Genomic DNA, 115343 nt, shown 5'->3' on the forward strand with positions numbered 1-115343 from the left:
GTCCACTTGTGCGGCCTTGAGCAGGTCGTCGGGAACCAGGGCGAGCCCCGCGAGGAGCAACAGGGCCATGAACGGCGTGGTCTTCCAGACCTCCGCGAGCACGATGATCGCCAGCGACGGAAGCTGGTCGGTGAGCGGGGCGCTGCCGTCCGGCAGCAGGTTCGCCAGGTACCCGGTTCCGGGTGTCCAGGCGTAGTACCAGCTGTAGGCCGCCGCAACGGTGACGATCCCGTACGGAATCAGGACAACGGTCCTCACCAGTCCCTTGCCCAGGATCGTCCGCTGCATGACGAGGGCGATCGCCAGTCCCAGGACGAACTCGATCGCCACCGAGACGACGGTGATCCCCAGGGTTACGAAGAACGCCTGCCACCAGAAGCTGTCGGTGAGCACCGCTACGTAATTCGACAGGCCCACGAACGTCCGGTCGTCGGGGAAACGGAGGTCGTAACGCTGCAGGCTCAGCCACACGGCGTACCCGACCGGGTAGGCCGTCACCGCGATCATCACCAGAGCAGCCGGCGCGACGAGCCAGAGACCGAGGCGCCGCTCCGCCTTCTTGCCTTCGGACAGAGCGGCTTTGGCCGGACGAGTGTTGTCGTGCTGCCCGTCGCTCTGTTTCTGCGATTCGACTGTCGTCACGGAACCAGCCCTTCCGAGTTGACCGCCTTGCGGACCTGTTCGGCGAGTTCGTCGACGGTCTTCGGCGGGTCGATCCGGTCCACCGGGTTGAGGGTGGAGGTCACCAACGTCGAAATACTCTGGTAGGCGGGCGAAGCCGGGCGCACGGCCGCGTTCTCGAGGCTGGCGCGCACCTCACGCCACGCCGGATACGCCTCCTGGAAGACGGGGTCGTCGTAGAGCACTTCCAGTGTCGGCGGCACGCCACCCGCGACGGCGTTGTTGCGCTGGTTCTCCTCGTTGCGCAGGCACGTCATCGCCTCGAACGCGAGGTCGGGATGAGTACTCGTCCGGGCGACCGCGATGTTGAACCCGCCGATCGTCACCTTCGCCGGCTCACCCGGGATCACGGAGGGATACGGCGCCGGAAGGAAATTCTGCTCCCCGTCGACGGTGAGGACCGTGTTGCCGGTGTCCACAACGGTGACATTGCCGTTCTCGTCGATGAACGGCAGGTCGGCAGCGTTCTCCAGGATCCCCGGGAGCACGAACGGCCAGTTCACCTCGAACGCCGTGCGGCCGCTCTCCATGCCCAGCCGGACCGCCGCTTCGTCGGCCTGGTTCAGCGACGGATCGGCTCCCGGCGCGGTCGCCACCCGCTTCATGATGTCGAGGGCGGTCACCGCGGCGTCACCGTCCGCCAGGGTCACGGTGACACCGTCGTCGGCGACGACGGACCCACCGGCGCTTGCGAGAAGCGTGTTGAACCAGACCATGAGGCCCTCGTACTGACGTCCGGTGACCCCGATCCAGCTCGGAAGCCCCTCGGAGGCGAGACCGCTCGCGATCTCGATCATCTCGTCCCACGTCTGCGGTGGCTGCCCGTCCGGCATCAAATCCTTCCGGTACCAGAGCAACTGGGTGTTGGTGTTGAGCGGCGCCGCGTAGAGGACGTCCTGCCAGGTGGCGGATTCGAGGGGCCCCCGGAGGGTCCCTTCGGTCACGTCGGCCGCGATCTCGGGGGGCAACGGGACAGCCCACCCGGCTTCGGCGAATTCGGCCGTCCACACCACGTCGAGCGTCATCAGGTCGAGACCGGCATCACCGCCGGTGAGGCGCCGTGCCAACTGCAGTCGCTGATCGTCGGCGTTCTTGGGCAGGGTCCGCTGCTCGACCGAGTAGCGCCCCTGCGCCTGCTCGGTGCAGACGGCCGCTGCCTGCGCATACTGCTCGGCACCGTCCGCTGCCGTGTAGAAGCTGAGAACGGTCCCCTTGCTGTCGCTCCCGCAGGCCGTCAGACCCGCCGCGGCAAGCACCGCGACAACGCCGGCTGTGACACGCCTTGTCCACTTCCGTCGCATCCCGCCTCCGCCCGCACTGCCGAGACAGTGACTTGTGTCACTGAAATCGACAATATCGCTTGCCGTCGCGCAAGCGGAGCAAAACGGGCCTTGGGCCCGCGGGCCGACCGGAGGACGTGCGTCAGAAAGAGGTCCCGGCGAACGGCACCGAGTCCCACTCGAACAGGCCGTCCGCGACGGGCACCGCCTCCGCTCGACAGACCTCGATCCGGCCCGCGGCGGCCAGCGTGCGACAGGCGACGCCGCCCAGCAGGATCGACCCCAACTCGGCCACACCGACCCGCAGGTCCGCCTGCTCGTCGCTGCGGACCGCACCGTCGGCGGAGATCGTGTACGCGCCCTCGTTCTCGGGGAACATCGGATCGACGACGCCGAGCGTGACCTTCCCTGTTCCCGAGTAGGCACGGGAGGCCAGTGCCCGTTCCACGTCGAGTACCCGCAGCCACGTCTCGTCCTCGATCGACCGGGTCCGGACCGCACGGTGGTCGTGCAGGAGCCAGGGCATCGGATCGTCCATGGGCATTTCGGCGAATCTCACGCGGGCGACGAGGTCGAGGCCGAGCAGGAAACGGGCGAGGCCGGCGTGCGCTTCGGCGGACGACGCGAAGAAATCGTCGACGACGATCGTGGGGGTCTCACTCGTGAACCACTCGCTGGGGTCGGCGGTGGAGGGGCGGTAGCGCACGAACCCGTCCTCGTGTCCGGGCTGGCCGTGAACCGCAACGTAACGCGGCCCGGACGTCGACTCCGCCCGCAGTCGATGGGAGTTCCACCATCGCGACCACCGTTCGAGAGTGCCCGGACGGGCAGGTAGGTGGCGGGAGTGGATGCGCGGCAACAGCTCCCATCGCTCCGATTCGTCCAGCATCCGAACGGGACCGCCTTCCGGAGCACCCGGCCGGAAGGTCGCCCGGCGCACGTCCACCTCGGACTCCGCCGCCCACGACGCGATTCCGTACCCGAACCTGCCGTAGATCGTCGCCTCGGAGGCCCGAAGTGTCGCGACCACGTCGCCGCGGGTGCGCGCGTCGTGCAGTTGCCGCCGGACGAGCGCAGTGACGACTCCCCAGCGCGTATGGGTGGGCAGCACGCCGACGTGGGTGACGGCGGTGTGCGCGACCCGCGCGCCGCCGGGTAGGACCATCTCCCCCGAGAACCCGTCGACCGTGCCGGCGAGAACGCCGTCCACGAAAGCCCCGAACGTGCGACCGGGTTCGAGGTAGTCGTGGATCTTCCCGTCGGGAAAGGACGCTCCCGGTAATCCCACCATCGCCGTGCGGAACAGTGCCATCGCCTGCGTCAGTTCGGCCTCGGACTCGAGGACCCGCACCTCCGGTTCTGCGTATTCACCCATGCCGGGACCCTAGCCCGCCCCGCTGCCTTCCCGCGACCGGGTTGTTCGGCACCGACGCTTCTTCACCGCAGCGGTGTCGCCTCGTCACCGTGTCGCGTTCTGCAGGCGCACGAGTTTCGTCTCGGCGGCGGACGCCACCCGCTCCGCAGACGTGACTTCCTTCTTCGCGCGGGCAACGGCTCGTCGCGCGAATTGCCGTTGCTGCTCGGCATGTTCGAGTTTGCGACGCAGGTCGGCAACCTCTCGATCGAATCGTTCGAGTTCCGCGTCGGCTTCGACCGCTGCGGAGCGGGCCTGCTCGACGGCCGCGCGCGCCGACTCCGCCTCGCCTGCGACTTTGTCGATCTCGGCCTGCCGCGCCTCACGTTCCGCAGTTTCCCGTTCGGCCGTGTTGTTCCGTTCGGCGGTTCCCCGGCCGGTTTTCGACCCGGAACTTCGGGTCGTCCGGGACTTCGCCCGCTCGGGCGCCTTCGACTCGGATTCGCCGTCCTCCGCCGAGTCCGGCACGACCGTCAGGGGCACGGCGGACAGATCCCCGAACCCGGTGTGCTCGACGATGGAGGCGAGCCGTCCTGCACGGACCTCGGCGGCCACGTCGGGGTCCGCGAGCGCGGCATTGAGTGTTTGGCTCACTTCCCTGAGCGCACTCTCGGTAGCGTGCCGTCCGCGTTCGTCCGCCAGGTCGGCGGCCGCCCGCTCGAGCGCCGTCACAACCTTTCGCCGCTGCGCCGAGAGCGCTCGCATGTCGCTGCCGGACAATCGCCGCTGTGCGGCACGCAGCGCATCACCGAGATCCAGCAGTGCTGCGAGTTCGACCGCGCGTTCGCGGGCGAGCAGATTGACCATCCACGCCGCGACGGTGGGTTTCCGCAATCGTCCGATTGCGGCGGTCAACTCGCGGTCGCCCGCGCGACGAGCCTCGGCCGCGCATTCGCTGCGTGCGGACACGAAGTCACCGGGGTCGAGCCCGTAGAGCTCGTCGGCCACCGAACCGAGATCGCGCATACGACCGACACTAGCGGCGCAGGCGAGACCGGTGCAGCCCCGTCGCACCGAGATCCGGTCTCCCGGAACTCGGCATCGGCACGGTGCTGCCCGGTCCGACGCTGTGATTACAGTGCGAGCTTGGCCAGCAGGTCGCGGGCCTGCTCCGCCGTGCGCGGCTTGCACAGCACGTCGTACCGCCCCGCGACGAGTTGCATCGTCGAGGAGAAGTCGCGCTGTCCGCGGGTCGCGGCATACGGAATCGACGCCGAGATCAGCCCGAAGATGATGCCGCCGACCAGACCCACCACGAGCGGACCGAGGAAGTCGGTGGAGAAGATTCCCAGCAGCAGACCGAAGAACACACCGAGCCAGGCGCCGGAGACGATGCCGCCGCCGATCACCTTCGGCCAGGTCAGCCGGCCGGTGACCCGCTCGACCTGCATGAGGTCGACGCCGACGATGGTGACGTCCTCGACGGAGAAGTTCTGATCGGAGAGGTGGTCGACTGCGCGCTGCGCCTCGGCGTAGGTCGCGTACGAACCGACCGGCCATCCGCTCGGCGGTTCCGGAAGGCCCGGCACCTGACGGCCGCCAGGTCCGATGGGACTGGTCATGAGTATTCGGCTCCTTCTCGATGGCCGCGCGCCGTCTTCACCGACACGCCCGGTGTCCATTCTGCCCGGAGCCGGTGGATGAACACGACTACTACGAGCGGGGAGGCTCGAACGACTCGGTCCGCGACATCCCTGCCGCCCGCCCCTTCGCCGAGATCACGAGTGCCATCTTGCGGCTGGCTTCGTCGATCATCTCGTCGCCCAGCATCGCCGCCCCGCGTGCTCCGCCCTCCGCGGAGGTGTGCCATTCGTACGCGTCGAGGATCATCTCGGCCTTGTCGTAGTCCTGCTGCCGTGGACTGAACACCTCGTTCGCGGCGTCGATCTGGCTGGGATGCAGCACCCATTTGCCGTCGAAGCCGAGCGCGGCGGTGCGCTGAGCCGACCGGCGGAAAGCGTCCACGTCCCGGATCTGGAGGTAGGGCCCGTCGATGGCCTGGAGTCCGTGGGCGCGTGCGGCCATGAGGATCGTCATGAGGATGTGGTGATACGCGTCGCCGCGGTCGTAACCGTCGGGCTGCTCCCCCACCACGAGCGTGCGCATGTTGATGCTCGCCATGAAATCCGCGGGACCGAAGACGAGGGTCTGCACCCGCGGACTCGCGGTGGCGATCGCGTCGATACTGGTCAGGCCGAGCGCGTTCTCGATCTGGGGTTCGATACCGATGCGGCCGACTTCGAGGCCGTGGGCCTTCTCCACCTGCGTCAGCAGGAGATCGAGGGCCTGAACATGGCTTGCGTCGGGAACCTTGGGGAGCAGAATCGCATCGAGGTTCGCACCCGCGCCGCCGACGACGGTCGCGACATCGAGGTACGTGGCCTCCGTCGTCCAGTCGTTGACGCGGACCACCTTGATCTGGTCGCCCCAGCCGTCTTCGTTCAGCGCCTCGACGATCGTCGTGCGGGCCTCTGCCTTGGCGAGGGGCGAGACGGCGTCTTCCAGATCGAGGAAGATTTCGTCTGCGGGGAGTCCTTTGGCCTTGTCGATCATCTTCCGGCTGCTGCCGGGAACCGCCAGCACCGACCGGCGGGGCCTGTAGGAAAACGACATGACCGGACCGACCTCCATGTTGGGAAACAAACGACACCGCGGGCGGCGAGCCCGCGGTGTCGATCATGCCAGCGCCCGGGCACTCCGGCGTTCGGGACCGCGACCGCGCGGTTGGTTCTGAACGTCCTGCCGGTGCCGGTCGCATCGGCGAGAGCATCAGCGGGCCGACCTCGGTGTCGGCCCGCCGTTGTGCCCGCGCGTTATGCCGTGCGTCGGCCTACGGTGCTTCGGCCACGCGACAGCAACACCCCGAGGGCGATCATCGCGACCGCCAGCACGAAGTGCAGCCAATCGTCCGCGGTGTTGAGCGGAACGAAGTTCGCCGAGCTGTCCTTGTCGATCAGCAGGCCGTAGATCCACAGGACGGCGTAGATGACGCCGCCACCGATGAGATACGCCTTGGCGCCGGAGATGGTACGGCCCATCACCAGCCCGGCGACACCGAAGAGCAGGTGGACGATGTTGTGGAGGATGGAAACTTCGAAGATGCCGAGCAGCATTGCGCCGGAATGATGCCCGGCGAAGGTCATGGTGTCGTAGTCGGTGGTGACTCCCGGGATGAACCCCAGAATTCCGACCAGGAGAAACACCACCCCGAATACCATCGAGGCGAGCTGAATCGGCGTCCGATCCGCCCCCATTACGCGTTCTGCCATGGTCGTCCTTTCTCGATCACGCTGGAATGAGATGTGCAAGGGCTACCCCACGTCCGCAGTATGAAACCGGCTATCCGTTTCGGTTTCGCCGTCTGTGCCGGCGCACCGGGAACCGGGGCGACGATGCGTACGATGACTACGGTTCATGCGGGTCACTGCGTACATCCGTCTGCGGTGGCCGAGAGGCCCTGGACGGTGTGTCCACACCGCTCGGGGCCGCTTTTATGCTGACTCCGTGCGGCACCGAAACGGTAGGGAGTGACCTCTTGGCAGCAGTGAGCAAGGTATTCGTGGCCAGGCTCACGGGCCTGGTGGTCCTGGGACCCGACGGGGAATCGGTCGGTCGCGTGCGCGACGTCGTCCTCACCATCCGGGTCGGCCGTCAGCCACCACGGGTTCTGGGACTCGTCGTGGAACTGCCGACGCGGAAACGAATCTTCGTTCCCATGCTGCGGGTGACCGCGATCGAACCGGGATCGGTGACGCTGGTGACCGGCAACGTGAGTCTTCGCCGTTTCACGCAGCGCCCGTCCGAGGTGCTCGCCCTGGCACAGGTGCTCGATTCGAAGGTGCGCGTCGAAGATCCGGAACTGCCGGATCTGATGGGCGTGGACACCGTCGTGGTGGACCTCGGCATCGAACTCACACGCACCCGGGACTGGGTGGTCGCGCGAGTCGCGGTGCGCCGGCAGCGCGGTCGGCTCGCGCGGCGGGCCCCGATCCACATCGTGGAATGGCCACACGTACACGGCCTCACCCAGCAGGCTCTGGCGATGCCCGGACAGGGTGTCGCGCAACTGCTCATGCAGTTCGAGGACATGCGGCCCGCCGACGTCGCCAATTCCCTGCGCGATCTGCCGGCGAAGCGGCGCACCGAGGTCGCAGTCGCGCTCGACGACGAACGGCTTGCCGACATCGTCCAGGAACTCCCCTCGGACGACCAGACGGAACTGCTCACCGAACTGGGCGTCGACCGTGCGGTTTCCGTTCTCGAAGCCATGGATCCCGACGACGCCGCCGACCTCCTCGGCGAGTTGCCCGAGACGGACGCCGAGTCGTTCCTGCAGCGGATGGACCCGGAGGACTCCGAACCGGTGCGGCGACTGCTCGAGCACTCCCCCGACACCGCCGGCGGTCTGATGACCCCCGAACCGGTGGTGCTCAGTCCCGCCACGACGGTCGCCGAAGCGCTCGCCCGGGCGCGGCATCCGGACCTGACTCCCGCGCTGGCGTCGATGATGTTCGTCGTGCGGCCGCCCACCGCGACCCCAACGGGCAAATATCTCGGCTGCGTCCATCTGCAACGATTGCTGCGCGAGCCACCCGCGACACTGATCGGCGGCATCATCGACAACGATCTGCCGCGTCTGGATCCCGGCGACGCGCTGACGACCGTCACCCGATACTTCGCGACCTACAACCTGGTGTGCGGGCCGGTTGTCGACGACGAGCAGCACCTGCTCGGGGCGGTGAGCGTGGACGACGTGCTCGACCACCTGCTGCCCGAGGACTGGCGTGACGAGGAGACCGAGGATGAGTGACCGACTCTCGCAGGGCCGATCGCGCCTCGAGACACCGCAGTCGTCCCGGTTCCGGTGGAACTTCGACGTGGAGGCAGTAGGACGGGTCAGCGAACGCGTCGCGCGTTTCCTCGGCACCGGGCGGTATCTGGCGATCCAGACCATTTTCGTGGTGGTGTGGATCGCCCTCAACATGACCGCCCTCGTCGGGCGGTGGGACCCCTACCCGTTCATCCTGCTCAATCTCGCGTTCTCGACCCAGGCTGCGTATGCCGCACCGCTGATCCTTCTGGCTCAGAACCGTCAGGAGAACCGCGACCGGGTCTCGCTGGAGGAGGACCGGGCGCGCGCGGAACAGACAAAGGCGGACACGGAGTTCCTCGCTCGTGAACTCGCTGCTCTGCGCCTCGCCGTCGGTGAGGTGGCGACCCGCGACTACCTGCGACGCGAACTCGACGATCTCAGGTCGTTGCTGGTCGACGAAGACGACGACGAGGCGGGATCCGGCTCCGGAAAGGGTCGTGCACCGCGGCGCTGATACCCGGAATTACCCATGAGCCGACCCGGGTCTGTAACGTTCGTCACAACAAGAAGCGATGTGGCACACGGACACACAAGGGGGCGGTCGGGTGCGATGGACAGCGGCATTGGCGGTTCCGGTGATCGTGGCGGCCGGGTTCGCCGCGACGGCCTCGTCGGCGATACCGATCGTCGACGAACCGATGCCGGAGAATACCGCTGCGTCGCTGGACGTTCCGGCCACGGCAGCAGTGGGCGTGCTACCTGCCGAACCGGCGTCGCCGATCGATTTCCGCACCCCCGCAGAACCGTCCGACCCGGCATTACAGCGCCCACCCGCACCGGCGGGGGCAGCCGAAGCGTCGATCTTCGGTGAGGGCCCCGCGGCAATCCCGGAACTCGTCTACTACGCGTACCGGGCCGCGGAGATGCAGATGGCCGTGGACAATCCGGAATGCGGAGTGCCGTGGAACCTGCTCGCCGCCATCGGCCGCGTCGCCTCACAGCACGCCGACGGGGGCCGCACCGACATTCTCGGCACGCTGACCGCCCCCAAGATCGCACCCGACGGGGCGCTCGGCCCCATGCTCCTTCCCGCCGGCGCGTGGGAAGAACACCGGGCCGACGGAAACGCGGACGGCACCGAAGACCCGCAGAATGTCTTCGACGCGACCCTGGCCGCGAGCGCCTGGATGTGCGCGACCGGTGTACCGGTGCGCGAACCCGACGGAGAGGCACGCGCGGTCGCGCTGTTCGACGGTTCGCCGGAGTTTCTCGCGAACGTCCGCGAGTGGTCGGCCACGTACGCGAAGGGCGCCGAAGTCGCCGAGGCCGCAATGGCGCCGCCGCCCGCGCGGCCCGTCCCGGCAGCATCCGATATCGCCGCGCCGGCCCCCGCCCTGGCCGTGCCCGGCTCTCCACAGCCCGGTCCGGCGACACCCGACGCGTCCGAACGTCCCGGCGTCGAAGGCGTGGAGATCGACATCCCGGCGCTGCCGGCTGTGCCGTTGCCGACGCTGCCCGAGTTGCCGACGGTGCCGTGTCTCGTTCCCGCGTTCTGCGAGTGAACATCTGAGCCGGACCGGCCTTCCGGTACCCGTGGTTCGACACGCCGCACCCGGGGTGACGGCCGTCACAATTCCGTAACCGCTTCGTGGCCTTATCGGGGCAAATACTCATCGTCCGGCCTCAAACCACGCGTTACATCACGTTTAAATAACGGAACGGCTACAAGCCGTGTACTGTCGGCCCCGGTAAATAACGGAGGCATCTCGGGTTCGAGATTCGCCCGAGGGAGGTACGAGTGGGCCGGCACGCAAGACCGACGGATTCCAAAATTCGCCGCAATTCAGTGATCGCAATGACAGGCCTGGTTCCGGTCGGCCTCGTAGCGGCTGCCGCATCCACTGCCGGCGCGTCACCGCGAGCCCTGCTCGGAATCCACCAGGACTCCCAGGCCACGACCCTCGGCAACGCAGTTCCCGAGACTCTCCCGTCGGTTCCCGAAGCCGTCGCCGTGGCGCAGTCGATCATGCTCGAGCCTGCTCCGGCACCGGCGCTCGCACCGAAATCCTCGTTCCAGGGCGAAGCTCCGACCGAAGCGAAGGTGCTCACCGAGGGACCTCTCGGCATCCCCGCCATCAACTTCGACGCCTACCGCAACGCCGAACGCATCCTCTCCGAGGAGAACCCCGGCTGCGGCATGTACTGGACGCTGCTCGCCGGTATCGGCAAGGTCGAATCCGGTCATGCCAACGGCGGTCAGGCCGATGCGAAGGGCGATCTCTTCGAGCCCGTGATCGGACTGCCTCTCAACGGCAGCCTCCCCGGCCAGGCGACCATCACCGACACCGACGGCGGAGTTCTCGACGGCGACGCCGTCTACGACCGTGCGGTGGGACCCATGCAGTTCATCCCCACCACGTGGAACCAGTACGCCGGCGACGGCAACGGCGACGGGGTCTCCGACCCCCAGAACCTCTACGACTCCACGCTGACGACCGCGCGGTACCTGTGCGACGGCGGACTCGACATGCGCAACCTCGGGCACGCGAGCAAAGCGATCCACCGGTACAACAACTCCATGGCCTACGTCGCGAACGTGTTTGCGTGGTCGGCGGCCTACTCGACCGGCATCACACCGAGTCCGGCCGACCTGCCGCGCATCCACTGAGTGGCACCCACCTACCATGGGCGTCATGGCAGTCAGTGAGTCCGACGTCCGCAGTGCGCTCGCCCGGGTACAGGATCCCGAGATCCGGAAACCCATCACCGATCTCGGCATGGTCAAGAGCATCGAGATCCGCGACGACAGCAGCGTCGATATCGAGGTGTACCTGACCACCTCGGGATGCCCGATGCGCACCGAGATCTCCGATCGCGTCACCAAGGCCGTCGCCGACGTCGCGGGGGTCGGCCCGGTCCGCGTCACCCTCGACGTGATGAGCGACGAACAGCGCACCGAGCTACGCAAGTCCCTCCGCGGCGATTCCGCCGAACCCGTGATTCCGTTCGCCCAGCCCGGTTCCCTGACGCGCGTGTACGCGGTCGCGTCCGGTAAGGGTGGCGTCGGCAAGTCGTCGGTCACCGTCAATCTCGCAGCGTCGCTGGCCGCACGCGGCCTGTCGGTGGGTGTTCTCGACGCCGACATCTACGGGCACTCGATCCCGCGCATGCTCGGCACCTCCGCCAAGCCCACGCAGGTCGAGCGCATGATCATGCCGCCGATCGCGCACGACGTGAAGATGATCTCGATCGCGCAGTTCACCGAAGGCAACACGCCCGTCGTGTGGCGCGGCCCGATGCTGCACCGCGCACTCCAGCAGTTCCTCGCCGACGTCTTCTGGGGCGACCTCGACGTGCTCCTGCTCGACCTGCCCCCGGGCACCGGCGACGTCGCGATCTCGGTGGCACAGCTGATTCCGAGCGCCGAGATCCTGGTCGTGACGACCCCGCAGCAAGCGGCCGCCGAGGTGGCCGAACGGGCCGGCTCGATCGCGTTGCAGACCCGTCAGCGCATCGCCGGCGTGGTCGAGAACATGTCGTGGCTCGAGTTGCCGGACGGCACGCGGATGGATGTGTTCGGAACGGGCGGCGGACAGGCCGTCGCAGAGCGTCTCTCCCGTGCCGTGGGCGCGCCGGTGCCCCTGCTGGGCCAGATTCCACTCGACCCGGCGATCCGTGAATCCGGTGACGCCGGCACTCCGATCGTGTTGTCGGCACCGGAGTCGGCGCCGGCGGTAGCGCTGTCCGAGATCGCGGACAAGCTCGCGGTGCGTAAGCGTGGACTGGCCGGCATGTCGCTGGGAATCGACACCACACGGCACCTCTGATCCGAACGAAACACGGCCGCCGCAACTGATGTTGCGGCGACCGTGGTGGTTCGGGCCGAGTGGGCTGGGTGCGTTATGTGGCGTCGGGATCGATCGGGGGTTTCTCGTCGCGTCCGAGCGGCTTCGACAAGTCCTTCGAAAGGTTCGGAGCCGACGGCGACGAGCCGTTGGACGGCGCGCCCGGCTTCGAACCCAAGTCGTCGAACACGGAGCTGTCACCGTCGAGCAGATGCTTGGTGATGACCGCCTTGGGCGTCATGCCCCGGAGTTGGTTGAGCTCTGCGAGCGGTTGCCGGAAGTCGTCGAACTCCGGGCCCAGTTCTTCCTTCAACTGATCCCGCGCGCCCGACGCGTAGTCGCGCACCTGCCGCAGTGACCTGGTCACCCAGGAGACAGCGCCGGGCAGCCTCTCGGGACCGAGCACCACGAGGGCCGCCACGAGCAGGACTACGAATTCACCCCAACCGATATTGCCGAACACGGGGTCAAGACTACGTGTTCCCTGCCGGAATTCAGCGCGAGCGGACCCAAGTCACACCGGGTGCACGGCAGGAGGCGGGACGGTCAGTCCGATTCCGGGGTGACTTCGATGTCGACGATCCGCCCGCTCCGGACGATCTGAACCGTGACGGGCTGATCGATCTCCTGCGCATGCACCGCGACGACCAACTCGTCGGCGGTGGTGACTTCGCGGTCGCCGACCCGCACGATCACGTCGCCTTCGACGATTCCGGCACGCTGAGCAGGGCTGTTGCTCTGCACGTTCGCAACCTCCGCGCCGCTCGCCACATCGTTGACGACCGAACGGGCGTTGACGCCGATCTCAGGATGGCGCATCTCGCCGTTGCGGATGAGTTCGCCCGCCACTTCGGTCACGTCGTCGATGGGGATCGCGAAACCGAGACCGACGGAGCCGCCGGTCTCGGACTTGATGGCGGAGTTGATGCCGATGACGCGCCCCTCGATGTCGACGAGCGGACCACCGGAATTGCCCGGGTTGATCGAGGCGTCGGTCTGCACCGCGTCGATGACGGCGTCCGTGTCGGTGCCCTGCCCGTTCAGCCGCATGGGACGGTGCAGCGCGCTGACGATGCCCCGGGTGACGGTCTTGCTCAGGCCGAGCGGGGATCCGACGGCCACCACGTCCTCACCGACCTGGACGTCCTCGGATCGTCCGAGTTCGGCAACAACCAGGTTGTCCACGTCCTTGACCGCGAGTACGGCCAGATCCGTCTTGATGTCGCGTCCGACCACCGACGCCGGCACCTTGGTTCCGTCGTCGAAGGTGACCTGGACCTTCGCGTCGGGGTTCGTCGCCGCCATGGAGATGACGTGATTGTTGGTGACGATGTAACCGGCGCCGTCGATGACGACACCAGAGCCCGTGCCGGCCTGGTCGCCCATGGTGACCTGAATCGACACCACCGACGGCAGCACCGCATCGGCGACGCGAGCCACTGTTCCGGCGGGCACGTCGTCGTCTGCTCCGACCTGCGAGAGGGACACGCTGCGACTGGTGAGCGATCCGGTGTCGGATGTCGCGACCGCGACGGCGAGTCCGCCCACCACCGCGATCACGAGGGCGAGCGCGGCGAGCGATGCCAGAGCGCGCGGCTCGACGCGGCGGTCGAACAGCACTTCACGCAGAGTCAGTTTCCGTGCGGGCGGGAGGTCTTCCTCGTCGTCCGATTCGAGGGGCCCACCGAGCCGCACTGCCGAGTCGGGATCGCGCCACGGATCGGAGGGACCCGGATCGTCGCCGGAGTCGTCCGCGGGCATCGAGGGGGGCCGCTGGAGGGTTTCGTCCGCTTCGTCGGGCCGCCCGTACGCCTCGGCGAGGATCGCGTCGGTCGGCGGGGCGTGCCGGATCTCGGGGTCGAATTCGCCCGCGCGGGGTGCAGCGCCGAATGCGCCGTCGGTGCCGGCCGGTCGGCCGAAGACACGCTCCGCAGCCGGATCGACGCGGGGCCGGTACACCGGCCGCGGATCGAGACGCGGCGCGTCGGCGGGACGCGCAATGGCGCCGTTCGACTCGTCCTGTCGTCCGTCCGAGGCGTCCGGCAGCCCGGTGCCGTCGCTCTTGCGTCGGCCGTTGTGCTCCACAGAATCCGCGGTCACGCGCACCCGTCTCCCCCGTGTAGGTCCGTCACACAGCCCAGTATCACCGATGGCCTCGGATGCACTGTGATCGCCCGGTTCCCGACCGGCCGGACTGCGGCGACGTGCCGGTCGGTCACCGCCTGCGACGGATCGCCCACCGACGTGCCGCGAACCACGCCTCGGACTGTGCCGTGGCGAGGTCGTCCGACCGCGCGGTGCCCTGGGTGCGGTCCGCACCGGGGGTATCGAAGAGATGGCTGGGGATGCTGCAGAGTGCGCCGCGGAGAGAACTCGACATTTCGGGGGCGTTCTCGGCGGCGGCGCGCAAGGCCCTGCGCGCCTGCTGCTGCGCCTCGACTTCCGCCGCGCATTCGGCGCATTCCGCCAGGTGCTGCGCAGCGCGAAGGTACGGGGCCATCCGGAGTTCGCCGTCGACGTACGCGGCAACCGCCTCGCTCGCCAAGTGCTCCGTCGAACCGAACCTGCGAGGTGGCTGCACCATCGTCATCAAAACCTCCCGGCGGCTACTCCGCATCGACGCGAACGAATTCGGCCTTTCCATTCTCGCGCAGGTACTCGCGGAGTGCCTGGCGACCTCGGTGGATGCGACTGCGCACCGTCCCGAGCTTCACCCCCAGTGTGGCACCGATCTCTTCGTAGGACAGACCTTCGATGTCACAGAGCACCACCGCGGCGCGATACTCCGGACCGAGCGAATCCAGGGCGGACTGCAGGTCGGCGCCGAGTCGCGCGTCGTGGTAGATCTCCTCGGGGTTCGGCCCTTGGGCCGGTACCCGATCGTAGTCCTCCGGCAGCGCTTCCATCCGGATGCGGTTCCGGCGACGCACCATGTCGAGGAAAAGGTTGGTCGTGATGCGGTGCAGCCAACCCTCGAAGGTGCCGGGCTGGTAGTCCTGCAGCGAACGGAAGACACGGATGAACGTGTCCTGGGTGAGGTCTTCGGCGTCCTGCGCGTTACCCGAGAGCCGGTACGCGAGGCGGTAGACGCGGTCGCCGTGCTCGCGGACGAGTTCGTCCCATGACGGCATGGACGCACGATCTCCGGTCGCGTCGAACACCGCGGTGCCGCTCAGGTCTTCCAAGGGGGCTTCGTCGGAACGGACGGCGGGCGGGAGATCGTTGCGGGATTCGGGCATGTGGATCGCTGGATCCTCCTCTTCGGGACCGCTGCGCGGAACATCGGTAGAAACTTCAACATTCGGACCCCAGGGTTTGTTCCCTGCCACACCGGGTCCTGCTGCCCTCCACCGAAGCGCCGTGTCCTGCCGGCCTTCGACTTCGTGGCCTCAGTCTTTCCTATCGATATGTGCTCGCAGTGTGAGTTACCTGAAACGAACCTGAGAAAACATCACCACATCCTCGCCCACATCTGCGAGCCTGCCCGCACAAACATCGCGGCGCGGATAGCCTCGACCTCGTGCATACCGATGCAGATCGCATTTTGACCCACGCGGAGAACATCGTCGTCGAGGACGAACAGCTCGACGTCGCCCGGGAACGCGCCGAGGACCTCGGCGCGGAGCCCGTGTCCCCGTCGGTCGGCGCTGCCCTCGCCATGTTCGCGCGCATGCTCGACGCGAAGACCGTGGTGGAGATCGGCACGGGCGCCGGAGTGAGCGGTCTGTGGTTGTTGCACGGCCTGCGCGAGGACGGTGTCCTCACGACCATCGACAGTGAACCCGAACATCAGCGTGCTGCCAAGCTCGCCTTCCGGGATGCCGGTGTGATCGCCTCCCGCACCCGTCTCATCAACGGCCGCGCGCTCGACGTGCTGCCGCGACTGGCCGACTCCGGCTACGACATGGTCTTCGTCGACGCGACCCCCTCCGATCACCCGCACTACGTGCGCGAAGGCGTGCGCCTGCTGCGACCGGGCGGGGTGATCGTGCTGCACAACGCGCTGCTCGGCGGCCGCGTCGCCGACCCGTCGGCACGCGACTCGACCGTGCTGGCGGTACGAGAGGCAGCCCGGGCGGTGTCCGACGACGAGCGTCTCGCTCCCGTCGTGCTGCCCCTCGGGGACGGGCTCCTCTGCGCGGTTCGCCTCAGCTGAACCGCGTCAGATCCAGACGCCCTTGCCGATGGCGACGACGCCGCCACCGCTGACGGCGAACCGCTGACGGTCGCGTTCGAGATCGACGCCGATGATCTCGCCGTCCCCCACCACGACGTTCTTGTCGAGGATCGCTCGCCGCACGACCGCGCCCTTGCCGATCCGCACACCCGGCATCAGCACGCTGCCCTCGACCGTGGCGCCGTCTTCGACCATGACGTTCGAACTGAGCACCGAATTGCGGACGGTTGCGGCCGAGAGGATGCTGCCCGCACCCACGATCGACTCCTGGGCGAGGCCGCCCTGCACGAACTTCGCGGGCGGCAGGTTCTCCGCGGCCCCGCGGATGGGCCAGCGCCGGTTGTAGAGGTTGAAGATCGGGTGGACCGACACCAGGTCCATGTGGGCGTCGTAGAACGCGTCGAGCGTCCCGACGTCGCGCCAGTAGGCCCGGTCGCGTTCGGTCGCACCGGGTACGACGTTGTCGTTGAAGTCGTAGACGTGCGCGACGCCGTCGGCGACGAGGGCGGGAATGATGTCGCCGCCCATGTCGTGATCGGAGTCGGGGTTCTCGGAGTCCGCACGCAGCGCCTCGACGAGCACCTTCGTGGAGAACACGTAGTTGCCCATGGAAGCGAAGGTGACGTTGGGGTCGTCGGGGGTGCCGGGCGGGTGCGCGGGCTTTTCGAGGAACTGGGTGATGCGGCCCTGCTCGTCGCTGTCGATGCACCCGAAGGCGACGGCTTCGCTGCGAGGAACCCGGATGCCCGCGACCGTGACGCCGGCACCCGACTCGATGTGCTGACGCACCATCTGCTCGGGGTCCATCCGGTACACGTGGTCCGCGCCGAACACCACGATGTACTCGGGGTCCTCGTCGTAGACCAGGTTGAGCGATTGCAGGATCGCGTCGGCGCTGCCGGTGTACCAGCGCGGGCCGAGGCGCTGCTGCGCCGGCACCGGGGTGATGTACTCCCCGGTGAAGCCCGAGAGTCGCCAGGTCTGGGAGATGTGGCGGTCGAGCGAATGCGACTTGTACTGCGTCAGTACGCAGATGCGCAGGTAACCGGCGTTGACCAGGTTGCTGAGCACGAAGTCGATCAGGCGATATGCGCCCCCGAAGGGCACTGCCGGTTTCGCACGGTCTGCGGTCAGAGGGTAAAGACGCTTACCCTCGCCGCCGGCAAGCACGATTCCAAGCACATGTGGCTGGCTCCTCACATGCCCAACCTATCGGGCGCCCCACACGGCCGCCAGCGAAGCGTGATCTCGGTCCCGTCCTGCCTGCCGTTCCGGGTCCCGCCACATCCTGTCCCACCAGGGTAGATACCCCACTGGGGTATAGAATCGGTGTTATGAACGACTCACTTCTCCCGGTGACCGAGACCACCGACGATTCCGGCGCGTGCCACACCCACGGATACCTCGGCGACAAGAAGAAGTACCTCGCCCGCGTCAAGCGGATCGAAGGGCAGGCCCGGGGCATCCACCGCATGGTGGACGAGGAGCAGTACTGCATCGACATCCTCACCCAGATCGCCGCGTTGACCAGTGCGCTCGAAGGCCTCGCCCTCGAACTGCTCGACGATCACCTGCGGCATTGCGTGGTCGACGCCGCGAAACGCGGAGGCGAGGAGGGCGAGGCGAAACTCGCCGAGGCATCGGCTGCGATCGCCCGACTCGTGCGGTCCTGAGACCCGTTCGCGCCCAGGGACGGACCGGATTGGCTGTAACCCGGACCGCCCGATAGTTTGAGGCGATGCAGGTGGCGATGATGACCCGGGAATATCCGCCGGAAGTGTACGGCGGTGCCGGCGTTCACGTCACCGAGCTCGTCGCGCAACTCCGGAGACTGTGCACGGTGGACGTGCACTGCATGGGCGCACCGCGCGACACCGCGACGGTCCACGTGCCCGACCCGGCGCTCGAAGGTGCCAACGCGGCCCTCACGACACTGTCGGCGGAACTGCGCATGGCGCACGCCGCCGCGGGGGTCGACGTCGTCCACTCCCACACGTGGTACTCCGGTCTCGCCGGACATCTCGCCGCGGAACTGTACGACGTGCCGCACGTATTGACGGCGCACTCCCTCGAGCCGCGGCGGCCGTGGAAGGCAGAGCAGCTCGGCGGCGGTTACCGGATCTCGTCGTGGTCCGAACGCAACGCCGTGCAGTACGCCGACGCGATCATCGCGGTGAGCGAAGGCATGCGGCTCGACGTCCTCGACGCCTACCCGTTCGTCGATCCCGCCCGCGTCCACGTGGTGCGCAACGGCATCGACACGACGACGTGGCATCCCGGGCCTGCCGAGGCCGGGAGCGAGTCCGCTCTGGAGCGCATCGGGGTCGATCCCGATCGCCCGATCGTCGCCTTCGTCGGGCGGATCACGCGGCAGAAGGGCGTCGGACACCTGATCGCCGCCGCGCACCACCTCGACCCGGACATCCAGCTGGTGTTGTGTGCCGGCGCCCCCGACACGCCGGAGATCGCCGCCGACACCGAACGCGCCGTTGCCGAACTGCAGGCGGCGCGCGGCAACGTCTACTGGGTCCGGGAGATGCTTCCCGTCGAATCGATCCGGGAAATCCTTTCGGCCGCGCGCGTGTTCGTGTGCCCGTCCGTCTACGAGCCGCTCGGCATCGTCAACCTCGAAGCGATGGCCTGTGAGACCGCCGTGGTCGCGTCCGACGTGGGCGGCATCCCGGAGGTCGTACAGGACGGCGTGACGGGCGTGCTGGTGCACTACGACTCGTACCAGCCGCAGGCGTACGAACAGGCCCTGGCAGCGGCGCTCAACGAGGTTGCCGGCGACGCGGCGCGCGCCGCCGAGTACGGCCGCGCAGGCCGCGACCGCGCGATCTCGGAGTTCTCCTGGGCGCAGATAGCCCGGCAGACCCTCTCGGTCTACCAGGAAGTGGTCAACCGCCGCTGACTGCGGAGTTGCCGTCGGGCGCAGCGGGGGCGACGTCGGCCCGTCGCGTCCAGGTCGAGACCACGACGGACACGGTGACCTCGAACGGGTCCGGGAGTGCGGCGAGCAATCGGGTGCGTTCCGCAGGGGTCAGGTGATGAGCGGACGGGCCCATGCCCGCCAGTTGCTCGAGCGCGGGACGCGGCAGCACCGCGGTGAACTGCACCGGCGTGCGCGCCGTTCGCTCGAACAAGCCCGACAGCGCCGCCGACAACCGTTCGGTCTTGCGATCGTCGACGCTGACCATCCCCGGAAGCGACACGAGTTCACGCAGGTGTTCCGTGGTGGGCGACGCGACGACGAGCACACCGCCGGGCGTGAGGACACGGTGGCTCTCGGCCGCGTTCCGGGGCGCGAACACAGACAGCACGTGGGTGAGCGATCCCGACCGCACCGGTAGCTGACGCCACACGTCGGCGAGCACCGAGCCCGCGCGCGGGTGAGCGCGGGCGATGCGTCGAACCGCGGGCTTGGAAACGTCGAGTCCTATTCCGCGGGCACCGGGCAGGGCGTCGAGGACTGTCTGGAGGTACTGGCCGGTCCCAGCCCCGACCTCGAGGATGCGGGGGTCGTCGTCCGGCGCAGTACCGCACGCCGAGGCCACCGCGTCGCGGATGGCGTCGTAGTAGCCGGCGCCCAGGAAATCGGCACGCGCTGCGATCATCTCGGCGGTGTCGCCCGTGAACGGGGTTGCGGTGCCGGTGAGCAGCGAGACGTAACCCTGCCGGGCCACGTCGAAGTTGTGGCCGAATTCGCACAGCACGGCGGAACCGTCGAGTTCCATCGCGCTGTCGCAGTGCGGGCAGGCGAGGAGGTCGATCACGGTATCGAGCACGGGAACTCCTCACCCGCTCCCGGTGCGGACAGCTCCGGGCCCCGCGCGCCGAGGAGCGCGGGGCCCGGGTTGCCCGAGGGGCCGATCAGCTGGTGACACTCTTGAGTTCGTCGCCGAGTGCCGCAGCCTCTTCCGGCGTGAGCTCGACGACCAGACGTCCGCCGCCCTCGAGTGGAACCCTCATGACGATTCCTCGTCCCTCTTTGGTTGCTTCGAGGGGACCGTCCCCGGTCCGGGGCTTCATGGCCGCCATCCTCTGCTCCCTCCAAATCTGCACCCGACCGCCGGGCGCGTGGGTTACCGTGTGGTTGCACCACCGATATCGGTGGTGCGCGCCATCCCATTCTTCCCTATTGCGGATTGCGTCGGGTAGCTGACTCCGCAGTAAGGCCCGGTCGCGCCCCGTCGAGGGCTTTCGCAACCCAGCACTCGGCGAGATGATCGTCGACCATTCCGGTGGCTTGCATGAGCGCATATGCAGTGGTGGGGCCCACAAAACGTAGTCCGAGGCGCTTCAGCTCTCGAGCCATCGCCGTCGACTCCTCCGTCACCGCCGGAACGAATTCGAGACTTTTCGGACGTCGCGCGCGCCGCGCGGGTGCGAACGACCACAGCAGGGTGTCGAGGTCGGTGGGCAGCTCCAGAATCGCCTGCGCGTTCGCGATCGTGGCTTCGATCTTGCGGCGGTTCCGGATGATGCCCGCATCTCCGAGCAACCGCTGCACGTCCGCCTCCGTGAAGCGCGCGACAGCGTCGACGTCGAAGCCCGCGAAGGCCTCGCGGAACGCCGGGCGCTTGCGCAGGATCGTCAGCCAGGACAGGCCCGACTGGAACGCCTCGAGCGCGATCCGTTCGAAGAGTGCGTCGCGGCCGTGCAGCTCGCGTCCCCACTCCGTGTCGTGATAGTCGCGGTAGATCGTGGTTCCCGGACGGTCCACCGCCCACGGGCACCGCACGAGTCCGTCGTCGGTCACGGCGCCTCCGGGCCCTCGACAGGAGACTTCTCGGCGGCGGGAGGATCGACGATGCGGACTTCCTCCGTGGCCGCCTCCGCGTCGGGCTCGCTCGCTCCGGTGCCCACGGCGTCGTCGTCGGGAGCGGCAACCGGACCGGGGAGCGTGGCCCGGTCGGGATCGTCGCCGGTCCGCGCGAGTTCGGCGCGCAGTTCGTCGATCTCCCGGGCCAGCCGGTCGAGTGCCCAGTCGACCTCGCTCATCTTGTAGCCCCGCCACGTCTGCTGGAAGCGGAGGTCGCGCACGTCGGTACCGGCGACGTCGGTGGCCGGAAGCACCGTTGCTGTCGTGCCGGGCGGGATCGGTGCCAGAACCTCGCTCCGGCCGAACACCGACGACGCGATGAGGAACAGCACGGCGCCGACGACCACCATGACGACCACGTACAGAAGAACCGTCACCATGCACCGATCTTGGCACGGCCCGCCGACGTCATCGACGTCGACGGGCCGGGACGGAAGATCAGCGGGTGAGAGTGCTCATCGGCGGGCGGTCCTCGAGGTTCACCTCGGTGTCGAACGACACGAACGACTCGCCCTCCACCAGGAACTGGGTCAACGGTGCCCCCGAATCGGGGATCCCGCACCGGCCGAGCATCGTGCCGACGATCTGGCGGCTCATCGCCCCCAGTTCGGACAGCGGACGGTTGCGGTGTTTCCGCACGCCGAGGTTGACCTGCGCGATCGCGTTCAGGCCGAGGCGGTCGTAGGTGTCGAGCAGCAGCCCGATCTCGACGCCGTAGCCCGGCGCGAACGGCACCGCTTCGAGGAGTTCCCGGGTGCCGGCGTATTCACCGCCGAGCGGTTGGAGCACACAGGTCAGCTCGGGTCGCAGGGCCGCGAGGAGCGGCCGGGCCACCAGTTCGGTGACGCGTCCTCCGCCGTTCGAGTCTTCTCCCCCGCGAACCCGGAGGGGACGACGGTAGTAGCCCTTCACGAGGTGGATGCCGTCGCCGAGCAGGAGCGGACCGAGCAGTTTCGGTACGAACGCCGGATCCGGATTGATGAGGTCCGAATCGACGAAGGCGATGATGTCACCGGACGTGCCGGCGAGCGATCGCCACAGCACTTCGCCCTTGCCCGGTGCCGGGGCCAGTCCGGGTACCGCTTCCTCGCGTGAGACCACGCGGGCTCCCGCGGCGCGCGCACGGGCGGCGGTCTCGTCGGTCGATCCGGAATCGAGCACCACGAGTTCGTCCACGAGCCCGCCGAGCAGCGGGTAGATGGTGTCGATCACGCCCGCGACGGTTTCCTGCTCGTCGAGCGCGGGCAGCACCACGGTCACGGTGCGGCCTGCCTTCGCCTGTTCGAGTTCGCCGACGGTCCAGGTCGGCTGGTCCCAGCTGTTCGCCTCGGTCCAGATGCGAGTCGGTGCGCTCATGCCAGCCCCCTCACTGTGCGGGCCGGCGGACGTGTGCCCGCGATCGCCGCCACCATATCGACCACCCGGCGGGTGGCCGCGACCTCGTGTACCCGGAACATTCTCGCTCCTGCTGCTGCGGCCAATGCTGTCGCTGCCAAGGTGCCCTCCAACCGGTCTTCGAGTTCGACACCAAGAGTCTCGCCTACGAAGTCCTTATTGCTCAGTGCCATAAGCACAGGCCACCCGCTGTTTACAAGAACTTCCACGCCACGCAACAGAGCGAGCCCGTGATAGGTGTTTTTCCCGAAATCGTGGGTGGGATCGATGAGGATCGAATCGGTTGCCACGCCCGCGCGGGCCGCGTTCTCGGCCGCGGTGACCACTTCCTCCGCCACCTGCCCGACGACGTCCCGGTAGCGGACCCGGTGCGGCCGGGTCCGCGGGATCGCGCCTCCCGTGTGCGAACACACGATGCCCACGCCGAGTTCGGCGGCGACCTCGACGAGTTGCGGGTCGGCTCCGGCCCACGTGTCGTTGACGAGGTCGGCTCCTTCGGCGACCGCGCGCCGCGCCACCTCGCTACGCCACGTGTCGACGCTGATGAGCACGTCCGGGTACCGCTCCCGGATCGCCGCGACGAAGGGAACGACGCGGCGGACTTCCTCTGCGGTGTCGACGACCTCCCCCGGCCCGGCCTTCACACCGCCGATATCGACGAGATCGGCACCCTCGGCGACGGCCCGGTCCACGGCGGCGAGCGCCGCGTCGTCGCTGAAGGTGGCTCCGCGGTCGTAGAAGGAGTCCGGGGTGCGGTTGACGATCGCCATGACGAGCGCCCGGTCGGTGGCGACCGGGCGCCCGCACAGGGTCGGCGGTACCGGCCCGGGAGGGGCCGGGAGGTCGTGGCCGGGCGTGACGGGCGGATGCTCGGAGGTGTCGATAGCGGAGCCGCTCATGCCTTCATCCTGACACGGGCGCAGATTCCGGCCGGTCGGCGTCCGCTCCGGCTCAGGGCTTCGGCAGGTCTCCCCGCGCCACGCCGTCGACGTATCCCTCGAAGATCGGCGCGAAGCCCTCGCTCTTGCTCGCGAGGACGTACAGGTCGTCCGACCCGATTTCGCTGTATCCCTGCTCGCGCAGATCCACCTTGCGGCTCTTGAACGTGGTCGTGTACTCGAGTTCCTCGACGACACGGACGAACAACGGCACCGCGTAGCCCGGCAGGCTGCTGTGCAGGGACTCTGACAGAGAGCCGCCGTCGAACTCGACGCCGTCCTTCAGCGTCACGGCCGCCATTCCGGCGCGTCCGTCCGTGCCGGGCACCTCGACGCCGTACACGACCACGCCGGAGATCGATTCGTGCGCGGAGATCGCGCCCTCGACCTGGGTGGTCGCGACGTTCTCCCCCTTCCACCGGAAGGTGTCGCCGAGCCGGTCGACGAACGCGACGTGCATGTATCCCTGGCTCCGGACGAGGTCGCCGGTGTCGAACCACACGTCACCGTCGTCGAACCCGTCACGGACGAGCTTGGATTCGGTGGCGTCGGGGTCGGTGTACCCGTCGAACGGGGAACGGTCGGTGATCTTCGCGAGCAGGAGCCCGACCTCGCCGCGCCCGACGCGAACGAGTCGTCCGTTCGCATCTCGCCGGGCCGTACCGGTTTCCGGGTCGTACTCGACGACCGCGTACGGCAGGGGGCACACACCGGCGGTACGCGGCTGGTTGAGTGCGTTGATGAAGGCGATGTTGCATTCGCTCGCACCGTAGAACTCCGCGACCCGGTCGATTCCGAAGCGCTCGGTGAATTCGTCCCAGATCTCGGCGCGGAGACCGTTGCCGACCATGAGCCGGATGTTGTGGTCACGATCGCCGGGGCGCTCGGGCTGACCGAGCAGATACCGGCAGAACTCACCGATGTAGATGAAGGCCGTCGCCTTGTTGCGCTCGGCGTCCTCCCAGAGCTTCGACGCCGAGAACTTCTTGCCCAGGGCGAAGGTCGCACCCGAGCCGAGCACCGACGACAGCGCGACCGTCAGGGCGTTGTTGTGGTAGAGCGGCAGGCAGCAGTAGAGAGTGTCGTTGCGGCGCAACCGCACACCGAGGCTGCCCAGCCCGGACATGGACTTGAGCCAGCGGAAGTGGGACATCCGGCTCGCCTTGGGCAAGCCGGTGGTTCCGGAAGTGAAGATGTAGTACGCGATCTCGGACGCCGAGAGCGTCTCCGTCACTGCCGGGTTCGCCGAGTCGGCATCCGCGGCGAGCGCGTCGAGTTCCGCGAGACGCATCACCGAACCGGCCTGTGGTTCGGAGTCGAGCGTCTCGAGGGCCTCCTCGCATTCCTCGTCGACCACCAGGACCCGGCTGTCGAGCAGCGACAGGCTGTGCTCGAGGACTTCGCCGCGCTGGTTGTTGTTGAGCATGCCGGCGGCGGCACCGAGTTTGACGGTGGCCAGCGCCAGGAGGAGTGCCTCGGGCTTGTTCTCCATGAGGATGGCCACGACGTCTCCGGTGCGGACCCCCTGTGCCGTCAGCACGGATGCGTAACGGTTCACCCGGGCGTTGGCCTCGCCGTAACTGAGGGTCTCGCCTTCGAACCGGAGGAACGGATGCTCGGGCCGGCGCGCGGCCAGTTTCTGGAAAACCGATCCGATCGTCTGCCGCGCTGTGGGCTTCCGGGTCATTCCGGCCGCGCCGCGCAACATGCTCGGCAGGTCGGGCAGCATCCCGGGCAACTTGGCAACGAGACCGGGGAGGGAGATGGCCGATTCGCTCTCGGCGGGGGCGGCGGTATTCACTGGGTGATCCTCACTGCGACGTCGGGTCGGTCGGACGAACGGCGACAACGCCTTCCGAACTTACCGGAGAGTAGGGACCGGATGGGAGAATCGGTCCTCGGCTCTCCCGGCTCGCCCCGCGCACCGATCCAGAGCGTCCTCGAGATCGGCGGTGACATACAGCCCGTCGAGCGCACGTCGCGCCACGAAGCCCGTGTCCACCATCGACTCGAGCCACGTGAGCAACCCGTCGAAATGCCCGAACGGGTCGAGCATGACGACCGGTTTCTCGTGCATACCCAGATATCCGGCGGTCCATGTCTCGAAGAGTTCCTCGAGCGTGCCGATGCCACCGGGCAGCGTCACGAACGCATCCGCGCGATCCTCCATGATGCGTTTACGTTCCCGCATCGTCTCGGTGACGATCAGTTCGTCCGCGTCGACGTCTGCCACCTCGCGATGAACCAGCGCCTTGGGAATGACCCCGACCGTGTGGGCGTGCGCGTCGCGCGCGGCCTCTGCCACCGCCCCCATCATCGAGACGTTGCCGCCGCCGGAAACCAGTTGCCACCCTCGTCGCCCGATCTCCGTCCCCAAAGCCGACGCCAACTCCAGGTACTTGCGGTCGACCGGCCCCGACGCGCAGTACACACATACCGAGATCGGTTGCGCGCCGCTCACCACGAGGTCTCCTCTCCGTACAAGACTTCCTCCTCGTTGCCGCGGTGCGCCTCGCAAATGATCCGCACGGCCTCCTCGACGCTGTCGGTCACCGAGAGCAGGTCGATGTCCGAGTCGGAGATCTTCCCCTCCCGGGCCATCGTCGTACGCATCCACTCGACCAGCCCCGACCAGTACTCGGAGCCGAACAACACGATCGGGAAGCGGGTGATCTTGCCGGTCTGGACGAGTGTGACGGCTTCGAACAACTCGTCCATCGTGCCGAAGCCACCGGGCAGGCACACGAACGCCTGCGCGTACTTGACGAACATCGTCTTGCGCGCGAAGAAGTACCGGAAGTTCAGGCCGAGGTCGACCCATTCGTTGAGTCGCTGCTCGAACGGAAGCTCGATGCCGAGACCGATCGACAAGCCTCCGGCTTCGCACGCGCCCCGGTTCGCCGCCTCCATCGCCCCGGGGCCGCCGCCGGTGATCACGGCGTATCCCGCCTCGACCAGTGCCGCGCCGAGCTGCCGGCCGATCTCGTAATCGGGATGGTCGACGCCTGTGCGCGCCGAACCGAATACCGCTACCGCTCTCGGAACCTCCGCGAGCGCGCCGAAGCCTTCGATGAACTCGCTCTGGATGCGCAGCACACGCCACGGATCGGTGTGGACCCAGTCGGACGGTCCGCGACGGTCCAGCAAGCGCTGGTCGCGGGTCGTGGTGTCGCGGGCACGATCGCCGCGGAGCTGGACAGGTCCCCGCTGGACGACGTCGTCGCGGGAGGCGGGCCGATCCTCGGAGGAGGAAGAGGTATCTCCGGACATGACAGCAACGCTATCGCGTCAGGTAGCTGCGGAGAACGGCGGTGACATCGGTGATGCGCTGCACCTCGACGTGCTCGTCACGCTTGTGGGCGAGGTTGGGGTCGCCCGGACCGTAGTTCACCGCCGGAATTCCGAGCGCCGCGAAGCGCGACACGTCCGTCCACCCATACTTCGCACGGAACCGGCCACCGGCAGCGTCGACGAGAGCCGCGGCAGCCGGATGGGACAGCCCCGGAAGCGCGCCCGGCGACATGTCGGTCGTCTCCATCGTGATCGGCAGGCCGGCGAAGACCTCGTGGACGTGCGCGAGAGCGTCGTCGGGACTCCGGTCCGGCGCGAACCGGAAGTTCACGTCGAGTTCCGCCGCGTCGGGGACGACGTTGCCCGCGACCCCGCCGCCGATCCGTACAGCCGACAATCCTTCGCGGTACACGCACCCGTCGATGTCGACCGAGCGTGCCTCGTAACGCGACAGCCGGTCGAGCACCGGCGCCAGCTTGTGGATCGCGTTGTCTCCCAGCCACGACCGCGCCGAGTGCGCCCGGACACCGTCGGTCGTGATCCGGACCCGCAAGGTGCCCTGGCAGCCGGCTTCGATCTCGCCGCCCGTGGGTTCGCCGAGAATCGCCACGTCCGCGTCCAGCCAGTCGCGCAGTTCGCGCTCGATCCTACCGAGACCGTTGTACTTCGCCGCGATCTCCTCGCAGTCGTACATCACGAGCGTCAGGTCATGCGCAGGGTCGGTGATCGTCGCCGCAAGGTGCAGGAAGACGGCATCCCCGGCTTTCATGTCCGACGTGCCGCAGCCCCACAGCACGTCGCCGTCGAGGCGGGAAGGCACGTTGTCGGCGATCGGGACGGTGTCGAGGTGCCCGGCCAGCATCACGCGGCTTCCCAGTCCCCGGTCGGTACGGGCCAGCACGCAGTTGCCGCTGCGCACGACCTCGAATCCGTCCGTCTGCTCACGGAGCGCCTTCTCCACCGCGTCGGCGATGAGCGTCTCGTCCTGGGAGACGCTCGGGATATCGACGAGGGCGGCGGTCAGCCGGATGGGGTCGGCATGCAGGTCCAGGTGCGGTACGGCCATACGTGAACGATACGGAGGGCGGTAACCGAAGCTGGGGCCGAGTGCGTTTTTCCCCAGGGCCTCACGGGCGCGATTCGGGCCTCAAGTACGCTTCTTCACCGTGAGTGCACAGGGAGCATCAGCAGTAGGCATCGCAAACATCGCGGCCGACGGGACCGTTCTCGACACCTGGTACCCCGCCCCCACGCTGGGCGAATACACCGAAACCGGAACGACCCGCCTCGAGGGCACCGACATTCCGTCGGACCTGGCTCTGGTCGCCGGCGCCGACGAAGCCCGGGATGTGAATCAGGTCGTGGTACGCACCACGATCGCCGACCTGTCCGCGGCTCCGGTCGACACCCACGACGTCTATCTGCGTCTGCACCTGCTCTCCCACCGCCTGGTGAAGCCGCACGGCCAGAGCCTCGACGGCATCTTCGGGTTGCTCGCCAACGTCGTGTGGACCAACTACGGCCCGTGCGCGGTGGAGAACTTCGAGACCGTGCGGTCGCGTCTGCGCATCCGCGGACCGGTCACCGTCTACGGCGTCGACAAGTTCCCGCGCATGGTCGACTACGTCGTGCCGTCGGGTGTCCGCATCGCCGACGCCGACCGCGTGCGCCTCGGCGCTCACCTCGCATCCGGCACCACCGTGATGCACGAAGGCTTCGTGAACTTCAACGCCGGCACCCTCGGCAACTCGATGGTCGAAGGCCGCATCTCCGCGGGAGTCGTCGTCGACGACGGCTCCGACGTCGGTGGCGGCGCCTCGATCATGGGCACCCTCTCCGGTGGCGGCAAGGAAGTCATCTCCGTCGGCAAGCGCTGCCTGCTCGGCGCCAACGCCGGTGTCGGCATCTCGCTCGGCGACGACTGCATCGTCGAAGCCGGCCTGTACGTCACCGCGGGCACCAAGGTCACCGGCCCCGACGGCACCGTCGTCAAGGCCAAGGAACTCAGCGGAGCGTCGAACCTGCTGCTCCGCCGCAACTCGGTGAGCGGCGCCGTCGAGGTCGTGCCCAGCAAGGGCACCGGCGTCGAACTGAATGCCGCTCTGCACGCAAACGACTGAGGAAGATCGTGAGTCAAGCCCCACAGACGGACACTCCCGAGGATCTCGGGAGCGGGCTCAAAGTCCGGCATCTGACGATGATGGGGCTCGGCTCGGCTATCGGTGCCGGACTGTTCCTCGGGTCCGGCGTCGGCATCCAGGCGGCAGGCCCGGCCGTACTCATCTCCTACATCCTCGCCGGCATCATGGTCATCTTCGTGATGCGGATGCTCGGCGAGATGGGCGCTGCGCTGCCCATCAGCGGATCGTTCTCCCACTACGCCCGCATCGGCATCGGACGCTGGGCCGGCTTCTCCATGGGCTGGCTCTACTGGTTCATGTTGATCATGGTGCTCGGCGTCGAGATCACCGGTGCGTCGGCCATCGTGCAGTCGTGGCTGCCGGGGGTCCCACAATGGGTGGTCGCGCTGGTCTTCGTGACCTTCTTCGCGGTCGTCAACCTCGCGCAGGTAGCCAATTTCGGTGAGTTCGAGTTCTGGTTCGCGGCCCTGAAGGTCGCGGTCATCATCGGATTCCTGATCATCGGCGTCCTGCTGGTCTTCGGGCTGCTCCCGGGCACCGAACCGGTGGGGACCACGCACCTGCTCGGCGACGGGGACGGGTTCGCTCCCAACGGAATGGCAGGTATCGCCGCCGGTCTGCTCGCTGTCGCTTTCGCATTCGGCGGCATCGAGATCGTGACCATCGCCGCGGCCGAATCCAAGGACCCCGAACGGTCCATCGCGGTGGCGGTGCGCACGGTGGTCTGGCGCATCACGCTGTTCTACCTCGGCGCGATCTCGATCATGGTGCTGGTGTTGCCGTGGACCACCACGAGCGGCGAAACCTCGCCGTTCATCGCGGTGCTGGACGTGGCCGGACTCCCCTACGCCTCCGGGTTCATGGAACTCGTCGTGGTGATCGCCCTGCTGTCGGCCTTCAACGCCAACGTGTACGGAACCTCGCGGATGGCGTTCTCGCTCGCCCGAGGCGGCGACGGGCCGGCGATCCTCGGCAAGCTCACGCACCGCGGCGTGCCCCGCAACGCGGTACTGCTGTCGGTGTTCTTCGGCTTCGTCAGCGTGCTGCTCAACTGGCTGCTCCCCGACACCATTCTGGGAATCCTGCTCAATGCAGTCGGGTCGGCGCTGCTCGCCATCTGGATCTTCATCGTCGTCGCGCACCTGCGGTTGCGTCGCCGGTTCGAGGAAGAGGGAACGCTGCGCCTGCGCATGTGGTTCTTCCCCTACCTGAGCTGGTTCACGCTCGCGATGCTGATCGGGTTCATCGCCCTGATGCTCTCCGACAGCGGCGCGCGCGCCCAGCTCGCATCGACGTTCGTGTTGTTCCTGTTCATCACCGCGCTCGGATTCCTGTGGCATCGCCGACGGGACGCGAGGATCAACGACGACTCCGGTCTGCCAGAGCACTGACGAGAATCTGGGCCAGTTCGCTGGGGTCTCCCGCGAGGTAGCTCGAGCCCCCGGTTGCCGTCGCGATCTCTGCGAGAACGTCTCCGTCGGCGGTGTCCGTCACTCCGACGGTCAGCACTGGTACGGGCCGGGCGGGGTCGCGGAGTCGGCCGAGAGCGGCGAGAAGTTCGTCCTTCCCGATCCCGCCCGGATCATCGTTCCCTCCGTCCGTCACCACGATCACGCTGTTGACGGCCCTCGGGTCGTAGCCGGCCTGCGCCGTACGGAAGGCCTCGAGCACGGTGTCGTAGAGCGCCGTACCGGTGCCGGTGGAGTCGGGAACCCACTCGTCGAGCGAGGTCACGATCTCGCGCTGGGTCGCGCTTCCGATCGTCGTGTCGAAGCGGCGAACGGGCGCGATCTCCACGTAGTCGCGTCCCGGGACGCCGATGTCGCTGGCGAACATCCACAGTCCGGCAGACACGCTGTCCGGGAACACGTCGTCGGCGGCCTGCGCGGCCTGCGCCACGAGTTCGAGCGGGGTGGTGCCGTCCACCGGCCGCCGCATCGACTCGGACACGTCCACCACGATCAGGGTGCGCACCGGCAACGCGAGCAGGCTCCAGGTGCGCAGCGCCTCCTCCACGATGGAATCGTCGCGCAACTCGAGCACCGGGATCGTTCCGAGTCCACGAGCATCGGGCAGGGCGTGTCCGCCCCCGTCTCGGAAGCCTTCCCGGGCGAGGATCGCGCGCGCATCGCCCGAGTTCAGGGCATCGGCGAGGGAGGCTCCGGTCCGCGCCGCGCGCGCATTGCGGTCCGGATCGGGCGCGGTGACCACGACCGGGTAGTCGACCATCACGGTGCCGTTCGCCGGGATCCATACGTCGAGGTCCCTCTCCTCGGTTCGGCGGTACGACTGCACCTGTTGCTCGGTGGTCACGGAGACGCCGTCGCCCACGGTCGCGTCGAGCGCCGCATGCCCGGTCGGGGACTCGGTCTTGCGCGCACCCTCGCGTTGGGCAAGGACCGCGAGCACCGAGCGCACGGTTCCGACGGCGACGGTGTCGTCGGCGGTTTCCGCAAGTGCGGCCCTGATCGCCGCCGCGGCCGTACCCGTGCGGAGCGGATTGCCCAGGTTCAGACCGGAGACCGCGAGAGCGGACCGCCAGTTGGGTGCGACGGGTACGGCATCCGGGGCACCGGCGAGCACGAGGGGCGAGGTCGCGACCGGAAACGACAGCGTTCGCACCGACCCGGCCGCATCGTCCTGGGCACGTCGTGCCCACCATCCGCCCTCGGGAATCCACAGATCGGGAGCGCCGGCACCGGTTCCCAGTCGCGACGCAACCTCACCCGGTTCCTCCGCGGTGATCTCGAAGGCCGCGCATCCGGTGTCGGCACGGGCGAGTGCCTCGGCGACAGCGGGCGCCAGGGCGGGCGCTACGGCGAGTGTGTACTCGTCGGTCGTGGAGCAACCCAGACCCCATTGCCCCGAGACGAACGCCAACGCCGCAACGGCGAGGGCGGTCACCACCACCCCCACCAGAACCGGTCGCGCACGATCGGATCGCTTCCGATGCGGCGTCGACGCGCCGGATTCGTCCGTCACGTGATCCCCTCTCGCCACGATCGTCCGTCCGCCCCGACCCATGTGAACTTGGCCACATGGTATCGGGTGGACTTCGGATGTGTAACGAGAAGGTGAGCGTCAGCTCGCTTCGGGATACAACCCTTCGAGCCTGCGGGCGATCAGAGCGGCCTGCAACTGCCGCAGGCCCGACGGGCGGGTGGGATCGAAGCCGGTGAGCTGCGCGACCCGCTTGAGGCGGTAGTCGACGGTGTTGGCGTGCACGTGCAGCGTGCGTGCCGTGAGCTGCCGGCTGAGATCGTGCGCGATGTGCGTCTCGAGGGTCTCGACGAGTTCTGCGGCGTCGTCGAGCGGTTCGAGCACCCGGGCGAGATGCTTACGCGCCGGGCCGGGCCGGGTGAGCTGATACTCGAGGGCGAGGTCCGCGATGCTGTAGGCCCCCGCCGGCCGGCCCAGGCGGCGCACCAGATCGAGGAGTTCGTGCGACTGCTTCGCGGCCGACGGGATCTCCGGCACCTCCGCGTGGACGAGCGCGACGGTCACCTCCACCCCCGCGACGGTGCCGATCCGCTCCCGGAACTCGTCGATGAGTGCGGTAGCCGACGAACCGGGCAGCAGGACGGTGCCGCCCTCCGGGCCGAGCAACGCAAGATGCTTGCCTTCGCACAGCGTTTCGAGTTCGATCTCGACGCGCCGCAGGGTGCGGCGCGCCACCACTTCCGGCCGGACGTGGGGATTGCGCTCGTCGGGATGCCGAGCGAGCGAGACCGCGAGAACCGTGTAGCCGTCGGCGAGTTCGAGACCCGAGCGTTGCGCCACCGATGCCGCGTCCTGCCCGCTGAGCAGCGCGGTCACCAATTCCTGAGCCGCGACATCGCGTTCACGACGAATGGCGTCGAGTTCCGCGACGAACCCGGTGGTCGCGGCTACCGTCACCTTCTCGAGCAGGGCCATCCACAGCCGGGACGCGTCGGCGACCGAGGCGACGTCACCCTCGCGTGCTTTCTCGGTGACGAGTTCCCAGCCCAGGCGGATGCCCTCGTGGTAGATGCGCAGCATGTATTCGAGACGGAATCCGGCGCGTGCCCACTGCGCGGCGCTGCTGCGCAGGTCGGCAAGATCCGAGTCCGACGGCAACTCTCCGGCGTCGAGCAGATGGATCGCGATACGAAGACAGCGGACGGTCACCTCGGTGACGTCGCCTCGCAGCGACTCGCCAGGGCGCAGCGAACACGGCGCGACATTGTCCGCGAAGTGCGCCACGAGCTTGCGCGCGACAGCGGGCAGATCTCGCAGCGGTACCGACGCAGGTTTCCCGTCGACCACGAATCGGGGAACCTCGCTTTGACGACCGCCACCCCGGCCGTGCTCCGCTACACGGATCTGATCCGTTACAGACATCCCTCGAACCCCCATCGAAGTAACAAACCTATATACCGTGCAGTAGAGAATCCGCCTCGCACCACGGCATGCGCAACCCCTGGGACGTCTTTTATCTAGTCCGGGGTGACACGAAGACCTGCACGAAGCGTTGTCACCGGCCACCGTCCCCGAGTTGCCGCTTCTGCACCTTTCCCATCGCGTTGCGGGGCAGTGTGTTCACCACGCGAACCTCACGGGGTCGCTTGTGAACCGAAAGTTGTTCTGCAACATAGCTTATCAACTCATCTTCGTCCACCTTCGGCCCCGAGGCCGCAGGGACGACGAAGGCCGCGATGCGATGTCCCAGGTCGGGATCGGGCAGTCCCACCACCGCCACCTCCCCCACCGAGGGATGGCCGAGGAGCACCGTCTCGATTTCTCCCGCGCCCACCCGGAAACCGCCGGATTTGATCAGATCCGTCGATTCGCGGCCCACGATCCGGTGGAAACCGTCCTCGTCGATCACCGCGACGTCACCTGTGACGAACCATCCGTCGTCCGTCCACGACGCGGCGGTCGCGTCCGGCCGATTCAGGTAACCGTCGAAGAGCATCGGCCCCCGCACCTGGAGGACCCCGATGCTTTCACCGTCGTGGGGGACGTCGGCGCCGTGCTCGTCGCGAAGGCGGGTCTGCACTCCCGCGACCGGTGTCCCTACCCAGCCGGGGCGCCGTTCGCCGTCCACCCGGGTACTCAGCGTCAGCATCGTCTCGCTCATCCCGTACCGCTCGATCGGGGTCAGGCCCGTCAGCTCCCGCAGCTTCTCGAACACCGGTACGGGCAGCGGTGCGCTCCCGGAGACGAGCAACCGGGCACCGCTCAGCGCGCGGGCGGACTCCTCGTCCTCCGCGATGCGCGACCACACGGTGGGAACACCGAAGTAGAGGGTGCCCTGCGCCTGCGCATACGCCTGCGGGGTCGGGCTGCCCGTGTGGACGAGCCGGCTTCCCACCCGGAGCGGGCCGAGCAACCCCAGGACGAGACCGTGGACGTGGAACAACGGCAGACCGTGGACGAGGGTGTCGCGCTCAGTCCAGTCCCAAGCCTCGGCGAGCGCGTCGATCCCGGCCGCGATCGCCCTGCGACTGAGCAGCACGCCCTTCGGCGCCCCCGTGGTCCCGGACGCGTAGAGCACGAACGCAATGCGGGCGGGAGACGGCTCGGGCACATGATGCCAGTCGCGGGCGTGGAGCCGTACCGGCAGCACGGGCAGTTGCGGCACCTCCGGATGGTCGACGTCCGGGGCAGCCCCGACCCACGCCTGGGCACCCGAATCGGTCAGGATGTGCGCGAGTTCCGCGGGACCCGGATCCGGCGGCACCGGCACCACCGTCACACCGGCGAGCAGGCAACCGACGACCGCGACGACGGTTGTCGCCGTGGGGGTGGCGAGGACCGCGACCCGCTCGGCCCGCGCGACCCTCGCGGCCAGTGCCGTTGCGGCACCGAGCACGTCGCTCCGGGAGAGGGTGTGGCCGTCGATACGCACGGCATCGGGCAGATCGTCGCCGCGAGCGACGGCCAGTGGATTCAGCGAACGGAGAAGTGCAGACACAGGCGACAGGATTGCACACCCCGCGGCGGCTCCCCCACGCTCGTCATGAAGTGACGCCGCCGAGCGATCCGGACCGCGGCATCGACGGGCGGGGCGGCGGCAGCACGGTGCCGAGGACCGCGCCGAGCAGCATTCCGATCAATACGGCCACACCGTGTGCGTCGTCGAACGCCACCAGGACCACCCCGAGAAGGAAGGTCACCGACGAGGCGAGCAGCAACCGTCTGCGGGCACCCACCACCGGCCACAGGCCGGCGATCGACGCGGCGAGGGCGAGGGTTGCTCCGGAGGTCCCGGCACCGACCGACGGCGACACGAACGTCGTGAACAGCCCCCACAGGACCTGTCCGACGACGAAGAGCGCAACAGCCCGGTACCAGCCCCATATCCGCACGGCCGAGATGACGACCACCGCGAGCAGCACGAGATTCGCGACGGTCACCACGACGCCGCCGTCCTCGACGAGGCCGGCGGTCAGCACGCGCCACCACTGTCCCCCGTCGCGGGTGCGCACCGGTTCGCGCCGGAACAACTCGACCAGGGAGGGCACCAGCAGTCTCGTCACCGACGCGACCGCGACGACACCCCACAGCACCACAGCGGCCACCGGCGGCGGCCACCACCACGAGCGCGACGCTGCGCGTTCATCGCTGCGGGACGACCGGGGATCGGGCATCGCGACGAGGGCGGTGAGCGCTACGACGGCAGCGTAGAACGCCCACAGCCATGGATCATCGCCGGATGCACTCACGCGGCCAATCTACCGGCCCGGGCGTGGCCACACGGCCACGACGCCACCGGACCGGAGCGCTCAGCGCAGTCGCCGCGCTGCCGCTTCGATCGCATCGTCCGTCGCGGTGAGCGCGATCCGTACGTGCTGGACGCCGCCGGGGCCGTAGAACTCGCCGGGAGCCACCAGAATGCCCCGCTCGGCGAACCAGTCGACGGTCGCGCGGCACTCTTCACCGCGCGTCGCCCACAGATACAGTCCGGCCTCCGAGTGGTCCACGGTGAAGCCGGCGCCGCGCACAGCGGCCAGCAGGATCTCGCGGCGTGCCCGGTACTTCTCGCGCTGGACGTTCTCGTGCTCGTCGTCGTTCAATGCCACGGTCATGGCCGCCTGGATGGGCAGCGGCAGCATCATGCCCGCGTGCTTGCGCACCTCGAGCAGGTCGGCGACGAGGTCCGCGTCGCCGGTCACGAACCCGGCCCGATAGCTCGCCAGATTCGAGGTCTTCGACAGCGAATGCACCGCGAGCAGGTTCGTGTGGTCACCGTCGCACACGCTCGGGTGCAGGATCGACAGGGCTTCACCCTCCCAGGTGAGGCCGAGGTAGCACTCGTCGGAGACGACGATCGCGTCACGGCTGCGCGCCCAGTCGACGACCTTGCGCAGGTGGTCGAGGCCGAGCACCTTGCCGGTGGGGTTCGACGGGGAGTTGACGAACACCAGCGCCGCGCCCTCGGGCCCGAGACGGTTGAGTCCGTCGGCGCGGATGAGCCGCACCCCGGCGAGCAACCCGCTCACCTCGTACGTCGGGTACGCCAGTTCGGGGATGACCACCAGGTCGTCGGCACCGAGCCCGAGCAGCGTGGGTAGCCACGCGATCATTTCCTTGGTGCCGATGGCCGGCAGCACCGCCGCGGGGTCGAGCCCCGTGATGCCGTAGCGGCGGGCGAGCGCGCCCACAGCCGCGACACGCAGTTCCTCGGTCCCGTGGGTGATGGGATATCCCGGTTCCGCGGCGACCGATGCGAGTGCGTCACGGATGACGGGAGCGACCGGGTCCACGGGCGTACCCACGGACAGGTTCACGATCCCGTCGGGGTGCGCAGCGGCCTTGGCCTTCGCCTCGGACAGCGAATCCCACGGGAAGTCGGGGAGGTTTCCGGCTACCGATCGGCGCGTGCGTGCTTTCACAGGAGCACCGCCCGTTCGTACATCGAGCGACACCTACTCCTCGCCCATGTGAGGGAGGTTCTTGATGAACGGCGGGTCGTAGGCGACCTTGCCGAGCTTCGCGGCTCCACCGGGCGATCCGAGGTCGTCGAAGAAGTCGACGTTGGCCTTCACGTAGTCGGACCACTCGTCGGGAACATCGTCCTCGTAGAAGATGGCCTCGACGGGACAGACCGGCTCGCAGGCTCCACAGTCCACACACTCGTCGGGGTGGATGTACAACATGCGTCCACCCTCGTAGATGCAGTCGACGGGGCATTCCTCGATACATGCCTTGTCCAACACATCCACACACGGTTCCGCAATCGTGTACGTCACTGCTGTTTCCCTGCCTCTCTGTCTGCCCGCCGACCCGCTGCCCCGGCGCTCTGCCGGTCTGCGCGAGCCATCGTTCGTGGCCCACTCACCACTCGGTCCAGTATCCCCCGTTGTCCGGGCACTCCTCTGCATTAGGGTGCCCTGACCCCGGGGCCGGCAACCGTCGCGTCGGACGCCGACAGGTTACCGAACGGTCGCGTCCGCCTCGCGGGGTGCATATGCGGTGGTGCGCTGGCGTGCGGGCCGTCCGATGCCCTCTGCGATCGCGACGAGTTCTGCGACGGTCTTCTCGGAGCCGTGCTGGGACCCCGCCATCCGGGAGATCGTTTCCTCCATCAGCGTGCCACCCAGATCGTTGGCTCCGCCTTCGAGCATCGCCCGCGTTCCGGCGACACCCAGCTTGACCCAGCTGGTCTGGATGTTGTCGATGCGCCCGTGCAGCATGACGCGGGCCAAGGCGTGCGCGGCCCGGTTGTCGCGCATCGTCGGGCCCGGACGCGACGCGCCGGCCAGGTACAGCGGCGACGACTGGTGGACGAACGGCAGCAACACGAACTCGGTGAATCCGCCGGTGCGGTCCTGGATGCCGCGCAGCACGTTCAGGTGTCCCACCCAGTGGTGTGGCTGGTCGACGTGCCCGTACATCATCGTCGAACTCGAACGCAGGCCGACCTCGTGCGCGGTGGTGACCACCTCCACCCACTCGGCGGAGGGCAGTTTGCCCTTCGTCAGCACCCAGCGCACCTCGTCGTCGAGGATCTCCGCGGCCGTGCCGGGGATGGTGTCGAGTCCGGCTTCACGCAGGTCGATCAGCCAGTCGCGGATCGAGATCCCGCTGCGTGCCACGCCGTTGACGATCTCCATCGGCGAGAACGCATGCACGTGCATGGACGGCACACGTGCCTTGACCGCCCGTACCAGGTCGGCGTATCCGGTCACCGGCAACTCGGGGTCGATGCCGCCCTGCATGCAGACCTCGGTGGCACCGGCCACGTGCGCCTCCCAGGCGCGGTCCGCCACCTCCTGTGCCGAGAGCGTGAACGCGTCCGCGTCGCCCTTGCGTTGCGCGAACGCGCAGAACCGGCAACCGGTGTAACAGATGTTGGTGAAGTTGATGTTGCGGTTGATCACGTAGGTGACGTCGTCGCCGACGGTGTCGCGGCGCAGTTGGTCGGCCAGCGCGACGAGCGCCTCGAGACCGGGTCCGTCCGCGTTTGCGAGCGCGATGTACTCGTCGTCCGAGCATCCCGCGGGATCGCGCTCGGCCGAGCGCAACGCGGCCAGCACGTCGCTGTCGAGACGGACGGGCGCCGATTCGCCGAGGGCGAGCACCTGTTCGCGCACCGTTTCCCAGTCGCCGAATGCGCTGCCGAGGTCGGAGCGGTACTCGGTGTTGCGTCCGCTCACGTCGATCTCGGAGTTGAGGTCGACCCGGCCGGACGACTCCCAGTCGATGTCGGGTTCCTGCCACGGCAGCCCGGTCGGGTGCACGTCCCGGGCCAGTCCGGTCTCCGGGTCCGCGAGTGCGCGCACATGGGTGGTGATGCGGGGGTCGATCCACGGCTGCCCGGCCAGCACGTACTGCGGTTGGGCCGCGATGCGCTCGGTGAGGGTGAATCCGGCGTCGTCGCTGACCTCCGCGAGCGTGTCGAGGTTCGGCCACGGCCGTTCGGGGTTGACGTGGTCCGGTGTCAGTGGCGAGACGCCGCCCCAGTCGTCTACGCCGGCACCGAGAAGGGCGCGGCACTCGTCGAGCGAGACCAGGTTGGGTGGCGCCTGGATGCGCATGCCGGGGCCGAGGACCAGGCGTGAGACTGCGACGGCCGCGAGGAACTCGTCCAGATCGGCATCGTCGACATCGCGCATCGCGGTGTCGTCCTTCGCCCGGAAGTTCTGGACGATCACTTCCTGGATATGCCCGAAGGCCTTGTGCGACTTGCGAATTGCGTGGATGGAATCGGCGCGCTCGGCAACGGTCTCGCCGATACCCACGAGGATCCCGGTGGTGAAGGGCACCGACAACCGGCCCGCGTCGGTGAGTACCCGCAGCCGCACCGCAGGGTCCTTGTCGGGGCTGCCGTAGTGGCACTCCCCCTTCTCGGTGAACAGTCGCTCCGAGGTGGTTTCGAGCATCATGCCCATCGACGGTGCGACCGGCTTGAGGCGGGACATCTCGGCCCAGCTCATCACGCCCGGGTTGAGGTGCGGCAGCAGGCCGGTTTCCTCGAGCACCCGGATCGACATCGCCCGCACGTAGTCGAGCGTGGAGTCGTAGCCCCGCTCTTCGAGCCACTGGGCCGCCTCGGGCCAGCGCTCCTCCGGACGGTCTCCGAGTGTGAACAGCGCTTCTTTGCAACCCAGTTCGGCACCCTGACGCGCGATCTCGAGGATCTCGTCGGGTTCGAGGTACATGCCCCGGCCTTCGGCCCGGAGCTTGCCCGGCACCGTCACGAAAGTGCAGTAGTGGCACCGGTCCCGGCACAGTCGCGTGATCGGAACGAAAACCTTGCGCGAATAGGTGACGGTGCCGGGCCGCCCGGCGGCGAGCAGACCCGCGTCGCGGACCCGGGCCGCGGAGGCACACAGATCCTCGAGGTCGGATCCGCGCGCCTGCAGCAGGACTGCGGACTCGTCGACGTTGAGGGTGACGCCGTCGCGCGCGCGGCGCAACGCCCGACGCATCGCGGAAGGCGCCGGCGGCGGTACTGCCCCGGGACGCACGGACGGCGTCGGGAGCATCGCGGACTGCGCGGTGTCGTCTGCGGAATCGGTCATCGGCCGATCATCCGCCTCACCGGGGCGGCATGCCACCTCGGGGTCTATTCGCGCGGGTAGTCGTCGTCGGCCGGCACTTCACGCTGCTGTTCGTACGTGTCGACCGGATCCGCTTCGAGGGGCACATCGGACGGCGGAACGTCCTCGGGTTCTTCACCCACAGGAATGGCCTGGTCGATGCGATCGGCCTCGGAGTCGTCACCCTGCTGGATGTCGAAGTCGAGTGCGTCCGACGATTCGGTCATGGCCATCCTCCTTGTGCGGTTCCTACCCGACGGGTCGGGCTCGTTCCGGCATCAGCCTAGCCTGGATGCCGACACCGGTGTCGGGCCACCACTGGGCCCGGCGAGCATGGGAGGTTGATGGTGGACAGCGACGCCGACACGGGTTCGGCGCCTCCGGCGCAACGGGCGCCGTTTCCGGCCGAAGCCCCGACGCCGCAGGTGAGGATGGCCGATCCCGCCTGGCGTCCGAGCGAGAAGGCACGGGCGCTGTGGGCGATCAACGCAGCGCTCCTGTGGGTGCCGGTCGTCGTCGCGCAGGTGGTATGGGCGGTCGTCGATCCTCGTCTCACGCTCTGGCATGTCGCCGCCGCCGTGGTGACCGTGGTCCTCGCGGCGCTGCACATCACCGTGGTGCCGCAGTGGCGCTACCGAGTCCACCGCTGGGAGATCAGCGACACGGCCGTCTACACGCGGTCCGGATGGTTCACCCAGGAACGCCGCATCGCACCGATCTCACGCATCCAGACCGTCGACACCGAACGGGGCCCGATCGACCGCTGGCTCGGACTGGCCACCGTCACCGTCACCACGGCGTCGTCCGCGGGCGCGGTCGAGATCAGCGCGCTCGACGCCGCCGTCGCGGACGAGACGGTCGCGCGACTGACCGAGATCGCGGGCCGCGACGGAGCCGACGCGACATGAACCCCGACCCGGACCCCCGTCTCGGTCCCGCCGACGGCACCACTGCCCTGTCCACCGGCGACGACCCGGACGCATCGGCGCCGTGGTCCCGGCTCGACCCCCGGATGTTGCTCGTCCATCCCGTCGAAGAAGTGCTGCGCCTCCTCCCCGTGCTGATCGGCACCGTCGTGCTCGGGAGTAGCAGCGGCAACCCGTACTGGGGGCTCGCGGCCACCGCGGTGCTGGTGGCGGTCGGCGTGTCCCGGTGGTTCACGACGACGTACCGGGTCGGCCCCGTGCACGTCGAGTTGCGGCGCGGTCTGCTCCAGCGCCAGGAACTGTCCATCCCGCGCAGCCGGATCCGGTCGGTCGACGTCGAACAGCGGGTGCTGCACCGACTGCTCGGCCTGGCCGTCGTGAAGATCGGGACCGGACAGTCCGCGGGGGCCGGGAACCGCAACCGGTTCGAACTCAACGGGCTCGCCGCAGACTCGGTGCCGTCGTTGCGAAGCGCGCTCCTGGCCGACCTGCCGACGCCGGGCACCGAACCCGGCACGACCGAACCCGGATCGGCGGAACCGGCCGCAGCCTCCTCTCCCGAGGTCGAGCTCGCCCGGTTCGACTCGCGCTGGGTGCGTTATGCCCCGTTCTCCACGACCGGCCTGATCGGCATCGCGGCCGTCGTGGGCGTTGCCTTCCAGTACGGACTCGGCGAACGCCTCGCCGAATCCGGGAGTTTCCGACGTGGCGTCGCGGCATTCGAAGCCGCCGGCGTCGTGGCCTCGATCGCGGTCCTGGCCCTGGTCGTTCTGCTGGTCGCGAGCATCGCCGCGTGTGCACGCTACGTACTGCTCTACGGAAACCTGCGGGTGACGGACGACGGACGGATGCTGCGCATCGGGCACGGCCTGGTCAAGGTTCGCCATTCGACGCTCGACCGCGGGCGCTTGCGCGGGGTGAATCTTCGCGAACCGCTCGCCCTCCGCCTCGCCGGCGGCGCACGCCTCGACGCGATCATGACCGGTGTTGCGGCAGAGGGCGGTGAATCGTCGCTCGTGTTGCCGTCCGCGCCGGAACGCGAGGTGCAGCGTGTCGCCGCCGACGTGCTCACCGATCCCCTGCCGGTGGAGGTGCCGCTGCGCGCCCACGGTCCCGCCGCGCGTCGCCGCCGGTACACGCGAGCTCTCGGACCGGTCATCGTGGTCGTCGCCGTGGTGATCGGCGCCTTCGCTGCGGCCGGTCGCGCGTTACCGCTTGCCGCGACCGTCGCGGTGGCCGCGGTGGCCGTCGTGGCGGGGTGTGCGCTGGCGTGGGACCGCTATCGCGGACTGGGGCACGCGGTCGTGCCCGGACGTCTGGTCACGCGCAACGGATCCGTCGACCGGCAACGCGTCAGTCTGGACGCCGATGGCATCATCGGCTGGACGGTACGACAATCCTTCTTCCAGCGCCGGGCGGGTCTCGCGACAGTTGTCGCCGCGACACCGGCGGGAGCCGGACACTACGAGGTGATCGATATTCCCCAGGATCAGGCGTGGTCGTTGATCGAGGCCGTCACTCCGGGTGCCGGTGACCCCTGGACACGGCGATGAAGGGACCGCTTCCCGGCCCGGACCCCGGCACCCTCGAAGAGATGGATGCCGAACTCGTGGAGTGCCGGGCCTGCCCGCGCCTGGTCGCCTGGCGGGAGCAGGTCGCGCGGGAGAAGCGGGCCGCGTACCGCGACGAGGAGTACTGGGGGCGCCCGGTCCCCGGGTTCGGCCCGGACGACGCGTCGCTGCTGATCGTGGGGCTCGCACCGGCGGCCCACGGGGGAAACCGCACCGGCCGCATGTTCACGGGCGACCGGTCCGGCGACGTGCTGTACGAGGCGATGTACGAGGCGGGGTTGGCCTCACAACCGGTCGCGACGCACCGGGGCGACGGACTCGAACTGTTCGGCACGCGGGTCACCGCACCCGTGCACTGCGCGCCGCCTGCGAACAAGCCGACGGTGGTCGAACGGGACACGTGCCGGCATTGGCTCGAACAGGAACTCGATCTGCTCTCACCGACGCTGCGAGCGGTGGTCGTGCTCGGTGGTTTCGGGTGGCAGTCGTTGCTGCCGGTCCTGTCCGCCGCGGGGTGGACCGTGCCCTCCCCGCGACCGAAGTTCGGGCACGGCGCCCATGTGGTCCTGCAACCCGCGACGCCGTCGCGCCGGCCGCTACACCTGTTCGGCTGCTATCACGTGAGTCAGCAGAACACCTTCACCGGCCGATTGACGCGAGAAATGGTGACCGCGGTGCTCAGGGACGCGGCTCGGGCGGCCGAACTGCCCGTGTGATCTCTTTGATGCGGACCGAGAACAGGTAGACCCCGGCGGGGGCGAGCGCCGCGACGGGCAGCAGCAACAGACGCCAATCGGCGACGACAACCTGGTCTCCGCCGGGACCGCCGGCCAGGCAGAGCAGGAACACCACGGCCCACGCCACGAGCGGAAGCGCCGCGCTGCCCAGCGAACCCGTCTCGGTGCGCGTCGCTGCTACCAGCAGAAGGTTCATCACCGCCGCGAGCACGATCACGATGGGAAACGGCACACCACCGATGTAGAGGCCGAGGTAGAACACGGACAGCACCGCGCAAAGGCCGCCGCTGACAACGAGCAGTGCGACCACACCTCGGCGCGGTTGGGATTCGGATACGGGACCACCGGACTGCCCGGTTGCGGGATCGACCGTCATGACACGATAGTGCGCCACCGACCGGCGGACCGCCCAACCGGGTCCTGTGCGATCACGGGACCGGTGGGTAGCCGAGCATCGTCAGCAGGGCGCTCTGCTGATCGGCGAAGTGGTAGAGCGCGTCGTAGTACTCGGTGCGGATCTGATCGGCGTACGGCCGTAGCGAGTCCACGAACGCGACGATCTGATTCTGTACGGACCAGTTGTACATCGGTGCCCCCAGTGGTGAGGCCGCCCCCGCGCGGCAGTCTCGACGGCCGAGTTATATGACCGAGGTCACACTAGCCGATGCCGGCGAACAGGTCATCCTCTCGACCGGAGTCGTCGACGCCCCCGAGTTCGCCGCGGACGAGCACGAAGTGCTCCTCGGCGAAAACCGGCTGGGCCACCATGTTGGACAGTGCGAACTGGTCGCCACCGGGAGCGAGGATCACCTGCGTCGCGTGGGCGGCGATCGCGCTGCGTTTGGCGTCGAGCACCGCCGACACGTCGACGGCGGTGGTCACCCGGTCGTCGGCCACACTCGGGAGTTCCCCCGGCTCGGGGCGACGCCAGCCCTCGGGCAGATGGTCGATGGCGGCGATTCCCGATTCCAGGGCCGAGCGCTCGGTGACCGTCCAGTACACCTTGGCCGGGGTCCAGGGCGCGCCCGCCTCGGGAAAGTCCTCGGTCCCGGAGACCTCGACGGCAGCGGTGACACGGTCGTGGACAGCAATGTGGTCGGGGTGTCCGTACCCGCCGCGCGGATCGTAGGTGACGACCACGTGCGGACGGGTCTCCCGGATCACCGCGACCAGCGCTTCCAGCGCCTCGTCCGGGTCGGCGTTCACCCATGCGCGTGGATTGTCGGCGGACGGCGTCCCGGCCATACCGGAGTCGCGCCAGTGCCCGGCGCCGCCGAGGAAACGGGGGCCGTCCACGCCCATCGCCGTGAGCGCGCGGGTCAGTTCGAGGATGCGGTAACCGCCGAGTTGGTCGGCGTGGTCGGCGGCGAGCTGTGCCCAGCGGTCACCGATGATCTCGCCCTCTTCGCCGAGCGTGCACGTCACGACGGTGACCTCGGCACCCTCCGCGGCATAGCGGGCGATGACGCCGCCCGTGGTGAGGGATTCGTCGTCGGGGTGGGCGTGGACCAGCAGCAGTCGGCGATCCGGGACATTCGGTGTCCGGGCGAGATCTGTTGTCACGGTTTACTCCTCCACCACAGGTGTGCGTCGCCGACGATGCCGGCCGGGACCGAGCCCGTCAGTGACACGTTGTCGATGTCCGGTCCCGCCGCAACGACGGTGCGGTCCTGCAGGATCGGCAGGTTCACGGCCAGTCCCCACAGCGCGGGCTGCGCGGCGGCAATGACCTGCCGCGCGTCGGCCGTCCCGCGCACCGCGGCGAGCAGATCCTCTTCGAGTTCGGGGGCGCATGCGCCGGAAAGGTTGCTGGGTGCCTCGAGCGTCGCGCGGATCTCGTCTTCGAGGTCGTCCGGGTCCTCGTTCTGCGACACGGGTGAACCCGGGTCTGTCGTGGTGGCCGGGGCCGCGGCATTCGCGGGCTCGCCGGTTCCTGCATCCGGATCCGGTTCCGTCGTGCGGGCGGTGCCCTCGACGACCGGCAGCGCGGGCGGGCAGCCGAAGCGGGACAGGGCTGCGGTGGCCGGATCGTCTCCCACGCGCATCCAGCCCAGGACCGCGTGGATGTCTCCGTCCACGAGGGACTCGCCGTACAGCTCGTCGGGTGCCAATTCCACGACACTCGCGTCGATCCCGGCGTCCCTCAGGACGTCGGTCGCGGTACGCGCGACCGACAGGGGGATCTCCGCGTCCTCCGGCACCCCGATCACGAAGTTCAGGGGCTCGCCGTTGCGGAGGAGAAGGTCGTCGTCGGCTTCCGGTGCGGGCGCGGCGGTGGTGGGTACCGGTGAGGTGGTCGTCCCGGGTTCGTCTGCGGGAGGCTCTTCGGGTGCCGGGTCGGGTGCGACGGGCACGAATCCCGCTTCCGCGAGCAGGCCGAGTGCCTCTTCCCTGCTCGGGCGAGGCGGCATCGTGGGCGCGTAGCCGGGATCGGAGGGCGCGAGGACCTGCGCGCGTGCGGGGACCACGCCGGTCTGGGTGCCGGCGCCGACGAGGGCGAGAAGGTCCGGATCGAGCAGCGCGAGAACGCCGCGTCGCACGCGCGGATCCGCGAGTTCGCGTGCGCGGGTGTTGAGGGTCAGGTCGAGGGTGCGCGGTTGCAGTTGCACACCGGTCCGGACGCCGGGTACCGCGTCGAGTTGGGCGAGCAGCGCGGTCCCGCCCCGGGCCTCGGCTACCTGTGCGTCACCGCTGCGCAGCGATTCGGTGAGCTGAGAGTCGCTGCCGCCGCGGCGCATCAGGATTTCGTCCGGTACGGCGGGAGTTCCCCAGAAGCGGTCGTTGCGTTCGAGCAGCACCTCACCGCGGCCGCGGTCGACGGCGTCGACATGGAATCTGCCGCCGGAGACGGGGATCGATTCGGAGAGGCCGCTCAGGAAGCCGCCGGGGGTGTCCTTGACGAGATGGGCGGGCAGCAGATCGGTGAACAGTTCGCGCCAGGCCGGATACGGTTCGCGCAGTTCGACGGTGACGGTCTTGCCGCCACCGGACGAACGTACGTCGTCGATGAGCCGGTATCCGGCGGGATCGACGACTCCGGGTTGCGTGATCATCTGCTGCCACAGGTACCGGAAGTCCTCGGCGGCGATGGGAGCGCTGTCGGACCACTGGGCCTCGTCGCGCAACTGGTACGTGATGGTGAAGGGGGCCTGCTCGGTGACCTCGGCGGAGATCAGCACGGTCTCGTCGGGCACCCACAGGGTCGCAGCCGGGTTCTCCGGGTCGGGCACGGCACGGAATGCGCTGGGGAGCACTAGTCCTGCGACGGCGTTCGCGACCGGCGACTGGTCGGCCAGCAGGTGCGGGTTGAAGCCGGTGTCGACTCGGTCGATCGCGACCACGACGGTGCTCCGGGGCCGAGTCGGAGCCGGCGGGGTCGTGGGCTCCGCCTGTTCGATGGGAGGCGGCGGATCGGCGGTACACGCCGTCAGCGCCAGCATTGCCGATGCAAGGAGGGCCGGGATTCCGACCCGCCACCGGCGACGGACACGTGTACGCAGCACTCCCGCTTCCTTCCCGTCGACCAGGCGGTACGTGGCGGTCCCGGCCGGCCACTGCCAGCCGGGACCGCCACATCCTTACTACTTGTTACGGGCCTTCTCGCGCGACCGCGCGCGCTGCCGGTCGGTCGCCGAGAGGTGCACCTTGCGCACGCGCACGATCTCGGGTGTGACCTCGACGCACTCGTCGCCGGAACAAAATTCCATAGCGGCTTCGAGGGTCAGCTCGATGGGCTTGGCCAGCGTCTCCATCACGTCGGCGGAAGACTGACGCATGTTGGTCAGCTTCTTCTCGCGGGTGACGTTGATGTCGAGGTCTTCCTGGCGCGGGTTGATGCCCACGACCATGCCCTCGTAGGTGTCCGCGCCGGGCTCGACGAAGAACGTGCCGCGGTCGGCCAGCTGGATCATCGCGAACGGCGTCACGGTGCCGGTCCGGTCGGAAACGAGCGAGCCGGTGTGGCGGGCGCGGATCTCGCCGGCCCACGGGGCGTAGCCGTGGAAGACGGCGTTGGCGATGCCGGTGCCGCGCGTTTCGGTGAGGAAGTCGGTACGGAAACCGATCAGGCCGCGCGACGGAACGAGGAATTCCATCCGCACCCAGCCCGCACCGTGGTTGGTCATCTGCACCATCTTGCCCTTGCGGTTGGCGAGCAACTGCGTGATGGCGCCGAGGTACTCCTCGGGCGTGTCGATGGTGAGCTCTTCGAACGGCTCGTGCAGCTTGCCGTCGACCTGCTTGGTGACCACCTGGGGCTTGCCGACGGTCAGCTCGAAGCCTTCGCGGCGCATCTGCTCCACGAGGATCGCCAGAGCCAGCTCGCCACGGCCCTGCACCTCCCACGCGTCGGGACGGCCGATGTCGAGCACCTTGAGCGACACGTTGCCGACGAGTTCCGCGTCGAGGCGGGACTTGACCATGCGAGCGGTGAGCTTGTGGCCCTTCACGCGGCCGACGAGCGGCGACGTGTTGGTGCCGATGGTCACCGAGATGGCGGGCTGGTCGACGGTGATCCGGGGCAGTGCCACCGGGTTCTCCAGGTCGGCGAGGGTGTCACCGATCATGATGTCGGGGAAGCCTGCGACGGCGACGATGTCACCTGCGGTGGCGGACTCGGCGGGGTGCCGCTCGACGCCGACGGTCGCGAGCAGTTCGGTGATCTTCGCGCGGGTGACGACGGGCTCGCCGTCGACTTCGCGCATCCAGCTCACGGTCTGGCCCTTGCGGAGCTCGCCGTTGTGGATTCGCACCAGTGCGAGACGACCGAGGAACGCGGACGCGTCGAGGTTGGTGACGTGTGCCTGCAGCGGTGCCGCGGCGTCGCCCTTCGGGGCGGGGACGTACTCCATGAGGACGTCGAAGAGGTCGTCGAGGTTCTCCGCGTCGGGCGCATGGCCGTTTTCGGGCTGCTTGCGCGACGCCTTGCCCTCGCGGCCCGATGCGTAGAGCACCGGGAGACCGAGTGCGAGTTCGGCCGCCTGGGCCGCCTCGTCGTCGAGGTCGGAGGCGAGGTCGAGCAGAAGGGTCTGGCTCTCCTCGACGACCTCGGCGATACGGGCGTCGGGACGGTCGGTCTTGTTGACCACGAGGATCACCGGCAGCGACGCGGCGAGTGCCTTGCGCAGCACGAACCGGGTCTGCGGCAGCGGGCCCTCGGAGGAATCTACGAGCAGCACGACGCCGTCGACCATGGACAGGCCGCGCTCGACCTCTCCACCGAAGTCGGCGTGGCCGGGGGTGTCGATGACGTTGATGACTGTGACGCTGCCGTCGGGGTGGTGACGGTGCACCGCGGTGTTCTTCGCGAGAATGGTGATGCCCTTCTCACGCTCGAGGTCACCGGAGTCCATGACCCGGTCCACGAGTTCCGCACGTTCGGCGAACGCGCCCGACTGGCGCAGCATGGCGTCGACGAGGGTGGTCTTTCCATGGTCGACGTGCGCCACGATGGCGACGTTCCGAAAATCAGCGGTGCTCACGCGATGGCTCTCCTGGCTGTTGTCCGCGGCCACACGGCACTGGACCCGGTCGGCACCTCGCCCGTACGGCGCATATTGTTCGAAGCCGCTACGCGATTGCGATACGCCCGCTACCGGCCTGAGACGGCCCGAGCAGGCACTGCGGCCACGAACATCCTACCGCCCTTTCGGGGGCGCCTGCTCCGAGCCCTTCCTGTAACGCCAGGTCACGACGTCGGAACGTGACATTCGACACGCAGAAGCACCGTTATGTGAGCGTTATGGTCCTCCCATGAGGTTCCGAAAACCGCCTCTTACGTTCCCGTAAGGGCACGCTAACCTGACACGCGAATGCTGCGACGAGGGCGGGACTGTTCATGGGCAAGAAGATCAAGCCGGGCAAGGTCGCCGGCCTGAAGCCGAAGAAGAAGTGCTGCCGTAAGAAGACCCGCTGTCTGAAGTGCCCCGTGGTCGTCATGCGCATGAAGAAGGTCGCCGACGACGACCTGAGCAAGAAAGAACTTCGCAAGTACCTCGAGAAGGCCCGCGCCGCGTGAACTCAGCCGGCCAGCATGTCCCGGAGTGCGGGTAGCCACGCCCGATCGGCGGCGACGAGGTCCATCCGGTCGAGTTCTTCCGCGTCGACCCACCGCAGGGCGGCGTGCTCGAGAGGTCGCGGCTCCCCCGACACCAGTTCGACGCGATACGCGCACATCACCAGATCGCTGCGGAGGTGCACCGGAGGCCCGAACCGGTCGGCACCGCGCACCTCGATTCCGAGTTCCTCTCGCAGTTCCCGGACGAGGGCCTGCTCCGCGCTCTCGCCGGGTTCGATCTTCCCGCCGGGCAACTCCCACCGGCCCGCGAGTTCGGGTGGCCGGGTCCGCTGGGCGAGCAGAACCCGTCCGTCGCGGAAGACTGCGCCCGCGACCACGTGTCCCGTCGGTGCCGGTGTCGTTGCGGTCATGACGTGCATCGTCCCAGAATGGTTCATGGCCCAGTTACTGACGGACGGTGAGATCGATTCCGCGCTGTCCGAACTCCCCCAATGGCGACGAGCAGGGGCTTCCCTGGTCCGCACCATCGAAGCGCCGACGTTCGCCGAGGCGATCGCCCTCGTCGACAAGGTCGCGGAGGCCGCCGAAGAGGCGGATCACCATCCCGACATCGACATCCGATGGCGGAAGGTGACCTATTCGCTGAGCACGCACTCGGCGGGCGGCATCACCGAATCGGATCCGGCGATGGCTCGCCGGATCGACCGGTTGGCTCGAACGTTGGACCTGTAGCCCCACCCGAGGTCGTGTGGTCCTGCTGCGCCTGTCGGCTTTTCCGCGCGCCCACGATCATCCACGCGTAGACGACGAGCGCGCCGACGATGTAGACAGCGCCCAGCCACGCCAATGGAGCAGGGCGTTCGATCGTCCAGATGGATTCCTGGGCGCTGCTCAGAATCCAGGGCACGCCCACGAGTGCCACCGCTCCCCAGCACACCGCCAGGACGCGGCTGCCGGTCAGGCGTGAGAGCGGGCCGTACACCAGCCAGATGAGCATGGGGATCACCCATACCCAGTGGTGGGCCCAGGAGATCGGAGAGACCAGCAGTCCGAGGAGCTGGACGACCAGCAAGGTGCCGAGCAGGTCGTCGTTGCCGAGGGAACGCCACGCGGCGAAGGCGAGGGCGGCGCACACCAGCACTGCCAGGATCCATACGGGTCCGGTCCCGACGTCCTCCCCCGCGATGCGGCTCAGTGCGCCGCGCAGCGACTGGTTCCACACCGATCCCACCGGGCCGATGCGGTCGGCGTCGCCGAACAACGTGGTGAAGTAGGTCCGTCCCTGTTCACCGAGGACGAGCACGCTGACCAGCACAGTTGCTCCGAAGGCGACTGCGGAGAAGATCGCGGCCCGCCACCGTCGGCGCGCGAGAAAGTAGAGCCCCGTGATCGCGGGAGTGAGCTTGATTCCGGCGAGGATCCCGACCAGCGCCCCGGATAACCACCACCGGGAACTGCGCACCGCCACCATGACGCCGAGCACCAGAAATACGTTGATCTGCCCGTAGTCGAGGGTGGTGCGGAGAGGTTCGGTCCAGATGCCGACCGCCGTCCACGCCAGCGCTCGCGCCGTCCACGGCCGAGTGCGCGCCTCGGGGCCGACTACAAGTTCGAACGCGATCCGCACGACGAAGAACAGCGCCGCGACCGTGAGCAGCTGCCACGCCACGCCGAGTACCTCGAACGGCAGCACGTGCAGCGGGAAGAACACCAGGGCCGCGAACGGAGGGTAGGTGAACGGCAGCGGGAAGTCCGGGGTGTAGCGGCTGAAGGTGAAGTTGTAGAGGTCGCCGTGAAGCAGCGCAGCGGAACCGTCGACATAGACGTGCAGGTCCACGAGGTTCATGCCGTTGGGCGTGAACAGCGTCCACGCCAGCCTGGCTGCGACGGACAGAACCAGCAGCGCTGCGCACCAGCACACCGGATGCGAAGGAACTCGTCGTGGCACCGCGGTGCAGCCTCCCGTCGTTCCCGGCCCGGATGCCCGGACCCCGGCAGTTGAGACTACCGGCGAACGCACGGCCGTCCGAAACCGCGATTCACTCGCGTAACAATCTCATCTCTACTCACAACAGTCACAATGGAAACAAGTTACCGTCTACCGGGTACCGCCATTCGGGACAGACTGTGGCTACACTCCCCCGAAGGCAACCGCCAACCCGGGTTCGGCACGGTGGGTTGTCCTGCGGGAGGGGACTCCATAGAGTGTCGCCTCGAGCCGTCAGTACCGGCTGGTCTTCCAGGCCTACCAGGTGCTTCAACGACAAGGATGGGGAACAGTGCTTCGTACTCGAGGAATGCGGCGTGCGCTCACAGCGTGCGCACTTGCCGCCACTGCGGGACTGGCGGTGCCGTCGCACGCCTTCGCGCAACCGGCGCCCCCGGCGCTACCCGACCTGACTCAGTTCGTCGAACTGCCCCAGTTCGAGGTCCCTGCCGATCTGTCCATCGAGTCGTTGACGCGCCTGATCCCCGAGATCAAGGCGAACCCCGAGCAGGTAGAAGCACTCGCGTCGCTCGCTCCCGCGATCGTCGGCGCCGCAGCCGGCCCGTCGGATGTCGCCGATGTGACCGAGGGTGGCAACGACCTGCTCGCACAGGCGAAGGAATTGCTCGCGAATTCCGAGCTTCCGGACTCGATCAAGGGCACCCTCGAGCGGGTCATCACGTTCCTCGACGGAAGCGGCGGCGGAGGCCCCGACATTCCGGCTCCGGGCACCGTCGTGATCTCGCAGTTCCTGTACCCGACGCTCGGCCAGGATTGCATCGGTGACGGCCAGGATTCCGTGGGCAGCGCGCTCGCGGTTGCCGGCCCGGCTCAGCTGCCTCCCCCCGGCCCCGCCGCCGGCCAGGTGGGATTCGTCTTCACCGCACTCGGCACCGCTCCCACCTCCGGCGAGCAGGACCTCACCCTGAGCTGGATCAATGTGTCCAACGGCCGCAGCGGCACCCAGCCGCTCACCAACGAGGCACAGATCAACCCGGACGGCCCCGCGACACTGAGCGCTATTGCCGATACCGGGTCCGGCCAGGTCGTCGCAGTGATCTCGGGTGGGATCACCACCCAGAAGGAAGGCGCGGACCCGCGTTCGTGCAGCTTCCTGCCCACCCTGGGCCTGGTCTCTGTGCCCTGACCGGGAACCCCCACGACACACGCGAAGACCGCCGGGATCCGTCCCGGCGGTCTTCGCTCGTTTCGATGCCTTACCGTATTTCGTCCACCCACCCGTGGTAGACCGGATCATGGCTTATCTCCAGCGCCGTGCCTGCCCGTCACCCCGTCCGACCTCCCGCGCGCGCCGACTGCCCCGCTCTCCCCTGTCGAACCGGCCGGCCTCGTCCCGCCGCTCGATCCTGTCCCACCGCTCGATCCTGTCGATCGCATCGGAGCGCTCGATCCTCTCGATCGGGTCCGCCGATTCGATCCTGTCGATCGGCAGCGTCGGATCGATCCTCTCCGTCGGGTCGGCGGGATCGGTGTGTTCCGCACTGTCGTTCGGGTCGCTCGGCAGTCTCGGGTCCGCACTCTCGGGACTGTCGCGCTGGTCGGCGTTGTCGTGGCGCGGCGTCCACAGTGCTCCCGGTGAGCGGCCCCCGCTCGTCGTCACAGTCGGCGAACACGCCCCCGAAGAGCACTGCCAGACCTGAACCGAGCGCCGGACGACGGTGCCGATCACGCGAAAGCGGTTGTGCATCGGCACTACTCCCGTGCTAGACACGGTAGGCCTATCCGTTCGTATGGCGCACGAAAGTTTTCGGCCGCGATCACCGCCGGCCCCGATCGAGGAGTCGCATGGCCGTCGAAACTCCGGTCCCGACGCGGGAGAAACCCGCACCTTCCGGGATCGTCGCAGTCCTGGCGATGTGCGGGATCGGCGTCGCCCTCATGCAGACGCTGATCGTGCCGATCCTGCCGCGACTGCCGATCCTCGTGAATGCGTCCCCGGAGAACACGTCGTGGGCGGTCACAGCCACCCTGCTGGCCGGCGCGGTCGTCACCCCGATCAGCGGCCGCCTCGGCGACATGTTCGGCAAGCGCCGGATGCTGCTCGCCAGCCTGGGGATGATGGTGCTCGGTTCGGCTGTGTGCGCGATGGCGAACACGCTTGTGCCCCTGGTGATCGGACGAACCCTTCAAGGTGCCGCTGTCGGCGCGATCCCGCTCGGCATCGCGATTCTGCGTGACGAACTGCCTCCCAAACGGGTTCCCGGCGCGATGGCCACCATCAGCGCGACCATGGGTGTCGGCGGAGCGATCGGCCTTCCCCTCGCCGCCCTGGTCGCGCAATTGACCGACTGGCACATGCTTTTCGTGGCGTCGCTGGTGCTGGGCGCTGTCGGGATCGCGGCGGTGCTGAAGTTCGTTCCGGAATCACCGCGACGCAATCCGGGCCGGTTCGACTTCCTGGGCGCGGGTCTGCTCTCGGCGGTCCTCGTCCTGCTGCTTCTTCCGGTCACCAAGGGAAACTCCTGGGGCTGGACCGATCCGACCACACTCGGGATGCTCGGCGGAGCACTGGTGGTGTTCCTCGGGTGGGGTTGGTACGAACTGCGATTGGACCGGCCCCTCGTCGACCTGCGACTGTCTGCCCGCCGTCCCGTGCTGATGACGAACCTGGCGTCGATCGCGCTCGGATTCGCGATGTACGCGAACGTCCTCGCCTTTCCCCAATTGCTCATGGCGCCACCCGAAACCGGTTACGGCCTGGGCCAGTCGATGGTCGCCGCAGGTCTGGCACTCGCCCCGAGCGGTCTCGTCATGATGGCGCTGTCACCGGTGTCGGCCCGGATCACCACCACATTCGGGCCCCGCATCACCCTCGCGTGCGGCGTGATCTTCGTGGGACTCGGGTATCTGACCGCCTACCTGCTGCACCGGGAACTGTGGCACATCGTGGCGGCGTCGATGGTCATCGGCGCGGGTGTCGGTCTCGCCTACGCCGCCATGCCCGCGCTCATCATGAGTGCCGTGCCGTTGCACGAGTCGGCGGCCGCGAACAGTCTCAATACGCTGATGCGGTCGATCGGCACCTCGACCGCCGCGGCGGTGATCGGTGTCGTGCTCGCCGCGATGACCGTTCAGGTGGGCGACGCGGTGGTGCCCGCGCTCAGCGGTTTCCGCACGACTTTCCTCGTCGCGGCGATCGCATCGGTGGTTGCCCTGGTGCTCACCGCACTCATCCCTCCCCCGCCGCCGCGGGTGCGGGAAGTCGGACCCGCTACAGACGCGTGAGCGACCACTGCCCGTAGTCGGCGGTGTGGATGCGGTTGACGTCGATGCCGATTCCGTCGATGGTTCCGCCGCCCTTCTGGTGGAGATTCGCGCGCGGGTGTACGAAACCGGCGGGCGTACCCCAGTCGTGCTGCCAGTAGAAGGCGCCCAGGCCCACCGCGGACGCCCACTCGATGGTCGGAGAGTTCGCGTACACACCGGTGTTCGCGGGACCGACCACCTCCTGCCATGCCAGGAGGTAGGGCACGATCCGGGTGGTGAACTGCTCGAAGTTCGGGTTGTCGTCGATGGAGGCATAGATGGGACGGTCGTCGGGACCGCCTGCCGCGCAGTGCAGTTCCAGACCTCGCTGCGCGTGCCGACGACCCGCGTCGTAGCCGCCGAGCCAGTCCGCGGTCTCGGCCTTACCGAACTGATAACACGACACCACTTCGAGGCCCGCGCCGAGCAGGGCGTCGGCTTCCCGTCCCGTCAGCGGCTTGCCCAGCATCCAGTCGGCACCCGGCCGGCGATCGGATACATAGCGGATCGCCCCGATGTGCCCCGCCGCCCGGATCGACGACGGCGACGGCACTCCGGCGGAGTAGTCGACGATGGTGCCGAGCACTTCCCGGCCCTGCGCCGCACCGGGCGCCCCCACCGCGGACGCCACGACGACGCCCGACCCGATCGCCGCATACCGCAACATGTCTCGACGAGAAAACGTCATGGCGCCCCGTTTCGGAAGGTGTGAAGGTGGCCTCCGGATTGCACCACATTCACACGCGCAACATGGAGCACATCGGTAAAGGTCCTGGTGGGACCCGCCGTCAGCGACCCGACAACTCCGCGAAGAATGCGGGCACGAGCGCGACGTCTTCGACGGTTCGCACCGTCGTGCGCACCCCGAGTCCGTGTTCCTTGAGCAGATCGCACAGACCCTCGCCGTCGACGAGATCGATCGGTGGCGCACCGTGCCGATGTGCCTCCGCACGCGCGTCGTCGGTGAAGGATCCGGTGGAGACGAGAAGCCCCTTCTCGCCGCGCCCGACCATGGCCGCGCGGAATTCCCGCACGACGTCCGCGCCCGCGCGTTCCTGGCCGCGCACGAACCGGAAGAACACCGAGAAGCTCAGCAGCGACACGCGCAGGATCCCGGTGCCCTCCACCTGGGTGTCGTCGTCGGCGCTGCCGCCGGGAGCGGGAACCGTCAGGGTGGTGAAGCCCGCCGACCGCAGCACCGAGGTCACGAGACGCTCGAAGCCGTCCGCGGACAGGTCGGCGACGGCACCGAGCACCGGTTCACGCCACAGTTCGGGATCCTCGGGCGCCGCGGCGAGCGGGACGACCTGGGCGCCCTGCGACGAGTTGCGGACCAGGCGCCTGCGGCGCTTCTCCGCGGTGTACGCGACCTGCATCGGCTTGATCTCGGATTCCCGGACCCCGCGACCCTCGTCGGTCACGCTCCACACGCCCCGGCGGGTGTTCGACAGCAGACCCATGCCCTTGAGGTAGGTCCGCGACCAGGCGATCCGGTATTCGATCTCGGTGCCGGGTCCGTCGCCGTGCAGCACGGCCTGGGCTTCCTCGGACAGACCGACCCGGGCGATCACCGCGGCGTCGATCTCCTCGATGACTCCGGATCCGCCGATCTCGATCACCGCTTGGAGGGTGGGCCAGAGGAGATCCGTGTACGGCGGCAACGCGGATTCGTCGCCTCCGGTGTTCCGGACGGAATTTCCGATCGCGTTCCGGCGCTGCACACCTTCCCCTAACGTTGCGGCCACGCGGCCGCGCTTCGGTCCTGGACGTCGGAAAATACCCTAGCCGATGCAGGACGAAGCCCGGTCGTCGCGCTCCGCGACCGGGCCCGCCGACCTACCATTCGAGACGGGGTCTCCGTCCAGCACACCGGCCCGCTTTGCGTGAGGTGATCTCATGAACCGTCCCGCACCGATCGACACCGCCCACCATCCACACCTCAGCGGCATGTTCGCGCCCCAGCGCGAGGAGGTGGACGTACGTGGACTGCACGTCGTGGGAGAACTGCCCGCCGACCTCGAAGGCAGCTACCTCCGCAACGGGCCGAATCCGCGCTTCGATCCGATCGGGCACTACGTGTACCCGATCGACGGGGACGGGATGGTGCATCGCATCGAACTGTCCGGGGGCACCGCCCGCTACACGAACCGCTTCGTCCGTACCCCGCAGGTCGTGGCGGAGGAGAAGGCGGGCCGGGCCCTGTGGGCGGGTATCACCGACCCGTACTTCCCGTCCGCCGACGAGGTGGGACCCGACCTCGCGAACACCATGCGCGAACTTCCCGACATCAACGTCGTCCGCCACGGCGGCCGGGTGCTGGCGCTGGCCGAATCGGCACCGCCGTACGCACTCGGATCGGAACTCGAGACCCTGGGCCGGGAGACGTTCGGCGGAACGCTGCCGGTCGGCCTCACCGCGCATCCCAAGATCGATCCGCGCACCGGCGAGATGATCGCGTTCTGTTACATGCTCGACCCGCCGTACCTGACGTGGTCGGTGTTCGGGCCCGACGGCACGGTCACGCGCGCGGCCACGCCGATCGACGGCGCCGACCGCCCCCTGATGGTGCACGACATGGCGCTCACCGAGAGGTACATCGTCCTGATCCTGGCGCCGATGGTCTTCGACCTCGAGAAGATCTTCACCGGCGGCTCACCCCTGGACTGGCAGCCCGGCCTCGGGGTCCGGATCGCCCTCGTCCCCCGCGACGGAGGCGCAGTGCGCTGGTTCTCCACCGACACCTTCTGGATGTGGCACACCGCCAATGCGTTCGACCTTCCCGGAGGCGATGTCGCTGTCGATTATGTCGAATGGCGGTATCCCGGGGCGTTGACCGGGCACGCCGGGCCCAACCCGTCGCTGTTGCGACGCGCCGTCATCGGCCGGGGCGGCGTCACCCGCACGACACTTCACGAACGTGACATCGAGTTTCCCCGCATCGACGACCGCCGGTCGACCGGCCGGCATCGCGTCGTCGCGACCCTGGGCCGCAGCGGGTCGCGACGGCTGCCGTCGGGCTCGGCCGATGCCCTGTTCTGGTTCGACGTGGACTCCGGCAGCTACACCGTGTGGTCCGGCGGTGCGCTCTCCCCCGGCGAGCAGGTGTACCTCACGAGCACGTCCGGCGCCGGCTACTGGGGAGCGATCGCGACCGACTTCGACGACCTGACGAGCTGGTTCCTGGTGTTCTCCGCCGATGATCCCGGCGCGGGACCGGTTGCGCGGGTGCGGTCACCGATCCGGGTACCGGCAGGGCTGCACGGGGCGTGGTTGCCGTCGGCGTGAGCGGACCGGTTGCATAGTGTGGGCCGATGGGTTTCACACGTGCCGAACTCGAATCCTTCCGCGACGCCGTTGTTCCCGACCTCGTCGGACCGGGGTGCCGCTTGCTGTTCGTCGGCATCAACCCCGGTCTCTGGACGGCGGCGACCGGCGCGCACTTCGCCCGGCCCGGAAACCGCTTCTACCCCGCGCTGTTTCGTGCCGGAATCATCACCCACCCTATTGCCCCGTCGGACGGGATGAGCGACGCCGATCGCGCCCATCTGATCGAACGAGGGGTAGGCATCACCAACCTCGCACCCCGCGCCACCGCCCGGGCCGACGAACTCACCCCGGAGGAACTGCGCGATGGCGCCGAACGACTGGCATCGGTGGTGGCCGAGTTCGGACCTCGGGTCGTCGCGGTCGCCGGGATCACGGCGTATCGAGCGGCGTTCGGGAAACGCAAGGCGCTTCCGGGCCTTCAGGACGAGACGCTCGAAGGGACACCCCTGTGGGTGGTGCCCAACCCGAGCGGGCTCAACGCCCACGAGACGGTGGAGTCACTCGCCGCGGCCTACGCGGAACCCGCTCGGGCCGCGGGGATTCTCATCGCTCCGGGGTCACACGCCCGGTGACCTTCCGGAGGTAGTCCGATGCCCGATAACCGGGCGGGGTTCCCTCCACCAGAATCGCTGCGCCGTCGGAGTTCTCGGTTCTGAGCGGCAGGATCGCCCGATACGCCGGCGAGTCGTACCACGCCCGTGCCCGCTCGAGGTCTGGGAACTCGATGAGCACGAGGTGGCCGGGCCATTCGCCTTCGATCACCTGCGGGTCGGTGCCGTGGACGAGGAACCGCCCGTCGTATGCGCGGAGGGTCTCGTCGATCTCGGTCAGGTACTCGGCGACGGCCTCGTTGAAGTCGACGCTGCGGAGGTGGGCTACTGCGTATGCGGTCATGCTCCGAGCCTGCCGCGAAGAGATGCGTCGAGCGATTACCCGCGAGGTAATGGCTGTCGTTCCCGCAGGCCCTATCGTCGAAGGCATGACGGTCGTGGAATCGATCCGGCCCGGTGCGTTGCTGCGCACCTGGCGTGAGCGTCGCGGACTGAGCCAGCTGGCTCTCGCGCATCGGGCGGGTGTCTCGTCGCGGCACATCAGCTTCGTCGAGACGGGCCGGTCGCAACCGTCCCGGGAGGTCGTGCTGAGACTGAGCGAACACCTGGAGATCCCTCTGCGCGAACGTAACTCGATCCTGCTTGCCGCGGGACTCGCGCCGGCGTATCCGGAGCACCGGCTCGGGGAGGTTCCGCTGGCCGCGGTCTCCGATGCGATCACCCGGATCCTGGAACTGCACGAGCCGTTCCCGGCTCTGGTGGTCGACCGGCACTGGACGATGATCGACGCGAACGACGCCATCGTGGCGATGGTCGCGGATTGTGCGCCGGATCTGCTCGAACCACCCGTCAACGTGCTGCGCCTGACTCTCCACCCGCGGGGGCTCGCACCGCGCATCCTCAACCTCGGGCAATGGCGTGCACACCTGCTGGAGCGGTTACGTCACCAGATCGGCGCGACCGGGGATCCGGTGCTGTCGCGCCTGTACGACGAACTCGAGCAGTACCCGTGCGACGATCCCGTGACGACGGCACCGCATGCGCTGGTCGTGCCCCTCCGGTTGCGCCTCGGGGACGACGAGTTGTCGTTCCTGAGCACGACCACGCTGTTCGGGACGCCTCTCGATATCACGGTGTCGGAATTGGCCATCGAAGCGTTCTACCCGGCGGACGCTTCCACGGCAGCGGCACTGCATGCGAGGTGACCCGGTCCGATGGGCCCGAAAGCGGTGTTGCCGCGGCGACGCGCGCGCTACCGTTGTGACGGAAACTGTGTTCGAGCAGATCCGAAAGGCTGTAGTCATGAGCGCTACGAAATGGTGGGTCGTCGACGGACGCGACGACGGTTTCGCTCTCGAGCAGCGTGCCACCGGAGACATCGTGATCATGAACAACGCGACTTCGGAAGAGCATGTCCTGCCGGGATACGTGTGGAAGCACTCCCCGAATTTCGGCCTTCAGATCCAGAGCGACGGGCCTCCGCCCTACGGTTCGTGGATCGAGAACCCGGAAGACTGAGTTCGGCGCGTCAACCGAGGGAAATCTGCCAGACGAGGGCGGCGGCAAGAGCGCCGGCGCCGTTGAGCGACCAGTGCAGCGCGATCGGCGCGAGGATGCTGCCGCTGCGCCGGCGGAGCCAGGTGAACACGAAGCCGGCAGCCGCGGTCGCGACCACTGCTCCCGCGACACCGACGATCTGCCCCCACAGCCCGTTGCCGAAGACGGCAGCCAGACCGGCGTTACCCGAGGTGAGGCCGAGGGACGACGCGACGTGCCACAGGCCGAACAGCAGCGAGCCCGCTGCGAAGACTCCGCGCGCACCCCACACGCGTTCGAGAGTGCCGTGAAGGACGCCGCGGAACGCGAGTTCCTCGGGGATCACGGTCTGCAGCGGGATGATGATCATCGAAGCGACGAGCGCGCCCGAGATGGTTGCGTAGCGTTCGGAGAGAAAGAACTGCCGGGTGAACGGAAGGGCGACGCCGATCGCGACGACGGTGAGGACCAAGCCGACGGCGGCGAGCGAGTAGACCGTGCCTCGTTTCCAGTGCCGCGGCGACAATCCGAGTTCGGACCACCGCATTCCCCGACGCCGCATCAGGACGACGAGGATCGCGGCAGAAATGGGAACCGTGGCGATCGACGCCCATACGGTGGTGAAGTGCGCCACCACGTTCGTGGAGATCAGGACGGCGACAACGATTGCGACGTCGACCCACGCGTGAAATCTGAGCAACCAGGCCAGAGAGGGTAATTGTCGGGTTTGGGTGCTCACGCAGTCTTCTTTCCGGGTTTTCCGTGCATCCATACCATTGTAAGGAATCTGCCCGGCCACCTGCATGACGCGCATCACACCCCCTGGGACCGTCCGGACTCGCATTCCGAAACCGCCCCCGGACTGCGGAGATGTGGATCACACGGATCGTGAGGGACTTCTGCGTCACACGCCCCGTTGTCGGGGCGCCGATTCTGCACGACTAATCTGTCTGCGGAACATCGCCCCCTCTTCCAGGAGAAACAATGGCCGACTTCCTCTACGAGGACCTGCTGCCGATCGGGGAAGACCCCACCGAGTATCGGCTGCTGACCAGCGAGGGGGTGTCCACCGTCGAAGGCCCCGACGGCCGCACCTTTCTGAAGGTCGAGCCCGAGGCCCTGCGCCTGCTGACCGAAACCGCGCTGCACGACATTTCGCATTATCTGCGCACGGATCACCTGAAGCAGCTCGCGAGCATCCTCGACGACCCCGAAGCGTCGGACAACGACAAGTTCGTAGCCCTCGACCTGCTGAAGAACGCGAATATCGCCGCAGCAGGGGTGTTGCCGATGTGCCAGGACACCGGCACCGCCATCGTCATGGGCAAGCGCGGCCAGCAGGTACTCACCCCCGGTGACGACGAAGAGTCGATCGCGCGCGGCGTGTACGACGCGTACACAAGACTCAATCTGCGCTACTCACAGAACGCGCCCCTCACCATGTGGGACGAGAAGAACACGGGCAGCAACCTGCCGGCCCAGATCGAGCTCTACGCAGATACCGCGAAGGGCCACGAGAACTCCTACAAGTTCCTGTTCATGGCGAAAGGTGGCGGGTCGGCGAACAAGTCGTACCTGTACCAGGAAACCAAGGCGATCCTGAACCCGGACTCGATGATGCAGTTCCTCGAGGCCAAGATCCGGTCGCTCGGCACGGCCGCCTGCCCTCCGTACCACCTCGCGATCGTCGTCGGCGGCACCTCTGCCGAGTTCGCACTCAAGACGGCCAAGTACGCGTCCGCGCACTACCTGGACGAACTGCCCACCGAGGGCGCGATGACCGGTCGCGGGTTCCGCGATCACGAGCTCGAGGAGAAGGTCTTCGAGCTGACCCAGAAGATCGGGATCGGCGCGCAGTTCGGGGGCAAGTACTTCTGCCACGACGTGCGCGTGGTCCGCCTGCCTCGCCACGGAGCGTCGCTGCCCGTCGCGATCGCGGTGTCGTGCTCGGCGGACCGTCAGGCGAAGGCGAAGATCACCCCGGAGGGCGTGTTCCTCGAGCAGCTCGAGTTCGATCCCGGCCGCTTCCTGCCCGAGATCACCGACAGCCGGCTCGACGCCGAGACGGCGGGTGTCTCGGGTACCGGCAAGGGTGCCGCCGTCAAGATCGACTTGACCCGTCCCATGCCCGAGATCCTGGCCGAACTGTCCAAGCATCCGGTGAAGACCCGCCTGTCGCTGACCGGGCCGCTCGTGGTGGCCCGCGACATCGCCCACGCCAAGATCAAGGAGCGTCTCGACGCCGGCGAGGAGATGCCGCAGTACCTCAAGGACCACCCGGTCTACTACGCCGGTCCCGCCAAGACCCCCGAGGGTCTCGCGTCCGGGTCCTTCGGCCCGACCACGGCCGGGCGCATGGACTCGTACGTCGAGCAGTTCCAGGCAGCCGGCGGTTCGATGATCATGCTCGCCAAGGGCAACCGGTCCAAGCAGGTGACCGACGCGTGCCACCGGCACGGAGGTTTCTATCTCGGTTCCATCGGCGGCCCTGCGGCGCGCCTTGCGCTGGATTGCATCAAGAATGTCGAGATCGTCGAATACGAAGAACTCGGCATGGAAGCGGTCTGGAAGATCGACGTCGAGGACTTCCCGGCGTTCATCGTCGTCGACGACAAGGGCAACGATTTCTTCGCCCACACCGGCGAGGTGACACTCACCATCGGCAAGCGTCCCGGTCTGTAACAGACAGGCGCACAGCACAATCCGGCCCCGGAGGACTCTGGTCCACCGGGGCCGGATTCGTCGATACCGTTGGTCAGGCCGCGCAGGCGTGCGTGCGCGAGAGCACTGCCGGCGACTGCGCGACGACCCTGCGCAGAAACCCGACGACGATCTCGGGCGACGGTTCCGCGCCCGGAGCAGCCACGCCGCAGAGCGCTCGATATGTCTCGAGCGCCATCACAGGTGCGACGCGGAAGTGCGTCGACATCGTGAACGTGACGTCGAGGTCACGCTCGGGGATCCGCAGTTTCAACTCCGGGCCGTGCGCGCCCACAATCACGCAGACGTCCACCGCGGCCCCCGCGGCGAGGTACTCGAACGACGCGGAATGCACACGGTTGTGTGCCATCTGCCGGTAGAGCGGCCGCAGCCCGCCGAGAACCAGCGGTGGAAGCGCGACCGTGCGGGATCGCTCGGCGCTGAACATGCGAATCTCTCCCTCGATACCCACGGCCGCAAAACAGCCGGTCTTAATTGTAGAAACACCAATATTGGAACTATCCCAGAAACGCCGGACCGGTGCAACCCTCGGGCAGTGACAGGCACCGCTCGATACCGTGGATACGCAGGTTCTGACCCGATCCCCTCACGACCTCCGCCGACACCCGCAGAGGACAACCATGACGACGACAACCCTGGTCGGATACGCCACCGCGAATGGATCCACCCGCGGGATCGCCGAACGGATTGCTGCTTCGCTCACCGCACGCGGCGTCGAGGTCGATCTGAGGGCGTTGAGCGAGGTGGACTCGGTACAGGCGTACGACACGCTCGTGCTCGGGAGCGCCGTTCACAACGGCCAATGGCTCCCCGAGGCCGTCGATGCGATCACCCGGTTCGGCACCACCCCAACAGGCCGGGCGACCTGGGCATATTCGGTGTGTTCGGTAGGCGCCACCAGTTCGACGCTGTCCCCGCGGGTGGCACGATATCTGCGGCGGGCGATGCCCGAACCGGATGCGGTACAGGAGTTGCGGGCGGTCACAGAGGTCCGTGATCACCGGTTCTTCGCCGGTTCGATCGCCCCCGGCGACTGGCCCGGATTCGGGCGGTTCGTCTTTCGCCTGATGGGAGGGAGATACGGCGATGCCAGGGATTGGCGCGACATCGACGCCTGGAGCGAAGGCATCGGTCGCGACGTCACTCCAGGTCTTCGCTGACGCCGCCCGCGCTTCTCTCCCGTCCGTCAGGCATCTCGCATCTGCCTCCCGGCATGTACGAATCCATCGAGTTCGACGACGCCCGAACCGCCGCAGGAGGACACTTCGAGCAGAGCCCTGTTCCGAAATGCACTACCGCCCATGGCAACGCGATCGTGCGTCACCGCAGGTGATGAGACCATATGAGCGAGACAGCGAGCGGCGAAACCGATCACGTCGCACCGGTCGATCCACTCGAAGAACTCGACCGCCTGCTACGTGACCTGCGATCGTCCCGGACCGGTCTGTCCACTCGCGACGCGCAACGGCGCCTCGGCCTGTCCGGCCCCAACGAACTGGTTCGCCGCGCCGGCGAAGGATGGGTGCGTGCCCTGAGCCGGCAACTCCTCCACCCACTTGCACTGCTCCTGTGGGTCGCTGCCGCGCTTGCAGCGTTGTCGGGTTCGGTGCCGCTGGCGATCGCGATCGTAGTGGTCATCGGCCTCAACGCCGCGTTCGCGTTCGTTCAGGAACGCCACGCCGAACAGGCCGTCGAAGCACTTGCCGCCTACCTCCCCCAAGGTGCCCGCGTCGTCCGGGACGAGGTCGAAACAGAGGTCGACGCGCGGGAACTCGTGCCCGGCGATGTCATCGTCGTCTCCGAAGGGGACCGTGTTTCCGCCGACGCGCGCCTACTCGACGGCTCGGCACAGATCGACGCCTCCGCGCTGACCGGGGAATCGACACCGGTACCGGTGAGCGTCGACAGCGGAGACAGTCGTGTTCCGTTGATCCTCGCCCGCGATCTCGTCTTCAGCGGCACCACGTGCGTCACAGGGGAAGTCACCGCGGTCGTTTTCGCCACCGGAATGAACACCGAACTCGGCCGGATTGCTGCGTTGTCCCAACGCAGTGGGCCTGAAGAGAGCCCGCTCGAGAAACAGGTGAGGAGGGTCGCCCGCCTGATCGCCATCGTGGCAGTGGGGCTGGGTCTCGCGTTCATTCCCCTGGGCACCCTGCTGGCCGGGTTGTCGCTGGCCGATTCGCTGAACTTCGCGATCGGACTCATCGTCGCCAACGTTCCCGAGGGCCTGCTCCCGACCATCACCCTCGCGCTCGCCGTGGGTGTGCGGCTCCTGGCCCGGCAGGGCGCCTTCGTCAAACGGATCTCTGCCGTCGAGACGCTCGGGTCGACGAGCGTCATCTGCACCGACAAGACCGGGACACTCACGCTGAACCGAATGACCGTCACCCAGGCATGGACGCACGAAGGCGTGCTGGACTTCCAAGATCTTTCGACACATCCCGCGGCAGACTCGGCGGCGGGACAACTCATGACGGCTGCGGTGTGGTGCAGTAACGCCGAACTCGCACAACCGCCCGGTGCGACACCGCCCGACGGTGCCGAACCGGAAGACGGTGCGAAACCGGAAGACGGTGCGAAACCGGAAGACGCCGGGATCGGCGACCCGACCGAACTCGCTCTGCTCCGGGGCGCGGGAAAACTCGGTCTCGACCCCCACCGCAGCAAGGAGGACAGACTCGCACAATTCCACTTCGATCCGGCCCTGCGGCGGATGTCGACGGTCGACCGCGTCGGCACCACGGTCGTCGTGCACACCAAAGGCGCACCCGAGGAGGTCGTCGCCCGCTGCACACACATCTCCGACGGGACCGCACCCAGACCGTTGACGGAGGAGGACCGCGCCACGATCGAAACCGTCGTCGACGACTGGGCGGCTCGCGGCCGACGGTTGCTGGCGTTGGCCGAACGCACCCTGACACCCTCCGAAGTGGCAAGGAACCTCAGCCGAGAGCAGGCAGAGCAGGGCTCGACGTTGCTCGGCATCATCGCGATGATCGATCCGCCCCGCCCCGAAGTTCCCGGCGCCGTTGACCGCTGCCATACGGCCGGCATCCGGCTGATCGTCGTCACCGGCGACCACGCGCTCACTGCCCGCGGAATCGCCGAGAGCGTGCACATCGGGAAGAACGGCCTGCGCGTGATCGGCGGAGACGAAGCAGACGCGATGTCCGACCGCGAACTCGACGAGGCGCTCGCCGGTGACGACGAAATCGTCTTCGCCCGCAGCTCACCGGAGACGAAGCTGCGCATCGCCGACGCGCTTCAGGAGTCCGGCCGGATCGTCGCGATGACCGGCGACGGCGCCAACGACGCACCCGCCCTGCGCCAGGCCGATATCGGCGTGGCAATGGGCCGATCGGGCACGGACGTCGCGCGTGAGGCGGCGGTGATGGTCCTCGTCGACGACAACTTCGCCACGATCGTCGGCGCCATCGAAGCGGGCCGGCGGGTCTACGACAACGTCCGCAAGTTCATCGTCTACATCTTCGCGCACGCGACCCCCGAGGTCGTGCCCTTCCTTGCCTACGCGCTCACCAGCGGCGGTATTCCCCTGCCGCTGACCATCATGCAGATCCTCGCCATCGATCTCGGCACCGAGACCCTCCCGGCGCTGGCGCTCGGACGGGAGAAAGCCGAACCGGACCTGATGCGACGCCGGCCCCGGCCGCGTTCGCAGTCGGTGATCGAGGGAGTCATGCTGGCCCGTGCCTGGGGCGTCCTCGGCGGAGTCTCCGCAGTCCTGGTGATGGCACTGTTCCTGCTCACCCTCCTCGACGGTGGCTGGACCTTCGGAGCCGACGTCTCCAGCGGGGAGTTGCACGACACCTGGCGGCAGGCCACGACCATGACATTCCTCGGTATCGTCGCCTGCCAGATCGGCACCGCGATGGCCGCTCGCGCAAGTCGCTCCTCCCTTGCACAGATCGGACTCACGACGAATCGAATGCTGTTGTGGGGAATCGCCTTCGAGGTCCTTTTCGCCGCAGCGGTCGTGACCATCCCACCGTTTCAGGCCGTCTTCGGCACCGAGGTCCCGGATCTGTGGTTGCTGACTCTGCTCATCCCGCTGCCGGTCATCGTGTGGGGTTGCGACGAAATCTTCCGCTGGTGGTTACGGACCCACGACTGAAGGACCGTTCGCCGACGGACCGGACGGACCACCCTCCGGCCGATCCGGTGGTACCCGGAGGGACGAGTCCGCCGCGACGCGGGAACCTCCGTTTCCCAGGGGATCGCCGAGCGTGATATCGACTTGAACGACAGATCCCGGCTCGCTCCCGTTCCGGGACCATCCCAGTTCTCCGAGGACCTGCAGCATCGTGGTGTTCACCGACAACACGTACGCCGACAGACGCCGAATTCCGCGTGCTCGTGCAATTTCGACCAGGCGTTGCAGCAAGGCGGTTCCGATGCCGTGGTGCTGCATGGGGTGGCTCACGGCGACCGCGCATTCCGCCGATGCGACGTCGTCATCGAGGACGGTGTAGTTCGCTACTGCGACCACCTCGGCATCGTCGAACGCCCCCAAGCTCACATGTCCGTCGTCCTGGCGACACAGCATTTCCGCAAGCTCGTCCACGCGCCGTGGGGCCACAGTGAAGAATCGCAGGTACGTGTCGCGCTGGGTGAGATGCTCGTGCAAAGCCCGGACCGAGTCCTCGTCCTGCGGACCCAGCGGGCGGATCACCAGGTCGGGGCTGACCGTGTGCTGTTCTGCGAACACCGGCTCATACGTCCTTCCACGGAATCGGGACACCGCATGGGCCGCCGCGTCATTCTTCCTTCCGGCGGGCCTTGCCGAGCACGATTCGCTGTTCCGCTTGTGCGACCGTTCGTCTGGTGCGTACTGCGGCATCGGGAGTGACGGAAACCGACGTGATGCCGCGGCGCACGAGGTGCTCGGCGAGGGCGGGGCTCGTCGACACGGCCTGACCACACAGCGACGTCGTCAGTCCGGCTGCAGATGCACGGTCGATGATGTGGTCGATCGCGTCGAGAACTGCCGGGTCCAAGGTGTCGAACAGTTCCTTGCACATCTCGGAATCCCGGTCGACCCCCAGCATCAACTGGGTCAGGTCGTTACTGCCGATCGACACACCGTCGATACCGAGTGCCGCGTATTCGGGCAACCAATAGACGACGGAGGGCACCTCGGCCATGATCCATCGCCACATCCGACGATCTGCGCCCAGCGGATGGGCGTCGAGCTGTGCCAGGCACTCCTTCAATTCCCACCGTGTGCGCACGAAGGGAATCATCAAGTGCACGTTCGGATACGCGCTCCGCACGCGGTGTATCACGTCGAGGTCCAGGGAGAACAACTGCGGATCACGGACGTACCGGAAACAACCCCGATAGCCGATCATCGGATTCGCCTCGTCGGGTTCGATCTCACCACCTTCCAGATCGGCGAATTCGTTACTGCGCAGGTCGATCGCCCGGTAGACCACCGGCCGGGGCGCGAACGCCGCGGCGATCTTCGAGACACCACCCGCCATCTTCTCGACATACTCGTCGCGGCGGCCCTCCGCGATCATGTGCGCCGGATGCTCCCCGGCCAGCGCCTCGGTAATCATGAATTCCGCCCGCAGCAGGCCGACCCCGTCGACGTCGGTCGCGGCGACGGCCTCGGCTGCGTCCGGAGTGGCAAGGTTGACGTACACCGAGGTCGCGGTGACCGTCGGAGCACTACCCGCGGCCGCCGGACCCGCCTCGTCCGCCCTCGCCCGACTGCCCGCGGTGGTCACTGCCCCCTCGAACACCACGCCCGCGTCGCCGTCGACGGTGATCACCTGCCCGTCTCTGAGCGTGGTCGTTGCGGTACGCGCACCGACGACCACCGGCTTACCGAGTTCACGACCGACGATCGCGGCGTGACAGGTGATTCCACCGCCGTCGGTGACGATCCCGCCGGCTCTCCGCAGAATGGGCAGCCAGTCCGGCCGGGTCATCGGTGCCACGATGATCTCACCGTCGGTGAGTCTCTTCCCGTCCGCGAGGTCACGCAGTACGCGTACCCGCCCGGTCGCCGAACCGGGTCCCGCGCCCAGTCCGATCAGCAACGGTGCCGTGTCCCCGTCACCGGACGGACCCGCTGTCGAGCTACTCGGTCTCCCCGTGCCCTGCCCGCTCAGCGTTGTGATCGGCCTCGCCTGCACGATCCACAGGTGGCCCTCGGCGAAGGCGAACTCGAGATCCTGCGGGCTGCCGTAGTGCTGCTCCACACCGACGGCCAGCCGTGCAACCTTGCCGATCTGGTCGTCGTCGAGGACCTGGACACCGCGTGACGGATCCACCGCAACACGGCTGTCGCCCTTCTCGGTCGAGGCGATCTCGAACTCCTGATGCCCGAGGTGCACGTCGAGCACCTGCAGTCCGTCCTTGGCGACGACGTAGGTATCAGGCTCGACCTGCCCGCCGACGACGACTTCCCCCAGCCCGAGCGCTGCCTCGATCACGATGCGGTCCAACTCGCCCGTGCGCGGATCGGCGGTGAACGCCACACCGGACGACTCCGACCTGACCATCACCTGCACGACGACCGCAATGGACGGTTCCTCCGCGATCCCTCGGAGCCCCCGATAGGTGCGGGCACGCTCGGACCACAACGACGCCCAGCACGCCTGCACCGCACGAACCACCTCGTCGGCACCGACGATGTTGGTGTACGACTCGTGAATTCCCGCGAACGAGGTGTCCGCCGCGTCCTCCGCCGGCGCCGACGACCGAACTGCCACCGCAACACGCGCCCCGAGAGTCTCGTACGCCGCGACGATGTCCGCCCGCATCTCGTCCGGAACAGACGTGCCCGTCACCAACTCGGCGAGTTCGGCCGAGGTACGGATGAGTTCTGCCTCGTCGATATCGGGAGCCGGTACCGCCTCGGCAGCCAGCCGGGCACGGACTCCCGCGGCCTGCATCGCATCGATGTACGCGTCCGCCGTGACCGCGAACGCAGGTGGAACCGGAAAACCCGCCCGCGTGAGCTCACCCAGATTGGCGGACTTGCCACCCACCGTCGGCGCGTCCTCGGCACCCACCGTCTCGATGGGACGTACCCACAAATGATGTTCGGCCATTGCTGACTCCCCCGACTCGTGGTGCTCCCTAGCGAAGGCCGCCCAGCCGCGCGCTCGGCGGAATGTGTCTCACGGTAGGTGGCGCGGACGATCTTCGGGCGAAATCGCACGTTCGGAGCACTACTGCCTTGCACCTGGGTCACACAGCATCGGGCAGAACCTGAACCTCACGACGCCTTCTTCCCGAGATAAGCGTGTGTCGCGGCGAACCGCGAAAGCATGTACTCGCCGGCGGTGACGGGCGGGTAGATCGGCTCCGCGCCGGGTTCGACACACGTCGGGATCGCCTCGATCACCGCACGAAAATCGGGTGCGACGAAGTACGGCAGCGAATAACGGTGTCGTCCCACAGGATTCAGCACCCGGGTGACGGGTGGAGACATAACGGTGGTTGGTCCACCGGGCAATCATGTCGCCGAGGTTGACGATGAGCGCGTCGGGCGGCGTGGCGACGTCGATCCACCCGCCTCCGCGCGCCGCAACCTGCAATCCGCCGATGTCGTCCTGCGCGAGCAGGGTCAGCGAACCGTAGTCGGTGTGCGCACCTGCGCCCGGTGCGGTCTCCCCCGCCCCTGCCGGTGCGTAGTGCAGCATCCGCAGGGATGCGATCGGATCGGTGAACATCGGCTCGAACGAATCGGGCGCCAAGCCGAGCGCGAGTGCGAGACCACGCATCAGATGGGTGTTGATCTCGAGGCAGGCGTGCGCGTACTCGTCGGCCACTCCCTTGAAGACTGGCATCAGTGCGGACGGCCACTGCGCCGGACCGTGCAGCGGCGTTCCGGCAACGACCTCGGGATGATCGGGTCCACGGTCGTACGTGATGTCGAGTCCTTCTTTGGCGTCGGCGCCGAGCACGTCGTCGAGGGTTTCGGCCTTCGGCGGTACGTATCCGCTGTGGCACGGCGACTTCGCGATGGAGATCTCCATCTTCTCCTCGAACGGCAGGGCGAAGAAGCGGCGTGCCTGTTCCATCGTCGCGGCGCGCAGGTCGGAGTCGAGTCCGTGGCCGGTGACGACGAAGAACCCGAGGTCGGTGCAGGCGGCATCGAGCGCGTCGGCGACGCTGCGGGGATCACTCCCGTCGCGTAGGGGCCGCAGGTCGATGACCGGGAGGGTTTCCATGATGTTCTCCTGGGAGCAGGTCGCAAGATGATCGCTATCAGTTAATTCTCGCGATGCTGCCGTTTCGTCTCACGCTGGTGAGGACCGTGTTACGGGGGGCACTCCCGGCGTCCCCACACACAACACGACCCGCACGTCGTCGACTCCCCGGTGTTCCCACTGCATCTCGGTGCCGGCCGCGGCGAACAGGCAGTCGCCCGCGTCGAGAACCACCGGATCGCGGCCACGCACCTGCACCGCGAGGGAACCGCTCACCAACACGAGGGCGAGGTCGTCCGCGCGGCGAAACCAGCCGCCGATGTCGTCGCCGGGTCCGATGACGTACTGGTACACCTCGGGGATCGTGCCGTTTCCCTGCGCCATCCACATGATCGGCGCACCGGGCGATCCGGTCACCGGCCGGGCACTTCGACGCTCCGCCCGCACCACCAGCACCTCCCCGTCCGGTGGAGCGTCGAGAAAATACGACGGAGAGCACTCCAGCGCGTCGGCGATCTTGTACAGGGACGCGAGCGACGGCACGTTGAGGCCCCGCTCGACCTGACTCAGGAACGCCTGGCTGATCCCGGCGCGGGTCGCCAGCGTCCGAGCGCTGAGTCCGGCCTCCCTGCGGGCGACACGAACAGCACGTCCGACGCGGGCAACCCGATCGTGTTCTTCCGGCGTCACATCACTCCTTCTCCCCGATTCCGCACCCCACGAAACCGCTTCCCCGACCCCGAAACACAAACGTCACGGATCGGACATGGTCCCTCAACCCGGACCCTGGATCGTCTCGCCTTAACAAATAGCGAATTACTCGGAAGGTCACACCGAATGGTGACACCAGCTTCTCCATCCCGCATCACCACCGCACCGGAGGCCGAACAGCCCGGCCTCACCGACGGCGTGGTGATGGACGGCATTGCGCGGTCGTTCGGAGACAACATCGTCCTTCGCGACGTCTCACTTCACATTCGGCCCGGTGAGGTCTACGCACTCCTCGGCGAGAACGGTGCCGGCAAGTCCACTCTGATGCGGATCCTCACCGGCTTGTTGCCTCCGGATGCGGGCACCATCAAAGTCGACGACCTCACACTCGACGCCGGGGGCAGCGACCGGATTGCGATGGTGCACCAGCATTTCATGCTCGTACCGTCGATGACGGTTGCCGAGAACTTCCTGCTGGGGCGCTCGCGGGGAATCGTCGGCCGGGGGCGGCTGCGCCGCACGTGCGACGAAATCTCGGCGCTGGCAGCCGAAACCGGACTTGCCTGCAACCCGGCGGCACGCGTCGACACGTTGTCGGTGGGTGAGCAACAGCGCGTCGAAATCCTGCGCGCACTGCACCTCGGCGCCCGCTATCTGCTGCTCGACGAACCGACCGCGAATCTCGCTCCAGCGGAGGTGCATTCACTGCTGGCGCAGATTCGGGATCTGGCGGTCGAGCGGGGTGTCGGAATCGTGCTCATCACGCATCACCTCGAAGAAGTGCTCGAAGCGGCCGACCGGGTGGGTGTGCTCCGTGGAGGAAGGCTCGTCGCCGAGAAGCCGGTCGCAGAGGTCACCACCGCCGAACTCGCCCGCGACATGGTCGGGCGCGACGTCGGTCTCGGCATCCGGCGCGCCGCCACGGAACCGTCCGGAGGACGCATGCTCGAACTCGTCGGGGTCTCCGTCCCCGGAAAGCTGGACGAGGTGACCCTGCGGGTCGGGGCGGGGCAGCTCGTCGCCGTGGCCGGCGTGGAGGGCAACGGACAGTCCTCGCTCGAGGATGTGCTCTCCGGCCTCGCTGCCGATGCATCCGGTGCGGTGCGCATCGCCGACCGGGAGGTCGACATCTCGAGTCCACGCTCCCTCCGCGACGCCGGGGTCGGCATCGTTCCCTCCGACCGCTACACCCGGGGTCTGGTGAAATCACTCGGCATCGACACGAATCTCGCGGTCGACAGTTACACCACCCCTCCCCTCGCGCGCCGCGGGGGACGACTGTCCCGCAACGCTATCCGTGACCGCGCCGAGCGCATCATCGCAGCGCTCTCGGTGAAGGCCTCGAGCCCACGTACGCTCGCAGGCACGCTGTCCGGCGGTCACGCCCAGCGTGTGGTGCTCGGCCGGGTTCTCGACGGTGCTCCGGACGTACTGGTCGTCGCCCAGCCCACCCGAGGTCTCGATGTCGGGGCCACCGAGTTCGTGTGGGACACCCTCGTCGAACACCGGGCGCGCGGGGCCGCGATCCTGCTGATCTCCTCGGACCTCGACGAGATCTGCAGCCTCGCCGACCGTGTCGTCGTCCTGTATCGCGGGCGCATCGTCGCGGAATTCGACGAGGGCCCGTTCGATCGGGAGGCCCTCGGTTCCGCGATGGGCGGATTCCAGGAGGTGGCCGCATGAGCGCCGACATGCTGAGTCCGCCCGCGGTGGCACCGACCCCCGACCCGGCGACGCGCTCGCGACTGCGCAGCCTCCTGACCACGGTGGGGATCCCCTTCCTGGCAGTGGCCGTGGGACTCGCCGTCGGTGCGGTGCTCATCGTTCTCGCCGGCGGCAACCCCGGTGAGGCCTACGCCACGATGCTGAACGCCGCACTCGGCGGCGACACCCAACTCGGACGCTTGCTCACCGGCATGACACCGCTGGTGCTCATAGGCCTCGGCTACGCGATCGCCTACCGCACCGGGTTCATCACGATCGGCGCCCAGGGCCATTACGACGTGGGAGCCATCACCGCTGCCGCAGTGGTTCTGAGCCTTCCGCTCGGCACCTCCTGGGTGGCGATCCCCGTCGTCGCCGTGACCGCCGCCGTTGCCGGCGCCTGCGTCGGCGGTATCGCCGGCGTCCTGAAGGCGCGACTGGGCGTGAACGAGATCATCTCCTCGCTCATGCTCAACTACCTCGTCTTCTATGCTCTGGCCTGGACTGTCCGCAAACCTCTCGCCAACCCCAACGGCTTCACTCCCGAGTCCGAACGCATCCCGGACTGGGCGGCACTGGCGACCATCCCCGGCACACGCATCCACATCGGTGTGTTCGTGGCTGTCGCAGCGGTTCCGCTGGTCTGGTGGATGATGCGCTCCACCCGGTTCGGGTTCTCCTCCCAGATCGTCGGCGAGAGCCCCAGTGTCGCTGCGGCGAACGGTATCTCGGTTGCCCGGACCATCGTCACCTCGGCGCTGATCAGCGGCGCGCTCGGTGGTATCGCCGGAGCGATCATGTTGCTCGGCAGCGAGTTCCGCCTGTCGCTCGCCGTCTCCTCGGGCATCGGTTTCACCGCGATCGTGGTGGCCCTGCTCGGACGGCGGAACCCGTTCGGCATCGTCCTTGCGGCGGCCCTGGTCTCGGGCTTGACGCTCGGCAGCCAGGCCGTGCAGCGCACCCAGGAGATCCCGGCCTCGATCGGCACCGTCGTGCAGGCCGTGATGATCCTGACGGTGCTGCTTGCCAATCGAATCGTGGAGCGTGCCCGATGAACTGGTCCGACGTCCTGGGCGCCGGAGCGCTCGTCCCCCTGCTCACGGCCGCGCTGCGCCTCGCGGTGCCCATCATCCTCGCTGCTGCGGGAGCCTGCCTGGCCGAACGTTCCGGCCTCATGAACCTGGGTATCGAAGGCCAGATGATGGTCGGTGCCATCACGGCATTCGTCACCGTCTACTACACCGGAAACCCCTTGCTCGGGGCCGTCACCGGCGCTGTCGCCGGCCTCCTGACCGCTGCGATCGTCGGCTACCTGACGATCACGATGGCAGTCGACCAGATCATCACCGGCATCTCGGTGGTCATCCTCGGGACCGGACTCGCGTCGTTCCTCTACCTCCAGGTCTTCGGGATGACCGGCACACCCCCGCGCATCCAGGGCAGCACGCCCGTCGACCTGCCCGTGCTCTCGGACATTCCCGCGATCGGCCAGATCGTCTTCTCCCAGTCGCCCCTCGTCTACGCGGCACTGCTGCTGGTGGTGGCACTGTGGTGGGTGCTCTCGCGCACCGCGTTCGGACTCTCCGTGCGCGCGGCGGGAGAGAGTCCCGAGGCTGCCGATTCGGTCGGCGTCTCGGTTCCCCGCACCCGCTGGATCACTTTGCTGATCTCCGGCGCAACAGCGGGCATGGCCGGTGCCCTCGTGATCGACGGACTCGGCTTCTTCCAGGACGGCATCACCGGCGGCCGAGGCTGGATCGCCCTCGGTGTGGTGATCCTGGCCAGGTGGAACCCGCTCGGCGCCATCGCCGGCGGCTTCATGTTCGGTCTCGTCGATGCCTTCCAGTTGCGCGTGCAAGCAGCGTCCGGTGGTCAAGCGACCTCGGTGCCGTACGAACTCTTCCAGGCGATGCCGTACGCGGTCACCCTCGTCGCCGTTGTCGTGACCACCGTGGGTTTCGCCCGCAACAACGCCCCCAAGGCACTCGGCGTTCCCTTCGTCCCCGCCAAATAGTTCCTGTCCCAGCCGAACAACTCCCCCGAGTCAGGGCTCGTAACAACGAGCCTTCCTTCCCCCTAGGAGAATCACGTGAAGAAACTGGGTACCGCTGTTGCGGTGATCGCCGCGGCCGGAGTCGCCGTTTCCGGATGCTCGTCGAGTTCGGAGTCCGGAGCATCGTCGTCGTCCGATGGCGTCGTCAAAGCCGCCATCATCACCTCAGGCCCGGTCAACGACCTCGGGTGGAACCAGGGCATGGTGGAAGGCGCCGAGAAACTCGAAGCCGAGGGACTCATCGATCTGACCGTGGTGCAGCAGGATTCGGGCGCGACCTCCGAGCAGATCGCGCAGATCGTGACCGACCTCGCCGAGGACGGCCACGACCTCGTCGTGGGACACTCGTTCAACTACGGCGAGCCGATCAAGGGTGTCATCGCGGACTATCCGGACGTGTTGTTCGCCTACGCCGGCGGGTTCGGTGACATCACTGCCAACCTCGCCGACTACAGCCAGCCGTTCTACGAGGGCTCCTTCCTGTCGGGCATTCTCGCCGGTGACCTGACGAAGTCCGGAATTCTGGCCGGCACAGCCGGTTTCGAGATCCCGGTGTGCAAGGCGCAGATCGAGTCGTTCGCCGACGGTGCTCGCCTGAGCTACAAGGGACCGGGCGAAATCCAGCTCCGGCCGTCCTACATCGGCGGATGGTCCGACGCTGCGGCCCAGACCCTCGAGGCTGTCAACGCGCTCGTCGACCAGGGCGCCGATCAGTTCACCACGTGCGGCGTGGACGCGGCCACGATCGAAGGTGCCAAGCAGCGCGGCGTGGGTGTCGCCGGTTACGCGATGGACCAGACGCCGCTCGCTCCCGAGAACGTCGTGTCCTCGATCGTGTGGAATCTCGACGAGGTCCTCCGCGCGATGGTGGCAGACGTCGAGTCGGGCAACATCGATCCCGCCAAGTACTACGACGTGGACTTCGCGGAGGGCGGCGTCGACGTCGCGGTGAACCCTGCGTTCGCCGACAAGATCTCCCCCGAGGCGATGGCGCTCTTCGAGGAGTACCGGGAGAAGATCAAGTCCGGCGAGTTCGAGGTCGAATACAAGGGCGGAGCGTAACCCGATGACGGTGACCCTCGAGGCAGTGCGGGCGCTGCCCAAGATCGAACTGCACCGCCACCTCGAGGGCACCGTCCGCCCCGACACGGTGCACGCACTCGCCGCAGCCAACGGCACGCCCCTGCCCGTGGACGACATGCGCACGCTCTACACGTACCGCGACCTGCGGCACTTCCTCGACGTGTACGACACGGTGTGCAGCACGATCGTCTCCCCCGCGGACTTCCACCGCGTCGCGTACGAATCGGTGCTCGACGCAGCCGCCACAGGCATCGTCTACACCGAGATGTTCTTCACTCCGCACGTGCATCTCTCCCGAGGTGTGCCCGCCGCGCACCTGTGGGACGGGATCACCGCGGGGCTGCGAGACGGAATCGCAGAGACCGGGATCGGCGTCCGAATGATCATGGACTGCACCAAGTTTCTCGGTCCCCACCTCGCGCTGCTGGAACTCGACCTTCTGACCTCACTGCCCGATCCCGACGGGTTCCTCGTCGGGATCGGGGGTGACGGCATCGAAGCCGGCGTCGACGACGCCGCGTTGGCCCCCGTGTTCGCGGAGGCCGGCCGACGCGGGCTTCGCCGGACCTACCACGCCGGCGAGTTCGGGGTACAGAGCGTCGCCGACGCGATCCGCGTGCTCGGCTGCGAACGGATCGACCACGGTCCACTCGTCGTCGAGGATCCTGCGCTGGCCGCAGAAGCAGCCGATCGCGGGATCGTGTTCACGCTGTGCCCCAGTTCGGACGTCCTGATATCCCAGGTCTACCCGTCGGTGCGTGACCACTCCCTCCCGCGCATGCTCGAGGCCGGGCTGCACGTCACCGTCAACAGCGACGACCCCGCGATGCTGGGCCGCGATATCAGCGACGAGTACGTCACGGTCGTCGAAGAAGGACTGGTGACTCCGGAACAGTTGTGCGACATCGCGATCGGCTCCGTCGACGCCTGCTGGCTACCGGACGACGACAAGGCCGCGCTCCGCGCACGACTCGGTGCCGCCTGGGGCACCGCGTTCTAGCTAACCCACGTCGGGGCGTGGCCGTGCGCCGTTCAGGAACAACTCCGTGATCCGGCGTGCAACGGCAGATCCGCCGGACTCCGTCGCGCGTGCGAGGTGAAGGAAGGCGTTCATCAAGAACTCGGGTTCCCCGGTGAGTTCGTTCCTGTCGACGGCGTCGGCAAACAGGGCGACCACCGGGTCGAGGACTTTGCGGACATAGAGTCCGGAAATCTCCTCGCGGGTCGTCTCGCCCACCTGGTCGAGGGCGTCGTAGATCCGTTGCTCGAACGTGATCGTGGACCGGTGGTGCTCGGAGGAGACAACGGCGAGCGCGGTCAGGCGATCGTCCAGCGGTCCGTCGCTTCCGAGCGCCTCCAGGATGTGCACGTGGAGACCTTCGATGAACTCTTGCGCCACTGCCCGGTAGAGGTCTTCCTTCCCGCCGGGAAAGTGGTGGTAGATCGAGGGTTTGCGGATCCCGACGTCGCCGGCCACCCCCACGAGCGAGATGCCGGAGTAACCGGTCGCGGCGAGTTGGTCGGCGAACGCCCTCATGATCTGCGTTCGGGTATCGGTTCCGTCGATCATCGGTTCCTCCGGGCATGGTTCGACGACAGGACACAGGCAAGTGCACCCGCTACCAGGAGCGTAACGAGCACGGCGGTCGCGAGGGGCGCCGCCTCGAGGGCGGCTCCGCTTTCCAGACGGCGCGCGGTCTCCACGAGCGACCCCGGCAACTGAAACCGGGCAGTGCCGTCCTACCGCGACCCCACTGACACGGTTGCTGCAGGTAGCACGGCCGAACACCACTCCACGAGTGCCCGCGCAAGCTCGGTGCGCGCGGACAACTGGGGGGCATGGTCGGTGTCCAGGCTCACGACCGTCGCTCCCGGAACGAGCCGCTGCATCTCCCTCTGCGCGGCGAGTGAGACCGAACGGTCGCGTAGCGCCTCGATGTACAGCCTCGGCAGCGATCCGAATCGATCCGCCGTCCAGATGGGCGCCATGAGCCGCGCAGTCTCGAGTTGCGGACGCAGTCTGCGCGCCGCCTCTATCGCATCGACGGCGTCGGCCTCGTGGAAGAAGACCGCCGCAGCAGCTTCGGGCGGCACCACGGTTCCGCGACCGTCGGCAGTGACCTGCAACCACTTCGAAATCCCCACCGGCGGTTCGAGTCCCAGACCGTCGCACAACTGCCCGAAGTCGACGCCGGACGGCAGCATCATTCCCGCCACGTACGCGACTCCGGCGACACGGTCGGGCATCATCTCCGCGACCTGTGTCGCCACGATGCCACCACCGGAGTGCCCGACGACGAACACGGTGCCTTCGAGTCCGGCCACGTACTCGGCGACGTGTCCGGCAACGTCGTCGAGCGTGACATCGCGGTCGGCCCACCGGCCCACCCCGGGCAGCGACAACGCGTGCGGTGCATGCCCTGCCGCGGTCAGTGGTTCCGTCACCGTGTCCCAGACCCAGCTACCCGCCCACGCCCCGTGAACGAGGACGACATGGCTCACGATCGGTTCTCCCCCGCTGCGGCGAGCACCCGCGCCGCTTCCCGCTCTGCCGCGGTGTTCTTCGTGCCGTGCCGGGAGCCGGCAAGCTTCGCCTTGATGTGGTCCCGCACGACGACGGGTTCGTACGGATCGGGACCCGCGTACTCCGGCAAGGTGGAGACGACCGCGTCGACGTTGCCGTCGTGGAAGTAGGCCACCGAACGACGACGCTGAATGCGACCGTCCACGACGGGAGGCTTGACCCGATGCAACGTGGACATCCAGTGATCGTCGGTGATGCGGGCGGTGAGGTCGCCGAGATTGACGAGCAGCGCTCCCGGCGACGGGGACACGTCGTGCCAGATGCCGTCGCTGCCCAGCACCTGCAAACCCGCAACCCGATCGGCCCACAGCACGGTGACGATCCCGAAGTCGGTGTGCTCCCCCATGCCCGTGAGGTCGCCGTCGAGGTTCACGGTGCCTTCGGGCAGGGCGTAGTTGTTCATCCGCAGCACGTCGATCGAGTGATCGGTCAGGTCGGCGAAGAAGTCCGGTGATTGGCCGAGCGCGTCGGCGAAGATGCGCGTGAGGGTGCGGGCGACCCGGCCGGCCTCGGCGTAGTACGCCTGCACCCGGTCTTCGAAGCCGGGCACGTCGGGCCAGAGGTTGAGTCCGTAGTCGTCTTCGGACAGATCCAGATCCGGGAAGGACCGGGCCTCGGTTCCCACGTTGTAGGCCTCGAAGAAGTCGTTCATGCGACTCGCGGACTCGACACCGAGACTCAGACTGAGGGATTCGCTCTTCGGCGGACTGTAGCCGCGGTTCGCGCCCACGACGCGATACTCCCGCTTCACCTCCATCGGCAGGCCGAAGAAGCCGTCGACGGCGGAGGTGAGTCCGGCGATGACCGCATCCGGAATGCCGTGCCCGAGGATCTGGATGAAACCGACCCGCGAGCATGCGTCGTCGACGGCTCGGGCCACCGCGGCACGTTCGTCTGCGCTGCCGCCGCGTACATACGGGCCGATGTCGACGGCGGGAACGTCGAACGGTTCAGACGCTTGCGGGCTCACGTACAACTCCTACGGGGGATGGAAGGTCGACCGAGGTATCGGGGGCCGGAGTGCCGGGCCGGGACGAGGCGCGCGCCATGGTCCCGAGCCGAGTGTGGTTGAAGAGCAGGTTCAGCGAGAAAGCGGTGATGGCGGCCAACGTGATTCCGCTGCCGAGAAGGATCTGCGCCGACGACGGGAACTTGGCGAACAGTCCTTCGGAGAGTTCGGGCAGCAGACCCACACCGACTGCGACGGCCGCGATGGTGGAGTTGATGCGGTCCGACAGGTCCACCGACCGCAACGTGTTGATGCCGACGAGCGCGACCGTCGCGAACAGGATCAGGCCCACACCGCCGACCACGGGCTTCGGCAGTCCCGCGACCACGGCACTCACCTTCGGGAGTGCTCCGAGCACCACCAGGATCGCTCCGGACGTCGCGGTGACGTAGCGACTGTAGACCCGCGTGGTGGCAACGGCCCCGACGTTCTGGGTGAAGACGGTGTCGACGAACGCGTTGAAGATGCCACCGAGTACGGCCGATGCACCGTCGCCGGCGAGGCCGCGCGCGATGTCGCCCTTCGACACTCGCTTGCCGGTGATCTCGCTGACCGCGAGCATGCTCGCGGTGGATTCCGCGAAGACGACGGCCATGACGATGCTCATGGCCACCACTGCGGTGATCGGGAACTCGGGCGCTCCGAAGTGGAACGGCGACGGCAGACCCACCCACGACGAACCGGCGACACCGCTGAGGTCGATCATGCCCAGCGGGACGGCGGCAGCAGTACCGACGAAGAGTGCGATCAGCACACCGAGTTGCGCCCAGATGCCCCGCCCGAGGCAGAGGAATCCGATGGCAACGGCTATGACCAGGACGGCGAGCAGGATGCCGGCGGGTGAGCCGTAGGACGGAGACGAGGGGTCGCTGCCGACGATCAGGCCGCCGGCGACACCGATCAGTGAGATACCGACGACGGTGAGCACCGCACCGGTGACGAGCGGGGGAAAGAACCGGATGATCGTGGCGAACGGCCAGGCCAGCGCGAGGCCGATGATGCCACCGACGAGCATGGAACCGTAGACCGCCTGCAGTCCGTATTCCTTCGCGATCAGGATCATCGGGGTCAGACCCGCGAAGGTCGCGCCGCACAGGATCGGCAACCGCACACCGGCGAGTTTCCCGACGCCCAAGCTCTGCACGATGGTGATCAGGCCGGCAATGAGCAGATCGGCGCTGATGAGCATCGCGATGGTGTCTTGGTCGAGGCCGACCGCAGCGCCGAACACGAGCGGGACGGTGATGCATCCGGTGTACATGATGAGGACGTGCTGGATGCCGAAGGCAAGTTGCCGGAAGATCGGCAGTCTCGTGTCTACGGGGTGCGGTGAGGCCATGAGCTCGCTCCCAAGTTCGTATGCGGGGCTGTATACGCTGCCGGATACATCGTGGGGTGCGAAGTTTTCGGGCTCGAGTCCTCATGTTTCGCGCAGGTAAGGACAATCTCACCGTGGAAACGGCGGCTCGACGCCCGGACGAGGCGACCGGGCGAGGAGCGTTCGTCGTCAGCTGAACCGGCGCGCGCCGGCACGTCCTGGCGGCACAATGACGCCATGGATCCGAAACAGGACTCTGTCGTCGATCTGGCCGCGGCCCGCGCGACGCGCGCTTCCCGGCAACCGGAGCCGCGCGCTGCCGGGCCGCAACCGCGCCTGCTCCGGCAGGTCTACGGCGAGATCCTGCGCGACGAGCGCCGCGACCAGGACCGCAGCCTCGACGATGTCGCCCGTGCCGTCGGAATGTCGAAGCAGTATCTGTCGGAGGTCGAGCGCGGCCGCAAGGAAGCCTCCTCGGAGATGCTGCGGTCCGTGTGCGATGCACTCGACCTGCCGATGGAGCAATTGCTCGGCAGAGGAATCCGCCGGATGACCGCACACCGCACGCTCCGGACGTCCCGGAGCGGCGGCGTCGAACTGTGTGCGGCGTGAGTCAGTAGCCGTCCCGGTTGAGAAGGACGTGGTCGGCGAGCCCGTACGCGACGGCCTCGTCGGGCGAGAAGATGCGGTCACGGTCGGTGTCCCGACGCAGTTGTTCCACGTCACGACCCGTGTGCGCGGAGAGAATGTCCTCGGTCTGAGCCCGCACGCGCATCACCTCCGCGGCTTGCAACGCGAGGTCGGAGATGGTGCCCTGCCCCTGCGCCGACGGCTGGTGCAACAGCACCCGTGAGTGGGCCAGCACGTGTCGTCGTCCCGGCGCGCCGGCCGCCAGAAGCACCGCGGCCGCCGACGCTGCCTGACCCATGCAATACGTGGCGACACCGGCCCGCACGAATTGCATGGTGTCGTAGATCGCGAGCATCGCGGTCGACGATCCGCCCGGGGAATTAATGTACAGGCCGATCTCGAGATCGGGCGTCTCCGCTTCGAGGTGCAGCATCTGCGCCATCACCACGTTCGCGACACCGTCGTCGATCTCTGTTCCCAGGAAGATTATTCGCTCGTTGAGGAGCCTGCTGAAGACGTCGAACGATCGTTCCCCCGCCGGGGTGCGTTCGATGACGTTGGGGATCGTGTAGGTGCTCATGACAGTCCGATCGGTCGGCCCGCACCGAACGGCGCGAGTTCGGCGAACGACCCGGCGACCTCGTCGATCATGCCGTAGTCGCGTGCCTGGTCGGGGGTGAACCAGCGGTCGCGGTCGCTGTCGCGTGCGATCTCCTCCATGGACCGGCCGGTGGCCTCGGCGAGAATCTGCTGCGACTGCCGCTTCATGTATTCGAGGTTCTCGGCCTGGATCGCGATGTCGACGGCGGTGCCCGCAAAACCGGCCGACGGCTGGTGCATCATGATGCGACTGTGCGCCAGCGCAATTCGTTTGCCCTTGGTTCCTGCCGCCAGGAGAATCTGTCCCATGCTCGCGGCGAATCCGACAGCGACGGTGGCCACGTCGTTGGGCACCAGCACCATCGTGTCGTAGATCGCGAGGCCGGCGAGCACGGACCCGCCGGGTGAGTTGATGTGCAGGACGATGTCCCGGCGGTCGTCCGCCGAAGCGAGAAGCACCAGTTCCGAGCAGACACGCTCGGCCGTCTCGTCGTTCACCTCGCCGGTGATCTGCAGGATGCGTTGCCGAAAGAGTCTGTCGGCCAACTGTTCGCGATAGTTCAACTGGCTGGATGCCAACGATGTGGGAGTCATGGCTCCACCCTGGACGGGTCGAGCACCGTCACGGCCGCCTGTCCGCTCAGGGCAGACGGACCGGGCACGTGCCGCCCGACTTCACTCGAGCACAGTTCCGGCCTTCTCGGGGAGCGTGATCGCCGCACATGCCGCGACGACGAAGGACGCCGCGAACACCCCGAACACCAGTGCGTTGCCGCCGGAGTCGAGGAGGAACGGCACGAGCAGCGGTGCAGCGATCGACGCCAGTCGCCCGAAGGACGCTGCCGCGCCGGTGCCGGATCCGCGGAGCGCGGTCGGATACAACTCGGGACCGATCGCATACAGCGCGCCCCAGGCGCCCAGGTTGAAGAACGACAGCGCCATCCCGGCAGCCACGATTGTCGTGGGCGTCTCCGCCAGGCCGAAGAGTCCCGCCGCCACCGCCGACCCGGCGAGAAAGACCGCGAGCGTCGCGCGCCGACCCCACACTTCGATCAGCCACGCGGCCACGGCGTATCCGGGCAACTGGGCGAGCGTGATGATCAACGTGTAGCCGAACGACGTGACCAGGTCGAATCCCTGCGCCACGAGCAGACTGGGCAACCAGATGAACGCACCGTAGTAGGACAGGTTGATGCCGAACCAGACGATCCACAGTGCAGCGGTGCGGGCGCGAAGTGCCGGCGCCCAGATCGAGACCCTGTGATCCGTTTCCGGAGGGGCAGCGAGTTCGTCCTCCCCTGGTTCTTCCGTTGCTTCCGCCACCTGTGGGGGCGGACCGGAGGTGCTACGGGCAGCCGACAACTCGTAGTCGCGGACGATCGCTTCCGCCTCGGCGTAGCGGCCCTTGCTCTCGAGGAACCGCACCGATTCCGGCATTCCGAATCGCACCACGAGTGCGTATGCGGCCGGCACGAGTCCGACGGCGAGGGCCCAGCGCCACCCGTCGTCATTCAGCGGCACCACGAAGTAACCGATCAGCGCGGCGAGAATCCAGCCGACGGCCCAGAAGGCCTCGAGCGCGACCACCACCCGGCCGCGGATCTTGCGGGGAGCGAACTCGCTGACGAGTGTCGACGCCACAGGAAGTTCGGCGCCGAGCCCCAACCCCACGACGAATCGCAGGACGATGAGCATCGCCACCGAGGTCGACAGGGCCGCCGCGCCGGTGGCGAGTCCGTACACGAGCAGGGTCGTCGCGAAGACCTGACGTCGGCCGATCCGGTCGGCGAGCAGTCCACCCACGGACGCACCGATCGCCATCCCGGCGAAACCGATCGATCCGATCCACGACAACTGTGTAGACGTCAGGTCCCATTGCACGGCGAGTGCGGCCATGACGAAGGAGATCAGGCCGACGTCCATCGCGTCGAGCGCCCAGCCGGTGCCGGAACCCACGAGGAGACGGCCGTGCTTGCCGGTGAACGGCAGGTCGTCGAGGCGTTGCGTACGAGTGGCCACAACCGCGAAAAGTACACCGCCCCGCGCCCGGCATTCGCGCTCGGGCACAGACGGGGTCTCAGCCCCGGGCTGCGGCCTCGAGCGCCTCCACGTCGAGCTTGCGCATCGTCATCATCGAATCGACCACTCGCTGCACGGCAGCCGGGTCGGACAGGCCGAACAGTTCGTCCAGTTGTTGTGGGACCACCTGCCAGGACAGCCCGTACTTGTCCCGGAGCCAACCGCACTGGGATTCCTCCCCACCATCCGCGGTCAGCGCGTTCCAGTAGTAATCCACTTCCGTCTGGGAAGCACAGTCGATCCGGAACGACACCGCTTCGGTGAACGGGAACTGCGGGCCACCGTTGAGCCCGTAGAACACCTGACCGTCGAGGAAGAACTCCACCGACATCACCGTTCCCTCCGGGACCGGGGCGCCACCCTGGTAGTACGTGACCTCCCCGATCCGCGAGTCGGGGAACACGCTCGTATAGAACTTCGCGGCGTCCTCGGCGTTCATGTCGAACCACAACCACGGTGTGATCTTCGGCATGATCTCTCCTTTCGGTACGGACCATTTCGACGGCATTCGACCGGTCCGACAGGGCGGTCCCTTGCGTATTGGGACCAGAAAAACTCGCGGAAGTAATCACGGTGACCCCTGATTTTTTCTTCGTGATCATCCGGAGGTGGATTCCCGTATCCGGCTGGGTATGACTCGAGGGTGCAGTCGTCGAAGAGCGCCCCCGAAACAGCCGGCTTCGCATTTTGTATGCGAGGAAAACCTTGTCTGCATCCGGCCGAATTGCGGCTGAACGTCGTCCCGGTGGGTGTGCTGTGCTGACGGACAGCGACGGCTCCGCGTCCTTCACGTCCGGGGGGATCTTCTTCCGCGGTGTGCGCGCCGATCCCGCCTTCATCTCGGATCTCCGTCGTGCCATGCGCCAGTGGCTCGAGCAACTCGATGTCGACGACGACCGCAAACACGACGTGGTGCTCGCGAGCTACGAGGCCTTGGCGAACGCCGTGGAACACGCCTACGACGTCGACGACACCTCTGCCTCCCTCGATTTCGAGGCGACGTATCTGCCGCAGGACCAGGTTCTCGAAGTTCGGGTCGCGGACCACGGCTGCTGGCACGACGCCGATGCCACACCGAGTTCGCGCGGCCACGGACTCGCCTTGATACGGGGACTCGCGACCGACGTGGTCGTCGACCCCACTCCGCAGGGCACCCACGTCACCATCCACTGGTCGCTGTAGACGCTGGTCCGCGCCCGCCGGACGTGCGGTGACACCACGCGCGATATGCGTTTCCTGCCAACGGAGCCGGGGCATCTGTGGCAGTAACGAGCCGTAGCCGACCGGCGGCAGGCCCACGATCCCGCGAGGAGCCCCATGTCCACCGATGCTCTCGTCATTCTCAAGAACGACCACAAGGAGATCCGGAAACTCTTCCGCGACTTCCGCAGCGCAGGTGACAACGCGGTGAAGACGAAGGGCGCGATCGTCGGCAAGATCATCGAGGCGTTAACGGTGCACACCTACATCGAGAACGAAGTGTTGTACCCGCGTGTCCGCGACCTCGTCCCCGAACTCGAGGACGACGTGCTCGAGTCGTACGAAGAGCACCACGTCGCCGATGTTCTCGTCTCCGAACTCGCCGCAATGTCGCCCGACGACGAGCGTTTCGATGCGAAGACCACCGTGCTGATCGAGAACGTCGAGCATCACATCGAAGAAGAAGAGGACGAGTGGTTCCCGAAGGTGCGCGAGAGCCTCGGCCGTAAGAAACTGCAGGAGATCGGGGAAGAACTGCTCGAGAGCAAGAAGAAGGCACCGACGTCACCGGCACAGCCTTCGGCACTGAAGAAGGCCGTGGACGCGGTGGTCGCCTAGTCCGTGCCGGTGCTCCCGTCCCGGTTCACAGCATCCGCAAGTCCGACAACGCCAGCGGCATCATGAAGTCCCCGACGGGTTCACGCACCCACCACGCACCCGTGGCCCGGTGCTCCGACCGTGTGGCGTAGCGGTACCGGAACAACCGGGCACGGATGCGAGCCGGCGGAGTGTCGGGGAACGGGTTGTGCCGCAAGAGCTTCAGCGTAGCGTCGTCGTTTTCGAGCAGCTTGCGTACAAAACGTGGAAACCATGCGGCGGCGTAGTCCCGCGAGATCGCCGCGAACCACATGAGCCAGTCGAGCCGGAGATGGTACGGCGCGTACTGACTGGGACGACGACGGACATCCCCCGGTTTGCCGCGGAACTCGTACTCCCGCCATTCGGTCGCGGGACTGTCCACCCGGTCCGCGGTCCCCTCGACGATAACCTCGTGGCGGGTGCGCGTGATACTGCCGAAAGCGCCGTACGCGTTGACGAAATGCCATCGGTTGAACGACGCGTTCATCGCCTGCCGCCTGGATGCGAGGTTGCGCGCCGGGCGGTAACTGAGCACCGCGGTCAAGACGGTCAGGGCTATCACCGCCACGGTGAACGGAAGCGGAGTGGGCGCGTAATCCGTATTCACGGTCGCGATCCGGCCGTAGAACTCGTCCGGCACCACCGAGAATGCCAGGACGATCGTGATCCAGTTGAGCCACGCAAAGTTTCCGCTCGCCACCAGCCACAGTTGCGTGAGGATCATGATGACGGCCGCGACTCCAGCAACGGGTTGCGGCAAGAAGAGGCCGAACGGCACCACGAGTTGCGTGACATGGTTTCCCGCCACCTCCACTCTGTGCAGGGGTCGCGGCAGGAGGTGGAAGTAGCGGCTCAGCGGTCCCGGCATCGGTTGCGTCTCGTGGTGGTAGTACAGGCACGTGAGGTCGCGCCAGCAACGATCTCCCCGCATCTTGATCAGCCCGGCGCCGAACTCGACTCGGAAAAGCAACCAGCGAATGAGGATCAGCACGAGGAACGGCGGAGCGACGTCGGCATTCCCGAGAAAGATGGCCAGGACACCCGCCTCGAGCAGCAGCGATTCCCACCCGAACGAGTACCAGACCTGACCGACGTTGACCATCGACAGATACAGCGCCCACATCACGAACCACACCGCCATGCACGCGGCCAACGGCAACCGCTCGGTGACACCTACGAGCGTGAGCAGCGCGAGCAGCGCACCGAGCACGGCGAGCGCCGCGAAGAGCCGATCGGAATAGCGGAAGTGGAACACACTCGGTGAACTCTTGAAGGTGCGCGCCGCCACGAAGTCGGGCACCGGAAGCAATCCGCGCGCACCGATGAGGGCGCGGAACTGGAGAAGCGCCGCGAGGAACGCGACCAGGTAGAGCGCGGCGAGCCCCCGGGTGACCAGGAGTCGCCCGATCGTGTAGCCGTCCGCTGCCGCCCACTCCATCACGTCAGCCCCGTACCCGCTTCCGCCACAGGTGCCCCGTACACCTGTCGAGCATGGCACCGCCGGTGCCGGGCGGGACGACTACGCCGGGATTTCCCTGCGCAGTCCGCTCGCTCGCAGCACCTGCCGCGCCACTCCGGCGCGCACCGACTCCTCGGTACCGACAATCCTCACGTGGACGCGCGCCCTGGTGATCGCGGTATAGAGCAGTTCCCGGGTGAGCAGCGCGGATTTCGCTTCGGGCAGCACCACGGACACCGTGCCGTACTGGCTTCCCTGACTGCGGTGGATCGTCATGGCATAGAGCGTGCTGACTGCGGACAACTGGCTGGGATGGAGCAGATACGGCTGTCTCCCACGGGCAAACGCCGCGACGAGTTCGTCGCCGCGGCGCACGACGACCCCGGTGTCGCCGTTGTAGATGCGCATGTCGTGGTCGTTCGCCGTCACCAGGAGAGGCTGACCCGGATACCAGCGTTCCGGATCCAGGTACCTGCCGGTGGCAGCACCGATCCATTCGGTGGCCTGACGCGCCCACCGCTTCACACCCGACGGCCCGTCGCGGTGCGCACACAGCAGACGGTGGCTTTCGAACCGGTCGAGTGCCGTGGCGACGTCGCCGGCCTCCGCTGCCAGCGTGACCTCCTCGGCCGACCGCACGATGTCGGCGCGAAGCGCGGAGAGATCGGACGGACTCACGAACGACACTTCGGGTCGGCCGCTGCCGAGGATCTTCATGACCTCGTCGTCGTCGCCGTGCCGGACCGCCAGCGCCAAATCGGCGATCGCACCTCCGAAGCGCCTACCCTTGCTCAGGCGCACGATGCCGCCCCTCAACCGCGTGCGTTCAGTAGCGCCGAGCCCATGCTCCGCAAGGTCGCCTTGCTCGTCGAGGTCGCCCGGGACGGCGAGGTCGTCGGGCACCGCGCGCTCGAACACCGGATTGAGCGTCCCGGTGATAGGCCGGCCCACCAGGTCGGCGAGCACCGCGCCGGCGTCCACGGACGCGAGCTGATCGGGATCGCCCACCAGCACCAGTCGGGTGTCGGGGCGTACCGCTTCGAGCAGACGGCACATCATCGTCAGCGACACCATCGACGTTTCGTCGACGACGATCACGTCGTACGGCAGGTGATTGTCGGCGTGGTAGCGGAACCGGGTACGACCGCGTTGCCATCCCAGCATCCGGTGCAGAGTCATCGCGGTGATGTCGGGAGGCAGTTTCAGCTCGGATTCCTGCTCGCGCACGGATTCCTGCAACCGGGCGGCAGCCTTCCCGGTGGGCGCGGCGAGACCGATTCGCAGGTCGCGGCCGTGCAGTTCGGTGAGCAAGGCAAGAATGCGCGCGACCGTATGCGTCTTTCCGGTGCCCGGGCCACCGGCGATCACGGTGGTCAGGTGGGTCGCCGCGAGCGCGGCAGCGACACGCTGACGGTCGGGGGCCGGAGCGGGACGCGCCGGGTCCGCCGGGTCCGGGAAGAGACCGGTGAGCGCAGTGACGAGTCGCTGTTCGTCGACTTCCGGGAAGTGACCTTCCCGCTCGGCGAGCACCCGCCGGATGGTCTGCTCCTGCCGGAAATAGCGGTCCAGGTACAGCAGCGAACCGTCGGCGGTCTCGATCAGGCGCAGTGGCCGCAGTCCGCCCGGCCCGCCTCCCACAACGAGCGGGCTGCGGCGCAACGCGGCGAGGACATCCTCGTCGCGGGGCCACGGCAGGTCTTCGGGAGCGACCAACGGGTTTCCGTTTTCGTCCTCCTCCACGGTGACATCGCGCAGACGATCCAGGTCGAGACACACCGAACCGGCGCGCACCGCGCGGACCGCGAGTGCCGTGACGAGGTGCACGTCGGGGTCCGATTCCCCGCCGAGAGTGGCAAGCCGCACGGCGACGTGCACATCTGCGGCGGCGAGGGCACCCGCCTCGTTGAACGTGCGGAGCGCACCTTTACCGCGCTGGGCTATTTGCGCATCCGTCACGACAGGGCCTTTCCGGCAAGGAGATCCGACAGGTCGGTGACGAGGGCGGCCGGAGGATGCCAGTCGAAGACACCGCTACCGAGCGGGCTCTGGGGGCCGGCCATCCCCCGGACGAACAGGTACTGCACACCGCCGAGATGAGTGTCGGGATCGTATCCCGATAGGCGCCAGCGCAAGTAGCGGTGCAGTGCCACCGCGTACAGCAACGCCTGCATCGGATAGTGCGCACGGATCATCTCCGCCGCCATCGCCTCACGGGTGTAGTGCGCGGTCGTCAGTTCGTCCACGCGCGCAAGACGGTTGGTCTTGTAATCGACGATGACGAAACGACGATCGGGAGTACGCAGCACGGCGTCGATGCTGCCGGTGAGGAAGCCGCGTAGCGGAACCGGTTCGAGATGCCGGACCGCGTCGGCGTACGGCAGCATCGGATCACCCGGGGTGAGGTGGCGTCGCAGCAGTATCGCCACCGCATCGAGCGTGACGGTGACCGGGACCGGATTGTCGCCGCCGGTCAGGGGCAACTCGAAGTCGAGTTCCGCGAGTCGGTCCGCGGGGTCGAAGTCGGCGAGGGTGCGCCCGAGCGGACCGAGCGGCGTGCGCAGCACCGGCAGCAGCGCGTCGGCCAGTTCGTCCGCGTCCACCTGCGAGAGTTGCTGCGAGACCACCTCTCGGCAAGAGGCGCGGAGTTCGGCGTCGAGGTCGGGAGCGGCGGTGTCGACGACTTCGAGCACCGCATGGACGAGCGTGCCGAAGACCGCGCCGCCGGGCAGATGGTTCATCGGCGACGGGATACCCGCCACGGCGGGTTCCGTTTCGACGAGTGGAGGCTCTTCCGGTTCGTCGTCCTTCTCGGGTTGTTCCACGTCGGTGCCCAGGCCCGGTTCGTCGTGGGCTGCGGCGGTGAGCGCGGAATACGATGTGCGTCGCCATGTTTCGTCGATCACACGGTCGAACGTCGCTGCGGCGAGCGGACCGGTTTCTTCACGGGGTGCAGACCAGGTGAGCTGCGGAATCCTGAACGGCCCCACGGGTTCGACGGCGATCAGCCCACCTGCCGGGGCTGCCCACTGCTCGAATTTCTCCGCCATCGCCTCGTCGTGAGGAACAGGTCCCTCCGCGGCGAGGTCCGGTGAACCCGGTTCGCGGGCGAAGATCAGCCGGTGCAACGCCGATCTGGACGTGGGCGTCGAGGGCGCCCAGGAGAGCGTGAGCTGGCACTTCGCGCGGGTGATCGCGACGTACAGCAGCCGCAGTTCTTCGCCGGCTTCTTCCTCGTCGTGTCGGCGCTTGCGTTCGCCGTAGCCGGGGCTGCCTTTGCCTCCGACGTCGAGGACACGCCGTCCGTTCTCGTGGAGCAGCAGGCTGTCGGGCTCGGGGTTCTTGGCGGCGTCCCAGCCGTAGGGGACGTACACGATCGGGAACTCCAGGCCCTTACTGCCGTGCACGGTGAGGATCTGCACGGCAGCGGCGTCGCTGTCGAGGCGCCGGATGCGATCTGCCGAGCCGCCGTCGGGATCGTTGATCCGGTCTTCCAGCCACCGCGTCAGCGCAGCGAGGCCGAGCACCTGCCCGGCTGCCGCCTGCTCGAGCAACTGCGCGACGTGCCGCAGATCGGTGAGCCGGCGTTCGCCCGACGGCTCGTCGAGCAAGCGAGCCTCGAGCGCGCCGTATGCGCCGATCCGCTCGAAGACCGCGGCGAATCCCGAACGGAGGTAGACCGCGGACAGTTCGCGCAACAGGCTGCCGATTTCTGCGACGAGGTCGTCACCGCGTTCGTCGACCTCGGATGGGGTGCGGCCGAGTAGCGGGGTCAGCGCCGCGAGCCGCACGCGATCGGCCCGGTGCGGCTGCTCGAGCGCGTAGAGCACCCACAGCCACTCGGTGGCCGCGGACGTGGAGAAGACACTCGTTCCGCCCGCGAGGACACACGGGACTCCTGCCGCCACCAGCGCGTCGTGGACGAGCGCGACCTGCTTGTGTTTGCGGAGCAGCACCGCGATGTGGCCCGGTTCCACCCGCTCGGCACCGGCGCCGAGATCGATGGTGACGCCGTCGTTGCCGAGGATCTTGACGATGTCGGCGGCGACGTCGCGGGCGACGCGCGCTCGGAGACCGTCGAGATTCTTGGGGAAGCCCCAGTCGTTGAGGGGACCTGCTCCGGCGCGCGGCAAGTGCCGCAGACGCAGCGGCGCCAGGCCCGTCAGCCGGGTCTTCGGCTGCGCAGCCTCGACCCGGTTCGCGACGATGCGCGGATCTCCCAGTGCCGCACCGCCGTACACGTACTCGCACGCGGTGACCAGGTCGGCGTCGCTGCGCCAGTTGGTGGTCAGCTCGCAGTGCGCGTCGGACGAGGAGACGGCGTCGAGGTAACTGAGCACCTCCGCGCCGCGGAACGCGTAGATCGCCTGCTTGGGATCACCGACGAGTACCAGCCGGGAGTAACCGTGGAAGGCCTTCCGCAGGATTTCCCACTGCTTGGGGTCGGTGTCCTGGAATTCGTCGATGAGCACGACGCCGAAGCGGGTGCGCACCCTTCGGCACGCGTCCTCGCCGTGCTCGGGGTCGAGCAGAACGCGGTGCAGCAGTGCAAGTTGGTCGTCGAAGTCACGCAACCCCATGCGTCGCTTCCGATCCTCGACCTCGCGGCGCACCTCGCGCGCGAAGTCCACACGTTCGCCGGCCGGTGTGCCGTCGGCGCCTTCGGGGGCCAGGTCGGACTGCGGGTCGAAGATCGCCGCGCGTGCTGCGGTCCTGGCTTCGGCGTACCGGATCGGCGCCTCACCACGCCCGTACCGTTGCAGGTACAGGTCGGTGACCACCTCGGATGTGAGGTCGTCGACGTTCTCGACGACGGTCACATCGGGTTCGCGTTCGCCTGCGATGCCGAGTTCACCGAGCATCCGCTGGCAGAAACCATGTGTGGTGGAGATGGTGCCCGAGTCGAAGTCGGACAACGCCTGGCGCAAGCGCGCGCGGCGGTCGTGGACATCGTCGGCTGCGAGATGGCGGATCAGCGGATCGCCGCTCTCCCGCGCGGTTTCCGGGTCGGCGAGGGCTCGCACCACTTCCGCGAACCGGTTGCGGGTTCGTTCACGCAGTTCCTGGGTCGCGGCGCGACTGAACGTCACGAGCAGCAACTCGGACAGGTCGACGACACCCTCGGCGACGAAACGGGTTGCGAGTCCGACGATCGCGTAGGTCTTGCCCGTCCCGGCGCTGGCTTCGAGGACGGTGGTGCCCTCGGGTAGGGGCGCGAGCAGATCGAAGCTTGCCGTGGACGCGGGCGAAGTCGCCGGCGATAGGGTCACGAAATGTCCTTCCGTCACGGCCTGGCCTGATTCTCCGACGTGAGCAACGGCTCCCACAGACGGCGCGCGAGGACACCGAAACGGCTGGGGTCGTCGAACCAGGAACGTTCGTCGTCGCGAGGTCCGTCGTCGGTGAGAGCACCGAGCGTGACGCCGGATCCGTGCAGGTACCTCACGTGCCGATCCTGCCCGTCACCGAAGGCACCGCCGAAAGCGCGGCCTGCCGCGGTGATCGCCATCTCGACGGAGTCGCCGCGATGCCGTCGTTCGGCGTATTCGGCGGACGCGCCTGTGACGATCGGCAACGGCGACTGCAGTCCCCGGTCTCGCAGGTCCACCAGACGCGCAAGTTGTTCGGCGGCGTCGGCGGGAGCGAGCAGCGTGGATCGCCACGCAGGAAGCCGCGAACGACTGCGTCCGGTGGTGATCGCCTTCCACTGCCCCGGGTGGCCCGACGCGGCGACGGCCAGCAATTGCACCCACGCGGTCAGGCGGTGTTTGGCACCGAGTTTGGAATACGTGCTCCGGGCGATCACCGTGCCGTGCACACCTCCCACCGTGCCCGTGAACCTGCGCCCGCCTTCGAGGTCGAGCACGATGTCCACGGTCTGCGCGCGTCCGGCGTGGACCGGGGCGCATGCGGCAACGAGGCCCTCGACCTCGTTCGTCACGTCGTCGAGTACACGCTCGCCGAACGCATACGGTGGCAGCGTGCCGCGCCGCCACTCCGCCGCACGGAAATCGGCGGCCGACATTCCGGCCAGCCTTGCTTCGAGCATGCGGTCGCCGAGGTTCCACTTCGCCAGCGGATCGAGTTCGACGTCGAGAGCGTCGACGATCCCCTCGTCGAGTTCCGGGATGCGGATGCCGAGGCGTTGCCGCAGAAAGCCCTGGCTGGGATGGACCAGAAACGCCACGAGGTCGGCGAGATCGACGTCGGTGCGTACCGGCGCTGCGAGGGTGGCCACCGCCAGACCCGAAGGCGCAACCGGCTCGCGCGAATGCTGTTGGGTTGCCCGGGCTCCCGCGAGTTCGGCCGTATCGAAGCCGAACGGGGCATCGGCCTTGAAGTTGCGCGGATCGAACGGTTGCAACGGGTGACGGCGCACGATCCGCTGGTCGTCGACCGTCGTGCCGGCCATCGTGGTGACGACGTCGCGAATCTCCGTGAGCGGTATGGCCGGTGGCCGGGCGGCACCGGTGACTGCGTCTGCGCCGGTGTAGAACAACAGGACCCGCTCGGTCGCGGACATCACGGCATCGAGCAGCAACTGGCGGTCCTCGCTGCGCGAATCGCGTTCTCCGACACAGGGATTCTGGGCAAGAACGTCGTCGCCGTCGATGTGGGCGTTACGCGGGAAGATGTCGTCGTCGAGTCCCAGCAGGACGACCACGCGGTGAGGGACCGACCGCATCGGCACCATCGTGCACACGGTCAGTTCGCCCGTGCGGAAATTCGATCGGCTGGGACGACCCGCGAGGCGGCTCGCGAGCATGCCACGCACGTCGGCAAGTCGTAGCTCTGCCGCACCCGCATGCTCGATCGCGGCGCCGATCTCGCGGTGCGCCTGGGCAAGCTGCCATGCGTCGGCGGGGGCGGCGTCGGTGAGCAGGTCGAGCGCCTGAACGAGTGCCGCCGACCACTTTTCGGCCGGTTGCGGACCCTTGATTCCGAGCAGGGAGACCGTGAGCCGGTCGATGTACTCGGCGAACCTCCCCGCGAGATCGATGTCGTTGCTGTCGACATCGTCGAGAGGTAATGCCAGCGACAGCCATTCACCACCGGACTCGTCGGCGGCGACACCGAGGAGGATCCGGTCGAGGGCCGTGCCGAAGGTGTTCTGCGGGAAGTCGCCGAGACCGAACGGTCGGCGTTGCCACGGGCCGAGCCCCCATCGCGCTCCCGCCTCGGCCGCCCACTCCTGCAGTCGTTCGAGGTCGTCGTCGTCGAAACCGAACCGGCGTCGAACCGGGGCCGAGGCGGCGAGATCGAGAACCTCGCTCGCGGTGACGCGGGCGTCGGCGAGACCGAGAAGATCGTCGAGCACCGACAGCACGGGATTGGTCCGGCGCAGCCCGCGGTCGGCGAGGCGCACCCGCAGTGTGTGGCCGGGGTGTTCACCCACTCCGCGTCCGAACGCCGCGTGCACGAGCGGTGCATAGGTCTCGACGTCCGGACACATCACGATCACGTCGCGCGGTTCGAGGGTCGGATCGTCCTGGAAGAGGTGCAGCAGGCATTCGCGCAGCACCTCGACCTGCCGCGTCGGCCCGTGGCACGCGTGGATCGCGACGGTGCCGTCTGCCTGCGCCGACCCCGGTTCGGGTGCGCGGTCGGCCCGGATGTCGGACTGCAATCGGCCGAGCAACGTCGCGGGCGGCTCGGGTGCGGTGTGGGCCACCTCGGTCGCCTCTAGCGCCGACAGTCGCATCTCGAACTCACGTACGTCGCGTCCGAGCGCCGCGAGCAACGGGTGCCGGACACGGAGCGCACTGTTGTCGTCGGCACGGCGCCGCGGGGAGTTTCCGTCGGCGAGCGCAGCCCACATTGCCGGACTCGGATGCGGAATCCAGAGGTGGACGTCGCGGTGGACCCCGAGCGCCGAGACCACCGCCAGTTGCACCGCGTCGAGCCGGGTGGGGCCGAACAGCGACAGCCGGTCGGGCAGGGTGACGAGGCCGGGCTCGTCCCGTAACCGCGAGCACAGGGTGCCGAGTTGCTGGGACGGGCTGCCGGTGCCGACGCGGTCGCGCAGACGGCGCCACAGTTCGGCCTGCCAGCGCAGGTGATCGGCGAGAGGCACGCCCGTTCCGTCGGTGTCGCGGCCCGCCGCCCACTCCGCGATCATGTCCGGGCGCTGCAGTCCGTAGCTGCGGAGGAGACCGGCGAGATGCGCGGCGGTCGCGTATCTGCGACCGGCCCGGTAGTCGTCGTGGCCGTGGCCGAGATGCCGGGTCAGTGCCGCACACCACGGTTCCCCGACAGAGTCGTCGATGACGTCGAGCACTGTCCACAGCACCCGTGAGTGGAGCCAAGGATCTTCGTCGGCGGTGGTGCCCGACGCGGCGGCGAGTGCCTCGTCCACCAGCCTGGACGGAGACGGAAAGTCGATGTTGGCCGCAACACCGTCGCCGTCCGTCGCCCCCAATACCCTCGACAGACGCTGCGTGAGCCAGCGCTCGATGCCGCGAGCCGGCACAGCGACGACTTCACGCGCGAACGGGTCGCCGAGCGGCGCCGCCAGCAACTCACCGAGCGCGTCGGCGAGTGTGTCGGTGCGTTCGGCACGGTGCAGCGTGAGCACGCGTGGGCCCCCTCATGGTCGACTCGGTCGTCGCTACGGCTTACCACACACGAGGGACAACGATACGACTGCGCAGGTCGGACAACCCGGGCAACGACGGGCCGCACAGCGCGACGCCGGGCCGCGGCACGCGCGTCAGTCGAGCAGATCGAAGAGGGGAATCTGATCGCGCATCACGATCTGCTCGACCTCGGCGCGGTATCTCTCCCCGAGTTCCTCCGCGACGTGCGGGGGGCAGCCCAGTTCGCTGCCGATCTGTTCCCAGCTCTGGCCGGCTTCGCGGCGCTCCCACGCGAAGCCGCCGTCCTCGTCCCAGGGCGCCGACATGAACCGATACTGCGCCTCCGGGATGTGACACGCAACACTTCGTCGCGGTGTGTCGCGAGTCGGCGGGACGATCCGTTCGAACGGACTACGCGGCCGGGTCGCGCGGCAGTCGGTCCGCTCGGGGTGGTTACAGGCAGGCGACGAGAATTGCAGCGAGGCCGCCGATCATGGCCGCGAACGCCATGCCCGCCCCGAGGGAGCCCATGAGGACGCCTCCGGCAATTCCGCCGAGAAGTACCAAACAGACGAAGAGGCCGGGTCCGACCCAGGAGTGCTCGACGACCGCGGTGTCGGACACGTCCGCCGACGCGTGACGGGTGCCGGAAATGTTCGGCTGCGCCCAAGAATTCGGACTATTGAGATTTTTCGGGCTCGCCAGAGGATTAGGGGGTACTACGGTCGTCATTCGCGTGTCTCCAGGTTTCGTCTCACTCGAGTGCCGAACAGAAGTACGAGTGGCCTCGCGGCGCGATCTCGTAGATTCTCTGGCTCACCGACGTGCTGGGAGCTATGCCCCGGACGTCGCGGCCCTAAACAACGCGCCGACGCCCCAGTGCCCGGATACCGGGCCGCATAAAAGGATTTGCTGCTTCGTCGAGCGTACTCGATTGTGTCCTGCATCACGTGATGTTAGGGATCCATCTCGTCGGGTAGCCGTTTGAGGTGACATCGCTGAGCCCATCGACCATTCAAGTCCGAAGGAGCTACACACGATGACCGAGACCAACACCCCGGCGCTGCTCACCCAGCTCCGTACTCTTCATCTCCTGACCCATGCCGAAACACAAGTGGCCGAAACCCGCATCGCACAAGCCCGAACCGAGGCTGTGCGAAAGGAATTGACCGAAAACGCCCAGAACTGCCGCGTTCGGGCAATCGCCATCGAGGAAGCCATCCGCGGGCTCGGCGGACTTCCGGATGTGGTGGGCCCGGTCCTCGGCCGCGCGACCACCGCCGTGAAGTCGCTCGCCGAACAGGCACAGCCGTTCGACGAAGCTCTGCTCGGCGATCTCGCGCTCGAACACCAACTGCTCGACCGTGCCCGTTACGTCAAGGCACTCGCGACGGCCGACGGCAACTCGTCGATCGTGTCCCTCGCGGACAAGCTCATCAAGGCCCACAGCGCCACCGTCGAGTGGCTGACCACGGTGATCGCCGAAGAAGCACTCAGAGGCCCCGCAGCGTTGCGGCGCACTCCCCTGCAGGCCGCGACCGGAGTTGCGGTGCGCTTGATCAACACGCCTGTGACCTGGTCCACGCGCGGGCTCGACCGCGCCATCGACGTAGCCCGCTCGACGCGACCGCGCATCGAGTCGCTCCTGACGCGAGGTGCGCACGCCGGCGACGTCGCCGCCAAGACCCTGGGCGCGAGCCGGGATTCCGCGCTGGAAACCGCCGAGCGAGTGAGCAGGCGTGAAGGTGCCACCAGCACGGCGGAAACCCTGCATCGGGTTCGCACCGCCTCCGGTGTGCTCACCGCCGACGAACTGCCGATCGAGGACTACGACACGCTCAACGTGAGCAGCGCGGTCGCGGCGGTGAAGGAACTCACAGAAGCATCCGACATCCGTGCGGTAGTCGCTTACGAGGAAGCGCACAAGAACCGTCACGGCGTCGTATCCGCTGCTCAGACGCGCCTCGCTGCGATTGCACAGGACGTGCTCAGCTAGTCGCCGACAGCGCGCGAGAACCACTGCGATTGCCGGGTCCGGAAGCTTCGGACCCGGCAATCGCCGTTTGTGCGGCAGTAACCCGTGTCCGCACGACCCTCAGTGGGTATGCGGCAGGACGGGGAACAACCCGAGAGGATCAACATGACCAAATTGCTTTTCGCAGTCTCTGCGGCCGACCACTGGACGCTCAGCGACGGTACGGAACATCCCACCGGGTTCTGGGCCGAGGAGCTGGTCGAGCCGTACAACGTGTTCGAGCAGGCCGGTTACACGATCACCTTCGCCACTCCCGGTGGCCGTACGCCGGTGGTCGATCAGGCGAGCCTCGAGCCCGATGCCGCCGGCGGCGAGGACAGGTCCGCCGAACTGAAGAAGACACTGGAAGAGCTTCAGCCCAAGCTCGCGAACGCAGCCGTCCTCGAGGACCTGAACGCCGACGACTTCGATCTGGTGTTCGTCCCGGGCGGCCACGGTCCCATGCAGGACCTCGCGGTCGACGAGCGGTTCGGTGAGCTCCTGCGGCACTTCGTCGAGTCGGGCAAGGTCGTGGCGGTGGTGTGCCACGCGCCCGCCGCACTACTGCCCGCGTTCGCTTCCGGTGGCCGCTGGTTGTTCGAGGGCTACAAGCTCACCGGATTCACGAATGTCGAAGAGGTCCAGGCCGGCCTGGCAGGTAAGGCGCCGTGGCTGTTGCAGGACCGTCTGCAGGAGGCGGGTGCCCTCTTCTCGTCGGGAGACGCGTGGCAGCCCCACCTGGTCGTGGACCGGAATCTGTACACCGGGCAGAATCCGGCGTCGTCCCGTCCACTCGCCGAGCGCGTGGTCAGCGACCTGGCGGCGAAGTAATACCCGATTGATCGAGAGTCCGGCGAGGGCGGGCGCGCGTGAGCGGCGTCCGCCCTCGCCGTTTCTACCGGTCCGATTCCGAAGTTCCGGTCCCCGGCTCGGGAGGTTTCAGGGTGTGACCGGGTCAGTGAGTGAGCCTGTCGAGGAAAGCGTCGAGATTCTCGCGTACGCGGGCGATCTTTTCTTCGGGCTCGAGATCCTCGCGATACCTGCTTCCGAGTGCGGGCTTCTTCTTTCCCCGCGCATAGAGCGAACACGCCAGGTCGATGCACATGTAGGTGCCCAGGGTGTTGCCCGCCCGCCCAGCGTCGCCGACCTTTGCGGCGGTCATCAACGCAACTCCGCCGCGGCTGTGGGTGGTCAGACACACCGTGCACATCTGCGACTTGCCGGAACCGTTCGGCTCGAAGCGCATTGCAATCCCGACGGGACCGTTCTCGCGAGGGACGACGATGTAGCCACGACCGGGAAACGACGGGTCGGTCCAGCCCAGGAAGTCCAGGTCTTCCCACGGGCGGTCCGCGAGGTCGCGCGGTGCCGGGAGCCGTTTGGCCTCACCCTTGGAGCAGTTGACGAACGACGCTCGGATGTCTCGGTCGGTGATTGCGTCCATACGGAGGTGACCTCTTTCGTTTGCTCGGCTAACGGCAAAGACGGTACGCGGGGACGGAAAACCGGGCAAAGCCTTTTTGGACCTCAGGCCGCGGCCACCGGGGCGGTCGCCTCGGACGTGTCCGGCCGGTTGCGGCGCATACCGACTGCGTACAGCGCCAGTCCGACGACGATCCATGCCGCGAGAGTGCACGCCGCCACGAGTCCACCCGATCCCTGGAAGTAGGCAGCGGACCGTACGAGGGTTCCGGCTGCGCCCGGGGGAAGGATCTGACCGAACGTGCCGAGCCCGCTCGGAAGCCACGCGGAGGTCGTGGCGATTCCGGCGAGGGGGTTTCCGAGGAACATCATGGCCATCGCTCCGATGGTGAAACCCTTGGCTCCGAACAGTTTCTGGAGTCCGGCCAGCGGGAAGGCCAGTGCCGCGATGCCCATGGCGATAGACGCTGCCACTGCCCAGAAACCCGTGTCCACGCTGCCGAAAGCGTAGGTGAGGACGGCCGCGACGATGGTCCCGCCGACGGCGGCGAAGGTGAACAGTCCCGCCAGGTACCAACCGTTGCTGCGCGGCAGAATCTTGCGGAAAGCCACGACCGGGACGATGCCGCCGAACACGAGAGGGAAGGCCAGTCCGCCGATTCCGACACCGGTGGGGTCCGACTCCGGGAGCGGGACCACGTCCTCGACTGTGACCGGCGACGCCGTCACTCGGCCGACCGCGTTGGCCGTGCCGGCGAGACTGCCGGAGATGGTGGCCGAACCGGCGCTGGTGACCAGTGCGTGCACGCCGGAGTCTTCGACGACGAATCCTCCGACGATTTCGCGGTCGAGGATCGCGTCGCGCAGATCCTGTTCCGAGTCGTACCGCTGAGGTGCGTACGCGTCGGGAGCGGCGGTCACGAGGGCCTGCTCGAAGTCGTCGACGAGCGCGGGCGTCCCGGCCAGACCCACGCTCAGGTCGTGCGCCCCGCTCTTCAACGACGGCATGATGAAGACCATCAGCAGGAGAACAAGGATCACGCCGAGGCCGGCGGTCATACCCAGCAGCATGAACGCCGAGTGAGGCGTGCGCTTGTTCACGACGGTGGACGGGTCCGCGTCACGAGCGGGCGTATCGGCGGTGAGGTGAGACATCGACTCTTCTTTCACAACGAACCCGGCTAACCGGATGACATTCCTCCGATTATAGCGGAAGATAATCCTCCGGTTGGAGATCTGGTGTCAAATGGACCACGACCCGTCCCTCGTGCAGCCATCACCGGCACCCGACGAAAGAGAACTCATGCGTTCCGATGCCGCCAAGCGTCGCCAGGCGATAATCCGGGAAGCACGGCGCCTGTTCGCCGCAGAAGGAAGCGACGTCGCGCTCGAGCACATCGCCGAGGCAGCGGGAGTGGGGATCGCCACCCTGTACCGCAACTTCGACTCGCGGGCCGCACTGGCCGACGAGGTCTCGCTGTCCATCCTCGGCGAGATCCAGGACGCCGCCGACGAGGCACTCGATCTGATCGGCAGCGCTCCGGACACCGCATGGGTCGACTTCGTCCACCGGCTCGTGGGTTTGGATCTGGGTGCCCTCGCCGCGGCACTGGCCGATTTCGTCGCAGACGAGATCTCCGGTCCCGTCCGTGATTCACAGGCGCGAACGCTCGCCGGGGTCGAGAAACTGCTCGCCGCCGCGCGATCCGAAGGACTCGTCCGCCCGGATCTCGGCGCACTCGAATTCGTCCTCGCGATCGGTATGATCACCCGCCCCCAGCCCGACGCGATTCGCCAGGCGACGCCCGGCCTTGTGCCGCAACTCGTTTCGATTTTTCTGGCGGGGATGCGGCCGTGACACACACCGCGTGAGAGATCTCACCCGCCACGACACGTCGGACAAGTGGGACAATAGAAGAGTCGGCTCGCGGGCTCCGGCACGTCCATCCGTATGGGTGCGGCGCCCCGTGTCTGCGTCACTGCGTTTCCCCGCAGATGGCACGACAATCGTCTCGGTGCCGCGATAACGCCCACCGGACGGTCGATTCCGACACCCGCGTGCACAAGAAAGCAGTCCCCATGCAGTTCTCGACCGGTCAGATCGTCGTCCACCCCCACCACGGCCCGGCAACCATCCTCGAGATCTTCGACCGGAAGATCAAAGACACCGAAGTGTCCTATCTCCGACTCGCCATCCACCGGTCCGATCTCACGATCGACGTACCCGTCGCCAAGGCGGAGGAACTCGGGCTCCGGGAAATCTACGACACGACGGAACTCAAAGATCTCTTCGAGGTTCTCCACGCACCCACACCCCCCGAAGACAACGGCTGGTCGCGCAGGTTCAAAGACCACCAGGACAAGCTGAGGCTCGGCGACCTCCTCGTCACCGCAGGCGTCGTCCGGGACCTGACTCGCCGTGAGCACCGGTGTGGACTCTCACTGGGTGAGAAGAAGATGCTCCGGTCTGCGCGCAACGGTGTGCTCACCGAACTCTGCCTGGCGCTGTCCATTCCGGACGAACAGGCCGAGACGCTGCTCGATTCGGCCATTCTCGAGCCCCGGCCGGCCCTGGAACAGCAGGTACTCGCCGCGGCCGGGTGAACCGACCGGGTATCCGGTTCACACCCCGGTCTCCGACGGTGCCGGGTCGATGCCCACGGACCCGACCAGTCCGGGCATCATCTCGTGCAGCGCCGTCTGCCAACGGTGTGCACGATCGGGAAAACAGGTGCGCAACAGGTCGACCATGATGGAGGGTGCGACCGAAGCACCCGGCGACGCACCGAGCAGGCCCGCGATGGAACCGTCCGCGCCGGTGATGGTCTCGGTTCCGAACTGCAGGATCCCCACCTTTCGCCGATCCGGCTTGATCAGTTGTGCACGTTGGCCGGCATCGATCAGGGACCAATCGGCGGCGTCCATCGCCGGATAGAACCGCCTGAGCCTGTCCAGCTTTCGGCTCCGCGTGGCCGCCAACTCGCCGACGAGGTAGCGAACCAACGCCGCGTTGCGGATGCCCACCGCGATGAGTGGGCCGATGTTGTGCACGCGGATCGTCCCGAACAGGTCCGTCAACCGGCCGTGCCTGAGCAGACGCGTGCTGAAGGTGGCGTACGGCCCGAACATCAATGCACCGCGTCCGTCGACCATCCGCTTGTCCAGATGCGGCACCGACATCGGCGGTGCGTCCACCTCCGCCTGGCTGTACACCTTCGCCTCGTGGCGGGATACGACTGCGGGGTTTTCGGTGCGCAGGAACTGCGCGCCGATCGGGAAGACGGCACAACCCCGAATCTCCGGGATACCTGCCTTCTGCAGGAGTCCGAGCGCCGATCCACCCGCGCCGACGAAGACGAAACGGGCGCGGACCGAGAATCGGTTGCCCTTGCTGCGCCCCGACACCGTCCACCGGCCGTCCGTGCCGCGGCGCAACCGCTTCACCTCATGGCCTGTCCGTACCTGCGCACCGGACTTACCCATCATCTGGAAGAGTCCCCTGGCGAGGGTGCCGAAGTCGACATCGGTACCTCCCTCGTAGCGTGTGGCGGCGACTCGCTCCGAACCGGTCCGGCCGTCCATCAGCAACGGCGCCCAGCGCGCTACGACGTCGCGATCCTCGGTGTATTCCATCGCCGAGAACAGCGGCGACCGCCGCAGTGTTTCGTATCGTTGCCGCAGGTAGCGGACATCGCGCTCTCCGAACACCACGTTCATGTGGGGTGTCGCATTCGAGAACGACGCCTCGAGGTCGCCCGATGCGACGAGTGATCCCCAGAACTCACGTGAGATCCGGAACTGCCCACCGATTTCCGCGGCGCAGGACGGATCGGCGGGATCGGGCATGTAGTTGAGTTCGCAGAATCCGGCATGGCCGGTTCCGGCGTTGTTCCACGCGGCGCTGCTTTCGGCGGCCGTCTCGTCGAGGCGCTCGAGAACGAGCACCGACCAGTCGGGCTCGAGGCGTGTGAGCAACGCCCCCAGCGTCGCAGACATGATTCCGCCGCCGATCAGTAGGGCGTCGTAGATCTCCGGTTGCGTCGGTCCATCGGTGGCGCGGATCTGTTGCACGTCATCACCTGCTTCCGTCTCGAGGTGCTTTCAGAGTGCGCGGCGGAAGACCGTTCCGTCCAATGAGATATTCACTGTATTACGATCCGAATATGGATCGGTTCTTGTCCGACGAGACGACCTCGATAGTGCCGCTGCTCGCCGCGTTCGACGCAGCAGCGAGAGAAGGGCACATCACGCACGCCGCGGACAGGCTCGGTATGCCGCAGTCGTCGGTCAGCCGACGCATCAAAGCCCTCGAGCACGCGATGGGCGTGGCCCTGTTTCAGCAGGTCGGACGCGGAGTGTCGCTCACCACGGCAGGACACGAACTCCACGAGCGCACCCGGGATGCCGTCCGGGAACTCGACGACGCGATCACAACCGTCCGCGACCACGCAGATCCCGACAGCGGTGTCGTCCGTTTCGGGTTCCCCCTCACATTGGGGCCGGTGAGTGTGCCCTCCCTGCTCGCGGACTTCCACCGCGGCGCGCCCCGTATCCGGATGCACCTGGTGCAGGCGCACGGTGAGGCACTCGCTGAGATGGTCCGGGACGGCCGACTCGATCTCGCCGTGATGATTCCGCCGCCGGACGATCTCTTCGTCACCCCCCTCGGCACGCAACCGTTGTTGCTTCATGTTGCCGATGTCCACCCGCTTGCGGAGCGAGACCAGGTCGAACTCGGCGAACTCGCCGACGAACGCTTCATCGCCGGCCCGCCCGCTTACCACATCCGTACCGAACTCGAAAGTTATTGTCGAGCAGCTGGATTCGATCCCTACATCGCATTCGAGATCAGTGAATTCGATACGATCCGGGCACTCGTCGCGCAAGGACTCGGCGTTGCGCTCCTGCCGCGAGCGGAGATCTCACAGCGCGGAGTCACGACGTTGCGGGTGAACGGCGTCGCTGACCGCCCGATCGGTCTGGCGATGGGCACACGCCACCCCTCTCCCGCGGCCCTTCGCTTGCACACTCACATCACGACGCGGGCACAGTGGCCGCCGGAACCTCACGCCGACTGAAACAGAACCGCGTCGTGCAAGCCGGTAACACCCGCACCCGGACACCGATATCCCGGAAGGACAGCACCCGACCGAAGGAATTACGGATGTCGACGCAACCTCCCCCCGATGGTTACGGGTACGGCTACGGACCACCCCCGTTCGAGCGGCCGCCCCGACGTCCGAAGTGGCCCTGGGTTGTCGGCGGAGTGATCGTCGCCGCGATCATCGCAACCATCGCCGGCCTCGCTGTCGTCCTCGTTCGCGACTCGGATCCCGCGCCCGACGAGACCGCGGCCGCCGGTTCGCCGACGCAGACGGTCACCGTCACCGCGGGGCCGCCCACCACATCCGCAGCACCGCCGGTCGCGACCGAGCCGACCGCTCCGGTTCCGCAGGGCCTTCCGACCGACGGGATCTTCAAGGTCGGTGTCGACATCGCACCCGGCGAGTACGCAGTGCGCCCCGCTCGCTCCTACGGCGGTTACTGGGAGCGTCTGTCGTGCCTGACGGGTGAGTTCACCTGCTTGCTCGCCAACGACAACGTGATGGGCAACAGTTACCTGACGGTCCTGCCCGACGACGTCGCACTGCGCGTCGAGGGACTCGAACTGACACCGACCGGCAACCCCGCTCCCGGCAGAGCGTCGACCTCGGCGCAATCCCCACCGGCCGCTCCCACCCTCGCCGACACGGACGCCCAGGGCTTCGTCGGTGTCTCTCAGGCGCGCTGCAACCACACCAACCCCGCGATCGCGGCCGGCCGGACCACCGAGTCCCTCGTCGTGGTCTGCGAAACGGGAGTGGGACGGTTGTACTACAAAGGGGTGCGTGTCGCCGACGGGACGTCGATAGAAATCGACGACCCCGTTGTGTCGGGCGACGGCTTCACTGCAACCAACGGTGCTGTGCAGTACCGGATTTCGCCGGATTCGCTTGTCATCACCGAAGGCTCCACTCCCCTTGCCGAGGAGCCGATGGTGCAGTACTGGGGGCGTTAGATCTCTCGGCCGTCACCCGTTCGCCAACTCGGTAAAGTAGATTTCTCTCTATGTCGAAGAACGAAATACCGCACGAAGATCTCAACCTTTCCCACATCGGCAAGTACGTGCGAGTCGACCTGCAGAACACCGTCACCGACCACGAGACCCTCGCCGCCGGTGTTCTCACACGGATCACGCACCTCCTGGATATCGGTGACGACGCCGCGCCCGTCACCCAGATCTCCGTCGAACTCGCAGGTACCGATGTGGACTTCGCGTTGCGCGACGACTGCCCCGTCCGTATCGCGGACACCCTGAAAGAGTTGTTCGGCAACACCTGAGCCCGGCCGAGCGCACGGCCCCGGAAGGTCCATGAACGGCCGACCCGGGGCCGTGCCGCAACCGGAGCGAACAGACACAGCTGACTCGTTGGTTCGTCGTCGCTATCGACGATCTCTCCGAAGCCTCCCGGCGGCGCTAGGACCCGGCGCGAAACGGAAGCCGGGACGCCGCTGCGGCAGTCCACCGACCGATGACAACCGCGCCGATGATCGCTCGCCGCATCAGATTCGCCGCCCCACGCCGGGGAAGCCCGGCGATGTGCAGCTCCATCGCCTCCGCGGACTCGGACTTGTTATCCGCCATCATCTTTGTCACATATACCGCCGCGAGCTGGTGGGAATCCATGGCGCTGTGACCCATTACGGGGATCGACACCAGCACCGCGCGGGGTACAAGATCGACGATCTTTTCCGCGATCGGGCGTGGCGTCCGCAGGTCGCGGCCACCGGACATCACCGTGGTCGGCCACGAGAATGCCGGGATCTGCGACGGAAGGTCGAAGGGCTCGCCCACGAACTCCGGATGCCGCGTGGCGGCGGCCGCGAAAATCTCCTGCGGGTCGAGCAGTTCACCGTCGGGCGGTAGCCCGTATCCGAGCTCGCGGAAGGCAATTCGCGAAACAAGATCGGGTTCGAAGAAGAACGGGGCTCCCCCGCCGTCTATTTCGGCCGAGCCGGCGTTTGCCACCCGATTCCAGATGCGCCGTAATCGTCCGTTGCTCCGCTGGACGAGAAACTCCCGAAGAAGGTCCGGTCCCCCGTACTCGTACGCGATCTGCACGACCACGTTGATCTCCGGCTCCGGCACCCCACTCGCAAGCGCAACACGCACGGCTTCGACCACCGGTGCCAGATCCGGGTCGGTCCCTTCGAGAAACAGCCCGCGCCGGTACGAGCGCGCGCCCTCGATGTCGTCCGCAACCGACAGCATCGGCGAATCGAGGACCATTCCCGCTACCCGATCCGGGTACCGGACACCGAAGCCCTGTGCGAGATATGTGCCGTAGGACGAGCCGTAGACGATCACACGCTCGACGCCCGCGTCATCGAGGACCGCGGCGAGATCGGCGATGACGTGGTCGACGGTGACCGCTTCGCTCGGCAACTCTATGCCGTGCACGTCGCGGCGCGACAACCCCACACCGCGGTGCTCCATCATCAGGACGTCGAATCCTGCACGCTCTGCTCGGCGGCGCAGACTGCGATAGGGCAGGACGGAAGCAAGTCCCGGCCCGCCGGGCACTATGAGCACAGGAACTTTCCCGCGTGGCCCGGTCCGGACGTAGGCCAGGGGGAATTGTGTCTCGGTGCCGTCTCCGACGGGTCGCATCACTTCGTGCCCGTGGCTACCGGCGATCTTGCGGGCCGCCCTCTTCAGGACGGTCGCCTGGAGCGAAGCCATGTGCCCACTCAACCACGACGGGCCACCGTGCGAACCGAAGTGCTCCGAATCAATACTCGACATGTCCGATGTGCGACCAATACAGTGGCGCCGTGAAGTTGCGCCCGAGCCTTCCTCGTGCGAGTGGCGTTCAGCGCGCCCGGGCCGACCAGCCGGGATCCCCGAGACAGACGAAGCATTCGCGCGAGTCGAGACGGAATCCCGCCGATGACCGAATCCGCGCACTGGCGCCTGGAACACGGCCCACGAAACGGCGAAACGATCGTCATGCTCCACGGCAACAATGCCGGGGGCTGGATGTGGGGTCCGCAGATCGAACGCCTTCCCGAGCGTCACCTGCTTACCCCGGACCTGCCGGCGCTCGGTGAGCGCTACGGGCTGCGTTGGCCGGGGATGCGCGCTGCCGCCGACGACATCGCCGAGATCATCCGCGAGCACGCAATCGGCGGAACCGCGCACGTCGTCGGACTGTCACTCGGCGGGTTCGTCGCCGTTCATCTCGTACACCGTCACCCCCAGCCCGTTCGCAGTTGCATGATCACAGGCGTCGCCCTCACCGGATTGACGCCGCTCGAGCGCTTTCTCATTCCGCCGCAGATCCCGTTGTGGCGCAAACGTTGGTACTGGCGAGCACAGGCAGCGGCCTTCGGAATTCCGGCCGACGACCGGGATCTGTACGTCGAATCTGCCGTCCGTGTCGCCCCGGACACCAACCGCCGCATATTCCGGGAGGTCGCCGAAAGCGGGCTTCCTTCCGAACCTTTCGCGTACACCGGACCGATCCTGGCTGTCGCGGGCGAGAAGGAACAGCGCTCCGTACGCGATTCCTTCGGCGCGCTGGGACAAGCACTACCGCAACTACAGACCTGGGTCGCACCCGGGATGCATCATCCGTGGAACATCGAAGATCCCGACCTGTTCACCACGGTCCTCCGCACGTTCGCCGACACCGGGGACTGGAAAGCGGCAGGCGAGCCCACCCACGGGAACATCTGACCTCAGGTCTCGACCCGCAGCACAGTGAACCCGGCCGACGGTGGGATCATTACCGGGTGCCGATGCCCTCACCGCTTCCCGTCAGAGACGGCGTGGGACCGACGCGGCTGCAGGTACCGACCTCAGGGCCGTGGAAGACGATCGCCGAGTACACCCTCGCGAGATTCGATCATCTCGACCCCGACGAGCTGCACCGACGGTTCGACGCCGGCGAAATCGTGGACCGCGACGGGAACCCGATCGGTCGCCACACCGCGCTGGGTGCACATCCTTTCGTCTGGTACTACCGCGACCTTCCGGCTGAGGAGCCGATTCCCTTTCGCGAGGAGATCCTGCACATCGACGACCACCTCGTCGTGATCGACAAGCCGCACTTTCTTCCGACCACTCCGGGTGGTCGGTACCTGCGTGAGTCCGCACTCGTCCGACTGCGGGTGCGACTCGACAACCCGGGCCTGACGCCCATCCATCGTCTCGACCGCGCCACCGCCGGTGTGGTGATGTTCTCCGCGCGGCCCGAAACCCGCGGTGCGTACCAAACGCTGTTCGAGAACCGCCAGGTCACGAAGGTCTACGAAGCGGTGTCGGCTCAGCCGCTGGAATGGGACCCCGACGCACCGGCGCTCGGCGGGCGCTCGCTTCCCGTCCTCTACCGCAACCACATCGCGGTACATCGCGGAGAGCTTCGGGCCGTCGTCGACGACGTTCGTGAGCCCAATGCCGAGACGTTGATCGATGTGTGTGGGACCGGCATGAGTAACTCGGGACGTGCTGTGCTGCACACGATTCTGCGTCCACGCACCGGACGGATGCACCAGTTGCGAGTGCATCTCGCGGCGCTCGGGGCCGGCATCCTGGGCGATCGCTGGTATCCCGACCTGTTGCCCGAAGCGCCCGACGACTATTCGCAGCCTCTCCAATTGCTCGCGCGGCAAGTGGAATTCACAGATCCGCTGACCGGTACACCGCGCCGCTTCGTCACGCGACGCACGTTGGGTGAAGCACCGATCTCTTAAGACCCTGTATGCCGCCTCCGCTCACGCGACCTGTCCCGCGATATGAAACACAACGACTGCGAAGTCCGATACGTCTCTGACAACACCCGGCACCGGACGAAGAGGACAGTCAGTGAAAGAGTTCCTGGGGCTTGTCCTCATCGTCGTGGTCATCGGCCAGATCGTCGAACACTGGCACTTCATCGTCCTCGTCTTCGCCGTCCTTACGGGCACAGCAGTTCTCGGCCTTCTGGGTGTCCACGCTGGGAAAGCGTGGAAACGAGCACACAAGCAGAGGCAGGACCAGGCGGACATGGCACGAGCGCAACGATCACGACTGGAAGCCCGCGCAAGGCATCAGAACGAGTGGTATCTGGACGGTGACAGCCGGGGAATCTACGGCGAGTTCCCGCCCGTCGACTTGGACAAGTTTTAGGAACGACTCGGCAGCGCGGGAGCCTGGCCGCCGGGTGTGAACCTGTATCGGCGACGGCACGGAGCAGGACCCACGGCTCGGACTGTCTCCGGAGTGGTTACTCCGCAAGCCCCGAGACTCGCAGTCCCTGCATTTCTGTCTGGCAGTCGAATAGCCGCATCCCGGCCGCCGTAATCCGTCGGTTAGTGTCCCGCAGGCACGAAGTTCGTTCCCGAAAAGCGGGGTAACCCGACAGGAGAACAGATGAGCAGCGAATCCCTCGGCCACTTGGGTTTTTTCGTCGTTGCAGGGCTCGTCAGCGGAGTGATTTCTGCTCTGATCGCTTCCAAGAGGCACCGCAGCAGCGGTGGCTTCTTCATCCTCGGCTTCGCACTTCCGGTTATCGGCATCATCGTCAGCCTGCTCGTGCCTCCGGGCAACGCACCTGTACCCGACGGAATGCGTCCGGTGGTGTGCCCCCGCTGCAACGCCCGACAGAACGTCGACGCAGACCAGTCGACGTTCGAGTGCTGGCAGTGCAGAACCCAGGTCCCCGTCGCCGGTTAGGGACGACTCCCTGCCGGACGAGGCAGCGCCCGATCCGCACGCAACCGCACCCCGCCACAGGCCGAAGCGGAACTCCACCGCATCTCGAAGCCGGCAGCGTGTGAAGCGATGCTACCCAGTCACATTCGATCGGGAAGCAGACTTCACACGCCGCCGTACTGCCTTTACAGCTACGCCGGGCCTCGATCTTCGCCGAGGACGATCCGAGATCGGTCGCCGTCCACGACGGGCGAGGCCTGGCTCACTCGACCACCGAACGAACGATCTCAGCGATGCGTTTTTCGGTGTCCTCGTCGACGGTCTCGAAGTACCACGCGGCGGGCATCAGCGCCCCGTCCGTCCCGCCTGCAGGTCGGAACGCGGCCTTCTCGGTGATCGCGAGGTTCATGCGTTCGTCGTTGCGCAGCGTCACGAGCGCGGGGCTGCCTGCCGTCTTTGCGTAGGCCGGCATTCCGTACCAGATCCGCGGCTTCAGGGTAGGGGCCGTAGCCACGATGATGTCGTGCACACGCTGTACGACCGCCCGTCGCGGCTCTTCCATCTTCGAGATCTTGTCGAGCACCTGCGTCAGGTTCTTCTCGTCCTTCGACGACATGTCACGTCCCTTCGTCAGCCGATGCCGGGCATCGGCGAAATGAAGTTGGCGTATCGATACGCCGCACTCCATCCGGACATGTCCTGACTGCTCAGGCCTCTCCGCGATGATTCACGTGGTCGTCACGTGGAAGCGCAGTCGGTGGCGCGGGCCACCGGAATCAGAATAGCGGTCATGCAGACAATTGCCCCCGATACGACGGATTCCGTCACACGGTCGACCAGAGCCCCACTGATTTCCGGCACGGAGCAGCGTCAGCGTCGTGCGCCGGATTGCGTACCTCACAGATGGCGCGCAGGCCCCAGAGGGCAGGAACTACAAGTTGAAGCGGAACTCCACCGAGGTCCCATGTCGTCGAGGAGCCCGAGCCGGACAAAGTGCCGCTCGGGAAGCTCTGATTTCGACGTGACTGTCACGCGACCTTCAGCGGCACGATCGCGGCGACCTTGTCCCGCAGCGCCCGCCGCTCGATACGCAACTCATAGTTGGACTGTAGGTTCATCCAGAACTCCTCCGACGTCCCGAAGAACTTGGCCAACCGGATAGCCGTGTCAGCGGTGATACCCCGCTTGCCGTGCACGATCTCGTTGATCCGGCGCGGCGGGACGCCGATGGATACGGCCAGCTTGTTCTGGGTGATCCCGAAGCCCTCGATGAAGTCCTCCATCAGGATCTCCCCGGGATGAATCGGCTCGATCATGCCGGCCTCAGTGGTAGTCGACGAGTTCGACATCTTCCGCACCTCCATCTCTCCAGACGAAGCAGATGCGCCACTGCGCGTTCACCCGGATACTGTGCTGTCCACGACGATCGCCGACCAACCGTTCCAGACGGTTTCCCGGCGGGATCCGAAGATCTTCCAGATCCTTCGCAGCGTGTAACAACTCGAGCTTCCGGAGGGTCGCTCGCTGCACGTTCCTGTCAACGCTCTTGACGTACTGCTCTTGCCAGATGCGCTCGGCGCCCTTGTTGCCGAACGATCTGATCACGCCGACCAGAATATAACGAAACTCGTCAATAACGCTAGACGTTAAACCGGAACTCCACGACATCGCCGTCAGCCATGACGTAGTCCTTGCCTTCCATCCGGACCTTGCCCCGGGCCTTGGCCTCAGCCATCGAACCGGCTGCGTCGAGATCGTCGAACGAAACGATCTCGGCCTTGATGAAGCCGCGCTCGAAGTCGGAGTGGATGACGCCGGCGGCCTGCGGAGCGGTGTCGCCCTGGTGGATGGTCCACGCGCGCGCCTCCTTCGGACCGGCCGTGAGGTAGGTCTGGAGGCCGAGGGTGTGGAAGCCGACCCGCGCGAGCGAGGCGAGGCCCGGCTCGTCCTGACCGATCGAGTCGAGCAGTTCCTGAGCTTCTTCCGGCTCGAGTTCGATCAACTCGGACTCGACCTTGGCGTCGAGGAACACGCAATCGGCGGGAGCGACGGCCTCACGCAGTTCCTGCTTCTTCGCGTCGTCAGTGAGCACCGTCTCGTCGGCGTTGAAGACGTAGAGGAACGGCTTGGTGGTCATGAGGTTGAGCTCACGCAGCAGCGCGTAGTCGAGGGTGTCCTTCTTCGAGAACAGCGTCGCGCCCTCGTTGAGGACGGCCTGCGCCTTGACGGCTTCCTCGTACTGCGGCTTGAGATCCTTGTTCTTCTTCGCTTCCTTCTCGAGACGCTGCAGCGCCTTCTCGAAGGTCTGGATGTCGGCGAGGATCAGCTCGGTCTCGATGATCTCGATGTCGGCGAGCGGGTCGACGCGACCGTCGACGTGGATCACGTCGTCGTCGGCGAACACACGGACGACCTGGCAGATGGCGTCGGCTTCACGGATGTTCGCGAGGAACTTGTTTCCCAGGCCCGCGCCCTCGGAAGCACCTTTGACGATGCCGGCGATGTCGACGAACGACACGGTGGCGGGAAGGATCCGGGCCGAGCCGAAGATCTCCGCCAGGCGGTTCAGCCGCGGATCGGGCAGTTCGACCACGCCGACATTCGGCTCGATGGTGGCGAACGGATAGTTCGCGGCCAGCACGTCGTTCTTGGTCAGCGCGTTGAAAAGCGTCGACTTGCCGACGTTGGGAAGACCGACGATTCCGAGGGTAAGGCTCACGGGTTCAATATTCTACGCAGACCCCGCACGGGCGCCTCACCCGCACGCTATCCGCACCAACTGCGCGATCCGCGCGGCCTGCTCGTCGTCGGGCACGGACGACCCGTTCGTCGCGAGTTCGCCGACCTTCTCGTTGACTTCCTGGTCGCTCGCGTCTCCGTCGATCAGCGGGCACGTCTCGGTGACGACGGTCTCGATCGACGAGGTCTCGCGGTCTTCGGCCAGCTGCGGATACCCCGCGCGGAACGCTCCCACGAACGCACTCATCTTGGCGTCGTCGAACACTTCGCCCGCTTTGTCGGCGGCATCGGACGCAGCCCCCCGAACGGACGACGCGACACCGCCGGCCTGGTCCTGCACATTCGTTGCTGCCTCGCTCACCGAGGAGCGGACCCCGTCCTCTGTCGGCGCGTCTTCCGCACTGCAGGCGGTGAGGACGCCGGCGCTCACGGCGATCAGCATCATCGCGACCCGAGTTCTCCGGGACATGCCCGTTCCATATGTCACGTTTCGAGCGTGTCACGAACGGGGACTCCGGGACGGGCAAATCCGACAACCCGTTCATCCTCCGCTTCCGGGCATGGTCGCCGTAGATTACGGACGTCGGGCACGTCGACTCGAACTGACATGTCGGAAGGACCAGCGTTGACCGAATCGAAATCCAACCCATGGGGGACCAGTCCCTCCGCGCCTTCGTCGAAGAAACCCGACCGCGGCAGCCTCATCGGTGCCGGGGGAATGTGGCTCGCAAAGTGGTCCGCAATCCTGGTCGTGATCGCCGCAGGCGCCGTCGTGCTGGGTTGGATCATCCAGAAAATGTGGGTGATCGTGCTGCCGGTCGCCCTGGCGATCGTGGTCTCGACCATTCTGTGGCCTCCGACCCGCGCGATGACGAAGCGCGGGATTCCACCCGCACCGGCCGCGTCGATCACCCTCGTGCTGTTCTTCGCAATCGTGGGCGGCATCATCGCCGGCGTCGTGCCGTCGGTTGTCGATCAGGTACCAGACCTCGCGAACAAGGCGACCGGAGGCATCAGCACGGTTCAGGACTGGGTCAAGGGTCCGCCGATCAACCTGCAGGACGAGCAGTTGGACAACGCGGTGGACGCGGTCGTCGAGCGCGTTCAAGGCAGTGCCGCGTCCATTGCAGGCGGCGTGTTCTCCGGCGTGACCACCGCTGGGTCACTGCTCGTGACGCTCGCTCTGGTGCTGGTGCTCACGTTCTTCTTCATCAAGGACGGTCCACGTTTCCTTCCCTGGCTGTACCGGGTGAGCGGCACCAACGCCGGACGGCACCTCGAAGAGGTGATGACACGGATGTGGGTCACGCTGGGCGGGTTCATTCGGACCCAGGCGGTCGTGAGCCTCATCGACGCCGTGTTCATCGGCATCGGCCTGGTGATCCTCGGCGTGCCGCTCGCGCCGGTGCTGGCGATCCTCACCTTCATCGGCGGATTCGTCCCGATCGTCGGTGCGTTCGTGGCCGGCGCGCTGGCCGTGCTGGTCGCGCTCGTGGCCAACGGGTTCACCACCGCGCTCATCGTGCTGGCACTGATCATCGCCGTGCAGCAGATAGAGGGCAACGTCCTGCAGCCCGTACTCCAGTCGCGAAGCATGAACCTGCATGCGGCCGTGGTGCTGCTCGCGGTGACCGCCGGATCGTCGTTGTTCGGCATCGTCGGAGCGTTCCTGGCGGTGCCGGTGGCTGCGGTCTCCGCCGTCGTCATCCGCTACATCGGTGAACAGATCGACAGCCGGGCAGCCGACGGCAGCCAGGACGATGACGGCGAGACGAAGGCCCTGCCCGCCCCGGGCGACGCGGCGTTCGCCGATCCGAAGGCGCCCCACGACCCGACGCCCGAGTCGGATAAAGACTGACGCGGATCACCGCCTGAGCCCGTCGAGGCTCAGGCGAGTCAGCTCGCGACCTGCACGGTGGATCCCGACCGGCCACGGATGACGTGAAGCCGGCTCGGGATCCGCTGGCGCATCTCGTCGACGTGGCTGACCACCCCGACGACACGGCCGCCTGCGCGCAGTTCGTCGAGCACACCCATCACCGCGTCGAGCGAGTCCGCGTCGAGGGTCCCGAATCCCTCGTCGATGAACATCGTGTCGAGCACCAGCCCACCGGCTTCCGCCGCGACGACGTCGGCAAGGCCCAGCGCGAGCGCCAG

The 115343-nt window shown here is 67.4% G+C and carries 115 protein-coding genes (2 of these 115 cut by a window edge); 45 read left to right on the top strand and 70 right to left on the bottom strand.

Annotated elements, in window-relative coordinates:
• The 7 genes from AC0B44_RS00350 to AC0B44_RS00380 form a co-directional block, all read right to left on the bottom strand.
• Positions 1–573 carry the 5' portion of a carbohydrate ABC transporter permease gene (locus tag AC0B44_RS00350; RefSeq protein ID WP_471901349.1) on the bottom strand. 309 nt of this gene lie to the left of the window's left edge, so the window shows 573 of its 882 coding nt (coding positions 1–573); its start codon is at positions 571–573; its stop codon lies beyond the left edge, outside the window.
• A 65-nt stretch (positions 574–638) separates the two neighbouring features.
• Positions 639–1982, bottom strand: a complete 1344-nt coding sequence (locus AC0B44_RS00355; RefSeq protein WP_471900957.1) for an ABC transporter substrate-binding protein — start codon at positions 1980–1982, stop codon at positions 639–641.
• Positions 1983–2103: 121 nt separating this feature from the next.
• The gene (locus AC0B44_RS00360; protein WP_471900958.1) at positions 2104–3336 is read right to left on the bottom strand and encodes a GNAT family N-acetyltransferase; all 1233 of its coding nucleotides are present in this window, start codon (positions 3334–3336) and stop codon (positions 2104–2106) included.
• A gap of 84 nt (positions 3337–3420) precedes the next feature.
• The gene (locus tag AC0B44_RS00365; protein WP_471900959.1) at positions 3421–4341 is read right to left on the bottom strand and encodes a hypothetical protein; all 921 of its coding nucleotides are present in this window, start codon (positions 4339–4341) and stop codon (positions 3421–3423) included.
• Positions 4342–4448: 107 nt separating this feature from the next.
• A complete protein-coding gene (locus AC0B44_RS00370; protein ID WP_471900960.1) occupies positions 4449–4937 on the bottom strand; it encodes a YflT domain-containing protein in 489 nt (162 codons plus the stop codon).
• A gap of 91 nt (positions 4938–5028) precedes the next feature.
• Positions 5029–5988 (bottom strand): HpcH/HpaI aldolase/citrate lyase family protein, encoded by a 960-nt coding sequence (locus tag AC0B44_RS00375; protein WP_471900961.1) that lies wholly within the window; start codon positions 5986–5988, stop codon positions 5029–5031.
• Between the two features lie 200 nt (positions 5989–6188).
• Positions 6189–6644: a DUF4383 domain-containing protein gene (locus AC0B44_RS00380; protein WP_471900962.1), complete on the bottom strand. Its 456-nt coding sequence runs from the start codon at positions 6642–6644 to the stop codon at positions 6189–6191.
• Between the two features lie 266 nt (positions 6645–6910).
• Between AC0B44_RS00380 and AC0B44_RS00385 the strand changes: the two genes are divergently transcribed.
• The 5 genes from AC0B44_RS00385 to AC0B44_RS00405 all read left to right on the top strand — a co-directional run bounded on the left by AC0B44_RS00385 (position 6911) and on the right by AC0B44_RS00405 (position 12015).
• Positions 6911–8185, top strand: a complete 1275-nt coding sequence (locus AC0B44_RS00385) for a magnesium transporter MgtE N-terminal domain-containing protein (protein ID WP_471900963.1) — start codon at positions 6911–6913, stop codon at positions 8183–8185.
• Positions 8178–8702 carry a DUF1003 domain-containing protein gene (locus AC0B44_RS00390; RefSeq protein ID WP_471900964.1) on the top strand — a complete coding sequence of 175 codons (525 nt, stop codon included), beginning with the start codon at positions 8178–8180 and terminating at the stop codon, positions 8700–8702. The genes AC0B44_RS00385 and AC0B44_RS00390 overlap by 8 nt, the downstream gene beginning before the upstream one ends.
• 91 nt (positions 8703–8793) lie before the next feature.
• Positions 8794–9750 (top strand): lysozyme family protein, encoded by a 957-nt coding sequence (locus AC0B44_RS00395; protein WP_471900965.1) that lies wholly within the window; start codon positions 8794–8796, stop codon positions 9748–9750.
• Positions 9751–9986: 236 nt separating this feature from the next.
• Positions 9987–10856, top strand: coding sequence for a lytic transglycosylase domain-containing protein (locus AC0B44_RS00400; protein WP_471900966.1), 870 nt, complete (start codon positions 9987–9989; stop codon positions 10854–10856).
• Between the two features lie 25 nt (positions 10857–10881).
• A complete protein-coding gene (locus AC0B44_RS00405; RefSeq protein ID WP_471900967.1) occupies positions 10882–12015 on the top strand; it encodes an Mrp/NBP35 family ATP-binding protein in 1134 nt (377 codons plus the stop codon).
• A gap of 73 nt (positions 12016–12088) precedes the next feature.
• Here the strand turns inward: AC0B44_RS00405 and tatB are convergent, their stop codons facing one another.
• From tatB to sigE, 4 genes are all read right to left on the bottom strand, one after another.
• The gene (tatB, locus tag AC0B44_RS00410; RefSeq protein WP_471900968.1) at positions 12089–12496 is read right to left on the bottom strand and encodes a Sec-independent protein translocase protein TatB; all 408 of its coding nucleotides are present in this window, start codon (positions 12494–12496) and stop codon (positions 12089–12091) included.
• 83 nt (positions 12497–12579) lie between these two features.
• A complete protein-coding gene (locus AC0B44_RS00415; protein ID WP_471900969.1) occupies positions 12580–14133 on the bottom strand; it encodes a S1C family serine protease in 1554 nt (517 codons plus the stop codon).
• A 115-nt stretch (positions 14134–14248) separates the two neighbouring features.
• On the bottom strand, positions 14249–14623 hold the full coding sequence (locus AC0B44_RS00420) for a zf-HC2 domain-containing protein (RefSeq protein WP_471900970.1): 375 nt from the start codon (positions 14621–14623) through the stop codon (positions 14249–14251).
• 16 nt (positions 14624–14639) lie between these two features.
• Entirely contained in the window at positions 14640–15272 is a 633-nt protein-coding gene (gene sigE / locus AC0B44_RS00425) for an RNA polymerase sigma factor SigE (protein WP_471900971.1), read from the bottom strand.
• A gap of 281 nt (positions 15273–15553) precedes the next feature.
• On the opposite strand from sigE, the gene AC0B44_RS00430 reads away from it, so the two are divergent.
• Entirely contained in the window at positions 15554–16189 is a 636-nt protein-coding gene (locus AC0B44_RS00430; protein ID WP_471900972.1) for an O-methyltransferase, read from the top strand.
• Between the two features lie 6 nt (positions 16190–16195).
• Here AC0B44_RS00430 and glgC read toward each other — a convergent pair whose 3' ends face one another.
• Positions 16196–17410 (bottom strand): glucose-1-phosphate adenylyltransferase, encoded by a 1215-nt coding sequence (glgC, locus tag AC0B44_RS00435; protein ID WP_471900973.1) that lies wholly within the window; start codon positions 17408–17410, stop codon positions 16196–16198.
• 134 nt (positions 17411–17544) lie between these two features.
• Between glgC and AC0B44_RS00440 the strand changes: the two genes are divergently transcribed.
• Positions 17545–17883, top strand: coding sequence for a metal-sensitive transcriptional regulator (locus AC0B44_RS00440; RefSeq protein ID WP_471900974.1), 339 nt, complete (start codon positions 17545–17547; stop codon positions 17881–17883).
• Positions 17884–17948: 65 nt separating this feature from the next.
• The gene (gene glgA, locus AC0B44_RS00445; RefSeq protein ID WP_471900975.1) at positions 17949–19121 is read left to right on the top strand and encodes a glycogen synthase; all 1173 of its coding nucleotides are present in this window, start codon (positions 17949–17951) and stop codon (positions 19119–19121) included.
• Here glgA and AC0B44_RS00450 read toward each other — a convergent pair.
• From AC0B44_RS00450 to dapE, 10 genes are all read right to left on the bottom strand, one after another.
• Entirely contained in the window at positions 19108–19995 is an 888-nt protein-coding gene (locus AC0B44_RS00450; RefSeq protein WP_471900976.1) for a putative RNA methyltransferase, read from the bottom strand. The genes glgA and AC0B44_RS00450 overlap by 14 nt on opposite strands.
• Before the next feature lie 85 nt (positions 19996–20080).
• Positions 20081–20248, bottom strand: a complete 168-nt coding sequence (locus AC0B44_RS00455) for a DUF3117 domain-containing protein (RefSeq protein ID WP_006554284.1) — start codon at positions 20246–20248, stop codon at positions 20081–20083.
• A 97-nt stretch (positions 20249–20345) separates the two neighbouring features.
• Complete coding sequence (locus tag AC0B44_RS00460) at positions 20346–20969, bottom strand: DNA-3-methyladenine glycosylase I (protein WP_471900977.1); 624 nt, start codon at positions 20967–20969, stop codon at positions 20346–20348.
• Entirely contained in the window at positions 20966–21412 is a 447-nt protein-coding gene (locus tag AC0B44_RS00465; RefSeq protein ID WP_471900978.1) for a DivIVA domain-containing protein, read from the bottom strand. Before AC0B44_RS00465 ends, AC0B44_RS00460 begins: the two co-directional genes overlap by 4 nt.
• A gap of 58 nt (positions 21413–21470) precedes the next feature.
• Positions 21471–22388 (bottom strand): glucosyl-3-phosphoglycerate synthase, encoded by a 918-nt coding sequence (locus AC0B44_RS00470; protein WP_471900979.1) that lies wholly within the window; start codon positions 22386–22388, stop codon positions 21471–21473.
• On the bottom strand, positions 22385–23326 hold the full coding sequence (gene folP / locus AC0B44_RS00475) for a dihydropteroate synthase (RefSeq protein ID WP_378527320.1): 942 nt from the start codon (positions 23324–23326) through the stop codon (positions 22385–22387). The genes AC0B44_RS00470 and folP overlap by 4 nt, the downstream gene beginning before the upstream one ends.
• A 52-nt stretch (positions 23327–23378) precedes the next feature.
• Complete coding sequence (locus tag AC0B44_RS00480) at positions 23379–25094, bottom strand: long-chain-acyl-CoA synthetase (RefSeq protein ID WP_471901350.1); 1716 nt, start codon at positions 25092–25094, stop codon at positions 23379–23381.
• A gap of 132 nt (positions 25095–25226) precedes the next feature.
• Complete coding sequence (locus AC0B44_RS00485) at positions 25227–25826, bottom strand: LOG family protein (RefSeq protein WP_378527319.1); 600 nt, start codon at positions 25824–25826, stop codon at positions 25227–25229.
• A complete protein-coding gene (locus AC0B44_RS00490) occupies positions 25823–26635 on the bottom strand; it encodes an LOG family protein (protein WP_471900980.1) in 813 nt (270 codons plus the stop codon). Before AC0B44_RS00490 ends, AC0B44_RS00485 begins: the two co-directional genes overlap by 4 nt.
• A gap of 10 nt (positions 26636–26645) precedes the next feature.
• Positions 26646–27722: a succinyl-diaminopimelate desuccinylase gene (gene dapE / locus AC0B44_RS00495; protein ID WP_471900981.1), complete on the bottom strand. Its 1077-nt coding sequence runs from the start codon at positions 27720–27722 to the stop codon at positions 26646–26648.
• Positions 27723–27822: 100 nt separating this feature from the next.
• Here dapE and dapD point away from each other — a divergent pair, with 100 nt between their 5' ends.
• Together dapD and AC0B44_RS00505 are read left to right on the top strand one after the other, a co-directional pair.
• Positions 27823–28776 carry a 2,3,4,5-tetrahydropyridine-2,6-dicarboxylate N-succinyltransferase gene (gene dapD / locus AC0B44_RS00500; RefSeq protein WP_471900982.1) on the top strand — a complete coding sequence of 318 codons (954 nt, stop codon included), beginning with the start codon at positions 27823–27825 and terminating at the stop codon, positions 28774–28776.
• A gap of 77 nt (positions 28777–28853) precedes the next feature.
• Positions 28854–30188, top strand: a complete 1335-nt coding sequence (locus AC0B44_RS00505; RefSeq protein WP_471901351.1) for an amino acid permease — start codon at positions 28854–28856, stop codon at positions 30186–30188.
• Here AC0B44_RS00505 and AC0B44_RS00510 read toward each other — a convergent pair.
• The 8 genes from AC0B44_RS00510 to AC0B44_RS00545 form a co-directional block, all read right to left on the bottom strand.
• Positions 30157–31779: a substrate-binding domain-containing protein gene (locus AC0B44_RS00510; protein ID WP_471900983.1), complete on the bottom strand. Its 1623-nt coding sequence runs from the start codon at positions 31777–31779 to the stop codon at positions 30157–30159. The two genes, AC0B44_RS00505 and AC0B44_RS00510, sit on opposite strands and share 32 nt — an antisense overlap.
• Before the next feature lie 99 nt (positions 31780–31878).
• Positions 31879–33159 carry a PucR family transcriptional regulator gene (locus tag AC0B44_RS00515; protein WP_471900984.1) on the bottom strand — a complete coding sequence of 427 codons (1281 nt, stop codon included), beginning with the start codon at positions 33157–33159 and terminating at the stop codon, positions 31879–31881.
• Positions 33160–33292: 133 nt separating this feature from the next.
• Entirely contained in the window at positions 33293–34735 is a 1443-nt protein-coding gene (locus tag AC0B44_RS00520; protein ID WP_471900985.1) for an acyl-CoA synthetase, read from the bottom strand.
• A gap of 43 nt (positions 34736–34778) precedes the next feature.
• Positions 34779–35486 (bottom strand): rhomboid family intramembrane serine protease, encoded by a 708-nt coding sequence (locus AC0B44_RS00525; protein WP_471900986.1) that lies wholly within the window; start codon positions 35484–35486, stop codon positions 34779–34781.
• Between the two features lie 60 nt (positions 35487–35546).
• A complete protein-coding gene (gene dapC / locus AC0B44_RS00530) occupies positions 35547–36656 on the bottom strand; it encodes a succinyldiaminopimelate transaminase (RefSeq protein ID WP_378527313.1) in 1110 nt (369 codons plus the stop codon).
• A 33-nt stretch (positions 36657–36689) separates the two neighbouring features.
• Positions 36690–37013, bottom strand: a complete 324-nt coding sequence (gene fdxA, locus AC0B44_RS00535; protein ID WP_471900987.1) for a ferredoxin — start codon at positions 37011–37013, stop codon at positions 36690–36692.
• A gap of 183 nt (positions 37014–37196) precedes the next feature.
• Positions 37197–39752, bottom strand: a complete 2556-nt coding sequence (locus tag AC0B44_RS00540) for a bifunctional FO biosynthesis protein CofGH (protein ID WP_471901352.1) — start codon at positions 39750–39752, stop codon at positions 37197–37199.
• An 80-nt stretch (positions 39753–39832) separates the two neighbouring features.
• Positions 39833–40033 (bottom strand): hypothetical protein, encoded by a 201-nt coding sequence (locus AC0B44_RS00545; RefSeq protein WP_471900988.1) that lies wholly within the window; start codon positions 40031–40033, stop codon positions 39833–39835.
• 204 nt (positions 40034–40237) lie between these two features.
• On the opposite strand from AC0B44_RS00545, the gene AC0B44_RS00550 reads away from it, so the two are divergent.
• Genes AC0B44_RS00550 through AC0B44_RS00560 form a run of 3 tightly spaced genes read left to right on the top strand, consistent with a single transcriptional unit; the run spans position 40238 to position 43019 of the window.
• Positions 40238–40714: a PH domain-containing protein gene (locus tag AC0B44_RS00550; protein WP_471901353.1), complete on the top strand. Its 477-nt coding sequence runs from the start codon at positions 40238–40240 to the stop codon at positions 40712–40714.
• Positions 40711–42285: a PH domain-containing protein gene (locus AC0B44_RS00555; RefSeq protein ID WP_471900989.1), complete on the top strand. Its 1575-nt coding sequence runs from the start codon at positions 40711–40713 to the stop codon at positions 42283–42285. The genes AC0B44_RS00550 and AC0B44_RS00555 overlap by 4 nt, the downstream gene beginning before the upstream one ends.
• Positions 42282–43019 carry a uracil-DNA glycosylase gene (locus AC0B44_RS00560; protein ID WP_471900990.1) on the top strand — a complete coding sequence of 246 codons (738 nt, stop codon included), beginning with the start codon at positions 42282–42284 and terminating at the stop codon, positions 43017–43019. The genes AC0B44_RS00555 and AC0B44_RS00560 overlap by 4 nt, the downstream gene beginning before the upstream one ends.
• On the opposite strand, the gene AC0B44_RS00565 is transcribed toward AC0B44_RS00560, so the two are convergent.
• From AC0B44_RS00565 to typA, 5 genes are all read right to left on the bottom strand, one after another.
• Positions 42982–43416, bottom strand: coding sequence for a hypothetical protein (locus tag AC0B44_RS00565; RefSeq protein WP_471900991.1), 435 nt, complete (start codon positions 43414–43416; stop codon positions 42982–42984). The genes AC0B44_RS00560 and AC0B44_RS00565 overlap by 38 nt on opposite strands.
• A gap of 52 nt (positions 43417–43468) precedes the next feature.
• Positions 43469–43627, bottom strand: coding sequence for a hypothetical protein (locus AC0B44_RS00570; RefSeq protein ID WP_471900992.1), 159 nt, complete (start codon positions 43625–43627; stop codon positions 43469–43471).
• A gap of 70 nt (positions 43628–43697) precedes the next feature.
• A complete protein-coding gene (gene mshB, locus AC0B44_RS00575; protein WP_471900993.1) occupies positions 43698–44603 on the bottom strand; it encodes an N-acetyl-1-D-myo-inositol-2-amino-2-deoxy-alpha-D-glucopyranoside deacetylase in 906 nt (301 codons plus the stop codon).
• The gene (locus AC0B44_RS00580; protein ID WP_471901354.1) at positions 44600–46480 is read right to left on the bottom strand and encodes an ABC transporter family substrate-binding protein; all 1881 of its coding nucleotides are present in this window, start codon (positions 46478–46480) and stop codon (positions 44600–44602) included. Before AC0B44_RS00580 ends, mshB begins: the two co-directional genes overlap by 4 nt.
• A gap of 141 nt (positions 46481–46621) precedes the next feature.
• A complete protein-coding gene (gene typA / locus AC0B44_RS00585; protein ID WP_471900994.1) occupies positions 46622–48520 on the bottom strand; it encodes a translational GTPase TypA in 1899 nt (632 codons plus the stop codon).
• A 356-nt stretch (positions 48521–48876) separates the two neighbouring features.
• Here typA and AC0B44_RS00590 point away from each other — a divergent pair, with 356 nt between their 5' ends.
• On the top strand, positions 48877–49056 hold the full coding sequence (locus tag AC0B44_RS00590) for a hypothetical protein (RefSeq protein ID WP_471900995.1): 180 nt from the start codon (positions 48877–48879) through the stop codon (positions 49054–49056).
• Positions 49057–49058: 2 nt separating this feature from the next.
• Here AC0B44_RS00590 and AC0B44_RS00595 read toward each other — a convergent pair whose 3' ends face one another.
• Positions 49059–49466: a (deoxy)nucleoside triphosphate pyrophosphohydrolase gene (locus AC0B44_RS00595; protein ID WP_471900996.1), complete on the bottom strand. Its 408-nt coding sequence runs from the start codon at positions 49464–49466 to the stop codon at positions 49059–49061.
• Between the two features lie 25 nt (positions 49467–49491).
• Here AC0B44_RS00595 and AC0B44_RS00600 point away from each other — a divergent pair, with 25 nt between their 5' ends.
• Positions 49492–49788: a 4a-hydroxytetrahydrobiopterin dehydratase gene (locus AC0B44_RS00600; protein WP_471900997.1), complete on the top strand. Its 297-nt coding sequence runs from the start codon at positions 49492–49494 to the stop codon at positions 49786–49788.
• On the opposite strand, the gene AC0B44_RS00605 is transcribed toward AC0B44_RS00600, so the two are convergent.
• Entirely contained in the window at positions 49724–51076 is a 1353-nt protein-coding gene (locus tag AC0B44_RS00605; RefSeq protein ID WP_471900998.1) for a mannosyltransferase, read from the bottom strand. The two genes, AC0B44_RS00600 and AC0B44_RS00605, sit on opposite strands and share 65 nt — an antisense overlap.
• A 277-nt stretch (positions 51077–51353) precedes the next feature.
• Between AC0B44_RS00605 and AC0B44_RS00610 the strand changes: the two genes are divergently transcribed.
• The 3 genes from AC0B44_RS00610 (at position 51354) to AC0B44_RS00620 (ending at position 54289) form a co-directional block, all read left to right on the top strand.
• Entirely contained in the window at positions 51354–52190 is an 837-nt protein-coding gene (locus AC0B44_RS00610) for an Rv1157c family protein (RefSeq protein ID WP_471901355.1), read from the top strand.
• A gap of 109 nt (positions 52191–52299) precedes the next feature.
• Complete coding sequence (locus AC0B44_RS00615) at positions 52300–52704, top strand: hypothetical protein (RefSeq protein ID WP_471900999.1); 405 nt, start codon at positions 52300–52302, stop codon at positions 52702–52704.
• A 145-nt stretch (positions 52705–52849) separates the two neighbouring features.
• Positions 52850–54289 (top strand): MFS transporter, encoded by a 1440-nt coding sequence (locus AC0B44_RS00620; protein WP_471901000.1) that lies wholly within the window; start codon positions 52850–52852, stop codon positions 54287–54289.
• Here AC0B44_RS00620 and AC0B44_RS00625 read toward each other — a convergent pair.
• On the bottom strand, positions 54276–54998 hold the full coding sequence (locus tag AC0B44_RS00625; protein WP_471901001.1) for a DUF1906 domain-containing protein: 723 nt from the start codon (positions 54996–54998) through the stop codon (positions 54276–54278). The genes AC0B44_RS00620 and AC0B44_RS00625 overlap by 14 nt on opposite strands.
• A 100-nt stretch (positions 54999–55098) precedes the next feature.
• Entirely contained in the window at positions 55099–56031 is a 933-nt protein-coding gene (locus tag AC0B44_RS00630) for a restriction endonuclease (protein ID WP_471901356.1), read from the bottom strand.
• A 175-nt stretch (positions 56032–56206) separates the two neighbouring features.
• Here AC0B44_RS00630 and AC0B44_RS00635 point away from each other — a divergent pair, with 175 nt between their 5' ends.
• Together AC0B44_RS00635 and AC0B44_RS00640 are read left to right on the top strand one after the other, a co-directional pair.
• The gene (locus AC0B44_RS00635; RefSeq protein ID WP_471901002.1) at positions 56207–57595 is read left to right on the top strand and encodes a carotenoid oxygenase family protein; all 1389 of its coding nucleotides are present in this window, start codon (positions 56207–56209) and stop codon (positions 57593–57595) included.
• A 26-nt stretch (positions 57596–57621) separates the two neighbouring features.
• Positions 57622–58209, top strand: coding sequence for a mismatch-specific DNA-glycosylase (locus AC0B44_RS00640; protein WP_471901003.1), 588 nt, complete (start codon positions 57622–57624; stop codon positions 58207–58209).
• Here the strand turns inward: AC0B44_RS00640 and AC0B44_RS00645 are convergent.
• Positions 58181–58531: a DUF1330 domain-containing protein gene (locus AC0B44_RS00645; protein ID WP_471901004.1), complete on the bottom strand. Its 351-nt coding sequence runs from the start codon at positions 58529–58531 to the stop codon at positions 58181–58183. The two genes, AC0B44_RS00640 and AC0B44_RS00645, sit on opposite strands and share 29 nt — an antisense overlap.
• Positions 58532–58616: 85 nt before the next feature.
• Between AC0B44_RS00645 and AC0B44_RS00650 the strand changes: the two genes are divergently transcribed.
• Positions 58617–59393, top strand: a complete 777-nt coding sequence (locus AC0B44_RS00650) for a helix-turn-helix domain-containing protein (protein WP_471901005.1) — start codon at positions 58617–58619, stop codon at positions 59391–59393.
• Between the two features lie 97 nt (positions 59394–59490).
• Complete coding sequence (locus AC0B44_RS00655) at positions 59491–59706, top strand: maltose regulon activator MalT (protein ID WP_471901006.1); 216 nt, start codon at positions 59491–59493, stop codon at positions 59704–59706.
• A 10-nt stretch (positions 59707–59716) separates the two neighbouring features.
• Here AC0B44_RS00655 and AC0B44_RS00660 read toward each other — a convergent pair whose 3' ends face one another.
• Positions 59717–60463: a CPBP family glutamic-type intramembrane protease gene (locus tag AC0B44_RS00660; RefSeq protein WP_378527305.1), complete on the bottom strand. Its 747-nt coding sequence runs from the start codon at positions 60461–60463 to the stop codon at positions 59717–59719.
• 245 nt (positions 60464–60708) lie between these two features.
• Here AC0B44_RS00660 and AC0B44_RS00665 point away from each other — a divergent pair, with 245 nt between their 5' ends.
• Positions 60709–62406, top strand: coding sequence for a fumarate hydratase (locus AC0B44_RS00665; protein WP_378527304.1), 1698 nt, complete (start codon positions 60709–60711; stop codon positions 62404–62406).
• Between the two features lie 73 nt (positions 62407–62479).
• Here AC0B44_RS00665 and AC0B44_RS00670 read toward each other — a convergent pair whose 3' ends face one another.
• Positions 62480–62872 (bottom strand): hypothetical protein, encoded by a 393-nt coding sequence (locus AC0B44_RS00670; RefSeq protein ID WP_378527303.1) that lies wholly within the window; start codon positions 62870–62872, stop codon positions 62480–62482.
• A 193-nt stretch (positions 62873–63065) separates the two neighbouring features.
• Here AC0B44_RS00670 and AC0B44_RS00675 point away from each other — a divergent pair, with 193 nt between their 5' ends.
• Complete coding sequence (locus AC0B44_RS00675) at positions 63066–63605, top strand: flavodoxin domain-containing protein (RefSeq protein WP_471901007.1); 540 nt, start codon at positions 63066–63068, stop codon at positions 63603–63605.
• A 182-nt stretch (positions 63606–63787) separates the two neighbouring features.
• Positions 63788–66580, top strand: a complete 2793-nt coding sequence (locus AC0B44_RS00680) for a cation-translocating P-type ATPase (protein WP_471901008.1) — start codon at positions 63788–63790, stop codon at positions 66578–66580.
• Here AC0B44_RS00680 and AC0B44_RS00685 read toward each other — a convergent pair.
• The 4 genes from AC0B44_RS00685 to AC0B44_RS00700 form a co-directional block, all read right to left on the bottom strand.
• On the bottom strand, positions 66563–67174 hold the full coding sequence (locus AC0B44_RS00685) for a GNAT family N-acetyltransferase (protein ID WP_378527300.1): 612 nt from the start codon (positions 67172–67174) through the stop codon (positions 66563–66565). The genes AC0B44_RS00680 and AC0B44_RS00685 overlap by 18 nt on opposite strands.
• 49 nt (positions 67175–67223) lie before the next feature.
• Entirely contained in the window at positions 67224–69530 is a 2307-nt protein-coding gene (gene ppsA, locus AC0B44_RS00690) for a phosphoenolpyruvate synthase (RefSeq protein WP_471901009.1), read from the bottom strand.
• 120 nt (positions 69531–69650) lie between these two features.
• A complete protein-coding gene (locus tag AC0B44_RS00695; protein ID WP_471901010.1) occupies positions 69651–70655 on the bottom strand; it encodes an isopenicillin N synthase family dioxygenase in 1005 nt (334 codons plus the stop codon).
• Positions 70656–70724: 69 nt separating this feature from the next.
• Positions 70725–71324, bottom strand: coding sequence for a helix-turn-helix domain-containing protein (locus AC0B44_RS00700; protein ID WP_471901011.1), 600 nt, complete (start codon positions 71322–71324; stop codon positions 70725–70727).
• Positions 71325–71471: 147 nt separating this feature from the next.
• Here AC0B44_RS00700 and AC0B44_RS00705 point away from each other — a divergent pair, with 147 nt between their 5' ends.
• The 5 genes from AC0B44_RS00705 (at position 71472) to add (ending at position 77185) form a co-directional block, all read left to right on the top strand.
• Positions 71472–73028, top strand: a complete 1557-nt coding sequence (locus tag AC0B44_RS00705; RefSeq protein ID WP_471901012.1) for an ABC transporter ATP-binding protein — start codon at positions 71472–71474, stop codon at positions 73026–73028.
• Positions 73025–74104 carry an ABC transporter permease gene (locus AC0B44_RS00710; protein ID WP_471901013.1) on the top strand — a complete coding sequence of 360 codons (1080 nt, stop codon included), beginning with the start codon at positions 73025–73027 and terminating at the stop codon, positions 74102–74104. The genes AC0B44_RS00705 and AC0B44_RS00710 overlap by 4 nt, the downstream gene beginning before the upstream one ends.
• A complete protein-coding gene (locus AC0B44_RS00715) occupies positions 74101–75063 on the top strand; it encodes an ABC transporter permease (protein ID WP_471901014.1) in 963 nt (320 codons plus the stop codon). Before AC0B44_RS00710 ends, AC0B44_RS00715 begins: the two co-directional genes overlap by 4 nt.
• Positions 75064–75138: 75 nt before the next feature.
• Positions 75139–76164 (top strand): BMP family protein, encoded by a 1026-nt coding sequence (locus AC0B44_RS00720; RefSeq protein WP_296551742.1) that lies wholly within the window; start codon positions 75139–75141, stop codon positions 76162–76164.
• A 4-nt stretch (positions 76165–76168) separates the two neighbouring features.
• On the top strand, positions 76169–77185 hold the full coding sequence (gene add, locus AC0B44_RS00725) for an adenosine deaminase (protein ID WP_378527293.1): 1017 nt from the start codon (positions 76169–76171) through the stop codon (positions 77183–77185).
• Here the strand turns inward: add and AC0B44_RS00730 are convergent, their stop codons facing one another.
• From AC0B44_RS00730 to AC0B44_RS00745, 4 genes are all read right to left on the bottom strand, one after another.
• The gene (locus AC0B44_RS00730) at positions 77186–77755 is read right to left on the bottom strand and encodes a TetR/AcrR family transcriptional regulator (protein WP_471901015.1); all 570 of its coding nucleotides are present in this window, start codon (positions 77753–77755) and stop codon (positions 77186–77188) included. It abuts the gene before it with no gap.
• Between the two features lie 170 nt (positions 77756–77925).
• Positions 77926–78687 (bottom strand): alpha/beta fold hydrolase, encoded by a 762-nt coding sequence (locus AC0B44_RS00735; protein WP_471901016.1) that lies wholly within the window; start codon positions 78685–78687, stop codon positions 77926–77928.
• Positions 78684–79739, bottom strand: coding sequence for an isopenicillin N synthase family dioxygenase (locus tag AC0B44_RS00740; protein WP_471901017.1), 1056 nt, complete (start codon positions 79737–79739; stop codon positions 78684–78686). The genes AC0B44_RS00735 and AC0B44_RS00740 overlap by 4 nt, the downstream gene beginning before the upstream one ends.
• Positions 79720–81117 (bottom strand): uracil-xanthine permease family protein, encoded by a 1398-nt coding sequence (locus AC0B44_RS00745; RefSeq protein ID WP_471901018.1) that lies wholly within the window; start codon positions 81115–81117, stop codon positions 79720–79722. The genes AC0B44_RS00740 and AC0B44_RS00745 overlap by 20 nt, the downstream gene beginning before the upstream one ends.
• A gap of 216 nt (positions 81118–81333) precedes the next feature.
• Here AC0B44_RS00745 and AC0B44_RS00750 point away from each other — a divergent pair, with 216 nt between their 5' ends.
• Entirely contained in the window at positions 81334–81708 is a 375-nt protein-coding gene (locus AC0B44_RS00750) for a helix-turn-helix domain-containing protein (RefSeq protein WP_471901019.1), read from the top strand.
• 1 nt (position 81709) lies between these two features.
• Here the strand turns inward: AC0B44_RS00750 and AC0B44_RS00755 are convergent, their stop codons facing one another.
• From AC0B44_RS00755 to AC0B44_RS00770, 4 genes are all read right to left on the bottom strand, one after another.
• Positions 81710–82306, bottom strand: a complete 597-nt coding sequence (locus AC0B44_RS00755; RefSeq protein ID WP_471901020.1) for an ATP-dependent Clp protease proteolytic subunit — start codon at positions 82304–82306, stop codon at positions 81710–81712.
• On the bottom strand, positions 82303–82905 hold the full coding sequence (locus AC0B44_RS00760; RefSeq protein WP_471901357.1) for a ClpP family protease: 603 nt from the start codon (positions 82903–82905) through the stop codon (positions 82303–82305). The genes AC0B44_RS00755 and AC0B44_RS00760 overlap by 4 nt, the downstream gene beginning before the upstream one ends.
• 96 nt (positions 82906–83001) lie before the next feature.
• On the bottom strand, positions 83002–84345 hold the full coding sequence (locus AC0B44_RS00765; protein ID WP_471901021.1) for an MFS transporter: 1344 nt from the start codon (positions 84343–84345) through the stop codon (positions 83002–83004).
• 58 nt (positions 84346–84403) lie between these two features.
• Positions 84404–84877, bottom strand: a complete 474-nt coding sequence (locus tag AC0B44_RS00770) for a VOC family protein (protein ID WP_471901022.1) — start codon at positions 84875–84877, stop codon at positions 84404–84406.
• 284 nt (positions 84878–85161) lie between these two features.
• On the opposite strand from AC0B44_RS00770, the gene AC0B44_RS00775 reads away from it, so the two are divergent.
• Together AC0B44_RS00775 and AC0B44_RS00780 are read left to right on the top strand one after the other, a co-directional pair.
• A complete protein-coding gene (locus AC0B44_RS00775; protein ID WP_471901023.1) occupies positions 85162–85587 on the top strand; it encodes an ATP-binding protein in 426 nt (141 codons plus the stop codon).
• Positions 85588–85722: 135 nt separating this feature from the next.
• A complete protein-coding gene (locus tag AC0B44_RS00780; RefSeq protein ID WP_471901024.1) occupies positions 85723–86223 on the top strand; it encodes a hemerythrin domain-containing protein in 501 nt (166 codons plus the stop codon).
• A 25-nt stretch (positions 86224–86248) separates the two neighbouring features.
• Here the strand turns inward: AC0B44_RS00780 and AC0B44_RS00785 are convergent, their stop codons facing one another.
• The 6 genes from AC0B44_RS00785 to AC0B44_RS00810 form a co-directional block, all read right to left on the bottom strand.
• Complete coding sequence (locus AC0B44_RS00785) at positions 86249–87682, bottom strand: lipase maturation factor family protein (RefSeq protein WP_471901358.1); 1434 nt, start codon at positions 87680–87682, stop codon at positions 86249–86251.
• An 81-nt stretch (positions 87683–87763) separates the two neighbouring features.
• Complete coding sequence (gene recD / locus AC0B44_RS00790) at positions 87764–89659, bottom strand: exodeoxyribonuclease V subunit alpha (RefSeq protein WP_471901025.1); 1896 nt, start codon at positions 89657–89659, stop codon at positions 87764–87766.
• Positions 89656–92970, bottom strand: a complete 3315-nt coding sequence (locus AC0B44_RS00795) for a UvrD-helicase domain-containing protein (protein ID WP_471901026.1) — start codon at positions 92968–92970, stop codon at positions 89656–89658. The genes recD and AC0B44_RS00795 overlap by 4 nt, the downstream gene beginning before the upstream one ends.
• A gap of 14 nt (positions 92971–92984) precedes the next feature.
• Positions 92985–96275, bottom strand: coding sequence for an exodeoxyribonuclease V subunit gamma (gene recC, locus AC0B44_RS00800; RefSeq protein ID WP_471901027.1), 3291 nt, complete (start codon positions 96273–96275; stop codon positions 92985–92987).
• 135 nt (positions 96276–96410) lie between these two features.
• Positions 96411–96602, bottom strand: coding sequence for a hypothetical protein (locus tag AC0B44_RS00805; protein WP_471901028.1), 192 nt, complete (start codon positions 96600–96602; stop codon positions 96411–96413).
• A gap of 127 nt (positions 96603–96729) precedes the next feature.
• Positions 96730–96900, bottom strand: coding sequence for a hypothetical protein (locus tag AC0B44_RS00810; RefSeq protein WP_471901029.1), 171 nt, complete (start codon positions 96898–96900; stop codon positions 96730–96732).
• A 415-nt stretch (positions 96901–97315) separates the two neighbouring features.
• Between AC0B44_RS00810 and AC0B44_RS00815 the strand changes: the two genes are divergently transcribed.
• Complete coding sequence (locus AC0B44_RS00815; RefSeq protein ID WP_471901030.1) at positions 97316–98272, top strand: DUF8129 domain-containing protein; 957 nt, start codon at positions 97316–97318, stop codon at positions 98270–98272.
• 144 nt (positions 98273–98416) lie between these two features.
• Positions 98417–99121, top strand: a complete 705-nt coding sequence (locus tag AC0B44_RS00820; protein WP_471901031.1) for a type 1 glutamine amidotransferase domain-containing protein — start codon at positions 98417–98419, stop codon at positions 99119–99121.
• Between the two features lie 124 nt (positions 99122–99245).
• On the opposite strand, the gene AC0B44_RS00825 is transcribed toward AC0B44_RS00820, so the two are convergent.
• Entirely contained in the window at positions 99246–99734 is a 489-nt protein-coding gene (locus AC0B44_RS00825; protein ID WP_471901032.1) for an FBP domain-containing protein, read from the bottom strand.
• An 83-nt stretch (positions 99735–99817) separates the two neighbouring features.
• Positions 99818–100867: an ABC transporter permease gene (locus tag AC0B44_RS00830; protein WP_471901033.1), complete on the bottom strand. Its 1050-nt coding sequence runs from the start codon at positions 100865–100867 to the stop codon at positions 99818–99820.
• Between the two features lie 148 nt (positions 100868–101015).
• Between AC0B44_RS00830 and AC0B44_RS00835 the strand changes: the two genes are divergently transcribed.
• Positions 101016–101570, top strand: coding sequence for a TetR/AcrR family transcriptional regulator (locus AC0B44_RS00835; RefSeq protein ID WP_471901034.1), 555 nt, complete (start codon positions 101016–101018; stop codon positions 101568–101570).
• A 221-nt stretch (positions 101571–101791) separates the two neighbouring features.
• Entirely contained in the window at positions 101792–102316 is a 525-nt protein-coding gene (locus tag AC0B44_RS00840; RefSeq protein ID WP_471901035.1) for a CarD family transcriptional regulator, read from the top strand.
• An 18-nt stretch (positions 102317–102334) separates the two neighbouring features.
• Here AC0B44_RS00840 and mqo read toward each other — a convergent pair whose 3' ends face one another.
• Positions 102335–103783 (bottom strand): malate dehydrogenase (quinone), encoded by a 1449-nt coding sequence (mqo, locus tag AC0B44_RS00845; protein WP_471901036.1) that lies wholly within the window; start codon positions 103781–103783, stop codon positions 102335–102337.
• Positions 103784–103875: 92 nt separating this feature from the next.
• Between mqo and AC0B44_RS00850 the strand changes: the two genes are divergently transcribed.
• The 3 genes from AC0B44_RS00850 (at position 103876) to AC0B44_RS00860 (ending at position 106093) form a co-directional block, all read left to right on the top strand.
• A complete protein-coding gene (locus AC0B44_RS00850; RefSeq protein ID WP_471901037.1) occupies positions 103876–104790 on the top strand; it encodes a LysR family transcriptional regulator in 915 nt (304 codons plus the stop codon).
• 86 nt (positions 104791–104876) lie between these two features.
• Positions 104877–105770, top strand: coding sequence for a hypothetical protein (locus AC0B44_RS00855; protein WP_471901038.1), 894 nt, complete (start codon positions 104877–104879; stop codon positions 105768–105770).
• A 50-nt stretch (positions 105771–105820) separates the two neighbouring features.
• A complete protein-coding gene (locus AC0B44_RS00860) occupies positions 105821–106093 on the top strand; it encodes a hypothetical protein (RefSeq protein ID WP_471901039.1) in 273 nt (90 codons plus the stop codon).
• A gap of 136 nt (positions 106094–106229) precedes the next feature.
• Here AC0B44_RS00860 and AC0B44_RS00865 read toward each other — a convergent pair whose 3' ends face one another.
• Complete coding sequence (locus AC0B44_RS00865; RefSeq protein ID WP_471901040.1) at positions 106230–107495, bottom strand: alpha/beta hydrolase; 1266 nt, start codon at positions 107493–107495, stop codon at positions 106230–106232.
• A 207-nt stretch (positions 107496–107702) separates the two neighbouring features.
• Here AC0B44_RS00865 and AC0B44_RS00870 point away from each other — a divergent pair, with 207 nt between their 5' ends.
• The 4 genes from AC0B44_RS00870 to AC0B44_RS00885 all read left to right on the top strand — a co-directional run bounded on the left by AC0B44_RS00870 (position 107703) and on the right by AC0B44_RS00885 (position 110468).
• Positions 107703–108491 carry an alpha/beta fold hydrolase gene (locus AC0B44_RS00870; RefSeq protein WP_471901041.1) on the top strand — a complete coding sequence of 263 codons (789 nt, stop codon included), beginning with the start codon at positions 107703–107705 and terminating at the stop codon, positions 108489–108491.
• A 62-nt stretch (positions 108492–108553) separates the two neighbouring features.
• Positions 108554–109507, top strand: coding sequence for a pseudouridine synthase (locus AC0B44_RS00875; protein WP_471901042.1), 954 nt, complete (start codon positions 108554–108556; stop codon positions 109505–109507).
• Positions 109508–109619: 112 nt separating this feature from the next.
• Positions 109620–109922, top strand: a complete 303-nt coding sequence (locus AC0B44_RS00880) for a hypothetical protein (protein WP_471901043.1) — start codon at positions 109620–109622, stop codon at positions 109920–109922.
• A 243-nt stretch (positions 109923–110165) separates the two neighbouring features.
• The gene (locus AC0B44_RS00885; protein WP_471901044.1) at positions 110166–110468 is read left to right on the top strand and encodes a hypothetical protein; all 303 of its coding nucleotides are present in this window, start codon (positions 110166–110168) and stop codon (positions 110466–110468) included.
• 241 nt (positions 110469–110709) lie between these two features.
• Here the strand turns inward: AC0B44_RS00885 and AC0B44_RS00890 are convergent, their stop codons facing one another.
• The 5 genes from AC0B44_RS00890 to AC0B44_RS00910 all read right to left on the bottom strand — a co-directional run bounded on the left by AC0B44_RS00890 (position 110710) and on the right by AC0B44_RS00910 (position 113655).
• Positions 110710–111063 (bottom strand): DUF1801 domain-containing protein, encoded by a 354-nt coding sequence (locus AC0B44_RS00890; RefSeq protein WP_471901045.1) that lies wholly within the window; start codon positions 111061–111063, stop codon positions 110710–110712.
• Positions 111064–111475: 412 nt separating this feature from the next.
• The gene (locus AC0B44_RS00895; protein WP_471901046.1) at positions 111476–111796 is read right to left on the bottom strand and encodes a HigA family addiction module antitoxin; all 321 of its coding nucleotides are present in this window, start codon (positions 111794–111796) and stop codon (positions 111476–111478) included.
• Positions 111771–112052, bottom strand: coding sequence for a type II toxin-antitoxin system RelE/ParE family toxin (locus AC0B44_RS00900; RefSeq protein ID WP_471901047.1), 282 nt, complete (start codon positions 112050–112052; stop codon positions 111771–111773). Before AC0B44_RS00900 ends, AC0B44_RS00895 begins: the two co-directional genes overlap by 26 nt.
• A 34-nt stretch (positions 112053–112086) precedes the next feature.
• Complete coding sequence (gene ychF, locus AC0B44_RS00905; RefSeq protein WP_471901048.1) at positions 112087–113166, bottom strand: redox-regulated ATPase YchF; 1080 nt, start codon at positions 113164–113166, stop codon at positions 112087–112089.
• A gap of 36 nt (positions 113167–113202) precedes the next feature.
• The gene (locus AC0B44_RS00910) at positions 113203–113655 is read right to left on the bottom strand and encodes a hypothetical protein (protein WP_471901049.1); all 453 of its coding nucleotides are present in this window, start codon (positions 113653–113655) and stop codon (positions 113203–113205) included.
• A 138-nt stretch (positions 113656–113793) separates the two neighbouring features.
• Here AC0B44_RS00910 and AC0B44_RS00915 point away from each other — a divergent pair, with 138 nt between their 5' ends.
• Positions 113794–115044, top strand: coding sequence for an AI-2E family transporter (locus AC0B44_RS00915; RefSeq protein ID WP_471901050.1), 1251 nt, complete (start codon positions 113794–113796; stop codon positions 115042–115044).
• A gap of 38 nt (positions 115045–115082) precedes the next feature.
• Here AC0B44_RS00915 and AC0B44_RS00920 read toward each other — a convergent pair whose 3' ends face one another.
• Positions 115083–115343, bottom strand: the 3' portion of a protein-coding gene (locus tag AC0B44_RS00920; protein WP_471901051.1) for an AAA family ATPase. Its footprint extends 2718 nt past the window's final position; only the last 261 of its 2979 coding nucleotides appear in the window; the start codon falls outside the window, past its right edge; it ends in the stop codon at positions 115083–115085.

The sequence above is a fragment of the Rhodococcus sp. NPDC019050 genome, from assembly GCF_055664235.1.

Coding starts and splice junctions, on each gene's coding strand:
- AC0B44_RS00355 (WP_471900957.1), bottom strand. CDS start 1,982: ATGCGACGGAAGTGGACAAGGCGTGTCACAGCCGGCGTTGTCGCGGTG.
- AC0B44_RS00360 (WP_471900958.1), bottom strand. CDS start 3,336: ATGGGTGAATACGCAGAACCGGAGGTGCGGGTCCTCGAGTCCGAGGCC.
- AC0B44_RS00365 (WP_471900959.1), bottom strand. CDS start 4,341: ATGCGCGATCTCGGTTCGGTGGCCGACGAGCTCTACGGGCTCGACCCC.
- AC0B44_RS00370 (WP_471900960.1), bottom strand. CDS start 4,937: ATGACCAGTCCCATCGGACCTGGCGGCCGTCAGGTGCCGGGCCTTCCG.
- AC0B44_RS00375 (WP_471900961.1), bottom strand. CDS start 5,988: ATGTCGTTTTCCTACAGGCCCCGCCGGTCGGTGCTGGCGGTTCCCGGC.
- AC0B44_RS00380 (WP_471900962.1), bottom strand. CDS start 6,644: ATGGCAGAACGCGTAATGGGGGCGGATCGGACGCCGATTCAGCTCGCC.
- AC0B44_RS00390 (WP_471900964.1), top strand. CDS start 8,178: ATGAGTGACCGACTCTCGCAGGGCCGATCGCGCCTCGAGACACCGCAG.
- AC0B44_RS00405 (WP_471900967.1), top strand. CDS start 10,882: ATGGCAGTCAGTGAGTCCGACGTCCGCAGTGCGCTCGCCCGGGTACAG.
- AC0B44_RS00420 (WP_471900970.1), bottom strand. CDS start 14,623: ATGACGATGGTGCAGCCACCTCGCAGGTTCGGTTCGACGGAGCACTTG.
- sigE (WP_471900971.1), bottom strand. CDS start 15,272: ATGCCCGAATCCCGCAACGATCTCCCGCCCGCCGTCCGTTCCGACGAA.
- AC0B44_RS00440 (WP_471900974.1), top strand. CDS start 17,545: ATGAACGACTCACTTCTCCCGGTGACCGAGACCACCGACGATTCCGGC.
- glgA (WP_471900975.1), top strand. CDS start 17,949: ATGCAGGTGGCGATGATGACCCGGGAATATCCGCCGGAAGTGTACGGC.
- AC0B44_RS00455 (WP_006554284.1), bottom strand. CDS start 20,248: ATGGCGGCCATGAAGCCCCGGACCGGGGACGGTCCCCTCGAAGCAACC.
- AC0B44_RS00465 (WP_471900978.1), bottom strand. CDS start 21,412: ATGGTGACGGTTCTTCTGTACGTGGTCGTCATGGTGGTCGTCGGCGCC.
- AC0B44_RS00470 (WP_471900979.1), bottom strand. CDS start 22,388: ATGAGCGCACCGACTCGCATCTGGACCGAGGCGAACAGCTGGGACCAG.
- folP (WP_378527320.1), bottom strand. CDS start 23,326: ATGAGCGGCTCCGCTATCGACACCTCCGAGCATCCGCCCGTCACGCCC.
- AC0B44_RS00480 (WP_471901350.1), bottom strand. CDS start 25,094: ATGCTGCCCGACCTGCCGAGCATGTTGCGCGGCGCGGCCGGAATGACC.
- AC0B44_RS00490 (WP_471900980.1), bottom strand. CDS start 26,635: ATGTCCGGAGATACCTCTTCCTCCTCCGAGGATCGGCCCGCCTCCCGC.
- dapE (WP_471900981.1), bottom strand. CDS start 27,722: ATGGCCGTACCGCACCTGGACCTGCATGCCGACCCCATCCGGCTGACC.
- AC0B44_RS00505 (WP_471901351.1), top strand. CDS start 28,854: ATGATGGGGCTCGGCTCGGCTATCGGTGCCGGACTGTTCCTCGGGTCC.
- AC0B44_RS00515 (WP_471900984.1), bottom strand. CDS start 33,159: ATGTCTGTAACGGATCAGATCCGTGTAGCGGAGCACGGCCGGGGTGGC.
- AC0B44_RS00540 (WP_471901352.1), bottom strand. CDS start 39,752: ATGCTCCCGACGCCGTCCGTGCGTCCCGGGGCAGTACCGCCGCCGGCG.
- AC0B44_RS00545 (WP_471900988.1), bottom strand. CDS start 40,033: ATGACCGAATCGTCGGACGCACTCGACTTCGACATCCAGCAGGGTGAC.
- AC0B44_RS00550 (WP_471901353.1), top strand. CDS start 40,238: ATGGCCGATCCCGCCTGGCGTCCGAGCGAGAAGGCACGGGCGCTGTGG.
- AC0B44_RS00555 (WP_471900989.1), top strand. CDS start 40,711: ATGAACCCCGACCCGGACCCCCGTCTCGGTCCCGCCGACGGCACCACT.
- AC0B44_RS00560 (WP_471900990.1), top strand. CDS start 42,282: ATGAAGGGACCGCTTCCCGGCCCGGACCCCGGCACCCTCGAAGAGATG.
- AC0B44_RS00565 (WP_471900991.1), bottom strand. CDS start 43,416: ATGACGGTCGATCCCGCAACCGGGCAGTCCGGTGGTCCCGTATCCGAA.
- AC0B44_RS00570 (WP_471900992.1), bottom strand. CDS start 43,627: ATGTACAACTGGTCCGTACAGAATCAGATCGTCGCGTTCGTGGACTCG.
- AC0B44_RS00580 (WP_471901354.1), bottom strand. CDS start 46,480: ATGCTGGCGCTGACGGCGTGTACCGCCGATCCGCCGCCTCCCATCGAA.
- AC0B44_RS00590 (WP_471900995.1), top strand. CDS start 48,877: ATGGGCAAGAAGATCAAGCCGGGCAAGGTCGCCGGCCTGAAGCCGAAG.
- AC0B44_RS00595 (WP_471900996.1), bottom strand. CDS start 49,466: ATGACCGCAACGACACCGGCACCGACGGGACACGTGGTCGCGGGCGCA.
- AC0B44_RS00600 (WP_471900997.1), top strand. CDS start 49,492: ATGGCCCAGTTACTGACGGACGGTGAGATCGATTCCGCGCTGTCCGAA.
- AC0B44_RS00610 (WP_471901355.1), top strand. CDS start 51,354: ATGCGGCGTGCGCTCACAGCGTGCGCACTTGCCGCCACTGCGGGACTG.
- AC0B44_RS00615 (WP_471900999.1), top strand. CDS start 52,300: ATGGCTTATCTCCAGCGCCGTGCCTGCCCGTCACCCCGTCCGACCTCC.
- AC0B44_RS00620 (WP_471901000.1), top strand. CDS start 52,850: ATGGCCGTCGAAACTCCGGTCCCGACGCGGGAGAAACCCGCACCTTCC.
- AC0B44_RS00625 (WP_471901001.1), bottom strand. CDS start 54,998: ATGACGTTTTCTCGTCGAGACATGTTGCGGTATGCGGCGATCGGGTCG.
- AC0B44_RS00635 (WP_471901002.1), top strand. CDS start 56,207: ATGAACCGTCCCGCACCGATCGACACCGCCCACCATCCACACCTCAGC.
- AC0B44_RS00640 (WP_471901003.1), top strand. CDS start 57,622: ATGGGTTTCACACGTGCCGAACTCGAATCCTTCCGCGACGCCGTTGTT.
- AC0B44_RS00645 (WP_471901004.1), bottom strand. CDS start 58,531: ATGACCGCATACGCAGTAGCCCACCTCCGCAGCGTCGACTTCAACGAG.
- AC0B44_RS00650 (WP_471901005.1), top strand. CDS start 58,617: ATGACGGTCGTGGAATCGATCCGGCCCGGTGCGTTGCTGCGCACCTGG.
- AC0B44_RS00655 (WP_471901006.1), top strand. CDS start 59,491: ATGAGCGCTACGAAATGGTGGGTCGTCGACGGACGCGACGACGGTTTC.
- AC0B44_RS00665 (WP_378527304.1), top strand. CDS start 60,709: ATGGCCGACTTCCTCTACGAGGACCTGCTGCCGATCGGGGAAGACCCC.
- AC0B44_RS00670 (WP_378527303.1), bottom strand. CDS start 62,872: ATGTTCAGCGCCGAGCGATCCCGCACGGTCGCGCTTCCACCGCTGGTT.
- AC0B44_RS00675 (WP_471901007.1), top strand. CDS start 63,066: ATGACGACGACAACCCTGGTCGGATACGCCACCGCGAATGGATCCACC.
- AC0B44_RS00680 (WP_471901008.1), top strand. CDS start 63,788: ATGAGCGAGACAGCGAGCGGCGAAACCGATCACGTCGCACCGGTCGAT.
- ppsA (WP_471901009.1), bottom strand. CDS start 69,530: ATGGCCGAACATCATTTGTGGGTACGTCCCATCGAGACGGTGGGTGCC.
- AC0B44_RS00695 (WP_471901010.1), bottom strand. CDS start 70,655: ATGGAAACCCTCCCGGTCATCGACCTGCGGCCCCTACGCGACGGGAGT.
- AC0B44_RS00705 (WP_471901012.1), top strand. CDS start 71,472: ATGGTGACACCAGCTTCTCCATCCCGCATCACCACCGCACCGGAGGCC.
- AC0B44_RS00710 (WP_471901013.1), top strand. CDS start 73,025: ATGAGCGCCGACATGCTGAGTCCGCCCGCGGTGGCACCGACCCCCGAC.
- AC0B44_RS00715 (WP_471901014.1), top strand. CDS start 74,101: ATGAACTGGTCCGACGTCCTGGGCGCCGGAGCGCTCGTCCCCCTGCTC.
- add (WP_378527293.1), top strand. CDS start 76,169: ATGACGGTGACCCTCGAGGCAGTGCGGGCGCTGCCCAAGATCGAACTG.
- AC0B44_RS00730 (WP_471901015.1), bottom strand. CDS start 77,755: ATGATCGACGGAACCGATACCCGAACGCAGATCATGAGGGCGTTCGCC.
- AC0B44_RS00745 (WP_471901018.1), bottom strand. CDS start 81,117: ATGGCCTCACCGCACCCCGTAGACACGAGACTGCCGATCTTCCGGCAA.
- AC0B44_RS00750 (WP_471901019.1), top strand. CDS start 81,334: ATGGATCCGAAACAGGACTCTGTCGTCGATCTGGCCGCGGCCCGCGCG.
- AC0B44_RS00755 (WP_471901020.1), bottom strand. CDS start 82,306: ATGAGCACCTACACGATCCCCAACGTCATCGAACGCACCCCGGCGGGG.
- AC0B44_RS00770 (WP_471901022.1), bottom strand. CDS start 84,877: ATGCCGAAGATCACACCGTGGTTGTGGTTCGACATGAACGCCGAGGAC.
- AC0B44_RS00780 (WP_471901024.1), top strand. CDS start 85,723: ATGTCCACCGATGCTCTCGTCATTCTCAAGAACGACCACAAGGAGATC.
- AC0B44_RS00785 (WP_471901358.1), bottom strand. CDS start 87,682: ATGGAGTGGGCGGCAGCGGACGGCTACACGATCGGGCGACTCCTGGTC.
- AC0B44_RS00805 (WP_471901028.1), bottom strand. CDS start 96,602: ATGTCGGCGCCCTGGGACGAGGACGGCGGCTTCGCGTGGGAGCGCCGC.
- AC0B44_RS00815 (WP_471901030.1), top strand. CDS start 97,316: ATGACCGAGACCAACACCCCGGCGCTGCTCACCCAGCTCCGTACTCTT.
- AC0B44_RS00820 (WP_471901031.1), top strand. CDS start 98,417: ATGACCAAATTGCTTTTCGCAGTCTCTGCGGCCGACCACTGGACGCTC.
- AC0B44_RS00825 (WP_471901032.1), bottom strand. CDS start 99,734: ATGGACGCAATCACCGACCGAGACATCCGAGCGTCGTTCGTCAACTGC.
- AC0B44_RS00830 (WP_471901033.1), bottom strand. CDS start 100,867: ATGTCTCACCTCACCGCCGATACGCCCGCTCGTGACGCGGACCCGTCC.
- AC0B44_RS00835 (WP_471901034.1), top strand. CDS start 101,016: ATGCGTTCCGATGCCGCCAAGCGTCGCCAGGCGATAATCCGGGAAGCA.
- AC0B44_RS00840 (WP_471901035.1), top strand. CDS start 101,792: ATGCAGTTCTCGACCGGTCAGATCGTCGTCCACCCCCACCACGGCCCG.
- AC0B44_RS00850 (WP_471901037.1), top strand. CDS start 103,876: ATGGATCGGTTCTTGTCCGACGAGACGACCTCGATAGTGCCGCTGCTC.
- AC0B44_RS00855 (WP_471901038.1), top strand. CDS start 104,877: ATGTCGACGCAACCTCCCCCCGATGGTTACGGGTACGGCTACGGACCA.
- AC0B44_RS00860 (WP_471901039.1), top strand. CDS start 105,821: ATGTCGAAGAACGAAATACCGCACGAAGATCTCAACCTTTCCCACATC.
- AC0B44_RS00865 (WP_471901040.1), bottom strand. CDS start 107,495: ATGGCTTCGCTCCAGGCGACCGTCCTGAAGAGGGCGGCCCGCAAGATC.
- AC0B44_RS00870 (WP_471901041.1), top strand. CDS start 107,703: ATGACCGAATCCGCGCACTGGCGCCTGGAACACGGCCCACGAAACGGC.
- AC0B44_RS00875 (WP_471901042.1), top strand. CDS start 108,554: ATGCCCTCACCGCTTCCCGTCAGAGACGGCGTGGGACCGACGCGGCTG.
- AC0B44_RS00885 (WP_471901044.1), top strand. CDS start 110,166: ATGAGCAGCGAATCCCTCGGCCACTTGGGTTTTTTCGTCGTTGCAGGG.
- AC0B44_RS00890 (WP_471901045.1), bottom strand. CDS start 111,063: ATGTCGTCGAAGGACGAGAAGAACCTGACGCAGGTGCTCGACAAGATC.
- AC0B44_RS00895 (WP_471901046.1), bottom strand. CDS start 111,796: ATGTCGAACTCGTCGACTACCACTGAGGCCGGCATGATCGAGCCGATT.
- AC0B44_RS00910 (WP_471901049.1), bottom strand. CDS start 113,655: ATGTCCCGGAGAACTCGGGTCGCGATGATGCTGATCGCCGTGAGCGCC.
- AC0B44_RS00915 (WP_471901050.1), top strand. CDS start 113,794: ATGTCGGAAGGACCAGCGTTGACCGAATCGAAATCCAACCCATGGGGG.